Annotated in this window: 83 protein-coding genes, 1 tRNA gene, 1 other RNA gene and 1 pseudogene; 28 read left to right on the top strand and 58 right to left on the bottom strand. The window is 58.7% G+C overall.

What is annotated here, in order from left to right; translation table 11 throughout:
* The 4 genes from L1C91_RS05905 to L1C91_RS05890 form a co-directional block, all read right to left on the bottom strand.
* Window positions 1–441, bottom strand: a 441-nt coding sequence (locus L1C91_RS05905; protein WP_442872265.1) for a VG15 protein, incomplete at its 3' end; no start/stop codon positions are given.
* A gap of 110 nt (window positions 442–551) precedes the next feature.
* Window positions 552–1,016, bottom strand: a complete 465-nt coding sequence (locus L1C91_RS05900) for a hypothetical protein (RefSeq protein WP_234858426.1) — start codon at window positions 1,014–1,016, stop codon at window positions 552–554.
* A gap of 23 nt (window positions 1,017–1,039) precedes the next feature.
* Window positions 1,040–1,471 carry a hypothetical protein gene (locus tag L1C91_RS05895; protein ID WP_234858425.1) on the bottom strand — a complete coding sequence of 144 codons (432 nt, stop codon included), beginning with the start codon at window positions 1,469–1,471 and terminating at the stop codon, window positions 1,040–1,042.
* Window positions 1,472–1,574: 103 nt separating this feature from the next.
* Window positions 1,575–2,795, bottom strand: a complete 1,221-nt coding sequence (locus L1C91_RS05890) for a VG15 protein (RefSeq protein WP_234858424.1) — start codon at window positions 2,793–2,795, stop codon at window positions 1,575–1,577.
* A gap of 261 nt (window positions 2,796–3,056) precedes the next feature.
* Here L1C91_RS05890 and L1C91_RS05885 point away from each other — a divergent pair, with 261 nt between their 5' ends.
* The 4 genes from L1C91_RS05885 (at window position 3,057) to L1C91_RS05870 (ending at window position 5,491) form a co-directional block, all read left to right on the top strand.
* Window positions 3,057–3,260 (top strand): hypothetical protein, encoded by a 204-nt coding sequence (locus tag L1C91_RS05885; RefSeq protein ID WP_234858423.1) that lies wholly within the window; start codon window positions 3,057–3,059, stop codon window positions 3,258–3,260.
* A gap of 130 nt (window positions 3,261–3,390) precedes the next feature.
* A complete protein-coding gene (locus L1C91_RS05880; RefSeq protein ID WP_234858422.1) occupies window positions 3,391–3,621 on the top strand; it encodes a DUF4177 domain-containing protein in 231 nt (76 codons plus the stop codon).
* 373 nt (window positions 3,622–3,994) lie between these two features.
* The gene (locus tag L1C91_RS05875) at window positions 3,995–4,627 is read left to right on the top strand and encodes a hypothetical protein (protein ID WP_234858421.1); all 633 of its coding nucleotides are present in this window, start codon (window positions 3,995–3,997) and stop codon (window positions 4,625–4,627) included.
* 12 nt (window positions 4,628–4,639) lie between these two features.
* Complete coding sequence (locus tag L1C91_RS05870; RefSeq protein WP_234858420.1) at window positions 4,640–5,491, top strand: hypothetical protein; 852 nt, start codon at window positions 4,640–4,642, stop codon at window positions 5,489–5,491.
* Here the strand turns inward: L1C91_RS05870 and L1C91_RS05865 are convergent.
* The 6 genes from L1C91_RS05865 to ftsE all read right to left on the bottom strand — a co-directional run bounded on the left by L1C91_RS05865 (window position 5,488) and on the right by ftsE (window position 9,508).
* A complete protein-coding gene (locus L1C91_RS05865) occupies window positions 5,488–6,438 on the bottom strand; it encodes a tyrosine-type recombinase/integrase (RefSeq protein WP_234858419.1) in 951 nt (316 codons plus the stop codon). The two genes, L1C91_RS05870 and L1C91_RS05865, sit on opposite strands and share 4 nt — an antisense overlap.
* Before the next feature lie 99 nt (window positions 6,439–6,537).
* The gene (locus L1C91_RS05860) at window positions 6,538–6,720 is read right to left on the bottom strand and encodes a hypothetical protein (protein WP_234858418.1); all 183 of its coding nucleotides are present in this window, start codon (window positions 6,718–6,720) and stop codon (window positions 6,538–6,540) included.
* A 153-nt stretch (window positions 6,721–6,873) separates the two neighbouring features.
* Window positions 6,874–7,261, bottom strand: a transfer-messenger RNA (tmRNA) gene (gene ssrA, locus L1C91_RS05855).
* Between the two features lie 112 nt (window positions 7,262–7,373).
* Complete coding sequence (smpB, locus tag L1C91_RS05850; RefSeq protein ID WP_234654662.1) at window positions 7,374–7,862, bottom strand: SsrA-binding protein SmpB; 489 nt, start codon at window positions 7,860–7,862, stop codon at window positions 7,374–7,376.
* 24 nt (window positions 7,863–7,886) lie between these two features.
* The gene (gene ftsX / locus L1C91_RS05845) at window positions 7,887–8,795 is read right to left on the bottom strand and encodes a permease-like cell division protein FtsX (protein ID WP_234858417.1); all 909 of its coding nucleotides are present in this window, start codon (window positions 8,793–8,795) and stop codon (window positions 7,887–7,889) included.
* A 23-nt stretch (window positions 8,796–8,818) separates the two neighbouring features.
* Entirely contained in the window at window positions 8,819–9,508 is a 690-nt protein-coding gene (gene ftsE / locus L1C91_RS05840; protein WP_234858416.1) for a cell division ATP-binding protein FtsE, read from the bottom strand.
* An 87-nt stretch (window positions 9,509–9,595) separates the two neighbouring features.
* On the opposite strand from ftsE, the gene L1C91_RS09415 reads away from it, so the two are divergent.
* The gene (locus L1C91_RS09415) at window positions 9,596–9,727 is read left to right on the top strand and encodes a hypothetical protein (protein ID WP_268836476.1); all 132 of its coding nucleotides are present in this window, start codon (window positions 9,596–9,598) and stop codon (window positions 9,725–9,727) included.
* Between the two features lie 98 nt (window positions 9,728–9,825).
* Here L1C91_RS09415 and prfB read toward each other — a convergent pair whose 3' ends face one another.
* A complete protein-coding gene (gene prfB / locus L1C91_RS05835) occupies window positions 9,826–10,923 on the bottom strand; it encodes a peptide chain release factor 2 (RefSeq protein WP_041747290.1) in 1,098 nt (365 codons plus the stop codon).
* 36 nt (window positions 10,924–10,959) lie between these two features.
* Here prfB and L1C91_RS05830 point away from each other — a divergent pair, with 36 nt between their 5' ends.
* On the top strand, window positions 10,960–11,805 hold the full coding sequence (locus L1C91_RS05830) for an inositol monophosphatase family protein (RefSeq protein WP_234858415.1): 846 nt from the start codon (window positions 10,960–10,962) through the stop codon (window positions 11,803–11,805).
* Window positions 11,789–12,607 (top strand): histidinol-phosphatase, encoded by an 819-nt coding sequence (gene hisN / locus L1C91_RS05825; RefSeq protein WP_234858414.1) that lies wholly within the window; start codon window positions 11,789–11,791, stop codon window positions 12,605–12,607. The genes L1C91_RS05830 and hisN overlap by 17 nt, the downstream gene beginning before the upstream one ends.
* A gap of 89 nt (window positions 12,608–12,696) precedes the next feature.
* Here hisN and L1C91_RS05820 read toward each other — a convergent pair whose 3' ends face one another.
* From L1C91_RS05820 to L1C91_RS05790, 7 genes are all read right to left on the bottom strand, one after another.
* Window positions 12,697–13,836 carry a S1 family peptidase gene (locus L1C91_RS05820; protein WP_234858413.1) on the bottom strand — a complete coding sequence of 380 codons (1,140 nt, stop codon included), beginning with the start codon at window positions 13,834–13,836 and terminating at the stop codon, window positions 12,697–12,699.
* Between the two features lie 209 nt (window positions 13,837–14,045).
* Window positions 14,046–14,411, bottom strand: coding sequence for a biotin/lipoyl-containing protein (locus tag L1C91_RS05815; RefSeq protein ID WP_234858412.1), 366 nt, complete (start codon window positions 14,409–14,411; stop codon window positions 14,046–14,048).
* A gap of 17 nt (window positions 14,412–14,428) precedes the next feature.
* Window positions 14,429–14,689: a hypothetical protein gene (locus L1C91_RS05810; protein ID WP_041747287.1), complete on the bottom strand. Its 261-nt coding sequence runs from the start codon at window positions 14,687–14,689 to the stop codon at window positions 14,429–14,431.
* Window positions 14,690–14,701: 12 nt separating this feature from the next.
* Window positions 14,702–16,258 carry an acyl-CoA carboxylase subunit beta gene (locus L1C91_RS05805; protein ID WP_234858411.1) on the bottom strand — a complete coding sequence of 519 codons (1,557 nt, stop codon included), beginning with the start codon at window positions 16,256–16,258 and terminating at the stop codon, window positions 14,702–14,704.
* A 34-nt stretch (window positions 16,259–16,292) separates the two neighbouring features.
* Window positions 16,293–17,816 (bottom strand): methylmalonyl-CoA carboxytransferase subunit 5S, encoded by a 1,524-nt coding sequence (locus tag L1C91_RS05800; protein WP_046204366.1) that lies wholly within the window; start codon window positions 17,814–17,816, stop codon window positions 16,293–16,295.
* 304 nt (window positions 17,817–18,120) lie between these two features.
* Entirely contained in the window at window positions 18,121–18,285 is a 165-nt protein-coding gene (locus L1C91_RS05795) for a hypothetical protein (RefSeq protein ID WP_234858410.1), read from the bottom strand.
* Between the two features lie 161 nt (window positions 18,286–18,446).
* Window positions 18,447–18,590 carry a hypothetical protein gene (locus L1C91_RS05790; RefSeq protein WP_234654643.1) on the bottom strand — a complete coding sequence of 48 codons (144 nt, stop codon included), beginning with the start codon at window positions 18,588–18,590 and terminating at the stop codon, window positions 18,447–18,449.
* 244 nt (window positions 18,591–18,834) lie between these two features.
* On the opposite strand from L1C91_RS05790, the gene L1C91_RS05785 reads away from it, so the two are divergent.
* The 4 genes from L1C91_RS05785 (at window position 18,835) to L1C91_RS05770 (ending at window position 20,024) form a co-directional block, all read left to right on the top strand.
* Window positions 18,835–18,908 (top strand) — tRNA-Met (locus L1C91_RS05785).
* A 43-nt stretch (window positions 18,909–18,951) separates the two neighbouring features.
* The gene (locus L1C91_RS05780) at window positions 18,952–19,134 is read left to right on the top strand and encodes a hypothetical protein (RefSeq protein WP_234858409.1); all 183 of its coding nucleotides are present in this window, start codon (window positions 18,952–18,954) and stop codon (window positions 19,132–19,134) included.
* Window positions 19,135–19,218: 84 nt separating this feature from the next.
* Window positions 19,219–19,722: a recombinase family protein gene (locus tag L1C91_RS05775; RefSeq protein ID WP_328219590.1), complete on the top strand. Its 504-nt coding sequence runs from the start codon at window positions 19,219–19,221 to the stop codon at window positions 19,720–19,722.
* A complete protein-coding gene (locus L1C91_RS05770; RefSeq protein ID WP_234858408.1) occupies window positions 19,719–20,024 on the top strand; it encodes a hypothetical protein in 306 nt (101 codons plus the stop codon). The genes L1C91_RS05775 and L1C91_RS05770 overlap by 4 nt, the downstream gene beginning before the upstream one ends.
* 54 nt (window positions 20,025–20,078) lie before the next feature.
* Here the strand turns inward: L1C91_RS05770 and L1C91_RS05765 are convergent, their stop codons facing one another.
* From L1C91_RS05765 to L1C91_RS05705, 14 genes and pseudogenes are all read right to left on the bottom strand, one after another.
* Window positions 20,079–20,972 (bottom strand): type IIL restriction-modification enzyme MmeI, encoded by an 894-nt coding sequence (locus L1C91_RS05765; RefSeq protein WP_328219589.1) that lies wholly within the window; start codon window positions 20,970–20,972, stop codon window positions 20,079–20,081.
* Window positions 20,973–21,050: 78 nt separating this feature from the next.
* A pseudogene (locus L1C91_RS09455) lies at window positions 21,051–21,149 on the bottom strand (DNA methyltransferase); the annotation flags it as partial.
* A gap of 68 nt (window positions 21,150–21,217) precedes the next feature.
* On the bottom strand, window positions 21,218–21,523 hold the full coding sequence (locus L1C91_RS05760) for a DUF4192 family protein (protein ID WP_234858406.1): 306 nt from the start codon (window positions 21,521–21,523) through the stop codon (window positions 21,218–21,220).
* Window positions 21,524–21,589: 66 nt separating this feature from the next.
* Window positions 21,590–22,162: a recombinase family protein gene (locus tag L1C91_RS05755; protein WP_234858405.1), complete on the bottom strand. Its 573-nt coding sequence runs from the start codon at window positions 22,160–22,162 to the stop codon at window positions 21,590–21,592.
* 2 nt (window positions 22,163–22,164) lie between these two features.
* A complete protein-coding gene (locus L1C91_RS05750) occupies window positions 22,165–25,356 on the bottom strand; it encodes a type I restriction endonuclease subunit R (protein ID WP_234858404.1) in 3,192 nt (1,063 codons plus the stop codon).
* A 9-nt stretch (window positions 25,357–25,365) separates the two neighbouring features.
* Window positions 25,366–26,556, bottom strand: coding sequence for a restriction endonuclease subunit S (locus L1C91_RS05745; RefSeq protein ID WP_234858403.1), 1,191 nt, complete (start codon window positions 26,554–26,556; stop codon window positions 25,366–25,368).
* Entirely contained in the window at window positions 26,549–29,146 is a 2,598-nt protein-coding gene (locus L1C91_RS05740; protein ID WP_234858402.1) for a type I restriction-modification system subunit M, read from the bottom strand. The genes L1C91_RS05745 and L1C91_RS05740 overlap by 8 nt, the downstream gene beginning before the upstream one ends.
* A gap of 157 nt (window positions 29,147–29,303) precedes the next feature.
* On the bottom strand, window positions 29,304–29,729 hold the full coding sequence (locus L1C91_RS05735) for a hypothetical protein (RefSeq protein ID WP_144198470.1): 426 nt from the start codon (window positions 29,727–29,729) through the stop codon (window positions 29,304–29,306).
* A gap of 11 nt (window positions 29,730–29,740) precedes the next feature.
* Entirely contained in the window at window positions 29,741–30,961 is a 1,221-nt protein-coding gene (locus L1C91_RS05730) for a type IIL restriction-modification enzyme MmeI (protein WP_234858401.1), read from the bottom strand.
* 127 nt (window positions 30,962–31,088) lie between these two features.
* On the bottom strand, window positions 31,089–31,478 hold the full coding sequence (locus L1C91_RS05725) for a hypothetical protein (RefSeq protein ID WP_234858400.1): 390 nt from the start codon (window positions 31,476–31,478) through the stop codon (window positions 31,089–31,091).
* A 177-nt stretch (window positions 31,479–31,655) separates the two neighbouring features.
* Window positions 31,656–32,636 carry a trypsin-like serine protease gene (locus L1C91_RS05720; RefSeq protein WP_234858399.1) on the bottom strand — a complete coding sequence of 327 codons (981 nt, stop codon included), beginning with the start codon at window positions 32,634–32,636 and terminating at the stop codon, window positions 31,656–31,658.
* Window positions 32,637–32,638: 2 nt separating this feature from the next.
* Complete coding sequence (locus L1C91_RS05715; protein WP_234858398.1) at window positions 32,639–33,595, bottom strand: DUF418 domain-containing protein; 957 nt, start codon at window positions 33,593–33,595, stop codon at window positions 32,639–32,641.
* A 347-nt stretch (window positions 33,596–33,942) separates the two neighbouring features.
* The gene (locus L1C91_RS05710; RefSeq protein WP_234858450.1) at window positions 33,943–34,080 is read right to left on the bottom strand and encodes a hypothetical protein; all 138 of its coding nucleotides are present in this window, start codon (window positions 34,078–34,080) and stop codon (window positions 33,943–33,945) included.
* A 138-nt stretch (window positions 34,081–34,218) separates the two neighbouring features.
* Complete coding sequence (locus L1C91_RS05705; RefSeq protein WP_419178713.1) at window positions 34,219–37,329, bottom strand: UPF0182 family protein; 3,111 nt, start codon at window positions 37,327–37,329, stop codon at window positions 34,219–34,221.
* 224 nt (window positions 37,330–37,553) lie between these two features.
* Between L1C91_RS05705 and L1C91_RS05700 the strand changes: the two genes are divergently transcribed.
* A complete protein-coding gene (locus L1C91_RS05700) occupies window positions 37,554–38,072 on the top strand; it encodes a PPA1309 family protein (protein WP_234858448.1) in 519 nt (172 codons plus the stop codon).
* A gap of 9 nt (window positions 38,073–38,081) precedes the next feature.
* Window positions 38,082–38,813, top strand: a complete 732-nt coding sequence (locus L1C91_RS05695) for a beta-N-acetylglucosaminidase (protein WP_234858396.1) — start codon at window positions 38,082–38,084, stop codon at window positions 38,811–38,813.
* Between the two features lie 17 nt (window positions 38,814–38,830).
* Here L1C91_RS05695 and L1C91_RS05690 read toward each other — a convergent pair whose 3' ends face one another.
* The gene (locus tag L1C91_RS05690) at window positions 38,831–39,829 is read right to left on the bottom strand and encodes a YlbL family protein (protein ID WP_234858447.1); all 999 of its coding nucleotides are present in this window, start codon (window positions 39,827–39,829) and stop codon (window positions 38,831–38,833) included.
* Between the two features lie 256 nt (window positions 39,830–40,085).
* Between L1C91_RS05690 and L1C91_RS05685 the strand changes: the two genes are divergently transcribed.
* Entirely contained in the window at window positions 40,086–41,663 is a 1,578-nt protein-coding gene (locus tag L1C91_RS05685) for a zinc-dependent metalloprotease (protein ID WP_234858395.1), read from the top strand.
* A 197-nt stretch (window positions 41,664–41,860) separates the two neighbouring features.
* On the top strand, window positions 41,861–42,748 hold the full coding sequence (locus tag L1C91_RS05680) for a hypothetical protein (protein WP_234858394.1): 888 nt from the start codon (window positions 41,861–41,863) through the stop codon (window positions 42,746–42,748).
* A 4-nt stretch (window positions 42,749–42,752) separates the two neighbouring features.
* Here the strand turns inward: L1C91_RS05680 and L1C91_RS05675 are convergent, their stop codons facing one another.
* From L1C91_RS05675 to L1C91_RS05640, 8 genes are all read right to left on the bottom strand, one after another.
* Window positions 42,753–44,798: an ATP-dependent DNA helicase UvrD2 gene (locus L1C91_RS05675; RefSeq protein WP_234858393.1), complete on the bottom strand. Its 2,046-nt coding sequence runs from the start codon at window positions 44,796–44,798 to the stop codon at window positions 42,753–42,755.
* Window positions 44,776–45,210: an NAD(+) diphosphatase gene (locus tag L1C91_RS05670; protein WP_020975705.1), complete on the bottom strand. Its 435-nt coding sequence runs from the start codon at window positions 45,208–45,210 to the stop codon at window positions 44,776–44,778. The genes L1C91_RS05675 and L1C91_RS05670 overlap by 23 nt, the downstream gene beginning before the upstream one ends.
* 10 nt (window positions 45,211–45,220) lie before the next feature.
* On the bottom strand, window positions 45,221–46,231 hold the full coding sequence (locus L1C91_RS05665) for a potassium channel family protein (RefSeq protein WP_234858446.1): 1,011 nt from the start codon (window positions 46,229–46,231) through the stop codon (window positions 45,221–45,223).
* Between the two features lie 117 nt (window positions 46,232–46,348).
* On the bottom strand, window positions 46,349–49,828 hold the full coding sequence (locus tag L1C91_RS05660) for an ATP-dependent helicase (RefSeq protein ID WP_234858392.1): 3,480 nt from the start codon (window positions 49,826–49,828) through the stop codon (window positions 46,349–46,351).
* On the bottom strand, window positions 49,818–53,117 hold the full coding sequence (locus L1C91_RS05655; RefSeq protein WP_234858391.1) for an ATP-dependent DNA helicase: 3,300 nt from the start codon (window positions 53,115–53,117) through the stop codon (window positions 49,818–49,820). The genes L1C91_RS05660 and L1C91_RS05655 overlap by 11 nt, the downstream gene beginning before the upstream one ends.
* A gap of 17 nt (window positions 53,118–53,134) precedes the next feature.
* Entirely contained in the window at window positions 53,135–54,157 is a 1,023-nt protein-coding gene (locus L1C91_RS05650) for a hypothetical protein (RefSeq protein ID WP_234858390.1), read from the bottom strand.
* Between the two features lie 21 nt (window positions 54,158–54,178).
* Entirely contained in the window at window positions 54,179–55,108 is a 930-nt protein-coding gene (locus L1C91_RS05645; protein ID WP_234858389.1) for a DUF3152 domain-containing protein, read from the bottom strand.
* 26 nt (window positions 55,109–55,134) lie between these two features.
* Complete coding sequence (locus tag L1C91_RS05640) at window positions 55,135–55,359, bottom strand: DUF3107 domain-containing protein (RefSeq protein ID WP_234858388.1); 225 nt, start codon at window positions 55,357–55,359, stop codon at window positions 55,135–55,137.
* Between the two features lie 42 nt (window positions 55,360–55,401).
* On the opposite strand from L1C91_RS05640, the gene L1C91_RS05635 reads away from it, so the two are divergent.
* A complete protein-coding gene (locus L1C91_RS05635; RefSeq protein WP_234858387.1) occupies window positions 55,402–56,748 on the top strand; it encodes a DEAD/DEAH box helicase in 1,347 nt (448 codons plus the stop codon).
* Entirely contained in the window at window positions 56,745–57,983 is a 1,239-nt protein-coding gene (locus tag L1C91_RS05630) for an Rv3212 family protein (protein ID WP_234858386.1), read from the top strand. Before L1C91_RS05635 ends, L1C91_RS05630 begins: the two co-directional genes overlap by 4 nt.
* A gap of 27 nt (window positions 57,984–58,010) precedes the next feature.
* Here the strand turns inward: L1C91_RS05630 and L1C91_RS05625 are convergent, their stop codons facing one another.
* On the bottom strand, window positions 58,011–58,484 hold the full coding sequence (locus L1C91_RS05625) for a hypothetical protein (protein ID WP_234858385.1): 474 nt from the start codon (window positions 58,482–58,484) through the stop codon (window positions 58,011–58,013).
* A gap of 560 nt (window positions 58,485–59,044) precedes the next feature.
* Here L1C91_RS05625 and L1C91_RS05620 point away from each other — a divergent pair.
* A complete protein-coding gene (locus tag L1C91_RS05620) occupies window positions 59,045–59,305 on the top strand; it encodes a WhiB family transcriptional regulator (protein WP_020975695.1) in 261 nt (86 codons plus the stop codon).
* A gap of 116 nt (window positions 59,306–59,421) precedes the next feature.
* Window positions 59,422–59,496 carry a 50S ribosomal protein bL37 gene (locus L1C91_RS09555; RefSeq protein WP_390885311.1) on the top strand — a complete coding sequence of 25 codons (75 nt, stop codon included), beginning with the start codon at window positions 59,422–59,424 and terminating at the stop codon, window positions 59,494–59,496.
* A 109-nt stretch (window positions 59,497–59,605) separates the two neighbouring features.
* On the opposite strand, the gene rsrA is transcribed toward L1C91_RS09555, so the two are convergent.
* Together rsrA and L1C91_RS05610 are read right to left on the bottom strand one after the other, a co-directional pair.
* Entirely contained in the window at window positions 59,606–59,851 is a 246-nt protein-coding gene (gene rsrA / locus L1C91_RS05615; RefSeq protein WP_234858384.1) for a mycothiol system anti-sigma-R factor, read from the bottom strand.
* 2 nt (window positions 59,852–59,853) lie between these two features.
* Window positions 59,854–60,456, bottom strand: coding sequence for a sigma-70 family RNA polymerase sigma factor (locus tag L1C91_RS05610; protein WP_234858383.1), 603 nt, complete (start codon window positions 60,454–60,456; stop codon window positions 59,854–59,856).
* 35 nt (window positions 60,457–60,491) lie between these two features.
* On the opposite strand from L1C91_RS05610, the gene L1C91_RS05605 reads away from it, so the two are divergent.
* Window positions 60,492–61,028 carry an aminoacyl-tRNA deacylase gene (locus L1C91_RS05605; RefSeq protein ID WP_234858382.1) on the top strand — a complete coding sequence of 179 codons (537 nt, stop codon included), beginning with the start codon at window positions 60,492–60,494 and terminating at the stop codon, window positions 61,026–61,028.
* 9 nt (window positions 61,029–61,037) lie between these two features.
* On the opposite strand, the gene L1C91_RS05600 is transcribed toward L1C91_RS05605, so the two are convergent.
* A complete protein-coding gene (locus tag L1C91_RS05600) occupies window positions 61,038–61,391 on the bottom strand; it encodes a DoxX family protein (RefSeq protein ID WP_234858381.1) in 354 nt (117 codons plus the stop codon).
* 70 nt (window positions 61,392–61,461) lie between these two features.
* Here L1C91_RS05600 and aroA point away from each other — a divergent pair, with 70 nt between their 5' ends.
* The 3 genes from aroA to L1C91_RS05585 are packed head-to-tail and all read left to right on the top strand — an operon-like array spanning window position 61,462 to window position 65,222.
* Window positions 61,462–62,829 (top strand): 3-phosphoshikimate 1-carboxyvinyltransferase, encoded by a 1,368-nt coding sequence (gene aroA, locus L1C91_RS05595; RefSeq protein WP_234858380.1) that lies wholly within the window; start codon window positions 61,462–61,464, stop codon window positions 62,827–62,829.
* Between the two features lie 21 nt (window positions 62,830–62,850).
* Window positions 62,851–63,828, top strand: coding sequence for a ribosome small subunit-dependent GTPase A (gene rsgA / locus L1C91_RS05590; RefSeq protein WP_234858445.1), 978 nt, complete (start codon window positions 62,851–62,853; stop codon window positions 63,826–63,828).
* 26 nt (window positions 63,829–63,854) lie between these two features.
* A complete protein-coding gene (locus L1C91_RS05585; protein ID WP_234858379.1) occupies window positions 63,855–65,222 on the top strand; it encodes a chloride channel protein in 1,368 nt (455 codons plus the stop codon).
* Between the two features lie 66 nt (window positions 65,223–65,288).
* On the opposite strand, the gene L1C91_RS05580 is transcribed toward L1C91_RS05585, so the two are convergent.
* The 4 genes from L1C91_RS05580 to L1C91_RS05565 all read right to left on the bottom strand — a co-directional run bounded on the left by L1C91_RS05580 (window position 65,289) and on the right by L1C91_RS05565 (window position 68,912).
* On the bottom strand, window positions 65,289–66,617 hold the full coding sequence (locus tag L1C91_RS05580) for a fatty acid desaturase family protein (protein ID WP_234858378.1): 1,329 nt from the start codon (window positions 66,615–66,617) through the stop codon (window positions 65,289–65,291).
* A gap of 51 nt (window positions 66,618–66,668) precedes the next feature.
* Window positions 66,669–67,778 carry a ferredoxin reductase gene (locus L1C91_RS05575; RefSeq protein ID WP_234858377.1) on the bottom strand — a complete coding sequence of 370 codons (1,110 nt, stop codon included), beginning with the start codon at window positions 67,776–67,778 and terminating at the stop codon, window positions 66,669–66,671.
* 121 nt (window positions 67,779–67,899) lie between these two features.
* The gene (locus L1C91_RS05570; protein ID WP_234858376.1) at window positions 67,900–68,463 is read right to left on the bottom strand and encodes a DUF6912 family protein; all 564 of its coding nucleotides are present in this window, start codon (window positions 68,461–68,463) and stop codon (window positions 67,900–67,902) included.
* A gap of 2 nt (window positions 68,464–68,465) precedes the next feature.
* Entirely contained in the window at window positions 68,466–68,912 is a 447-nt protein-coding gene (locus L1C91_RS05565) for an HAD family hydrolase (RefSeq protein WP_268836530.1), read from the bottom strand.
* A 152-nt stretch (window positions 68,913–69,064) separates the two neighbouring features.
* Here L1C91_RS05565 and L1C91_RS05560 point away from each other — a divergent pair, with 152 nt between their 5' ends.
* Window positions 69,065–69,496, top strand: a complete 432-nt coding sequence (locus L1C91_RS05560; protein WP_234858375.1) for a hypothetical protein — start codon at window positions 69,065–69,067, stop codon at window positions 69,494–69,496.
* Window positions 69,497–69,527: 31 nt separating this feature from the next.
* Here L1C91_RS05560 and secA read toward each other — a convergent pair whose 3' ends face one another.
* The 6 genes from secA to mtrA form a co-directional block, all read right to left on the bottom strand.
* Complete coding sequence (gene secA, locus L1C91_RS05555) at window positions 69,528–72,137, bottom strand: preprotein translocase subunit SecA (RefSeq protein WP_234858374.1); 2,610 nt, start codon at window positions 72,135–72,137, stop codon at window positions 69,528–69,530.
* Between the two features lie 171 nt (window positions 72,138–72,308).
* Window positions 72,309–72,965 carry a ribosome hibernation-promoting factor, HPF/YfiA family gene (hpf, locus tag L1C91_RS05550; protein ID WP_020975681.1) on the bottom strand — a complete coding sequence of 219 codons (657 nt, stop codon included), beginning with the start codon at window positions 72,963–72,965 and terminating at the stop codon, window positions 72,309–72,311.
* 181 nt (window positions 72,966–73,146) lie between these two features.
* On the bottom strand, window positions 73,147–73,899 hold the full coding sequence (locus L1C91_RS05545) for a ComF family protein (protein WP_234858373.1): 753 nt from the start codon (window positions 73,897–73,899) through the stop codon (window positions 73,147–73,149).
* A 50-nt stretch (window positions 73,900–73,949) separates the two neighbouring features.
* A complete protein-coding gene (lpqB, locus tag L1C91_RS05540) occupies window positions 73,950–75,686 on the bottom strand; it encodes an MtrAB system accessory lipoprotein LpqB (RefSeq protein ID WP_234858372.1) in 1,737 nt (578 codons plus the stop codon).
* Window positions 75,683–77,299: an MtrAB system histidine kinase MtrB gene (mtrB, locus tag L1C91_RS05535; RefSeq protein WP_419178712.1), complete on the bottom strand. Its 1,617-nt coding sequence runs from the start codon at window positions 77,297–77,299 to the stop codon at window positions 75,683–75,685. Before mtrB ends, lpqB begins: the two co-directional genes overlap by 4 nt.
* Before the next feature lie 49 nt (window positions 77,300–77,348).
* Window positions 77,349–78,026 (bottom strand): MtrAB system response regulator MtrA, encoded by a 678-nt coding sequence (mtrA, locus tag L1C91_RS05530; RefSeq protein ID WP_234858371.1) that lies wholly within the window; start codon window positions 78,024–78,026, stop codon window positions 77,349–77,351.
* 187 nt (window positions 78,027–78,213) lie between these two features.
* Between mtrA and L1C91_RS05525 the strand changes: the two genes are divergently transcribed.
* Genes L1C91_RS05525 through L1C91_RS05510 form a run of 4 tightly spaced genes read left to right on the top strand, consistent with a single transcriptional unit; the run spans window position 78,214 to window position 83,755 of the window.
* Window positions 78,214–78,672, top strand: coding sequence for a YbjN domain-containing protein (locus L1C91_RS05525; protein ID WP_234858370.1), 459 nt, complete (start codon window positions 78,214–78,216; stop codon window positions 78,670–78,672).
* Window positions 78,673–78,720: 48 nt separating this feature from the next.
* Window positions 78,721–79,203, top strand: a complete 483-nt coding sequence (locus L1C91_RS05520) for a YbjN domain-containing protein (RefSeq protein WP_234858369.1) — start codon at window positions 78,721–78,723, stop codon at window positions 79,201–79,203.
* A complete protein-coding gene (locus tag L1C91_RS05515) occupies window positions 79,203–81,017 on the top strand; it encodes an HSP90 family protein (RefSeq protein WP_234858368.1) in 1,815 nt (604 codons plus the stop codon). The genes L1C91_RS05520 and L1C91_RS05515 overlap by 1 nt, the downstream gene beginning before the upstream one ends.
* A 5-nt stretch (window positions 81,018–81,022) precedes the next feature.
* Window positions 81,023–83,755, top strand: a complete 2,733-nt coding sequence (locus L1C91_RS05510) for a hypothetical protein (RefSeq protein WP_234858367.1) — start codon at window positions 81,023–81,025, stop codon at window positions 83,753–83,755.
* A gap of 25 nt (window positions 83,756–83,780) precedes the next feature.
* On the opposite strand, the gene L1C91_RS05505 is transcribed toward L1C91_RS05510, so the two are convergent.
* From L1C91_RS05505 to L1C91_RS05495, 3 genes are all read right to left on the bottom strand, one after another.
* On the bottom strand, window positions 83,781–84,404 hold the full coding sequence (locus tag L1C91_RS05505) for a dTMP kinase (RefSeq protein ID WP_234858366.1): 624 nt from the start codon (window positions 84,402–84,404) through the stop codon (window positions 83,781–83,783).
* A 2-nt stretch (window positions 84,405–84,406) separates the two neighbouring features.
* Window positions 84,407–85,891 (bottom strand): adenosylhomocysteinase, encoded by a 1,485-nt coding sequence (gene ahcY / locus L1C91_RS05500; protein ID WP_234858365.1) that lies wholly within the window; start codon window positions 85,889–85,891, stop codon window positions 84,407–84,409.
* 211 nt (window positions 85,892–86,102) lie between these two features.
* A complete protein-coding gene (locus tag L1C91_RS05495) occupies window positions 86,103–86,465 on the bottom strand; it encodes a DUF4259 domain-containing protein (RefSeq protein WP_234858364.1) in 363 nt (120 codons plus the stop codon).
* Window positions 86,466–86,607: the final 142 nt, after the last annotated feature.

Here is an 86,607-nt window from a genome sequence, read left to right as displayed (position 1 = left end):
CATGAAGTGCTTAATCTGGTCTTCCGTCTTTTCCTCACCATTACGACCGTCAACATAGGTGCCCGGCTCTTCTTCGTTAGTACGTTGCCAAAGGTCCTTCAGCCGCTTGTATTCCTGCTCGCCTTCCCACGGCTTCCCCTTGACGACAAGCACGGCCTTGCAGTCGCAGTGCCGGTGATAACGGCGACCATCTTTTGATCGCAGTACCGTCTCACGCTTAAACACCGGCCCGCGAGACGCCAACATCGCGCAGAACGCACAGTTGTCTTCACCAACGAGTACCCGCGCCCAACCAAGGACCACTCCCCCACCCTGTCCTGCGGAAGCGTCGAAGTCTTCTTCAGTGACCTTGTACCTGCGTCGGGTCTGTTCATTGGTCAACCCCGGCGCAGAATCGAAATCGGGTTGTGAGACGATCTTGCCTGTCTGCCTGTCTCGCACCATGTTGAGGTTGGCCGTGTTACACCATGAAGCAGTGGCGCCACCAGGGTGGTGGCATGAGAAAACCCACCGACTCAAGGTGAGCGGGTGGGTTTAGTTGTGTGTGCCGGTTAGGCGGCAACTGGCTTGTTGGGCTCGTCGTAGACGAAAGAATGGCTTTCATGCTCAGCCCAACACTTCGGGTCATTGATTGTAGGCGAGAACCTAGAGGGCACATCGGGGTACTGATCGGCAAGAATTCCCCATGCATACGGGGTGTTAAACCGAAGCCAGTCATACAGCTTGTATAAAGCAGTAAGCTTCGAAGGAATCTCCTCTGGATCTTCCGGATTCCAACTGGTGTAAAGCTGAGTTAAGAGCAAAGGCTCATCGGGCCACTCCATCCCCTCCAAGCTAGTAAAGAAGGGATACCCCTCAAACGTGAACGAAAACTCATAGTCAAGCCGAGCAGGATGGTCAATAAACTCCAGGCCAGGACATTCCGCAAACACCGGACGCAGATCCCCACCAGGAATCACCGAAGCACGGCACACAAGATCAATATCCCGCTGATCCCTAATCGGCAACGTCCGCATAATTCTCCCCTTCCATCTACTAATCAGAACTCGACTGTACCAAAGTCTGTCAGAATGACTAGACGGCGGAGGCTCTCCCCCAGGTCACTATCGAGTCCGCGCAGAGTCGAACCGAGTTTATCCAACTTACTGATCTCCAGGCCCCGCGAATCATAAGTGAAGATCGAAGCCTGATTAATCTTCTCTTTGACTGCTTTTCGAATCCGTCCAGGCTCGACTGTAGTCAATTTTTTAATTTCAACTGGAACTCCATCAACGAGGAAATCCGGAGAATGCTCGCCATAAAGCTCTGTGGCTAATTTCTTGTTTTCGTCCGAAAGCGACGAGTGTTCCTTGAGCACTAGGACTTCTTTCGCGCCACGCTCAATTAACCATGCAACCACCAGGCTTTCTTTATCAAACCATTTGTCGTAATTGTCTGAGCTGATTATCTTCTCATCAAGCTTCTTCTGCACAAGTCGCGAATATTCGTCTACTCGCTCTTTCTTGCTGACGTCAGCTTCAACGTACCCAAGTTTGCGCAGAAGATCAGCGCTGGGCTGTTTTCTGTCTTTAGGATCAGGTTTGTCCGCAACCCGACGCTTGTAACGGATAGCCGGATCGTCCCCCCAGTGCTCGTTCTTCTGGTAGGGCCATAGCCCAGGGTTCAACGAAAGCCGCCCTTGCGCCTAGGTTAACGCCCTTTGATTGCTCCGCTTCCACCCAGTTCATGTGGCTTTCCTTTGCAACTTTGTTGAGCTTGTTAATCGATTTTTTAATCTCATCTAGACCAGCATCTCCGTCTTCAGTTCGTTGGTATTCGGTTCTGTCTTCCGAAACCAAGCACATGAAGTGCTTAATCTGGTCTTCCGTCTTTTCCTCACCATTACGACCGTCAACATAGGTGCCCGGCTCTTCTTCGTTAGTACGTTGCCAAAGGTCCTTCAGCCGCTTGTATTCCTGCTCGCCTTCCCACGGCTTCCCCTTGACGACAAGCACGGCCTTGCAGTCGCAGTGCCGGTGATAACGGCGACCATCTTTTGATCGCAGTACCGTCTCACGCTTAAACACCGGCCCGCGAGACGCCAACATCGCGCAGAACGCACAGTTGTCTTCACCAACGAGTACCCGCGCCCAACCAAGGACCACTCCCCCACCCTGTCCTGCGGAAGCGTCGAAGTCTTCTTCAGTGACCTTGTACCTGCGTCGGGTCTGTTCATTGGTCAACCCCGGCGCAGAATCGAAATCGGGTTGTGAGACGATCTTGCCTGTCTGCCTGTCTCGCACCATGTTGAGGTTGGCCGTGTCGTGCACTACCTGCCTACCGGCTGCTTTTGCATGGGTGATGGCCCCAGCGGTGATCTTGTCTACCACGGCTTTGCGTCGCTCTGGATTGCTGATGTCCACTGTGTGGATGCTCAGTTTCTCCAGGTAGGTCTTGGCTGCTTTGTCGTCGAGGTTCTCAATCTCCTCTGGCGTCCAGGCGTTGATGTGCTTGACGCCTAGTGCGTCGAGCAGCATGTCCAAGGTGACTTTCAGTCGGTACTTACGTGGGCGCGCTAACTGGATCGTGTAATTGGCTGCGATATCCGCGCTGATGTTCTTTTCCATCTGTCGGATGTGGACCTCACGGGAGAACTTGCGGTTGTCGCTAATGACCCGGTGTAAGTCGACTGCTATCGGCCATAGAGAAGACACGCCATCTAGTCCGTGCTCATCGAGAATCGATTCCACGTGAGCGCGGATCCAGCGGGGCATGACCTCGTTTTCACGCTGCAGGCTGTACTTGTCCTCAGCCATGAGGTGCGTCCTGTTCTAGCAACGCACCCTGCATGCCCCTATCCCAGGAACGCCGGTTGGTTGCTGATCGCGCGACAGCTCTAGGCCACCCCATCAGCCGCGACAAAATCACCGCTCTTGAAACCGGGAAGAAAAAATCTGTATCGCTAGTCGAGTGCCTGCTGCTAGCAGCAGGCACTCGACACGATCCCTCTTGCTCTGATCTATGGCACCGTTGAAAACGAGATCGAGGTCCTTCCTGGCGACCTGAGGACAACGGCAATGGCCTGGTACTTCTTCAACCGCCATCCTGGTGAAGCCGACCTCGTTGCCCTAATGAACGAGCTTCGGAAGGTCGAACTGGCGATCAACGTCGCAGAGTCTGGCGATAAAAAGGTTGGAAACTTAGCGGCTCAACTGGTCGGAACGGACGACCTCGATGAACTGCTGACTAAGCGCGACGCTATACGCAAGCAGCTGAACTGACATCCCCCAGCCATGTGCTAGGAAGCCGTCCGCGTCGCGGGCGGCTTTGCCCCCTACCCCCACGCGGGTCTAAAGCCCATCACGCCACCAATAAACTCACCCCAAAACAATTCCCGAGAAAGGAACCACCATGGCCGAACAACCCCACTACGTCGTCCTCCAAGTAGTTCTCAAAGAGAAGCTCATCACCACCGGCTCCGCCAACCTCTCAGTCTTGGAGCAGACCATCAATGCGCAGGCAGAAAAGGGCTACCGACTGCACACCATCAGCACGGCATCCTCCGGCAGCAAGGGCCTACTGGGCGGCGACCGTATCCAGGCAACCCTCGTGTTTGAAAGCATCGAGCAGGCCTTGGGCTAGCCCCTCCTCGCCCCGGGTTTGTGGCCGTCCGCGTCGCGGACGGCTTCTTTTATGCCCTAGCCCGGCGCGCTCGCCCCGTCTTACCCCACAGTGCGGACGACTTACCCCACCCCCGGCTGGGCTGCGGTGTTGGAAAACGTAAGAAAACGTAGAAAAATAGGGAAACGTTTACTTTTCAGGGAGGTGCACCATGAGCGACTCAAACGTCACAGACCTAAACCAATGGCGCGAGGATCGAACCTCAAGCACCCGGTTTTTCACGACAGTATACGAAGTCGCCCCCACAGGCTCCCGCCCCCTCCTTGTTCGCGCAGACAACGGCTCGAAGTACTGGTGCAAACAGCTAAATAACAGCCAAGGGCCCGAGGTTGTGGTGAACGAACTCGTCACGAGCATCATCGGCGACGCAATCGGCGCACCGATCCCTAAGTGGACAATACTCCGCCCTTCGCCCACCTTGATCGGAAAGCGGTTCAGGAACTCCCGCAACCCCAACGAGATGACTTGTGTTTTCGAAGAACCAGTGTTCGGCTCGCTAGTCGTTGATTTTCCTGGTATCCCGATGCATAGCAGCGTGTTCCAATTCGTTGATGATAATTCGAACCAGCGCCGCATTGCCCGCCTAATCGCGCTGATCTTGATCTGCAACGGCCAAGATGTGCAGTTCTCCTACGAGAAGGAAAACGACAATACGATATGGTGCTTCGACTTCGGTTTCTGGTTTGATTCTCACGAGAGCCCCTGGGGCTTAACGCCCCATGATGCCGCCTTCGGCAGGCCAGATCTGCCATCGCTCCATACCTGCATCTCAGAGAGATACTGGCACGAAGCCATTGATACACTCAACCAGTTGAACGCCACAACCCTAATTGAGGACATCACGCACCATTTGCCGGAAGAATGGAAAATACCGGAAGCCCGTGTCGTCCAACTCGTGCGGTACGCAATCGAAAGACGTGATTACGCCAAGCAGGAGCTAAGTAGACTACAACAAGCTTATTTCTAGGAAGGAGGAAAGATGCTAATCAAGTACCGCGTTGTCACCGCACGTCCGTCTCCATGGTCGGTCACTTCGGTAGGCATCGGCATCATCGCAGAGGATCCAAGCACCCAGCAGATCCGCTCCCGTTTTCTCAACGGACACGCCTACCGCAGGCTTGAGGTTCTCGGAATCCAACCCTATGTTCATTCCATCGCGCAGGAGCTATCGCAAGCACTGAACAAGGCCCAGCCCTTGGCGACACAGCTCGGATTCTCCGAACCCGAATTAAGCACCCCTGGATACCTTGCTGTTATCGAGAAGCATTGGAACGGCACCGTCCGAATATCCCCTCCCAGCGTGATGGATGCCGATAGTGTTGATGCTTGCTTGGACATCCTCTTCGAAGACCTCATCGGGCTGTCCTCCAAGCCTCGCAAGCAGTCTCCGCGAGAGCAGCTGCGCGGTAAAGTGAGCCGAGCTTATCAGGGGATTCCTGCAGTTCTGACGAAGCGCCCGCGCCTAAATATTGCTGGAATAGACCGGAGCTTCGACTTTGCTGTTCAGTCTGAGTACGGCGTCGAAGAGATCAGCCAGACTCAGATCTTCGGTACCGATGAAGACCTGGTGCAAACAGCGGACGCCTTGACCCAGCGAATACAAGAGCTCCGAACGAATGGTGCAACATACATCCACAACGGCGAGCACCACACGATCGGCAATGACGTGGAAATTGCTGTATTTTTTACGATCCCCCACGCAGACCGCAATGAAGCGAAGGAGCTGGCCGCTAGTTACTCCACGCGATGGGCTGACGAACGCACACGGGTAATCCCTGCACTGGCAATACCTGAGCATGCCCATCGGCTAGCAGAACGCATCGGGGCCTAGCCCGCACGGAAGGAGGCGTTAACCCTGTCCAACACCTCCTCCGTGCGCTGCTCCGTCGCCCGCAGATAGATCTCCGTAATCGTCTTCAAATCCACCTGCCCCAACATCCGACCAATCGCAGGAATCGGCATACCCGCCTCCGCCAGCATCGTAATCAACCACACCCGCCCATAATGCGGCAAAATCTTACCCTCCGCACCCGCACGCTTCTTGGCTGTGGCCAACCGACACCGGTAACTGGTGTCCATCACCACCTTGCCCAACGCGGTCACGCAGATCTGCGCGTCGGCAGGTTGCGGTGCAAACTTCTCCAAGTGCTCTTTAATCATCGGAACGAACTCAGGGAACACCGGAACGTCGCGGACGCCGGCGTCCGTCTTCGGAGTTTCAAGGCGCACCATCCCACCACCGGCGTTGTCGCGGTAGGCACTGCCGCGCACATGCACCACAACCTGGTCGCCAGTGACATCGATGTCCATGCGACGCAAGGCCAGGACCTCCCCGATACGCAGACCGTGGAAGAAGGTCAGAACACCGATAATGCGGTGCCGCGGCTCCAGCTCATCAACGATCGCTCGCATCGTCTCATAGGTCGGCAGTTCCTTACGTTCCGACTTCGGGCGCTTAATGCCCAGCCCTGCAGCAGGATTAATTGGCAGCAACTCGCGTTCCACGGCAGCTTTCAGCGCGGCCGATAGGCGGCACAACGCCGAGTGGTTTTCTTGCTGGCGCCCATAGGTAGCCTCCAGAGCATCCCACCAACGCATAACCTGGCCACGCGTCAGACTCGCCAGCGGGAGGTGTTGAAAGTTCTTCGCAGCCCCAGGTGCTTTGAACACCCTGCGGTCCAGCACCGCGCGATAGTTCTGCATCGTCGAAGGCTTCAACGCGCGTGACTGGATCTCCAGCCACTGCTGTAGCCACTGGCCGACGGTAATGTCCGCCATCTCCTCGAGTTCCTTCTGCGCGGCTCGCTGCTTCGGTGGCGCCCACTCCCCTTTCTCCAGAAGGCGCTCCTCGGTGTTCAGCCACGCGCGGGCCTCACCCTAGTCGTAGAAAGGATGCGGGCCGGAATGCTTGACCCCATCCGGGCCGACGTAGCGCGCGATAGCGCCCAGACGGTAGCTCGCTAATAGTTCCGAATGATCGACGGCGTGGCATGAACACTCCCCAAGGGTGGATGCAGGGCAGGAAGCCAGCCAAGAGAATGCACATTGCACAGTGTCCACGTGGTCTTGCGTGGTCCGAAACGTGGTCTCTACGTGGTCTCCAGGCTTTCCTACGTTTTCTCTATTTTCCCACCTTTACCTTACAGAAACACGCCGCAACCTGCGGAAAATGAAGAAAAATACCCCCCGACCTGCAAGAGGTCAGGGGGCACAAAGTGGAGCTGCCGAGAATCGAACTCGGGTCCTACGCCACCTCGCCAGGGCTTCTCCGTGCGCAGTTCGCACAGTATCTCTACTCGACCCTCCAGATCAGGCAAACATGTCTGGATGATAGGCCCAGTTGTCGGTAAAAATGTCCTTCCCCATCCCGTCAACACAACGAGGAAGTAAGTTCCCGTAATCGATGCCGAAGTCCAAGCCAGGAACAAACCTGGGTCCGACAGACACGCGGTCGCTAGCTCTTAATTAGGCAGCGAGTGCGTAGTCGCGCTGAGTGTTCTCGGCGCTTATAGGTTTGCTACGACGCTTACGGTGGTCTCTAGCCTGCACCGGCACGCTTCCCCTGGCTCACTGTACGCAGTCGAAACCAAAAATCAGCCCCATACAGCCGCGCCCCGAACGGGATAGTGCTCGTCTTCCGAAGCGCAAGCACCGATCCTAGCAGCAACCCGCCCGCGACGCCACACCCCGCGACGTCATCAATGTTGACGAAACTAACCCTTGATGCCCTTGACTCGGCGGCCAAGCTCGCGGGTAATGTCGCGTTCCTCAGCCCTACGCTTCAAATCCTGACGCTTGTCATAATCCTGCTTACCAGCAGCCAAACCCAGCTCCACCTTCAGGCGACCGTCCACAAAGTACAACTTCAACGGAACCAAAGTCTTGTTCCCGTCGCGGACCTTACCCATCAGAGTGTCAATCTCTTTACGATGCAACAACAACTTACGAACACGACGCGGCTTATGGTTAGTCCACGAACCATGCGAATACTCATTGATGTAGAGGTTGCGCAGCCACACTTCCCCATCATCGATCGTGGCAAACGTGTCCACCAGGCTGACCTTGCCTTCGCGAAGCGCCTTGATTTCCGTACCCACCAAAACAATCCCGCACTCATAAGTGTCCAGGATGTTGTAGTCGTGGCGCGCCTTACGGTTAGTCGCCACGACCGGATTCTGGGTGGGTTTCTTCTTCTTTGCCATAACGGTGGACGATTCTACTGTGCTTTACTTGCGCACGTAGAACCGCAGGGTGATCTGCGCAGTAATCGCCGCGAAGAATACGCCAACAATCGCGACAATCGGCGACACAACCCACAGGTCATTCGTAGTAACCGGCGCAATCAACTGACTGTCGTACAAACCCTTGAGGGCCTTATCAAGCAGCAGGGCCTTGCCGGCGAACAAACCGCCCACAGCGCACACCGCACCAACCAACGCCGCGATGACCGCCTCCACCACGAAGGGTGCCTGGGTGAACCAGCGGGAAGCACCCACCAGACGCATGATCGACATTTCTTCCCTGCGTGAGAACGCCGCGATCTGGACCATGTTCGCAATCAGGAAGATCGCCGCAATCGCCTGAATACCGGCGAGGATGAACGTCGCATTACGGACGGCGTCAAGATTGTCGGTAGCGCCACGCAAATCGTCGACCTGATCAATCACATCAGACACCTGCGGCAACTTACGCACAGGATCAAGAGAACTGGTGTCCAACGGATCCTTCATGCGGACATGGAAAGCGGCGGGAAAAGCGTCCTTCGACGTTGCCTCGACCAACTGAGGGTCAGTGTTCTGGAAAACCTCAACAAAGCGCTCGTAGGACTGTTCACGGTTGCGGAACGTCACCGATTCCACCCCCTTACCCTCAGCGTCTTCGAGAAGTTTGCGTACTTCCGTGCACTCCTTGGACTTACAGTTGGGGTCCTCGGCAGAGGTCTTGTCATCGAGCTGGATCATCACCTCGACGCGATCCAAATAGATTTCCTTCGTCCGCTCGGTCATACCGGTGACCAGAAAACCGGTGGCGAGCAGAGCAAGAGAAATGGCAGTCGTGATGACGAGCGCGATCGTCATCGTCAGGTTTCGTCCGAGACCGTGAAGGGCCTCGCGCAGAATATATCCGAGTCGCATGGTGGCTTAATCCTTCTAGGTGTCTATCGGTCGAGTCCATAGACGCCGTGGGCGTCATCGCGGACGAGTGTTCCAAGGTTGAGCTCGATCACGCGGCGTCGCATCGCGTCCACCGCAGCGGCATTGTGAGTCGACATAACCACGGTGGTTCCAGCCTTGTTGATTCGGTTGAGCAGCACCATGATTTCGCTGGACGTATCCGGGTCTAGGTTGCCCGTGGGCTCATCGGCAAGCAGCACAAGAGGCTTGTTCACCGTTGCTCGCGCAATGGCCACACGCTGCTGCTCACCACCGGAGAGTTCGCCGGGCATGCGGTTAGCTTTTGATTCCAGGCCAACCATTTCGAGGGTTTCGGGGACCAGCTTCTTGATGGTCTGATTGTCCTTGCCGATCACTTCTAGTGCGAAGGCCACGTTGTCGTACACGTTCTTCTTCGGCAACAGTCGGAAGTCCTGGAAGACGTATCCAACGCGCTGGCGCAGCTTGTTAATTTGGGAGCCGCGGAGCTTGTTGACGTGGAAGTCCCCGAGGTGAATATCGCCGCTGGTGACGTTTTGTTCACGCAGCATGAGCTCGAGGAACGTGGACTTTCCACTACCTGACGGGCCGATGAGGAAGACGAAGTCTCCCTTGTCGATAGTCAGGCTGATGTTGTCCAGCGCAGGGCGCGTAGATGTTTTGTACAGCTTAGTTACCTGGTCGAAGGTGATCACAAAAACCACAATAGTTTACTTTCGCACCATGCGAAACTTGAATGCGGCGGCGGTATGAGCCAGAACATGGTTTGCTATGGTGTCGCGGTGGCCGAATATTCTGACCTGATCCTCACAGCCACGACCGAGCTGTTTGTCCGCCATAAGGCCCGCGAGCTCGTGGATCACGATCACGTCAACTATGAGGCTGCGTCCTTCCAAGGTGTCACCCCCCAGTGATGATGACGCCGCGTCCGATGCTGCCAACAATGAGGCTTCCGGTAAAGACCCGTCTGACGCTCCGGTGGAGGATGAGCAGCATAAAGACTGGCTGGGGGCTAGTCGGCCTCTGCCATTCGCCAGCGGATACCGGCCTCCAGGAAGCCATCGATATCACCATCGAGCACCTTGGAGGGATCCCCTACCTCGTAGTTCGTCCGAAGGTCTTTAACCATCTGGTAGGGGTGCAACACGTAGGAACGCATCTGGTTGCCCCACGATGCGTTGCCTCCAGCGCCAAGGGCGTCCAGCTCTGCGCGCTCCTCCTGACGCTTACGCTCAAGCAGCTTCGCCTGAAGCACCCGTAGCGCGGAAGCTTTGTTTTGGATCTGGGATTTTTCATTCTGACAGGTCACCACGATGCCCGTGGGGATATGAGTCAAGCGCACCGCAGAGTCCGTGGTGTTGACTGACTGACCGCCGGGCCCAGAAGAACGATAAACGTCAACGCGGATCTCGGAGTCGGGAATATCGATGTGGTCCGTCTGCTCAACGACAGGAAGTACTTCGACTTCTGCAAAAGAGGTCTGACGGCGCCCTTGATTGTCGAAGGGGCTGATGCGCACGAGGCGGTGGGCTCCCTGTTCGACCGACAACTGTCCGTACATGTATTCGCCGTGCACCACAAACGTCGCGGATTTGATGCCCGCTTCTTCGGCGTAGGACACGTCGTAAACCTCGACCTTGTGCCCTTTCTTTTCTGCCCACCGCACGTACATGCGCATGAGCATCTCCGCCCAGTCCGCGGCATCGACGCCACCGGCTCCGGAACGGATATTGATAACAGCTTCGCGAGCATCGTATTCCCCAGAGAGCATGGTGGTGACTTCGAGGGAATCGATAGCAGCGCGTAGCTCTTCGAGTTCGGCGTCAGCCAGCTCTGGCCCCTCGCCTTCCTCCTCTGCCAGCTCATACATAACCGGCAGGTCTTCGATGCGTTGACGCAGGTCAGCGAGCTTGCGGAGAGTGCCTTGTTTTTGGGACAGTGCGGAGGTCACCTGCTGCGCGGTCTCGGGATTGTCCCACAGGCTGGGGTCGGAGGCTTTGGCTTCGAGCTCTCGGACTTCCTCATCCAGGGTGGCGGGATCGAGGACCTTCTCGATGGTGGTGAGGGTCGCATCGAGGTTGGCGATGGCGGAGCTTACTTCGGGTTGCACAATCGCAAAGTCTAGCGCGCCTGGCACAATAGGGGTATGACTAAGGGCACTGCCGCGGCGAATCCTCCGAATATGGAGGAGATGATCGACGCTTTAACCAAGACGTTTGTCATTTCTCACGAGACTGATTCCGATGAGCATTTGGCTCAAGCATTGGTCTTCAACGCTGGGCGTCTGGCGTGGCGTTTACGTAGCTCTGTGGATTTAAAGGCGGAGCAGAAAACAAATGTTACTGACGTCGTGACGGTTGCTGACCGCGCGGCGGAGCGCTTCGTTGCAGGTGTCCTGGCGCAGCTTCGACCCGAAGACGGTCTGCTGGGCGAAGAGGGGGCTTCCAGTGATTCTTCTTCCGGCCGCCGTTGGGTGATCGATCCGATCGATGGCACGTGGAATTTCACCTCGGGCAGTGATTATTTCTGCTCGGCGCTTGCTCTTGTCGAGGACGACAATCCTATTTTCGGGGCGGTGCATCGCCCCGCGATGGGATACACGTGGTTCGGTGGGCCGGATATTCCGACCACTAGGGATGGACAACCCGTGCCTCGTCTGGAGGAGGCGCCGATGAGCCAGTTGTGTTTGGGCACTTACCTGCACCCGACGCGTTTCGGCGAACCCGTGAAAAAGACGTGGGAGCAAGTGATTAGCAATTTCGGCACCGTCCGCATGTTGGGTAGTGCTTCGATCGATCTTGGGTCGGTTGCCGATGGCACTCTGGGGGCGTGGCTTCAGCATAGTGTCGCGGAGTGGGACTGGCAGCCCGGGCGTGCCCTTGTGGAGGGCGCCGGTGGTTCGACTGCTCGCGTGGGTAAATGGTGTATCGCTGGAAATAGCCAGGTTGTGAAAGAAATGGCGGAGGTTTTAAACAATGCCGACAGCATCTAAAAGTTCTGAGGCAGCCGGCGGCGCGTACGCTGCGGATCTTGCGCTCGCGTTGAAGCTTGCTGACGTCGCGGATGCTGTGACGTTTCCAAGGTTTCAGGCCTCCGACCTGTCTGTCGACACAAAGCCAGACATGACTCCTGTGTCAGACGCGGACTTGGCCTGCGAGCGGGCATTGCGCACTGAGCTACAGCGGCTCTGCCCAGATGATGAGGTCCTCGGTGAGGAGTTCGGCGGCACCGCGTCTTTTTCTGGCCGCCAGTGGGTGATTGACCCGATTGATGCGACGAAGAACTACGTTCGTGGTGTGCCGGTCTGGGCCACCCTCATCGCACTCCTCGATGATGGAAAGCCTGTGGTGGGTGTTGTATCGGCGCCTGCGTTGGGCCGCCGATGGTGGGCGTCTGCGGGCGATGGCGCGTTCAGACAAGCGTTGGGTAAGCCCGCGGAGAAGATTTCTGTGTCTAAGGTTGCCCGCATCGAGGACGCTTCTGTGTCCTTTTCCTCCCTCGATGGGTGGCGCGACTGCGGCAAGCTCGATGCCTTCCTCAAGCTCAGTGACGTCACCTGGCGTTTGCGCGGGTTCGGCGACTTTTATTCGTACTGCCTGGTGGCCGAGGGTGCCGTTGATGTCGGCCTAGAGCCGGAGGTCTCCCTGTGGGACCTCGCTCCCCTAGCGGTCCTCGTTGAGGAGGCCGGCGGAACCTTCACCAACGTCGCCGGCACCCCTGGCCCCCATGGTGGTTCAGCTGTCGCGACTAACGGCGCGCTTCATGACGCCGTGTTGCGCACTCTGAACACCTAAAGGTGCGCTCGCAGTTGTGCCGCCGCTGTCCACATTCTGGACGACGGCGGCACATGCGGTACTACGCGTAACGAACGCGCTGCACCTGGCTACGCTGCAGGGGTGAATCCCGCGCCAATGCCTTGGCGGGCATCCAAGTCGGCGACCACTCGGTCGATGCGCGTGGACAAGGTCGGGGAGAACAGCGGACCTTGCCATGGGGTGGTGCAGGGCGCTCCGGGGATCAGCCCACCGGAGACCATGCCGACAACCTTGCTGCCCTGCAACAGCGGCGCACCAGAGTCACCATTCATGGCGCACAGCTGGGAAATGTTCAAGCCTTCTGCGTTGCTCAGACTGACCCCGTAGGTGGTGCCGGTTGCGACACCATGCTTGGCGACAACCTCGCCCGGCGCCAATGGGGCGCCGCCGACCTCAGAGACGTGCACGCCGTTGTAGGTGCCCGTGATCTTGGCGTTGTCGTCGAAGCGGATCAGCGCATAGTCCTTTTCCGGCACTCGGGCGACAATCTGCCCACTGGGCCCCAGGTTGTAGGAGTCAGCCGACAGGACTTTCTCCCCCACCTGGCCGCAGTGCGCAGCGGTCACGCCAACCTTGTTTCCCGCGGCGTCATAACCTGCAAAGGCGAGTGTGCAGAAACCCTTTTCACCCACATAGATCGGGGTTCCGGGACCATAGAGGGAATAGCCTTGCGCTTCCGCGTCAAGGGATTCTTGCGGGATATCCGGGGCGTGGAACATGCTGCCCTCGACACGGTGAAGCACGGCGCCGGGCTTCATCGCCATCAGCTGTGCGTGGGGATCAGTAGTCCAGGTGTAGTCCGGCCCGTTAAGCTTCGCGGGCTCGGCGACCGGCAGCACCGGGGCCTGAATGCTGGGGGCCACAACCTGGGTGCCGAACTGCGCATTGAACTGTTCCGTTGCAGCCTTCAGCTGCGCATTAGCGTCCGCAACCTGCTGACCAACCTGCCGATTGATGTCGTTAAACAATGCGTCGACCGGGGTCGCCGTGAAGAAGTTACTGGGCAGGGCAGTTTCCACGACCGTGCCGGCAGCTACCGCGGCGTCAGCATTTACGGCAGCATTCGCGGTGTTGGCGGTGTTGTTGGGGATAATTGGCGACGCCGCGTCGGCCGGGGCTTCATCGGCAAAGGCTGAGGTGGCGGGCAGGGACACGAGAAGGCAAGCCCCCAACACGGTGATGGCGGGGCGTAGAGAAAAGGACGGCATAGCACCCCATTGTGCCAGCGCATTAGGTGTGACAATCCTCGGCGCGCGGGGCCACGAATGTCACGAAATGACAACAGGTCGGCGCAGCCTCGTGAGAGTGCGCCGACCTGTTGTTTTTGCCCAGACCCGGATGCTGTCGGTGCCGCACCGGGGCTACGTCGGGGCTAGTTGGGGGTTGCTTCGGGGTTAGTTGGGGGGTTGCTTCGGGGTTAGTCATCGATTTCGATGAGGCCCTGTCCGCCTTGAACCGCATCGCCCTCGGACACGTGGATAGCACCGACGGTGCCGGCCTTCGGCGCGGTAATTTCCGTTTCCATTTTCATGGCTTCCAGCACGAGCAGGACCTGACCTGCCTCAATGGCGTCACCCACTGCAACGAGCACCTTGGATACGGAGCCCGCAAGGGGGGCTGCGATAGCGTTTGCAGACACGCCCTGGATGGAGGCGGTCGTGGGGGCGGCAGGAGTGTTGGTCGGGCTAGAGCCGAAGACAATCGAACCGAGCTGGCGGGTCTCTTCCTCCACCTCGACGTCGACGGAGTAGGCAATACCGTTGACGGTCACCTTAAGTTTCATGGTTGTTCCTTAAACGTTTAGAGCTTGCGACTCAGGGTCTGCACAGCCTGACGGCCTTGTGCTGCCCACGTGCGGTGGCGGCTGAAGTGAACGGCTTTAACCTTGCCCTTGTTGCCCAGGTAGGCGGACACGGCAGCCGAAATAGCAAGGAGGACATCCTCCGGGATCTCTTGCTGGGAACGCTGCTTGAGCTCCTGCAGCTCGGACTCGACGACCGCGAGCCTGGCTTGCACAGCTTCAAGCTTTTCCAGTAATTGTGCATTGGTGATCTCTGACATGGCCATCGCTCCTTACACCGGGCCGAGCCCGTGCTTCTTGGCAGGACGCGAGACGCGCTTGTTCGCCAGAAGCTCCAGGGCCATCGCAATCTCGCGACGAGTATCCGCTGGGTCAATGATGTCGTCGACCAGTCCGCGAGAGGCGGCCATGAACGGAGTCGAGAAGGTCTCCTTGTACAGCTGGATTAGCTCGGCACGCTTAGCTTCCTTATCCTCCGCTGCTTCGATCTCCTTGCGGAAAACGACATTGACGGCACCTTCGGCACCCATGACGGCGATCTCTGCGGTCGGCCATGCGAAGACCTTATCCGCGCCCAAGTCCTTCGAGCACATGGCTAGGTATGCGCCACCGTAAGACTTCCGCAGCACGACCGTGATCTTCGGAACGGAAGCAGCCGAGTACGCATAGAGCATCTTGGCGCCGTGTCGGATAATGCCGCCGTGTTCCTGGGTCACGCCCGGCATGAAACCGGGCACGTCGACGAGGGTGACCAGTGGGATGTTGAAGGCATTGCAGAAGCGGATGAACTCGCTGCCCTTGTCGGAAGAGTTGATATCCAATACACCGGACATCACGTTGGGCTGGTTGGCGATGACGCCGACCGTGCGGCCGACCACTCGGGCGAAACCGGTCACAATATTTGGTGCGAAGCCAGCCTTGACTTCGAGGAAGTCCCCGCGGTCGACGATGCGCGCGATGATTTCGCGGACATCGTAGCCCTTCTTGCCGTCGACCGGAACAATGTCACGCAATGCTGGGTCGGGCTCGACGATTTCTTCAGGATCGACGATCGGAGGTTCTTCAGTGTTGTTCTGCGGCAGGAAGCTCAACAGCTTCTGAGCAATCAACACGGCCTGCTCATCGTCATCGGCGACGAAGTGGATGTTGCCAGCCTTCGCCATATGGGCATCAGCGCCACCCAACTGCTCTGCGGTGACGTCCTCACCGGTCACAGACTTGATCACGCCGGGGCCAGTGATAAACATCTGAGCCTTGCGTGTTTGGATGATGAAGTCGGTCAACGCGGGGGAATATGCCGCGCCACCTGCGCAGGGGCCAGCGATGATGGACACCTGGGGCACCAGGCCGGACAGCAACACATTGTTGTAGAACACCTTGCCGTAACCAGAGAGGGAATCAATGCCCTCCTGCACGCGGGCTCCACCAGAATCGTTGATGAACACAAACGGCGTACCCGTGGTGGCAGAAGCCTGCATCATGGCGGCTACCTTGTTGGACTGGGTCTCACCCGCGGAGCCACCCATGACGGTAAAGTCCTGGGAAGCAATGTGCACGGGGCGACCAAACACAGCGCCGGAACCGGTGACCACACCATCGGCGGGAGCAACAGCCTTATCCATTCCGAAGTGGGTGGTGCGGTGCTTGGCGAACATTCCGGTTTCCTGGAAAGTACCGGCATCAATAAGCGCTTCGATGCGCTCTCGGGCTGTCATCTTCCCTTTTGAGCGTTGCTTATCGAGCTTCGCCTCACCACCGCCTAGCTCAACGTCGTGCTTCGCCTTGGCCAGAGCGTCGAGGCGCTCCTCCATTGTGGGTTCTGTAGTCATTTTTCGAACTCCTAGGGGGTTATACGGTGCCGGACTAGGCCGGCTCCACCTTGACGGTCTGGGAACGGCCACCAACGGTGACCTTGTACTGGATCGGCTCGCGCACAGCATTCGCTGCACCCGACGCGGCGTCCTGCTCACGCTTCAACTGTTCGGCAGTCTTGCCGACGTTCTTCGGGCCCTCACTACGGGTCTTGAAGAAGCCCGGCGCGACACCCGGGAACAATGCGTTGGTGAGCACGTCTTCGTCGCTACCGTCGAAGCCTTCCAACCCCTCGGCCTCGGTGCGCAACTGATCCCACTCCGGGTCGAGCAAGTCCGCAGGGCGGCACGTGATCGGCTGCTTCTTGGTCTGCTCTTCAGCTTGCTTGATCAGCTCAGGGTCGCGCTCGCCGATGCACTCGCCGTAGTAACCGAGCATGAGGTCGGCGAACTCGGCGGTCATCACCTTGTATCGGCCCATCAGCACGTTGAACACGGCCTGGGTGCCAACGATCTGGGAGGAGGGCGTCACCAGCGGCGGGTAACCGGCGTCCTTGCGAACACGCGGCACCTCCTGCATGACCTCGTCGATACGGTCGCCCGCACCCTGGGCCTTCAGCTGGGATTCCATGTTGGACAACATGCCGCCGGGGATCTGGGAGAGGAAGATGTTGGTGTCCACCAAGGTGGCGGACTCGAACTCCGCGTACTTCGGGCGAACCTGCTTGAAGTGATCGCGGATGTTGATCAGCCGCTCCATATCCAGATCGGTGGTGTAGCCGGTGCCCTCCAGCATTTCCACCAAGGATTCAGTCGGGTTGTGCCCCGGCCCCAAAGACATCGAGGAAATCGCGGAGTCAACTACGTCCGCGCCTGCCTCAATAGCCTTCATCAAGGTCACCAAGGTCACGCCAGTGGTCGAGTGGCAGTGTACATTGATCTGCGTGTCCTCGCCATAGGTTTCCTTGATTCCGCGGATGATGTCGTATGCAGGCTGCGGCTTAAGCAGGGCAGCCATGTCCTTCAGGGCAATAGAATCCGCACCCATGTCCAACAGGCGTCCTGCCTGCTTGATGTATCCCTCGACGTCATGAAGCGGTGAGGTGGTGTAGCAGATGGTACCTTGAGCGTGCTTGCCGACGTTCTTGACCGCAGCCATAGCGTGCTCGAGGTTACGGGGGTCATTCAGTGCGTCGAACACGCGGAAAACGTCCATGCCGTTCTCCGCGGACTTCTCGACGAACTTATCAACCACCATGTCCTCGTAGTGGCGGTAACCCAAAAGGTTCTGGCCACGCAGCAGCATCTGCAGGCGGGAATTCGGCATCAGCTTGCGGAAGGTACGCAGGCGCTCCCACGGGTCCTCGTTGAGGAAGCGGATGCAGGCGTCAAAAGTGGCGCCACCCCAGCACTCGACACTCCAGAAACCAGCCTTGTCGAGGTCCTCACAGGCCCCAACCATGTCCTCCATGGCCATGCGAGTAGCCATGAGCGACTGGTGAGCGTCGCGCAGGGCGACTTCCGTGACACCAATCTTTCGTGATGTGTTCGGTTTATCCGATGTTTGCGGGCTCATACTCTCAAAAGTAGACCTTCCTCCCACACGATGGAGTGTGACGATTTAGATCACTTTTTAGGTACACAGTCCGAACGGACAGAATTTCCCACACCCCAATGAGGGGCAGCGCAACCCCCGCCGCCCGTTCGGGCAAAAGTCCACATCATCGGGGTGTTTAGGCAACACTGTTCAACCGGCGGGGTTAACAATGGGGGTAGATCCCCTAATCACGCAGCGCCCGGCATCAGTGGCAAACCACACACCAGTGCCAGGCGCCCCACGGACGCATCCCCACCATAAGTAACAAGCAGCCTCGAGATGCTTACAAGGCCCTCACTTCAGAATCAATCAAGGCATCGGGATCGTCGTCAAAAGCACTCTTGAGCCCCCGCACCAACCCCTGCCGAATATCAACAGACATCACGGGGTCATTGAGCAGCGACCACACCGTAGCCAGGAACGCTCTGCGGTGCTCATCATTGGGCAAAGTCGCAGCCCCTTCCAATCATCAGGCTACTCACCCCGCGGTGCCGGCAGCGCTTCGGCACAGTGCATAGGTAGTCACCGCGGCGTCAGCAAGAAGGAGCTTGCCTTCCCCGGAACTAACATAAGCGTTCAAACTCTCGGCCAAAGCTGCCAGGAGGACCTCTACATCTGACGATCCATTGTGGAGCAGGCAGCCTTCGCAAAGCCTTGGGGCGTATCCAGGTTGGCCTGCGCAAGATCGGGGTGAACAAGCTGGGTCAGAGCTTTGTGGCGCTGGCGCCAGCCGAGAGTATCGCTACTGTGCATGTCACTAGGGTAAAGGGTGCTAGCCAAACACACCCTAAACAGTCCATCAAACACCCCACGACGGGGTAGGACACCCTCTACTTCTGTGTGGAGTGTTCGCGAACCCTACCCCACTCCGACCGATGCACGACCGGGTTTCAACTGCCAATTTGCCACAGAAGGATGCGGTGTTGTAGAGTTCTTCTCTGTTGCCAATCGGTACATCCGGTTAGCACAACAACGTGGTGAATAACGTGGCACCCGACGCGGGGTGGAGCAGCTCGGTAGCTCGCTGGGCTCATAACCCAGAGGTCGTAGGTTCGAATCCTGCCCCCGCTACTAATCCGGAACCCTCGGTTCGCGAAAGCGAATCGGGGGTTTCTTGCATCGCATCGACCTTCTTGGGGAGAAGGTCGACTACGTCTACTCCAAAGAAATCGGCGACCGCATAGAGATCCTCGACCGACCAAGCAGTTTGGCCATAGATCTTGCGACTAACGCCTGGACCTGTGATGCCAAGTTCTTCGCCGAGAGCTTTCTTGGTTACGCGGTTCAAGAAAAGTAGTTCATTCACCTTTGCGCCGATCGCCTCATTGAGTGACATCGGCTTGAGGGGTGTCAGCAGAATCTCGCCCGCCAGCGTTAGACCATCGGGCTGGTAGACCGAGAGTTCGTCGACGAGCTTTCGGCGCGTAGCCGAGCCACGCGCCCTGGACTTGAAGCTTGCGTTGCTTATCTGCGTGATGGGGACGTGCTCAAGGTGGCATCGATTGGCCGCCTCGCGCGCTCGCTGGTGGATCTTCGTGGGTTGATCGACGAGATCACCGGCAAGGGCGCGGAAGTCGAATTCTTGAGCGAGGGACTGATTTTTGCCCCAGGCGTGTCGGACCCACGGTCTACTCTGCTGTTAGGAGTGCTTGGATCCTTTGCAGAGTTCGAGCGCGCCATCATCCACGAGCGCCAGGCCGAGGGCATCGCCCTGGCAAAGAAAGCCGGGAGATACAAAGGCCGACAACGAGCTCTCACCCCAGAACAGTCCAATGAGATCCGGAAGCAAGCAAAGGCCGGCGCTCGACCAACCGAATTAGCCAAAGCATTCGGCGTAAGCCGCAGCACCATTTACCGCGAACTACAGAAAGAGGCGAACACATGACCTTCCTGGATATCTTGGGATACATCTTCTGGCTGGGTGCAGCGGCCATCCTTATTACCAAGGTACGCAAGAGCGGCATCATCGCTGGCCCGATCCTAAGCATTTTGCCGATTGGTGGCCTCGCAATTTCGCTGACTGTCGTTGCGGCACTCGGTGGCGTGCTCGCTGGCACTGCCAACCAATTCGAGAAAGAGATGCAGTCACCACCGGCTACGCCGCAGCTCGTGGACTCGCCCAGCGACGTAATTGACCACATGCTTTCCATCGCGAACACCCCCGCACCCGAGCCCGAGGGATACTAGATCACTTGGTGACGTGGCATGGGGCAGGAACAACAGCGTTCCTGCCCCACTCTCTTATGCGTTTTGAGTCATTCGAGCATAGTTCTCGAACAGCAGTTCTTGCCGTTGCCGCTCAGTCGTCAATTTACGCCGCGCGCCCATTGCCTTGTCGACCTCCTTGTCTAGGGCATCGTGTGCATTAATTAGCGCAGGGTCCATTGCGAATGGATTATAGTGCTCTGCAAGCGAGCGTTCGGGATGCAGGTCTCGCGCCGCCAAGACTTTCTTGCCAGCGTCAATAATTCGCTGGCGAACTGGTTGGTCCAATTCGGGCAAGGCAAAATTATTCCACGTAATAGTGCTTGAGAAACTTACATCCGACTTCAACCGCCCACCGACGGTCTTCATCCAGGTGATAAACATTGACGAAGACGCAACCGCAAACAAAAAGCCATCCGGGTCAACAGCACCATACACCTTGTTCGAAATAACGACTCCTGGATCTAGCTCGGCAACCGGCAGGTATCGACGGTTTGACGAGCTTACCTCCGGCAAACCAACGATGGGCTGATCTGATATAAGTCCAATCTGACGGAATAGGTGATGGTGCGGATATTCGCGTGTCGTTTTTGCCTTCGACTTTGCCCTCTCGGCCCGAACTCCGGCGATTCTCTCCCTCAATAACGCAGACTTGGAAAGATCTCTCGGTTCAACGTCTACCAGCCAAAGACACCATCGATCCTTTCCGTTTATCAATTCGTCGGAGCCGATGTAAGGACGGACATATTTTGCTGCAATTGGATCCTTGAGAACTCCCGCATACTCAGATTCTCGCACCATCAAGTACCCGCCATCAGATGCTTTCGATCCGTAGTTGACTTCTGGCAGAGAAGCCGAGAGAGGAACCGACCGTTTGGAGACAAGAACATTCGGGCCGTCAACAAGGTATGCATTTATTGCCCGTTCCACCGAAATTTCAGTGGGGTCGCCCTTGATGTCGGTGTAGTCCCAAAGTCGTGGACGTGGACTATAGAGTCGGTCAAATCCCACAATGACGCAATGTACTGCAGCTTTACCCGGCGCTTCTGAATCCCATGAGAATGTTCTGTGAGCGAACCGAATTCTCCAGCAAGCAGCAAAGATAGGGCCAAAAAGTCGTGCTGGTCAGTCCATAGAGCCGTATAGGGTTCATCTTCGGAGACACCGCGCACGTGCTAAACGATGGCGAGGTTGTCGATGCCAGACTGAACGATGTCAGAAACGAACGCGTGATGGGATTTCTCGGAAGAGACAACCGCGAACACGATGTCTGCGGCAAAGGAGTTGATGCACTTGGTGATCTGAGGCAGAGATTCGGCATCACCAGCATCCATTCGCAGCACAGGACCTAGGGACATAGTGTTGGTTTCTACCTGACGCAGGAGTAGGAAGATTGCAGAATTGGCGGGGTGAAACCCCAGGATGGCGGGGATTTCGGCGATCAGACGGGCAGGGGACGCGAGCGAAGTAGAGCTGGGCATGACAGGGCCTTTCGACACAGTGACGGATGGTTCAGTCATCTGTCCGAAGCGGCTATGCTGCGAAGATTAGGACGCCCCCCTATGCCGCCTTAGCACCCTGGAGATGGTCGCACGTGAGACCCCAAAAGCCTTAGCCACTGAGCTGATCGTGTCGCCTGATTCGACGAGCTTCACGGCCTTGGACTCCTGGTCAGGGGTCAACTTCGGCTTCCGGCCGCCAACGCGCCCGTTGGCCCGTGCGTGCGCCACACCCTCCTTGGTGCGTTGGATCAGGAGATCACGCTCCCACTCAGCCAGGGCCGCCATCACGTTGATGATGACCTTGTCTGCAGGTCGGCCAGTGTCTAGCGCTGGCTCCAGGACGCGCACATTGATGTCGCGCTCCGCCAGATCAGCGATAGTGGTGACGACTTCGACGAGACTACGGCCAAGACGATCAAGCCTGGTCACGACGAGGGTGTCATTGGGACGCATGTAGTTCAAGGCATCATCAAGGCCTGGCCGCGACCACTTAGTGCCAGAGATCACGTCCTGGTAAATGCGGTTCGGGTCGCAGCCTGCATCGACGAGGGCGTCACGCTGAGTGTCGAAAGACTCAGTTTGGCGGGCCGTGGACACACGACAATAGCCGATCAACATGCTTACTCACCTGCCAGCTCTTCCTCGGCTACCGTGAGGTCAGCAGGCAGCACGCCATCGATGATGTAGGTGCGCAGGAGCTTGTCCAGCATCGCACGAACCTTGAACTTCGACACTGGTGCGCCGGTGACCTCGGTGAAGTAGGCGGTAGCCAAGTCGAGGTCAATGGATGCCTTGAGGTCATCGAAACGCCCGTACTCGTTGATGGTTGCTGCCGTAACACGGCTGTCGAGTATTCGGCGCAATAGTCCCGTATCCAGCCCCAGTCGCTCATGAAGGCGTGCCAGCTGCCGGTCACGCTCGGTGATGCGGTACTCGTTGATGTAGTCCTGCACTGTCTTGCCCGGTTGCAGGGCCACGTCGCCTGCCTGGAGATCATGCAGCCAACGGTTAGCGTAGCGCTGGTCGTCTTGGCTCAGGCGGGCGAAACTATCATGTAGCTGCTCCAGCAGATCATCGAGCATGCGCTCTGCCACGCCGTCCTGGAGTGCCTTGAGGTACTTCTCAAACTTGCTGTTGAGGTACTCGGCATCGATGCGGTCGGTGTCGATGTGTGTAATGTGCACGTCAATATCGAAGGGCGCGTCATCTGTCCCACCGGGCGGGTCAGTTGGATCGCCTCCCTCTTTGCCAAGTTCCTTGTAACGGGTGAGCAATGTGGTGAAGACGTCCTCGGTGAGCGTTACCACGATAGGCTCAGGGAGTGCATCGAAGTAGTAGGTGTCCTTCTCCCAGGTAAAGCCCTGCACCTGTGCTGCCTGGAGTTCGCGGTACATCCGATTGAAGGTCTTGGCGAACTCACCCTGGTCAGCCTCAGAATCGGGTAGCTTCGAGAAGTCAGTCTGGCCGGTCGCCGGGTCAGTGAACAGGGCTGTAATGATGTCAAAACATTCGTTGATGGCCTTAAGGTGCTCGTCGAGGTGGTCCACGAACAGGCCGAAGGGCTTGTCACCTGAATACAACTTCACCGCACGGTCGATGTTGTTCTTCATCGTGTGTGGCTTGCGGTAGTAGCGGATGGAACCGAACGGCTTTTCCGGGCCGAAGATGCGGTTGGTACGTGAAAAGGCCTGGATAATGGACTCATATTCGATAACCTTGTCCATGTAGAGGGTGTTCAGCCACTTGGAGTCGAAGCCGGTGAGCATCTGATCCACCACGATGAGTAGGTCGATGTGCTGGCTACGATCATCGAGGAAGGCCTTGGTGTTGTAGGGCGCCTTGTGGGCCAGGCGCTTGGAAACATCCTTCTTAAACTCATCGTGAGTCGGCATGGTGAAGTGCTGGCCATAGGCGGCGTTGTAGTCGCGCAGAATCTCCAGCAGACCGTCTTCCTTGAACAGCTGGCTGTCACCAGTGTTGTCGATATTAGGGTCAAACAGCGCCGTGACCTTAATGTGCGGGTACTGCGCCTTGAAGATGCGGTAGTACTCCACTGCTTCAGGGATGCTGGAGGTCGCCAGGATGGCATGGAACATACTGCCCCGACTCAACTGTGCCCAGTGCTTGTTGATGTCGCTGGCAACCGCCTGGCGGTGGTTGTCGTGACGGTACTGAGTGATAGGCAGGTAGTCTTCGATACCCTTGGCGACACGCTTGGTACCACTGTCGGTGTCTGTCTCGTACACCGAGGCCATCGGGACCTGGTCCTTGTCCATAAACTTGTAGTAGACAGCCGCCTTCTTGGGGTCCGCCAGAGCCTCGTTCACGGACTTAGCCTTGGCCTCCTGGAGAGCAACCACAGTGCGCACGTCATGCGCCCGGAAGGTTTCCACCATCTCCGGGTCGAAGCCGAGGACGTTACCGTCGCGAATACCGTCGGCAATTGAGTAGCGGTGCAGCTCATTGCCAAACAACGTGGTCGTGGTGGAGTGCTTCTTCTGGTTCTCGTCGTGGATGGGCGTGCCGGTGAACCCAAAGAACAGCGCGTTCGGCAAAGTGCGCTTAATGGTGGCGAGCATGTCACCAAAGGTGGTGCGGTGTGCCTCATCGACGATGAACACCACACGCTTGGAGCGGATGATGTCCAGGTCGGCTTTCTTGACGGAATCAGCATTAACCCTGCTCATCTTGTGCAGGGAGGTCACGATGAGGGTGGAGTGCTTGTTCTTGAGCAGCGTTATCAACGTGGCAGCACTGGAAGTATCTTCCACGGCGATGCTGTCGCCACCGTAGCTTTCGTAGTTCTCCAACGACTGCGTGCCCAGCTCCACACGGTCAAGGAGGAACACTACCTTGTCGGCGTTGTGGGAGTCTGCGATAAGCTGCGCGGTCTTGAAGCTGGTAATCGTCTTGCCAGAGCCGGTGGTGTGCCAGACATAACCGCCGAGTTGGTCGCCGCTGTCCCAGTCGTGACGGTCCACACGGTCAGCGATACGTGAGGCTGCGTAGTACTGGTAGGAGCGCATCGCCAGCAGGTTGCCGGAGGCCCGGTCAGCGACCGTGTAGAAGCCAATGAGCTGGTGCGCCATCGGAATAGACAGCAGTGCTCGTGCCACATCGCCCCACTGGTTGACTGGCTCGTTGTTGAAGTCCGCCCAGTGGAAGAAGTAGTCCGGGTTGAACTTAGCTGACCCTGGGTTGGCGAAGTAGAGTGTTTCCTCCGGGGTCATCGCCACAAAGATTTGCACCAGAGAGAAGATGCCCTGGTAGACGCCCTCGTGGGCGTACTTGGCTACCTGGTTGGCGCCTTGCGAGACAGGCACGCCTGAGCGCTTCAACTCGATGTGGAAGACCGGCATACCGTTGATGAGCAGCATGAGATCGCCGCGTCGTTTCGGCAGCAGCTCATCAGCGGTCTTGAAACGAGGCTGGACGGCAATCTGGTAGCGCGACTGGCCACCGGCAATCTCCAGGCGGTCGTAGATTTTCAGGCTGACCTCCACGCCGAAGTTGTGGGCCTGAGGCGCATCACGGGTGATGGTGACTGTGCGACCGTTGATGAACTCGTTGAGAGCCAGCGGCGTGCGCAGCACGTTGATTTGCTCAATGATTTGCGCCATCTCCCCCTCGGTGAGTGGCACGTCGCCCAGCAGGTCACGGCCCCGGTTGTTGGCGTAGAGAATGTTGGCCCAGTTGTCGATGAGCTGTTGCTCGGTTGGATGGCGCAGCAGCTCATCGCTCCAGCCGTGGCGGGTGAGCAGGTCAATGACTGCCGTCTCGAACTCAGCCTCGCAGCGAAATGGTGTGGTCATGACAGCTCCTTAGATGAACATCCGTTGCAGCAGCGCCGTCTTGGCTTGCTTGAGGGACGCAATGTACTGAGCCTCGGCGGCAATGAGCTGGTCGAGGTTAGTGAACACTGCGCCGATGGCCTGTTGCTCTTCGAGGGTGGGTGGGACCGGGACTTCGATGGCCGCCAGCTGACTACGGCTTACTCGCTGACGTGTGCCACCGGCCAACAGTGTGTCGATGTGCTCGAAATATGACGGGTTACCAAGGTAAGCGACAAGGTAGTCGGCATCGTTTTCCTCAGACAACCGCACAATTGTGCAGTCGACAGCAGTAATCAGGCGGTACGGCATCATTGGGACAATACATGCTCGTCCTGCCGGGTCTGGGAGTCGAGAAATTAGAATATCTCCGGGTAGTACTTCCTGGCACCGCAAGCGTTTGAAGGTTTCTTCGGAGATCCATTTTTGGGTCGCAGATTTCTGGACAAAAGTGCCGATACCGACATTGCCGGTTTGCAGGAGTCGGATACCTTCGGTGCTTTGGTCCTTCGATTCGATCCAATCTCCGTCAGTGAATAGTGACGCCAGTTGCTGAAGGGGTGCACTGCCCCACTCACCGCTGAAGCCCTCCAGCCGCAGCTCGGGCACTGTCTGTCCCTCCTGCGGGAACATCCGCTGCATGAGCGCCGTCTTGGACTGCTGCAGCGCCTTGTGCTTGAGCATGTGCTGGTTGATGGCCGCGTCGAGATTGGTGAAGATTGCGCCGATGGCCTGCTGTTCTTCGAGGGTGGGTGGTTTCTGGAAAATGAAACCAGTGATAGTGGGCTGACGAAGCGAATCGACCGTAGCTTTCACGGTGTTTTGCATTGCGTGGTCCTTGAACGAATGCTGCATTGCCCAATAGACGTACTTACCATCAATGTCCTCGAAATCGGAGATTCGATATACGCGCTGATGGAAGTCAAACTTCCCAATGTAGTAGTGGAAAATCTCCCCGAGGCGTCCCTCACCAGGGATGAGGATCGCTTCACCGTCAAACAGATACTTGTTACTCCTCTCGACGTGCTGAGAGCGCACGAAGAAGGGGTAAAGACCATCGGGGTCGGCGTCTTGAACGTCGCTACTGCCAGTGGTGACATGGGAATGTTCACCCAAGGTGCAGTCTTCCCACTCACCGCTGAAGCCCTCCAGCCGCAGTGCAGGTACATTCTGCTTAGACATCACGACCACCGCCCAGCACGGCCTGCAGTGCAGCGACAGCCTGCATATCGGCGGTGTTACCGGTGAGGCCACTGAGCAGGCTAGCGAGTTCCTGTTCCGTCTCGCGAATCTGCACGTCGAGGTCCGTGAGCGCTACCGCGTACTTGTCGTGCAGCGCCTGGACGCGGGCTGCAAGACCTGCAAGCACGTGACCAGGGATGTCCCGCAGGTCATCCATGAGTGCAGTGATCCACTTGGCGGTGAGCACCTCGTCTACCTGCGCGTCGGTGAGCGCTTCGATGGTGGCGTAGGTGTCTGCCTCAAGCTGCTGCTCTGCAGCCTTAAGGTCCTTCTTGAGTGTGTCACGCTGTTCGATGAGCGCCTTGGCACTAAGCATGACGGCCTCAACACTGCCCTCTGGCCAGGCCTGACCCTTAGGTAGTTTCGGTAGCTCCTTAATGGCCTTCTTCAGTGCAGCAGTAGCGAAAGCATCCTGCTTCTCGTTGAGTACCTCGGCCAGGTCGGTCTTGTCGTCTTCACTTAAGCCTTCGATGAGCTGCGTCAGCTCTGATACTGCTGTGTCTAGTTCACGGCTCAGCTGGGTTACTTGGTCTTTGAGCTGCGGTAGGTAGAGTTCCTGCACCAACTCATTGGGGGCGATACGGCCCTCCCAGCCGACCTGGACTTCTTCCTTCTTGCCCTTGCGGGTCTTCATCTCCATGACAGGGTCGTTGACGCGCACGGCATCTAGGCCTTCGGTCTGGATGACCTCTAGGTCAGCAGCAGTGTTGATCCAGCTGTCGTGGAGAACCTGGTAGCCCTCGTAGGCATCAACCAGCGGTACAGGGTCGAGTCGGTCGAATAGGTCAGTCTTGAGCTGGTCTTCTGTGGTGTTGAGTGGCACGGTGGCGGAGCTGTCCACAAGCAGCGCGTGCAGCTTCTCTGGCAGGTCAGATAGTGCTGCATTGACCTGGTCGCGCAGTGCCTGAGCTGCAGGGTGCTGATCGACAGCCTCACGGAGGTTAGTGGTGTTCAGCTCCGCGTAGCCGTTGGCGTGCTCGGTGAATAGTGCCTCACGCAGTCCCGGCAGCGCAGTCCAGTAGTGCTCCAGGGTGTCAATCTCCGACACTGGAATACCGCCATGCATGGTGGCGTACAGGTCGACAGCCTCCGGCGGCAGAGTGGCAGACACGTAGCGTGGGATGTTGAGGTTGTGGTCATTGGCGCGAATCTCGTCGCGGGTCACGACCTTGGCGAAGTGTGGCACGTCCTCGCGGTTGTGCACGGTGTCAACGATTCGTTGGATGTCACGGGCACGCAGGTGGTTGTACTTGCCCTGCTTAACGAAGCCTTGGGAGGCATCGATGAACAGCACGTCGTCACGGTCACGATCCTGCTTGAGCACCAGGATGATGGTGGCAATTCCTGTGCCGTAGAAGATGTTGGAGGGCAGGCCGATGACGGCATCGATGTGGTTGGCCTCGATGAGGTTGCGTCGAATCTCCGCCTCAGAGCCACCACGGAACAATACGCCGTGCGGCAAGACGATGGTGAGAATACCGTCGGGCTTGACGTGGAACAGCTCATGCAGCAGGAAGGCGTAGTCAGCCTTGGTCTTGGGCGCCAGACCAAACCGTGAGAAGCGCGGGTCAGCCTCGTTACCTTCCGGCTCCCACTTCTGGGAATACGGCGGGTTTGAGACAACCGCGTCCACGTACAACGGCTGGTAGGTCTGCACCGGGTCGGACTCGTCGAACATTGGCCAGTCATGAGCCAGGCTGTCACCGTTGCGAGCGACAATATTGTCAGCCTTCACGCCACGCATGACCAGATTCATTCGCGTGAGGTTGTACGTGTTCTCGCGCAGCTCCTGGGCAAAATACTTGATGCGGCTTGGGTCGCCCATGCGCTTGGCAACGGCCTGGCCGATATTGAGTAGCAGGGAGCCAGAGCCAGAGGTCGGGTCATAGATTTGAATCTCCTCGCGGCCCTTGAGGTGGTCGGCGACGATGTTGCTCATGATGAGCGACACTTCATGAGGCGTGTAGAACTCGCCTGCCTTCTTACCTGCGTTGGCCGCGAACTTCTCGATGAGGTACTCGTAAATGTAGCCGAGCACGTCATAGCCCTGCTTGCCGTCGGTGGGGATGTCATCGATAAGCTCCAGTAGCTTTTTGATGGCAGCGGTTCGTGCAGTATCGGTGGTGCCCAGCTTCGACAGGCCGGTCTCAAGGGTGTTGAAGATGTCTTCGAAGACATGCTTGCGCTCTGGAGCAATGTTGCGCTTGAACGTGGCTAGCCCTTCACGCACGTGCGCGATGGAGAAATCGTTGCCCATGTCCCGCCACGTGGAGTATAGGTTCTCGTAGGTGAGGAAGTAGCCCAAGTTGTTGCGCACCAGGGATACAGTGTCGGTGTCCGTCTCAACCAGAGCGTCAGGCAGGTCCTCCGGCTCCGCATCGTTGCGCAGCAGGAACTGCTCGACCTGGTCGGAGAGGAACTTATAGAAGATGAAGCCAAGGATGTAATCCTTGTACTCATTGGCCTCAATCTTGGAGCGCATATTGTTGGCCGACTCCCAGATACGGGAGGCGAGTTCCTGTTTGTTCACGGGCTAGTTCCTTTGTTCAATATCGGTCGGTTGTGACACATTCGCGGGACACAGGGATGGGAAGCCCAAAAGTGCAGGTGCGAGTGTGTCACAAACGTTAATCAAAATGTTGTCTGTATCATAACTCAACAATTAACGTTTGTGACACACTATGGGGTTAGGTTTTCCATGTGATTTTGACGCGGTTCGGGTCGAATTTTCTAGCACCTTGCTTGCCGGGGAGAATATGAATCTCCATGAGTAAGCGAGTGAGGCGTCTCCTGTCTTCAACACTGGCACTCTCCCACCATTCAGCAAAGATGACATCCTCCGTCAATTCAGTGGCCAACGGATCAGCGCCGAGTGTTTCAGTGATTTTCTGAAGTTCCTCGTCGATCTTGGCAAGCTGCGAGGCGATCTTTTTCTCAACACGAGCGAATGTTGACGTGTCAAGCTCACCATCGATGACGGACTCTTCTAGCGCCTCGCGGCGAGCCAGCAAGGCAGTGCGATCCTGGAAGAGAGACTGCATACGCTCACTGAGCGTGTCGTCTTCGGGGGTCAGAGCACTACGCAGCACTTCAAGAGCGTCGGGCTTCGACATGCGGGCGATGATCACCTGCGAGACAAGATCATCAACTTCTTCAGAACCAATAGCAGTGTGCCACTTCCCGATCTTCTCAGTTTCTTCCTACTGCCGGTTGTTCTAGCAATCAACTGGTCTGCTTCGGCGCGGATCTCGTCCAGGAACAGCGGGCCTAGAGTCTTCATGATGTTTGCCTCGGAGGTGTAATGTTCGCCATCGCTTCTACGTGCTTCTTTCGACTTAACGAGTTGGAAAAGGCTGCCGAAGATAGCTGGAGAAATGTCCGTCCACCGGAAGCGGCACGCATCTATTAGGGCGTGGCGCATCTCGGGGCTAAAGAATGTTGTCGTGCGTGTTTCACCTGCCCTGTCGAACAGCGAACCATTGACGTATGGGAACGCGGCCATCGAGTCGGGAACATGCCTGCGTTTGTTCTCGGGGGTGTTGAGAACATCGAACAGTGCGTCGATCTGGCTGCCTAGGTTTTCGCTTGTAGTGTGGTCGAGTACGAAGCGGTAAAAGAGATCCTGTTCCCACAGTCCTGCATCGTCACCGAATAGGAGGAACAGTAGGCGCGTCAGGAACACAGAGGTGCGCTGTACTTCTTCGTCCTCATCTTCGGGATTGATTGGGGCCTCATCGGCTACGCCCCCGTCCACCTCGTCGCCTGCCATAGCTGTAAAAAGGTTGGCCATAACTTTGGAGGCTTTTAGCGAGGCTGCTTCTTCTTCGCGACTCATGGAGTCGTCGTAACCGGCTAAGAAGCGGAGTAGATCGACGTTGTCCGCGACTTCACCTAAGCCGAAAGTGACGTCGAATCGTTGGTCTGGGGAGCCTAGTCGCAGAAGACGAAAGTTTTCGAAGTCGCTGGCGAGGATGTACCGGGGTTGCTCGGTGGCGGATACGGAGCCGCCTTGGAGGTAGTCGCGCGCCTGGCCGACAGCTTCGTCTAGGTTCACCCCGGGAGACTTGGCTTCACCAATTACGACGGATGGCCAGAAGAGGTCAATGTAGCCGGTGTTGCCCGTGGAACCACGGCGGGCATCTTGTTCGAACAGATCCATGCGTGTTGCTGAGATGCCGAAGCAGGCGAGAAAGTCTGCCCAGAATGATTGAGCGTATTTCTTCTCGATCGCCCCTTCATTGTGTTCTTTCCAGGTATCCAGACGTTGCCGCCAATGCACTCTGAATTCGTCGAGATTGTGCTTGATTTCGTTGCGGTCAAGTCTGATGGGGGTCGAGGAAATCATGTTCTCACCATACCGGTACGCGGGTGTCTGATCGGCTTGTTAGCGGCGGTTGAATAAAAGGTGGCCGCCTCGCACAGCTGCGAGGCGGCCACGGGTGGGCGGTGGTTCAGGGGGAAGTTGTGCCTGCCTAGTTCTTGTCGTGCTTATCGCGTCGCTCGTCGTTGTCGAGGGCGGGAGAATTTTCGCCGTCGAGCTCCTGGTCGTCTCGGTTGCCCTCCCCTTCCGCGTTCTCGTTGGTGTCGGAGGTGGTGGTGTCCTCGTCGCCGTCGAGCTGGTCTTCGGCGTCGTCCTCGTCGTGGATGCTGTCAGTGTCGAGGGCGAGCAGCTGGCGAAGTTCGGAGGCCGTGAGACCGAAGGACTCACGCAGCCAGGTGTGTGCTTCGCCGAGCTGGTCGAGCTCCTGAAGAGCGGCTGCGAATCGGGCGCGCACGGCTTCGAGCTCGGTTTGTGCGAGGAACGCGCGCTGGGTGGCGGCTTTAACTTTTTCCTGATTTGCCAGTCGTTCTGCAAGCGCCATCATTGCTAGCTCTCGTGCTTGCTGTCGTTTCGTTGTTCTCTTTGCCGTGCTCACTAACTTATGGTTTGTCGACCCAGCTTTGCTGGCCCTTCCGGTTTTAGAGTGCGTTGATTTTGTCCTGTAGTTGTCCGGAGTGGATTAGGCACCGCAAGATGTAGTGGTTGAGGTTAGACGGTTCTACTGTCGGCCATTCCTAATGCGCGACCAGGCTGCTGCGACAACCAGGCCAACACACGCGATGGCGAGGTAACCCCACATGTGATCGGCGCTGGTCTGAATGGTCTTTGGTGGAGCAGGAGTGTTCTCTGCGGTTAGGACGCTTTCTGTGTCGCGACCAGAGGTGACACCGTCAATCCAGTCGGCGGTGCCTGCGAGGGTAGTGATTGCCGCGCTGGGGGAGGGCAGGTCAGGATCGCCATTGGAAGTTCCGGCGGTAGCAAGCCCGGCAAGCTTTCCATCGACGAAGAATGGTCCGCCAGAGTCGCCGCCCTGCATACCTGCACCGGAGACCGAATGTGCATCCAGGATGGCGCTTTCGATCATCGGCATCATGGCAGCGTCGGCTGGGATGCTTTCCATTCCCCCGGGGATGAACACGGATTGGGATTCACCCGGAACAGCCTCACCTGGAGTAGCTTCACCAGGCGCAACCTCACCTGGATTTCCTTCATCGAGACCTCCGCCCAGCAGCTCATTGACGACCATCTTGGCCATCGGAAGCTGCCCGGATCGAGCCATCGACGAGCTGCTGCTCCAACCGTAAAGAGTTCCCGTCTGCCCAGGTGCCGGGATATCGCGGGAAACCTTCGCCGGGGTTGCGTCAGTGACCTTCTCGGTCAAGTGAAGTAATCCTGCATCGGACACTGGAGACAGTGCCCAAGAATCGGCATCGTAAACCTTCCCGCCGATGCGGGCCTGGGTTCCTTCGTTGTTCACAGACTCCAGGCAGTGGCGTGCTGTGAGCACCCACTGATCTGCAACAAGCGTTCCAGTGCAGTCACCAAAAGTGCCGACTTTGCCAATCTTTAGCGCGGTCACAGAACCGCTTTCAACATTTGCAGGTGCGGGTTCGCCATTTTCCAATGCAAGAGCCGGGGCGGCAGATAGAAGCAGGATGCTGCTAACAAGTGCTGTGATGGAAAAAGATGCTTTCTTCACGGTTATTTCCCTTTCCCAGAAGGAACAATGGCCTTGATCGCGGTGGCAACGAGCTTTTCAGCCGGACCCTGTCCCACAAACTTCTTCCAAAGACTTGCGATGACGAGGAAGAATACGATGAATCCTGCTGCGGACAACGTGGAATGCAAAGCCACATTCTGCTGCCAATAAAACGCGGTGAGAACGTGCAGGACGTAAATGGTCAGCGACATTGTTCCCATGGCCGCGAATGGGTAAACCGCGGTCGGGAAGCGGTCGCCTACGAACAGACACAAATGCAGCACAATAGCGGCAACGGCGACGGAGAGAATGATTTCGCCGAAGACACCGGTATGTCCGGTAAATCGGAGCCAGCCAGCAATCTCGGGATCAAATCGGAAGTACATGCCGACGGCTGTGATGACAACGCTGACAGCGGTAACAATCCAACTCAACCGAGTATTAGCGCTGGTCTCGGAGCCGGAAGTGTCTTGCAGACGACCGCGAAGGTAGACGTCGTAAAGCAGCATGCCGCCGATGAAATATGCGATCCACGCCAGTAGCGGATAAATCTGTGGCAGCGTCATGGGCGCGTACTTAATTGTTGCGGTGATAGTTGCGGCGATGAAGAAGCCGACTCGCCACCATGTTCCGAGTGCTGGCATCCAGGAAACCAACATCATTACCAGACCCATGACAGCGAGGACTACTTGAATTTCTCCACCGACCGGCAACAAGGCCAGGCCGATGAGAATAATCAGAGCGCCGCGAGTGATGAGGCGCAAGAAAGTGGTGCTGCTGTAATTTCGGCCGATAATCATCATGGTGGCACCGGCAATAATGGCGAACAATGACGAAGGCAGGCCGGAGAGCACAACCTTTGTACTCCAAAGTAGTGAGGCCATATGGATAATGATCATGCCGATGATGGCGAGTGAGCGCGCTATGTCAAGCCCCACAATTCGTGAAGGTTTATTCACCCCAGATTTCTCCTTTACTACAACTTATCGGGAGGTGCTATTTGGAAAGTAGGTACTCCCTATAAACGTTTTAATCAAAACGACTTCCTAATTTTAGGAACCGAATCTGGCAATACATTAAGTGATTATGTGTAAAACACAGTGTTTCGTCTGTGTTTTCTCTGGGAAGCTATGAAGCGTCCTGGGTTTAGTTCCGCTTCTTTTACAGCCCTGTGTTGATGGGCTGGGTGAGATAATACTCGGTTTCTACTTCTTGTGGGGTGGCGTAGTCCAATGCTTCGTGAAGTCGCTTGGTGCTTGTGCACGGAAGTCTCGTTGCACAAGGTCCGGGCGATGATCCGGTACCTTCAGACTGATCGTGGTGACCGGAGTTCGTCAGCACCATCCACGTCCGCAGCGTCCACTGCGTCAGCCGTGCCAGTTGCATCGGCAGTGTCAACTGCATCGGCCACGTCCGACACCACAGGATCATCTAGCGCAGCCACGGGATCACCGTAGGCAACCCCAGTGGACGAAAACAGTGCGCAGCTCACGCGGGGTACGCCGATAAAAAAAGAACATGTGCTACCCCCATGCGGTGGTAGCACATGTACTGCAAAACTTACGTTCGTGTAGCAGGAGCGCTACTGATAACGCTGATATTCCTTCACTGCGCGATCCAGTGCATCCAAGGCCTTGCCATATTCTTCAAACGACTTACCCTTCGCCGCATCCAAATCAGCCAAAGCCTTGTTGACTGCATCCAAAGCCTTCGCGGCATCGCCCGTAGCAACCGGCAAGCCACCTACGTTCTTCACACCCGCGGCGTCATCACCCTTAGAGGCGTCTGCAGGCTCCCCGTCTGCCTTAATCGCATCCGAAACCTTGGCGACTTCTTCAGCTCCACCCGTAGCGACGGCCTCATCAAGATCCGATGTTTCACGCGGGTCGATACCGACCTGTGCCAAGGCCTCAGCGATGGTGGGGGCGTAACCCACCTTGCCGTTGTAAGACACCAATACACGGAGCAACTTCGGGAAAGCCGAATTCTGGTCCTTACGCTCCGAGTACAAAGGCTCCACGTACAGGATCTCACCGCCACCCACAGGCAAGGTCAGCAAATTGCCGTTCTTCAACGTCACCGAGTTCTCCCACAAGGAGCGGTCACGCGCAATCTGGTCCGAAGACATCATGGTGTCCTGCGCCTGGGCGGGTCCGGGTGTGGTGCTCTTGGTGCTCAACACCCGCATGGTGATGTGACCATAGTTATCCGGGTCGCTCGACACCGACATGTGCGCGGCCAAGAACTCACGGCTCAACCCACGCAGAGGGGAAATCACCTGGTAACTGGGCTTACCCGTCTTGGGATCCGCAGCAACAACGTAGTACGGCGGCTGGTTGGGTTTCGCGTCCGACTCATGCTCAGCATCGATCTTGGTCGTAGAGTTCGGGTCCTTGACAACCGACCAGAACGCATCCGATGTGAAGAACACCCGAGGATCATCCACGTGATACTTCGTAATCAGATCGCGCTGAACCTTGAACATGTCCTCCGGGTAGCGCAGGTGATCCCGCAGCTGATCCGGAATATCAGACTTGGGTTTCACGGTATTGGGGAACACGCCCTCCCAAGCTTTAAGAACCGGGTCCTTGTCATCGAATTCATACAGCTCAACCGTGCCGTCATAGGCGTCCACAGTCGCCTTCACAGAGTTACGGATGTAGCCCAAATCAGAATTCACGTTGGTCTGAAGATTACCCGTGGGATTGAGGCTGTCCCGCGTGCTTTCCTTCAGGCTTGTGCGCTGCGAATAAGGCAAGTTAGACAAGGTGGTGTAGCCGTCCACGATCCACTTGATCCGGCCATCAACCACAGCCGGGTACGTTGCCGAATCCGTCGTCAGCCAAGGGGCCACAGCCTCAACACGGCTGCGGGGATCGCGGTCGAAAATGATCTTCGAGGAACCATCAATACGGTCGGAAAGGATCAGCTTCAACTCGCCATACTTCGCGGCAAACAGGGCGCGCTTGAAGATGTTGCCGATCGGCACACCACCCTTCCCCTCATAGGTGTAGTTGGAAAACTCTGTGTCGTATTCCACAGGCCCATTGGACACACCAACGATGGCGTAATCCTGCTGCGAGGGAACATCGGCGATTACCGGACCGTAGTAAATACGGGGCTGCTCGAGCTCCAGGCCCATCTCTTTAGCCCCCTCGCCAACACCATTGAGGTCACTTACCTGGTAAATCGGGTATCCACCACGGGTGGAACCAGCATCCAGCACTGCTTCATCAACACGGTTAGCAGGGGCAGCAATAAAGCCATTGCCATGGGTGTAGACAGTGTGGCGGTTGATCCAGTCCTTCTGGTTGTCACGCAGATCATTTGCGTTAATCTCGCGCGCTGCCACCACATAATCCCGCAGCTGGCCGTCCACCGTGTAGCGGTCAACATTGAGAGTCTTGGGGAAGCCGTAGAAGTTCTTCAGCTGTTGCTGCTGAGTGAAAGTCGCCGACAGGATTTCAGGATCCAACAGACGAATGTTTCCCAAGGTGGCGGCGTCACTAGCCACAGCCTCAGCGCTGGCCCCCTTGTCACCCCAATCCCGCTCGTAGGTGACGTTGTCATCAGTCAGGCCGTAAGCCCACCGAGTGGCCTCAATGTTTCTACCAATGTATTCGGACTCTTTTTCTTGACGGTTCGGAGACACCTCGAATTTCTCAACCAAACCCGGCCACGCACCACCGATAACAAAAGCAGACAGCAGCATCAGTACGGTCGCGACGGCAGGAATACGGAGATCGTTCAAAACAATCGCACTAAAAAAGGCCGCCGCGACAACACACGCGATAATCGTGAGCAGCATATTCGCCGGCAAAACCGCATTGATGTCGGTGTAGCTACCGCCGTCAAACATGCCGTTGTGAGCAGACAGCAGATTGTAGCGATCAAACCAGTAGCTGGCTGCACGCACAATCATCCACAAACCTGCGAACGTTGCTAGCTGCACACGCGCGGCACGGGTAACGCTCATCTTGCCGCCAGCCAGCTGCTCCCCGGGGCGAATGCCACCGAGTATGTAGTGGAAGATCACGCTGATCACAACCATCACGAACAGGATCAGCGACGCCATGCTCAGCAACATTTGAATGAACGGCAGCTGGAAGGCGTAGAAGCCCATGTCCTTCGAAAATTGCGGATCAACGCGGCCGAAATCATCGCCGTGGAAATACATCAACACTGTGCGCCACTGGGTTTCCCCCATGAAGCCTACGAACACAGCGAAAACAACAACCACCGCGCGCATCACCTTGCGAAGGCCCTGCGCGATGGCTTCCTGGTAGATAACTAGAGGGCTTTCAGCACCACCGGTGGTGGCGCCGAAATCATCTGGGACAGTGAGTCCTTCGAGGCTGCCCAAGCCGCCCTTGCCGAACAGGTCTTCAATTCCGACGGAATCGCCGCTATCGGCAAAGCCTCGAGATGGGCGGAAGCGAAAAGCCAACGCCGCCGCCAGGTAAGCACCAAGACCGCCGGTGAGGCCAGCGACCAAAAACAGCACGATGCGGCTGACCCACATGGTGCTAAACACCGAGGTGTAGTCGACTTCGCGGAACCATTCCCATCGGGCATAAAGGTCTACGATGGTGGGGGCAATGACTGTGAGTAGCGCGACCACTGCTGCCAGGGTCGAAACTATTTTCACCCGCCTGCTCGTTTGAGCATTGGGGCGAGACAGACTGAAGGACAACTTCAGCTCCTTTTTCTTTATGTTGCTGCGCGTTGCTTAAACGGTAGGATCCACTCTAGCGATATCTGTCTCACCGCGAGCGCTCGTCGCTGTAAAGAAAATGTTGGGCGTAATTGTCGATTGTGCAGGAGTCATACATGTCGGACGAAGTCAACGAGTTTCTAGGCTCATCGCCCGAGCTTTTCCAACCCGTCGAGCTGTCTGCGCAGGCACTCAACCGCGCAATGCTCGAGGCTGTTGAATTTGTGCATGCCGAGGGGTGGGACAACCGTCCTGTGTTGTTCGCACTGGTCCCCGCTCGCATTTTGATGCAGGCAACGGGTGAAATGTTCGGCGATGACGCGGATGTCTCCCCCCTATCGCTGATCATCCAGGAGGCAATCCCTGAGCACATTCGCCCCGGTTCCGATGAACTTGGCGATTACCTTGCGCGTATTGCCTGGCCGGAGGAAGTGGCCGGCGTGATTTTGGCGCAGGAAATCGAATTCCTTGATTCCTCTGCCGACGACAGTGATGACGCCGCGGGGATTGCTGATGAGCGCCGGCCTGCGCGCATCTTCTCCGGGGTGCTGCGCTCCCAGGAGCAGCTGACGTTGCTACAGCTTCGCCCGACGGAGGAAGAGCTCGCAGCAGCCGGCCCCTTCGCAGAGGACAACATCGAGCTTAAAGGCGGCCCCGGGGTAGCCCCGGGTGTAATCAAGGTTTTGTCGCACACGTTGCTTGCTAGCCCGGAGGATATGTAGGTGCCCACGATGACGCACTCTTGGTCGTTCAACAAAGCCCCGGCCGGCACGAAGGCCGGGCGCTTTCGCCGCGGCACAGTGACTGTTGGTGTATGCGTCTGCCTCGCGACGTCATTGGTGTCTTGTGGTTCAGACAACCAAGCCCCTAAAGACACGACAACGCAGTCGCCTTCGGGAAGCTCCACCACCAAGCAGAGCACACCAGCGGAGTCCTCAGAGCCGACGAGCTCCTCGGAGAAAACCTCCACCAGCGCATCCAGCAAGTCCTCCTCGTCTGGACCCTCGGACGACAAAGAAAAACCCGCGAACAGCAAGGACAAGGAGTCTTCGAAGGAGCCCTCCAACGAAACCACCTTTGCGACGAAGGACGTCGCGGAAGCAGCCCGCACCTATGGCTCCCTGGCCCCCGACTCACTCTTCGAGCAGTTCACCGAGTGCTCGCACATCAAATTTGATGAGTCCACGCAGTGCTCCGGGCCGGAGGTCGGCCAATTCATGTTCTACGCCAACGAGGCCAAAGCCGCCCGGACCACTCAATACCTGACGGAGCTCAGAAGCTCGAGAGTGGTGGAGGATTCGGGTGATTTTGTGGTTGGGTGGTCCACCGTCGGCACCACCGCGCTGATTACCGCGATTGATAACCGCAAGGGTTTGGTGCTGCAGCACATGATGAGCTCGGATGACGCCGACCCGAAGGAAACAATTTTCGAACTCGGGTTGGCCAAAGCCCAGCAGCCCTAAAGCAACTGTCCCCTGCGTTAGGAGGCCTCACAGGTGGCGTAGGGTTTGCCCTGGTTGTAGGCCTTCAGCCCGTCGACGGCGTCTTTGAGGGTGTTGACCTTGATGATCGCCATGTCGCCCTTGTCTTTCTTACCTGCGCGGGCAACTTCCTCGCAGTTGTCGGCTGGCGCTAGGAACACTTCCGCCCCGTCCTCACTGACGGTTTTCATTTTGTGGGTGATTCCGCCAATAGGTCCCACCGACCCGTCCGCTTCAATCGTTCCGGTTCCCGCAACGTATTTTCCGCCGGTGATTTCTTCGGCGGTGAGTTTGTCCACGACCGCGAGCGCGAACATCATGCCGGCGCTGGGGCCGCCGATGTTTTCCAGGTTGTAGTCGACGCTGATGTTGTCCACTGTTTTCGGGCTGAGCAGTACGCCGAGCCACACGACGTCAGGATCCTGGGGGTTGGATTCCAGCTTGATAGTGACGTCGCGTTGCTGTCCGTCGCGGGTAAAGCCGACGTTGAGTGTGTCACCGGGCTTGTGGTCGCGGACAGCGTGGACTACTTCCACCGGGGTGCGCACAGGATTGTTGTTGATGGAATCAATAATGTCGCCGGCCTGCATCTCGCCTGCGGCGGGAGCATCTTTGACGACCTCTGCGACCTCTACCTGAAGGGGGTAGTTGAGGTAGTTGAGGGCCGCGAAGGTCGCCGAGTTTTCCGACTGGGCGAAGGCATGCTGGTTGAGCTCGTTAACCTCCTCTTCGCTCATGCCTTCTGGGTAGAGGTCTTTGAGCGAGATGAGGGTGTCGCCTTCCACCAGCCAACGATTGAGGGTTTGGGCTAGCGTCATGTTGCTGCGCACTGCAACAGTAGTCATGTTGAGCTGGCCTGTGGTCGGGTGGGTGGCTGCCCCGTCGACGCTGACGATTTCTTTACCTTCGAATTCACCCAGGGTGTTGAAGGTCGGGCCGGGACCTTCTGCGCCAACACCCGTGGTCAGGTCAATGCTGGTTCCGGGGATGTGCGTCATGTTTGCAAGCGCGACCAAGGCAAGTGCGGTGGTCAATGACGTCGCGATGACGACGCGGCGGGTCCTACTGCTGCGCTGGGTCCGTGGTTGTGGTTGGGCGACTGTATTCGACACGTGGGATAGCGTACCGCCTTGATGCGCATCGGCTACACACATCCCCAACGGTGGGGCTTGGCAGCTGGTTAGTTTTGTACGCTGTTGGCGAAAGTGAGCGTGATTCATGGCGTGCCCAGCACGCTACCGGTACCGTGGAGCTATGAGTAGCTGGTTCGGTTTCGGAAATCGTGGCGGGGACGACCCCAACGATGACAACAAGGGCGACAACACCAACGGCGCCAACAAGGGTAACCAGGGCGGCCAGGGCGGTCAGGGTGGTGGCGAGGATCCCAACACCCCACCCAATTTCGGTTTCGGAAACTTCGATTTCTCGGGCACCCCAGAGGAGCTCATGAAGCAACTCGGAGAAATGTTTAAACAGTCCGAGGGGGGCTTCCAGGTATTCAGCTTCGGCGCTGATGGCGATGGGCCCTTCCCCTTCGGCGCTGGTGATGGCGGCCCCACCCCGTCCTCTGAGCAGCGCGCGCAGGCTGCTGAAAGCGCTGCGGTAGAGGCGGCGTCATCAATGGGCAAGCAGCTGCTGGATAGCGGAAATGTTCGCCCCCAGGATGCTGCAGCGGTGACCGAAGCTATCCGCCTAGCTGAATTATGGCTCGACGAGGCCACTGTTTTTCCTGCGAGTTCCGGCCCGGCTACTGCCTGGACTCCCCGCACATGGTTCGAAAACACCCTGCCGACGTGGAAGCGTTTCATCGGGCCGATCGCCGTGGGCATGGACGGCGCCAGCCAGGCCACTGTGCCGCCGGAACTGTCGGGTTTGTTCGGCGGTGTTGGGGTATTCCTCGCCAAGGCCGCGGGTCAGGGAGTTGGCCGCAACATGGGCCAGCAGATCACGGACCTTGCAAAGCAGACAATCGCTGGCTGTGATTTCGGGTTGCCGCTGGTGACGTCCGCCGTTGGTATTTTGCCCGCGAACCTCAACCGTTTGACCTCGCAGTTGGATGTGCCGGCTCAGGAAGCACTGGTGTTTGTCAGTGCTCGGGAGGCCGCCCGCCAGCGCCTGTTCCAGCACGTGCCGTGGCTGGTGGAACTAGTCGTTTCGGCGGTGGAGGAATACGCTGCCGGGTTGGAATACGACAACAGTGCTTTTGAGGAAGCCCTGCGGGATATCGACCCTGCCTCCATGGAGGACATGGCGTCGATGCAGGACTTTGCCCGCAAGATGTCCGAGCAGGATCTTGCGCCGAAGATCATCAGCAAAAATCCGAAGGCGCTTGAGCGTCTGGAAACCATCCTCGCCCTCATTGAAGGGTGGGTCGACCATGTGGTGTACACGGCGTTGAAGGATCGCCTGCCGTCCGCGAACACAATGTTGACTGCCTGGCAGGTTCGCCGAGCTACCGGTGGCTCTGCAGAAACCGTGTTTAAGAATGTGTTCAATGTGGAGATGCAGGCGCCGAACATCAAGGGTGCCCACAATTTGTGGGAGCGTGTTGACGCCGCAGTGGGCCTGGATGCGCGCGATGCTGTGTGGAACCACCCGGACTTCCTCCCTGTTGCCAGCGACCTGGAGTCCTCCGCTAGCTTCATCGATGGGCTGCTGAGCTCGAAGGATGAGCAAGACTTTGACCCTATTGCGGAGATTTCCGCACTGGAGGACATGCTCAAGCAGCAGGCAGAGGACAGCGAAAGCGGCTCCCGCACTCAAGATGATGAGGATGACGCCGCGGGCAACGACAATGATGACGCCGATGGGGACGCAGATTCGACGCGCTAAAAATCTGCTGCCACGGTAGAATGCTGGACAACGCATCCGCTTCCTAGTCCGCCCCCGCATCCTCGGGTGCGGGGGCGGACTAGTGGCAGCGTGCGCAGGGGGTGTAAAAGGTCACGAAATTTTTATCGAGGGGGACAGTCGTTGTGACTATTCCACTACCGCACACAGCAGCGGGATTACACGGGGCGGGAACTCATGTGAAGCTCTCTCCTTCCGCCGCCGCGCATGTTCGCTCGCACGCTAACGGACAGTCGGGTCGGCAGGAGTTTTTCATTCAATTTGGTTCTGACGCAACCAAAACAGCCATGGTGCGCATCGGAGACAACGGCACAGTGGCGCGCAAAGTAGCTGCGGCGTTAAACGGCTTTGACAGCCCCGTTGCCATAGAGACCGCAGCCCGGCGCCTGCACCGATGCGGTTTATCAACCGCGGCAACCCACCTGCTTTTGTCCGAACTGCTGGCCTACGACATTGTCCTATCCCACCACCCGGCTCCTTCCGTGGCGTTGATGGGTAATAATCGTCTAGCCTTGCAGATCCGCCAGCTGTTATCTGCGCATGGCATCTCTGTTCGCATCCCTTTGCAGAATGAATCCGCGCCGGCTTTCCTAGCGGGCACACCTGCAAGCCGCCCAATAGTGTCAACCGCGTCGATGCCGGTGCACAGGCAGGCTGAACTAGCGCGGGCGGTGAGAAACTTTGGTGGCGTCTTTATCCCCGTTCGTGTTGCTGACGGCCGAGGTGTTGTCGGGCCGATCAGCATCAATCATTTCGGCCCCTGCCCTGTGTGCGTTGATATGCACCATGCTGCAGCCGATCCGCATTGTTCACTAGCCAGCAGGCAGGCTTTCACTCCCCCAGATCCTGATGTCCTCACCATGGAGGAAGGTTTTGTTGCATCCTTTGTGGCGGCGTTACTAGCTCGCCACTATGGTGCGGCGGGGCCGCCGCCAGGCATACGGCACCACCAGTCGCAGCGGCTTCCGCAGCTGCAGGCCGGCGCAATGTTCGAGCTCAGTCCTTTTCTGGTGGACATCAACACCACGGTGGTGCAGGCCCACCCTGGATGCCCGGTGTGTTGGTAGTGGGCTAGGTGAACTGGGCTAGTGTTTCCAGCACACCATCCCCATAGGCATCCACTTTAACCGGCCCGACCCCGGAAACCTCCAGCATGGCTTCCTTTGTTGTCGGCAGTGCCTCTGCCAAAGCCAGCAAAGTGGCGTCAGAGAACACGACGAATGCGGGAACACCCTGGTCTTGGGCTATGTCTTTTCGCCAGGCTCGCAGCGCTTGGAACACCTCTTCGTCCGCACCCCCAGGGTGAGTAGCGCACCTCCGCAGAACTTTTTCTGCTGGGGTTGTCAGTTCCTCGCCGCATTCGGTGCAATAGCGAATCCGCGAAGCACTGACTTTGCTTGTTCGTTGTTCCGGCGCGTCCGCGACAATGCCATCGAGGAACCTGGTGCGTTTTCGAGTGGCACGTCCGCCTTCCTGACGGGCAGCGGACCATGACAGGTAGAGGTGTGCGCGGGCGCGGGTAATACCGACGTAGAACAGGCGACGTTCCTCCTCGATGGCATAGTCAGTTCCGCTTTTAATGGCGTGGCTGATGGGTACAGAGCCTTCGACGAGGCCAACGAGGAACACCGCATCCCATTCGAGGCCTTTGGCCGCGTGCATGGATGCCAAGGTGACGCTGTTCATCGTGGGGGGATGCTTTGCTTCAGCGCGCTGCCTGAGCTGGCTAATCAAGGTGGGCATGTCTGGTGGCGCTAGTTCCCCAATAAGCTCCTTCAGTGCTTTGAGGGACTGCCAGCGCTCCCTAGCCCTCTCACCTTGAGGCTCTTCCGGGGTAAGCCCCAGGGGGATGAATGTGCGCGAAACAACCTCGTCAACGGGGATGTCACTCACATCGACTGCCCGCGCCAGTGCACTGAGGGCTTCGCGTATTTCTGCACGCTGGTAGAAGCCTTCTCCTCCCCGCATCTGGTAGGCGATGGATTCTTCCTGGAAGATTTCTTCATATCGAGCGGATTGGGCGTTGATGCGGTACAGCACGGCAATCTCGCTGGGTTGTACGCCCTGGCTGATCAGTTTTTTAATCTTGGCTGCAACATCACGGGCCTCAGCGACTTCATCAGGGTGCGAACTGAAGGTGGGTTTGGGGCCTTGTGGACGCATGCCTTGCAGCTTCAGCATGGGGATGCGGTTGTTTACCCCGGGGTGGTGTGCACGGCTAATGACCGTATTAGCCAGGTCTGTGATGTGCGGGGTGGAACGGTAGTCGCGCTGCAGCAGCTTCACGGCAGCATGCGGGTAGCGGCGCGAAAAGTTCAGCAGGTAGTCAGGTGTGGCGCCGGTGAAGGAATAAATGGTTTGGTGTGCGTCTCCGACGACGGTGATGTCATCGCGCTCCCCCAGCCAGCCGTCAAGCACGCGCTGCTGCAGTGGGGTGACATCCTGGTATTCGTCGACGACGAAACTGCGGTATTGTTCGCGGAATTCTTCTGCGACTCCGGGTGCATTTTCCAAGGCTGCGGCCGTGTGCAGCAGCAGATCGTCGAAGTCCAGCAACATGCCTTCGTCGGTGGTTTTCATTTCTTCATAACGGCGGTACGCTGCGGCGATCTTCTCCGGGTCTGCCGGTGGCCGCCGGTCACTGTGTTTCTGCGCCGCTTGGACATATGTTTCAGGAGTCAACAGCGTCGCTTTGGCCCATTCGATTTCACTGAGGACGTCGCGAACCATGTCGGTGGAGTTGTCGAGCCCGACGCTGCGCACCGCGCGGCCGACTAGGGGGAATTTATTGTCGATGAGCTTCCACTGGAGGTTTCCCGCAATGCTGGGCCAGAAATAAGACAGTTGCCTGCGTGCGGCGGCGTGGAAGGTACGCGCTTGGACGCCGCCGATGCCCATGTGATTGAGCCTCTCCCGCATTTCACCAGCTGCACGTGCTGTGAAGGTGACGGCGAGGACGCGCTGGGGCGCTACGAATCCTTGATCGATGAGGTTGGCGATGCGGTAGGTGATCGTCCGGGTTTTTCCGGTTCCTGCGCCCGCGATAATGCAGACAGGGCCGCGGGGTGCTGTGGCGGCTGCGCGTTGGTCGTCGTCAAGGTCGTCTAGGTTGATCATGTATCCACTCGTTGATCATGCGGCGTGCAATTGATGCTGGGTTAGGCAATTGTTCTTTGCCCAGCGCTTCGATATCGTGTCGGGTCATCCAACGGATTTCTTCCAATTCCCCGTCGGGTTCCCCCACCACTACCCCATCACTGTCGGCAAAAAAGCCGAGCATGAGGGTGTTGTTGCGCCAAGGCTGGCTACCCCAGTACTGCACATTATGGCAGCGCAGTCCGGTTTCTTCCATAAGCTCACGTGCAACGGTGTCTTCAATGGTTTCCTCCACGGAGACATAGCCCGCGATGAGGGAGAAGAAACCTGGCCTTTGGGCGTTGCGTGCCATAAGGAGCGTGTCTTTGTTGCGGACTGCGACGATGATGGCGGGGTCAATCCTGGGGTAGGTTTCCTGCGGGTCGGCGTCCATGGGTGCTCCTTTAGGAATCGAGCGGGCGGCGTACGTACAGCAGTCGGTCGCCGCTTTCCACGGTGGCCGCCTCGGGGGTGCCGATGCGGTACAGTATCCCACCTCGGACGAGCCCCAAAATGATGTCGGGCAACTCGCGCGGATTAATTCCGACTTCCATATCGCTGGCTCGGCGTTCGACGATGCTCAGCCCATCTTCGGGGCTCAGCAAATCCTCCATCATCTCGACCACAGAGGGGGTCACGGTTGCCAAGCCGAGCATCCGGCCTGCGGTTTCTGAACTGATGACTACCTGGTCGGCGCCGGATTGTTCCAGCAGGTGTACGTTTTCGCTTTCTCGAACGCTGGCGACCACCGTGGCGTGGGGGGCGATTTCGCGCACCGTCAGGGTGACCAACACTGCGGTGTCATCAAGGTTGGGTGCGACCACAACGGCGCGTGCGCGTGGAACGCCCGCAAGTTTCAGCACATCTGTCTTCGTGGCAGAACCTTTGACCGTGACAAGACCATGATTGTTCGCTGCTTCGAGTGCTTGTTCGCTGGTATCGACGACAACGATGTGCCGGGGATCGGCGCCGTCAGCCAGCATCGCTGACACGGCGCTGCTGCCTTTAGTTCCGTAGCCAATGACCACTGTGTGATCGCGCATGCTTCTCCTCCAGCGTTGGATTTGTAGGGTCCGTCGGGTTTCTTCTGTGAGTACCGCCAGCGTGGTGCCGACGAGCAAAACAAGGAAGGCCATACGAATCGGCGTAATCACCAAAGTGTTGATGAGGCGGGCGCTTTGGGTGACGGGAACGATATCGCCGTAGCCTGTGGTTGATAGCGTGACTGCCGAGTAGTACAGAGCATCGATGGCGGTGAGTTTTTCACTGTATCCGTCCTGGTCGGCGTAGACAAGGATTGCGACGAACACCAGCAGGATCAGCGCATAGACCACGCGTCGTGTGATCAGCGCCCTGGGGCTTGCAGAGTCATCTCTAGGAATATTGATGACGTTGAGAAGCGCGTGGTCGGGCATCGTTTCAAGCTGCTGGTCCTCCCGCAGCCACCCTGCGCTGCGTTGGGAGGAGCGCCGCCGTGGGCGGTGGTAGTAACGGCGACGTCGTTCGTGGTGGGGATTCATCAGGTTGCCCTCTTATGCCTCAAGCATCGCTGCCAGTGCCTCGGCGTCTGGAAGCTCGTTCGGGGTGAAAGTTTCATCCCAAGCAATGTAGTGGAATGCGGCCCGAATCCCCAAAGGGGACACCGGCTGTCCGCTGCGTTCGCTTAAGAGTTGCGCCCAGGCTTGGCGGTAGACCGCGAGCTGGATGATGGCCGCTTCCATTTCTTTTGTGCTGCGGGCGCGGGGCGGTTTTCCGGTTTTCCAGTCGAGAACGAGCCAGCCGTCTTCGTCTTTGAAGATGGCGTCGATGCGCCCGCGCACCAGGTGCGTGCCGATTTTCACTTCGAAGGGGTGCTCGACGTACATGGGTGTGCGCCCAGCCCACTTGCTTGCAAGGAATTTGTCTTTGAGTTCCTGCAAGTTGTCTGCGTGGGGGTCCTCGTAAAGTTCGCCCATGCCGGGAAGGTCGTCTTCGTCGATCAGTCCGGAGCCACCGAAGCGGTCTTCGAGCCATTGGTGCAGTGCTGTGCCGCGTTTTGCGTAGCTGTTGGGTTTAAATGGCACGGGTCGGCGTAGGCGGCGGGCGAAGCGCTCGGGGTCGTCTTTGAGGCTCACCATGTCGGATGCGGTCAGCCTGGTTCCGATGTCTACGTGGGTTACTGGTTGGTTCAGGCGGGTGTGTTCGTCGATGAGCGCGGTGGCTTCTTGTTCCCACAGCTGATCAAGCTCGGCTTCGGCTGTGGCCTCTGGGAGGTTCTCCAGTGCTTCGGCGACTAGTCCTGCGCCGTGCTCGACGTGTTCGCGTCGCTGCCCTAGGTAGTCCCGGGGGTAGCTGCCGATGGATTCGTCGAGGTCTTCAAGAGGGCGACTGGGGATAATGACGTCGCGTTGGGCTAGGCGCCGCTGGACGGCGATGGGGATGAGCTTGGGGTTGAGCGCTGCTTCTTCCGGTGTGTCGTCCTCTCCGAGGATGGACAGTGCTTCGCGCAGCCCCATGGGGAGCTTGGGTTTGTCGGGTACTGTCCATTGCTCGTCTTCGGCGGGTTTGAGCTTGGCTAGTCGCGCGACCAGGTCAATGGGGGCGCCCATCTGCCAGTTTCCGCTGATGGTTAGGCTGTCGGCGGCACGGGTGAGGGCCACGTAAAACAGCCGGCGGTCGGCTTCGCGCAACTCGGCGTGGTAGTCCTTTTTGTGTTGTTCGATGGCTGCAGACAGTTCGTTGAGGGTGGTGACGTCGCTGAGGTCGAGCTCGGGAATACCGGTGCCTGGTGCGTCGCCGGGTTCTTCGCAGTCGCCACGAAGTGATACGGGAAGTTGGTCCACGGAGGTGGTCCAGTTGGAATGTTTAGCGCCGGGGCGGGATCCGTCAGCGAAGTAGGTGGAGTTGTCGGCGTGCAGCACAGCGACGTGGTCCCATTCCAAGCCTTTTGACTTGTGCACGGTCAGTATCTGCACGCGGTCTGCACGCACTTGGACCTCGCCTGGGGCCAGGCCGTCTTCGTGCTCGGTGGCCAGTTGAACATAGTCCAGGAAGGACTCAAGGCTGGCCCCGGGTATGCGCGCGAAGTCGGCAACCACGGTCGCAAAGGCATCCAGGTGCGCGGTGCCGGCGGCGCCATCTTCATGTGGGTTTGCCCGCGACAGCACTTCCGTGCGGATTCCCATCACTAGCTCGATATCGTTGAAAATGTCGGGTAGTGACTGGCTGAGGGTGTGGGTGCGCATGTAGCGTAGTGCGGCCGCAAGGTCTTGGAGCCTCGCGTAGCCTTCCACCGAGAATCGTTCCGGCTCGCCAAGGTCTGCCACGGCATCGGCTAGCCCAACCCGGGCCTCGGGTTCTTGGGACACTGCCCCATCGATCTGCTCGCGTAAGTGGCTGACGATACGTCCTGCTGCGTCGAGATCGGGAGCCTGCGCCTTGCCCGCGGCGTCATCATCTGCGGAGACTCGAGCGCTCAAGTTTTTCGCCCGGGCCGCCAATGCCTGCAAATCAGCAAGCGACAGGCCTACGGACGGTCCGCATACGACCCTCAGTGCAGCCGCGGTGTCTTCTGGTCGGATGAGCATAGTGGCCACCGCCAGCATGTCTGCAACTTCGGGGATCTTAAGCAAACCGGCGTCACCGACGATTTCGACCGGTACTCCACGAGCGCGCAACGCATCAGCCACGCTGCGCATGTGGGCGCGCTTGCGGACCAACACGGCCCCCGTAAAACCACCGGCGCCAACACCATCCGCGTAGCGCTGCGCCATGTGGTCGGCCACCCACTGCACTTCTTCTTCTGGGGTGGCGAACCAGCGTAGATCCGTGTGGCCCGGCGCGCTGCCGGGGCGGGCTTGGAGGGGTTGTACGGGGCGGGGTGCGCCGGTGCCGAAGACTGCGTCGGCGACGATGTTGGCCCAGTCGAGTACTGCTGGTGGGTTTCGCCAGGAAGTGGTGAGTTCTTTTTTGGGCGCTGGTGTGCCGGCGGTGAGGTCTGGGAAGTCCCTGGTAAATCGGGGGAGGTTGGCGGCGGTGGCGCCGCGCCAACCGTAGATGGCCTGCATGGGGTCGCCCACGGCTGTGACGCTCAGTTCGGGGTCGACGCCGCCGAAGAGGCTGCGCAACAGCAGCCTTTGGGAGTGGCTGGTGTCTTGGTATTCGTCCAGCATGACCACGCGGTAGCGTTCGCGTTGGCTGGCTCCGACGCGCGGGTGAGACATGACTAGGCGGGCCGCCATGGACATTTGTTCGCCGAAGGTCACCACTGCACGGCGTTTCAGTTCTGCGCGGAATTCCTCGACGATGGGTAGCAGCGCGTTGCGGTCGAGCTGCCGGTCCCGTACTTTCAGCAGGGCTTGGTTTGGTTTTCCGGGTGTGGGCCCGTCGGGGTCTTTGTTGGGGAGGGTGTCGACCATCTCCACCAGGAGGCGGGATTCGTCGATGACCTCTTGCGAGCTGACGACGTGGTTGTCCATTTCGCTGGCTAGACGCAGCACTCGGTTGACCAGCGATCCGGGCAGGACGGTGGTGTCGAGTGTGCCTTGGTGTTGGCGCACTACTTCCAGGGCGATGTGGTAGGTCTCGGCTTGGGTGATGGTTCGAGCGCCGGGTTCTACGGGCAACAGCAGGCCGTATTCCTGGATGAGTGTTGCTGCGTAGGAATCGTAGGTGGCGACGGTTGGGGTGATGGCTTTGAGGCTTTCGCGGATGGAGCCGTCGGGATCAATCTCGGCCAATTGTGGTACCCGTGCCAGGGCTTGGAGGCGCAGCCTGATTCGTTGGGATAACTGCTGGGCTGCCTTTTTGGTGAAGGTCAGGCCCAACACTTGTTCTGGCGCGCAATATCCGTTGGCGACTAGCCAGACGACGCGGGCGGCCATCGTTTCGGTTTTGCCAGCGCCAGCACCAGCGACAACAAGCATGGGGCCGGGTGGCGCGCCAATAATCGCCGCTTGTTGGGGTGTGGGGGGATGCTCTTGACCCAACCACTGGGACAGAGTGACCGGATCGACCTGTGGCTTAGTGGACATCGGTGACCGTCTTTCCTTCCGGGTTGACTGGGCACATCACTTTCGCCGCACAGGTGTCGCACAGGCTTTGGTCGATTGCGAACGCTTCCACGTCTGGCCCCAGTAAGCTTTCCGCGACGTCATCGAATACGAGCCTGAGCCCGCGCCGCATGGACTCGTCTAGTGGGGGTTGTTCGCGCACCGCAGCTTGTTTGTTCTCGACCACGGGGTATACCAGCTGGGCTTCGGCAATGTCTTCACCGAATTGCTCGCGCACCGCCATTTGGTAGGCCATCAGCTGCGGGTTTTGCGCGGCGTCGACTTTGTTAGCTGCGGTGTTGGATGTTTTCAAGTCCGCGATCACTAGGCGTCGTGGCTGCTCACGGGTGGCATCGATTCGGTCTGCACGGCCTTTAATAATGACGTCGCGTTCGGCTACGCGCCCCACAACGTGACGCACCGGCAGCTCTGTAGCGACCAGGTCCAGGTTGGCTGACCTGGACACGGTCCACTGTTGCGTGCGCTCGACAGCTGCCCGCCATTGTGCGCGCACCCTGTTGGCCTGTGCGGACACAGTGGGGGTGATCGCGTCGATTGCTTCCACCACCATCTCACGCGCCTCAGCAAGCCCGGCGGCAACATCCACCGGCTGGGCTGAAGCGTCTGGGGCTGCTTCTTGTTCGGCGCGCACTGCCTCAAAGGCGGCAACGGCCTCTGAAAAAGCGTGCAAAATGATGCCTCGCTGCTGGTAGAACCCTGGCTCATCATCCGGGTCCCAGCGGGACACAACACTGCGTAAAGGACAACCCAAAGCCTGTTCGAAACGCGAAGGATTCACCATCACCGGCCTGCCCGGCGCCTCCAACTGCGCCTGCGACGAAGGGCCATGCACACCCCACCATTGGCCCGGATGAGCACCATACACACCCGCCGTAGCCAACCGCGCCAACTGGCGGGCAGCCTGGCGACGCAAACCCATCGGCGTGGACTGATCACACACCGCGCGCCGCAACTCTGCCACAAAACCAGGCACCGACAGCACCCTCAAACCACCCACAGCCTGCGCTTGCGCATCCCCATCCCGCATGCTCACCCGCACAGGCGTGACGCCCCACGCCGACGCGACGTCATCAACAAAACGGGAAGGCTCGGCAGCCTCCGCAGCATCCGGAGCGTCCACGCACGTCAACCAGACACGATCCACCGCCCGAGACAATGCCACCCCCAGCAACCGACGCTCGGAGACTAAACGCTCGGCAGCACGAGAAATAAACGTGTCCGGCTCGATGCCCTCGTCCAGCAAATCGACCAAACGCTCCTGCAAAAACAACGTTCCGGCCTCTGCCGCCGCAGGCCACGACCCCTCCTGCACACCAGCGACGACCACCGCGCCCCACTCGCGCCCCGCGCACGCATGCGCCGTCAACACGTTCACCGCCTGAGGAACCTGGCCGCGGCGATCACGCATACCCGTCGGCAACTGCTGCTCCATAATATGAGACACGAAACTGTCTATGGATGCGGACGGGCGACGCTCCACCCAGTCACCAGCAGCATCAAACAACGCCAACATCGCATCCAAATCACGATCCGCCTGGGAACCGGCAGCACCACCACGCAACGACACCGCCGACAAATGATCAGACAAACCCGTCGTGCGCCACACCTCCCACAACACCATCTCCACAGACTCCCCCCGCTGCACAGCCTCACGCCCAGCGGAGACCACATCAACAATGCGCTGCAGCACAGCAAGCTCACGCTCGCTCAAAACATCACGCAACGCATCTAACCCCAACACTGCATCCTGACCACAATTGAGCAAGTCAGCCAAACAATCCACAGCACGACGGCCAATGCCCTGACCCGCCGCACGAGCCCGCATCAACTCCGCCTTACGCACACCACGCAACACACGACGCAACACCACCGGATCCGCACCCCCCACCGGCCCACTAGCCAACTGTACAACCTCCGAACGACTCAAAGGCTCCAACACGGCAGCACCCTGCCCTCCCAACGGGACCACCGCACCAGCCCGCGCAGCACGCACAGCCAACAACACAGCCTGCACAATATGCTCCTCCGACAACACCACCGCCGTCGGATCCAAAGACACCGGCACCCCCGCCCCCAACAACACGCGACGCATCGGCTCAACCTCCCCCGCACCACGCACAATCACCGCGATGTCCTCCCACGGCCGCCCCCCCAACAAATGCTCGCGTCGCACCACATCAGCGACCGCCGAAGACTGAGCCGCAACAGAATCCGCCACAACAATCTCCCGCGACGTCATCACCCTCAACGACGCATCAAGACGGCACTCATGAGCAACAGGATGATGCAACAAAAAATCCTCCGAAGCACCACGGAAACCAAACACCGCCTGCTCCGGATCCCCCGCAACAACAGCACAATCAGCCGAATCCACAAACAATGCACACAATCGGGCGGTCTGCGGATCCACATTCTGCGCATCATCCAACACAAACAGCCTCGACTGAGCACGCAACTGATCCAACAAACCCGGATCCGCATTCAACGCCTGCAACGCAGCCGTCACCAACTCCGAAGCATTCAAACGCCGAGCACCCGACAACTCCATCGTGCGCTCATACTCCTCCAGAAACAGCCCCGCAGCAGACCACAACTCGATCCCCCACCGCTGGCCCAACGCCTTCAACTCCTCCGGACCAACCCCGCGCTCCACCGCACGCAACAAAAAATCACGCAACGCACGCGCAAAGCCCACAAGCTCCAACGCTGGGCGCTGCTCCTCCGGCCAATACGCACCCCCCTGCTCATGATGCCCCAACAGCAACTCGCGAATAACCGCATCCTGCTCCGCACCCGTAATCAAACGCGGCAACATGCCCCCATCACTACCATCCGCCTGCGCAGCACGCACCGCCGCAGCACGCACGATAGAAAAAGCAAAAGAGTGCACCGACTGCACTCCCACAGCTACCTGTACATCCGCCCCAACCCCAGAAGCTATACGCGCACCCACAGCTGCCTGAGCACGCGCCGCGGCTTCCTTCGACGGCGTCAAAAAACATACCTCGTCAGCGCGAACACCCCGCCGCAAGGACTCCGCCACGCACTCAACCAACACAGTGCTAACACCCGACCCCGCAGGGCCCGTCAGCCGCCACGAACCACCAGCATCCAGGATCTCCCCCGCACGCTGCGCACTGCGCTCAAAACCCCCAGCAGCAGCATCACAGCGTTTGCCATCAGCACTAAAACGAAGACGAACCTCCGGAGAAACCGGAGGATTAAAACTACGCTGCGGGCGAGAAAGCATAGCCCCCATTGTTCCACCTAGGACGCGTCAAGGCCATCAACCATTAACGACAAATCCTCCACAGCACGAACAAAAGCATCCTCCACCGCAGCCGAAGGCTCAGCACCACCCGCCACCGACAACGCATACACGCCTATGCGCTGCAGCAACGCGCGCGACAACAATGAGTAAAACGCGGCGTCATCAACCAAAGAAAAACGCTCCAACACACCCACCACGTCCCCCTCCGGGGTATCGGGATCCGCCGAAGCAACCAACAAATCAGCAACCACCACCGCGGCCGAATACCCCGCCGGACGCAGCGCACACACCGCATCCGTTACCAACGCGCCAGCGACACCCGCAACAGCACCACCCCTACGCTCAGAGGGCGAAAACAGCACGCAACGACTCACATCCACATGGGCCACCACCTGCGGCGCATCCCCCTGCCCCTCACCATCATCACAACGCTCGACCAGCGCGCACGCACCATCGCAGGCCCGCAACAACGCCTCCGACGCCCACGAAGCATCCACATCCGACCCACCCCCCGGCAAAAACTCCTCCACAGCCTGCACAACACCCCCATCACGCAGCACAGACACATCGCCCCACGCCAACTGCTCAGCACACCCCACCCTGCCCGGAACACCCGGCGGAACCTCCACCACCGAACGCTCCAGACAATCCGCCATCAACCGCTCCCACTGGAAAGCAACAAACAACAGCTGATCCGGACGGGCCTCCCAACACGCATCGACCCACGGACCAGCAAACGTCGCTTTGCACCCAGACACGACAAAACGACCATCAGCCGAACGAACCGGACGCGCAACCTCAAAACCACACGACGACGGCAACTCGGCGATAGCCTCACGCGTCCGCGCAGACCACGCAGCACAAGAAGCATCCGCCACCGGAGCAATCACCACATCCCCCATCAACCAACCTCCGTCCCACGGAGCACCCAACTGGGTCGACGCACCATGAAACTGACCATGAGGCTGAAAAGCTCCACCAATGACCTGGAAAGGCTGCTGATCACTCGACCGACTCATGCCTTACACTTTAGGGCCACTTTAAGGGAATGGCCACGCATTCGGCCGGCACACAAAGTCATTATTCGGATAGGACTCAGAAGGACTGATCTTCCGCAGCTCAGCATTATTCAAACTCAGCGTCTGCTGCATCATGATCGGCGCCAAAGCCCCCTGAGCACCACACGGCTCATGATTGGCATAGCCAATACCGTGCCCAACCTCGTGATTAATCAAATACTGGCGGTACGCGCCCAAATCACCCTGGAACGTCGTCGCACCACGAATCCACCGCGCCTCGTTAATGATCACCCGGTTACCGATTGGAGTGAAACAGCTGGTCTCCATCTCCAAATCATTACCGCAATGCTCATGGGTAGTTTCCGTCGACGCCAACTGAATACGCAGATCAGGCTGCTCACCCTGACCATTAAAATTCGCCCCGTTAGGGTCCAGGCCATCGCCAGAGACATGCTGGAAAGCGAAACGCTTATCCGCCGTCCACCCCTTCGGATTAGACAACGTCGCGTCAATCATCGCAGCTAGGGCGTCCTCGCCCCCATACGAAGAGGCATCCAAACCATCCTCAACCTCGATGACATAACGGAAGGTTTGCTCCTGCCCCTGCCCAACAACATCGCCAGGAGCACCCAGAACATGGAAACTCCCCTCGCCCTTCTGCGTATAAGGAGCACCCGCCGGCAGCTCACCGGCCGGAAGAACCACATCACGGGCACCCCCACGCGAAGGATCAGGGCTCTGACCCCAATCACGCCCCGAACCAGACACAGCGCCGGGGTGCGCCACAGAATCCGACGCGGCGTCATCACCCGAAACCACATCCACCACGACCCACACCGTCAGGACAATCAACACAGGGATCGCGTACGCACGCCACCCAAACTCCCGCGCAAAACGCACAAAAAAAGAGTCTTGGCGCGAATCTCGGCGGCGGCGAACTGGATCAGTCATAAGGGCAAAATTATAACGTCAGGCGACTACACCGAAAAACCAACAGAACGGCTGGAATCCGTGCCGATCTCCACAAAGCTAATATCCGCGACGCGAACCACGTACACGCGTCCCAGGGAATCCTCCAGATTCAGCAGCTGCTCGCTGCCTTCCAAAGCACCCCGAATCTGGCTGACCACAGCATCACGATCCCCCGACAAACTCACAGTGAGCTCACGAGGGCTGTCTTTAAAACCAATCTTGATATCCACGCTTTGAAACATACACGGATTCGACGCACTACTATGTAAAGAGTGCCTAGGTCTCAACGCCCACCCCAGCCAAAACACACCCCTGCGCCCACATTCGCCGAACTCGGCGTGGCAGTGGAAATCGTCGAGGCCCTCGCGCAACGCGGCATCCACCACACCTTCGCCATCCAAGAACTCACCCTGCCCATCGCCCTCGACGGACACGACCTCATCGGCCAAGCGCGCACCGGCATGGGCAAAACCCTCGGCTTTGGTGTCCCCCTGCTAGACCGCGTCTTCGACGACGCGTCAATTGAAGAACTCGACGGCACCCCCCGAGCACTCGTCGTCGTCCCCACGCGCGAACTAGCCGTACAGGTCAGCGACGACCTCACCCAAGCAGCAAGCAACCTACCCGTCCGAGTCCTCACCATCTACGGCGGACGCCCCTACGAAGAACAAATCGACGCCCTGAAACAAGGTGCGGACGTCGTCGTTGGCACCCCGGGGCGACTCATCGACCTGTACCAACGCGGCAACCTCGCGCTGGATAACGTGGCCATACTCGTTCTCGACGAAGCCGACGAAATGCTCGACCTGGGATTCCTTCCCGACATCGAAAAACTCATGCGGGCACTCACCCACAAGCATCAAACCATGCTGTTTTCCGCCACCATGCCGGGGCCCATCCTCAGCCTCGCCCGCAGCTTCCTCAACAAACCCATCCACATCCGCGCCGAACAAGCCGAAGCATCAGCAACCCACACCACAACCACACAGATCGTGTTCCAGGCCCACCGGATGGACAAGCCAGCGATCATCGCCCAAGCTCTCCAAGCCCCAGGTCGCGGCCGCACAATCGTATTCACCCGTACCAAGCGAGGGGCATCCACATTGGCAAGCGACCTTGCCGAATTGGGTTTCACCGTTGGCGCCGTGCACGGCGATCTGCCCCAGCACGCACGAGAAAAGGCACTCGCAGCGTTCCGCCGCTCGCCGGAAGAGCCAGGCAGCATCGACGTGTTGGTAGCCACCGATGTCGCAGCGCGCGGGATTGACGTCGACGACGTCACGCATGTAATCAACTACCAAACCCCCGACGATCCCATGACCTACATCCACCGCATCGGACGCACCGGACGCGCAGGGCACTCAGGCGTAGCCATCACTCTCGTAGCCCTGGAGGAGCTCGACAAATGGTCAGCCATTAACACCGAACTCAACCTCGACAAAGAACAATTACCCGAATGGTTTAGCACCTCGCCCGAACTGCACCAAGCACTCGGCCTATCCAGCAAAGTCAACCCCCGAGTTGGGGCGCCGCGCCCCGTCTACGGCATGGGCCCCTCCTCACGTGAGCGCGCCCCACGCAGCAGCCGCCCACGCAGTCGGAAGAATCAGCGCGCATGAAACCACTCCGATCCACCCGCAACGACTTGATCGCTGTCGCGGCCCTGAGCACCATCACCGCACTAGCCATCACCACAGTCTGGGCAACCTCCGAGCACCGCTCAAGCCACCTCGACACAAGCCTCAGCGCCGAACAACCGGCAGAGATCAAGGCCCCCACCACCCATCTGCCGGACACGCTCAGCGAACGCTACGAACTCTCCGACAACGCCATCACAGCAGCCTACAAACCAACCATCATTGATGGGGTGCTGCTGACCTCAACCAACGATGATTCTTCCTCCGAAGTCACCGCCTTCAATCCAGACAACGCCGAACAACTGTGGACGTACACACGCACCCTACCCCTATGCTCCCTGTCCACCGCGTTTCAAAACGCCTACCCCACCTACCTCAGCAACAGTGGGTGCGGGGACACAGTGGGAATCCGCGCACGCAGTGGAACCTACGCCGCCACCCGCAGCACTCTAGCGTCCCGCGACGTCATACCTATTTCCTCCAACAGTGCGGTGGGCACCGTATCAACCCAACGGGTGGAACTATGGCGAAGCGACCTCGTGCGAACCGTCGAATACGGCCAGGTAGAAGCCCCAGCCGAACCGAACTTACAGCCGCACCCTGGGTGCACCATCGATTCCGCACTCACGCGCACAGACCTGCTGACTGTTGTGGAACGCTGCGACGGCCAAACGCAGCTGACGTTCCAAAAGTCAGTGCCCGAAGAATCCCGAACCCCCGAGCTCGACGAGGACGCTACGGTTGAGCTGCCGGTAGGCTCGCACCTCGTGGCGGTGGCGCAGCACGGCGCCGCGATCTGGTCCCCCAAGGACAACAGCGTGCACGCTTACGACGACAGCGGAGCACTGCTGAGCAGTTTCCCCGTGGCCGGAAAGTCCCCCGCCAGCGCAGCAGGCAAAGACCTGCCCTTCGCGCCGATGGTCGCCGACTTGCCCTACCACATCGCCTGGTTTGATGGCAGCGCGCTGCACTTGTTAAAACCCGAGGACTTGTCCCTGGGGCACACGTTTGACGACGCCATCGGCACCCCAATAGCCATAGGTGAGGACGTCGCGTATCCCACTGCCTCAGGTATCCGCATTGTTGACTGGCACAGCGGCGAAACAAAACAAAACATTGAGGTTGATAGGAAGGGCTATGCGGGCCCTGTGGGACTAGGCCTGGCCGCCAACACCTTGATCGAAAAACGCGGCGATGTTGTAGTCGGATTATCCTGATAATCCCGCGGGTGTAGGAGCACTAACCTAGCCGTACATCCGGGCTGCCCAGGCCACTGATTCCTTCGCAAATAGCCTGCTCAGGCAGTACAGTGCGACGGCTCCGACGATGATGGCCAACCAAGGCATGCCGCCTTTCCACATGTAGATGGTGATCATCACGAGCAGCAGCTGCATCATGAGCACGGGACCTCGCCCCCAACGATTGCCTCGACGCAGGTACACACCTGCCACGCCAACGGCGCCAAACACGCAGAGCAAGAACACTGCGGTGCCATAGCCGATCATGCTTCCGCGGCTGGGGTCGGACACCAAGAGGCTGTCGTCCGTGCCTGACAAGGCTTGATGCACGACCGCCGCTATGGCGAGGACGCCGCCAACGATTCCCTCGATGATCGCAACGATGCCCGCATGCATGAGCGCGCGGGGTACTTCGTTGGGCGAAGGATTGGTGATGTCGTTAGTCTTCTGTGCCGGGGTGGGGTGTTGGGGTGAGCTCACAAGTAAAGAAGTCTATCTTCTATCGCCCCGATGTGCCGTGCGAGACCACCGGCTGGAGTCTCACATTCTGAACTACCCCCGGCCTGTTCAGTTTGACTCAATCGTGGCATAAGCTCTCGCTATCACTCGTGTCAAAATACTGGACGCCACGGTACATTTCCGCCGTTTAGGGCACACTTATAGCGTTCGGGCAGGGGGGCAAAAACCACATAGAAAAACCTGAGAATTTGTGAAGAAACGTGAAAAAATCCATTTTGACTACCCCCGCCGAGCACGTCAGGACAATCACCTAAGGGTGATTTAGCTCTCTTTTTTAACGAGACCCTAGCGGAAGCGTTAAAAAAATGTAATGCTAAATCCCGTAATCACGAACAGGACGCACCCTGCGTGCCACATGCGAACAACACTCTTCGCATCTAGGTAGTGGGCCCAGCCAGAGATCATGCCGCAGCAGTAATGGTGCGCTGATAGCGCAACACTACAGTGCCGCTTTCCCGCAGCGCTATTAGTCAGGCCCGTCCCCGTGCCCCGTGTATAGAAACCTTTAGAAGGAGAATGTTATGGATTGGCGCCACCAGGCAGTATGTCGCGATGAAGACCCGGAGCTCTTCTTCCCAGTCGGTAATTCCGGGCCAGCACTGTCCCAGATCGCTAGCGCGAAACTAGTGTGCAATCGTTGCCCAGTGACCACCCAGTGCCTCAACTGGGCACTGGAAACCGGCCAGGATTCCGGAGTCTGGGGTGGTATGAGCGAAGACGAACGCCGCGCACTCAAGCGCCGCAAGAACCGCGGCCGCGGCCGCGCACGCGTCACGATCTAACACCCCTCATAGCACCCCATTAACTTTCCGGGGTTGGATAATTTCCGATACTAGGGTTCCGCCTACTAGAGTGGTGCCAAGTAAAAGCCTCTACCTATTTTTATAAGGAGTCAGCCATGAGCAAGCGTGGCCGCAAGCGCAAGGACCGCCGCAAGGGCAAAGCAAACCACGGCAAGCGTCCCAATTCCTAACACGCACAGCCTGTAAAAAGCGGGGCGGAAACCACTTGTGATGGTTTCCGCCCCGCTTCTTTTATGCCCACCTGAACGCCCGGTGAGCAGCGCGGTGCTCTAGCGATCCCTAGCTGTCGGACTCGATGGCGATCGTTTGAATAGTGATGCTGATGCGCTCCCTTAACACCGTCGGCGCCTGAGCACAGCAGCAGCTGCGCACCAACTGACGAACGTCGGTTTCGATTCCCAAACGCTCCACGCATCCCGGGCAGCGCTGAATATCGGCAAGTAACTGTTCCTTGCGCTCAGGGGCGCATTCCCCGTCCAAAAGCTCCCTGAGCCGCTCATAGAGCGTGTCGCAATTGCAGCTCATGATCAGTTCTCCTCGCCTACTGTGCCTGCTGTGTGAGTACGTTTCTCGGATGCGGCAACACCGATGCCTCTTTCTTGTGCTACGTCTTTCAACGCGTCACGCAGCTTTTTTCTTCCACGGTGCAATCGCGACATCACCGTGCCGAGCGGCACGCCCAGGATTTCGGCGATTTCTTTATAGGCCAGGCCTTCAACATCCGCGTAGTAGACGACCATGCGGTAGTCTTCGCTCAACGCATTGAGCGCCTCGGAGATTTCGCTGGTTGGCAGCTTTTTCAGCGCCTCAACCTCAGCGGATTCCAGCCCTTGAGATTCATGGGATGCCGAGGACAGCAATTGGTAGTCGGTGATTTCCTCGGCACTGGTTTGAGTGGGTCGGCGCTGCGCTTTGCGGTAGTTGGTGATGTACAGGTTGGTCATGATCCGGTACATCCACGCCTTGAGGTTGGTGCCTTGGATAAAGCTGTCGAAGGCTTGGAAGGCTTTGATGTAGGTTTCCTGCACAAGGTCCTCGGCGTCTGCGGGGTTGCGAGTAAGCCGCAGTGCACCGCCGTAGAGCTGGTCGAGCAGAGGGAGTGCTTGTTGTTCGAAGGGGGTTTGTCCCATGCGGCTATTGTAGCCCGGGGGTTTAGGGTGGTTTTATGGCTAAGAAACGTTCCAAGAAGTCATCTGGGTCGCGTGCTGGTGGTACTGCGGCTTTGCGTGTGCTTCATGACGCCGCGGTCGACTTTGAGGTCCACGAATTCGACGCAGGCAAAGATCACTTCGGGGCTCATGCTGCGGAGGCTTTGGGCGAGTTACAGGTGGACCCAGGGCAAGTGTTCAAAACGCTGGTGGTGGATTTGACTGCTGGGCGGGGTCCGAAACGTTCGCTGGGGGTGGCGTGCGTGCCGGTGGAGTGCACGTTGAGCTTGAAGAAGGCTGCTGCGGCTTTTCAGGTGCCCAAGGTGTCGATGGCTGACCCGAAGGATGCCTCCCGTTCCTCTGGCTATGTGCCTGGCGGAATTTCCCCCCTGGGACAGAAGACACCACTGCCCACCGTTATTGACCACAGCGCCCAGCAATGGGACAGGGTATACGTGTCGGGTGGGCGCCGCGGGCTGGACGTAGGGCTTGATCCTGCAGTGCTTGCCCAGCTGACGGAAGGCGGCTTCGCGGATGTGTCCGCGACGTCATAAATTAATGCCTTAATCCTGCTGGTGCGCGATGTTCCAGCCTGCGCGCAGCAACGGCAGCTGCAGGGGGATCCGGCCGTAGGCGATAGCCCTCTGACTCAGGGGACGATCGCGCCAGTCGTAGGCCATATAGATGTTTCCAGGCCACACCCCAGCCATCAGAGCGAGGGTAGCCCAGCCGCCGACCCGCCGCGTAGAGGGGTTGGCCAACAGTGCGGCCGTGCCGACCTCAGCCACACCAGAGGCCAAGGTGTAGAAACGCTGATTGGGTGGCAGCCCTGGCGGGACAAGTGCGTCGAATCCTTCGGGGCGGATAAAGTGCATCACTCCAGCGAATGTGAAAAGGCCAACGAGAAAGTTCTTCATGTCGGCCAGCGTAGCCCCTGCCGCTGTGGCACTGCCCCGCTTGCGCCTGTCACCCACTACAGTTATTGCCATGAGCTGGAACGCCCCCGCCGCCCCCGACCGTCCGATTGATGCTTTTGTTACCGTTCCCGGGTCGAAGTCTATGACGAACCGAGCGTTAGTGTTGGCGGCGTTAGCGAATGCCCCCTCAACCATTGTGGGTGCGTTGCGTAGTCGGGATTCCGACCTGATGATCGCCGGCTTGCAGGCGATGGGTGCGCGCATTGAAGAGGATTGCTCAGGGGCGCAGCCGGTGCTGAAGGTTATTCCCGGTCCGATTGGCGGTGCGGAGGTAGATTGCGGGCTCGCGGGCACGGTGATGCGTTTCCTTCCGCCTGTTGCAGCCCTGGCGGCCTCCGATGACGGTGGGCCTGCGTGCGTGCGTTTTGATGGCGACGAGCAAGCCCGCAAGCGCCCCATGGGTTCGGTGCTGGGGGCTTTGCGTTCCGTGGGGGTTGACGTGGCGGGTGACGCTTTGCCTTTTGAGGTGTGTTCGTCGGGTTATAGGCCCCGGGGCGGCACGGTGACTATCGACGCGTCTGCTAGTTCGCAGTTTGTGTCTGGGTTGTTGCTGTCGGGCGCGCGCTACGCTTCGGGTTTGGAGGTGCGCCATTCGGGCGGCCGGGTGCCCAGCATGCCGCATATTGAGATGACTGTTGAGATGCTGCGCAGCGCGGGTGTTGACGTCGCGGTGGATGGGTCGCAGTCGCCGTCGTGGTGGCGGGTGGCTCCGGGCCCTATCGCTGGCCGGCAGTGGGTGATCGAGCCTGATTTGTCTAATGCGACGCCGTTTTTGGCGGCTGCTGCGGTGACTGGCGGTTGTGTGAGGACGCCGTGGCCTGAGTCGACGACGCAGCCGGGTGAGGAAATCCGGCCGATTCTGGAAGCCATGGGTGCCCGGGTGGTCTTTGAACCGTGTGCTAGCGGTGATGCCGGCGATAACGGCAATGCCAGCGGCGGGGCCTTGGGGCGCCTGCGGGTGTGCGGCCCCTCTGATGGTGTTCTGCAGGGCGTTGAGTGGGACATGTCAGCTATCGGCGAGCTCACCCCCACGGTGGCTGCGTTGGCTGCTGTGGCCTCGACACCTAGCCACCTGTATGGCATCGCGCACCTTCGCGGGCACGAAACCGACCGTTTGCAGGCTTTGGCTGCGGAGATTAACCGCTTGGGCGGCGCCTGCGAGGAGCTCGATGATGGTATCCGAATTACCCCTGCTCCGCTGCATGGTGGCGTGTGGCATTCTTATGCCGATCACCGCATGGCGACTGCGGGCGCGATCATTGGCCTGAAGGTTGACGGCGTGATGGTCGACGATATTGAGACCACGTCGAAAACTCTGCCGGGATTCGCCGGAATGTGGTCGGACATGCTCGGATTGGCTTCGGGTAGGGCGGTGTAGGCCGTGGCTCGTTCGCGTGGGATGCGCCGCTGGGATGAGTCTGATGTGCGGGTGCGCCCAGGGAAGGGGTCCCGCCCCCGTACGAAGGATCGACCTTCGCATGATGACGCCGTGTTCGGCATGGTTGTCTCGAAGGATCGTGGTAGGTGGGGCGTCCAGCTGGATGAGAGTGCTGGGGGCGCGCGGGTGGTGGCTATGCGCGCGAGGGAAATGGGCCGCACTGCTGTAGTGGTTGGGGATCGCGTGGGGCTAGTTGGGGATACGTCGGGCCGGAAGGGTTCTTTAGCTCGGATCGTCAAGCTCGAGGAGAGAAGCAGTGTGCTTCGACGCACTGCCGATGACACTGACCCCTACGAGCGGGTGGTGGTCGCTAACGCAGATCAGCTACTCATTGTGTCTGCTGTTGCGGATCCTCCCCCGCGCACTGGCTTCGTCGAGCGCGCATTAGTCGCTGCTTTTGTTGGCGGGCTCTCCCCCGTGCTGTGCCTGACCAAGTCTGATTTGGCGGATCCGACGGCGTTCGCGGAAGAGTTTGAGGCGCTCGACGTTCCTGTGGTTGTGTGCGGCATTAATGATGACCTCGCGCCTGTCCGCGACGTCGTCAATAATCATGTGACCGCACTGATCGGCCACAGCGGCGTTGGGAAATCCACGTTGGTGAATCGTCTCGTGCCCACTGCCGAGCGCGCGACTGGTGAAGTATCTGGCGTGGGCAAAGGACGGCATACGTCCACCCAGTCGGTGGCCTTGGAGCTGCCCGATGGGGGTTGGATTGTCGACACCCCGGGCATCCGCAGTTTCGGCCTGGCACACGTTGATGCCGACGCGGTCATCGATGTGTTTGATGACCTTCGGCAGCAGGCGGAAGATTGTCCCCGGGGTTGTTCTCACGCAGAGCCCGGCTGTGCGCTCGACGAGCTTGAGGGCTCTAGTGGACGCCGCGTCACGGCTGTTCGCGCGCTGATCACTGCCCTACGCACGAACGTCGACTGGGAGTGACCATGGCCCATTTACCGCGACTGTCCATGCGACGTGTCCCCGGCCCGGAGCAAGGCCCTGCCGCCCCAGGGGATCGCGCCTGGCTCACCGAAACCCCAATGAACAGGCTCGCAGCGTATTCGATTATCGCGGGCGTCGTCACCGGGGTGTTGGTTGCCGGGGTCAACTGGGCAGTTATTTTGACCGAGCGGGCCGTATTTGGTGTCGACCATTTGGAGGTGTTGTCGCCAGCGGAATCTGTCACCCCGACTCGCCTTGCGATCACGCTCATCGGCGTGGGTATTGTCACTGCAGTGCTGTGGTTCCTGCTTGACCGCTTCGGCAGACCCCAGGTGGCCGTACCTGGTGCGATGCAGGGTAAGAACATGCCGGTTGTGACCACTTTGCTCAGTGCTTTTTTGCAGGTGTGCAGTTCGGCTGCTGGTGCGCCAATCGGTCGCGAAAACGCGCCACGCCTGGTGGGTGGTTTGGCTGCTGCCGGCATGGCTACGACGTTCCGTTTGGACGGGGAGGCCCGCAAAATCCTGGTCGCCTCTGCCGCTGGTGCTGGCTTGGCGGCTAGCTTCCACCTTCCTTTGGCAGGCGCGTTGTTTGCCTTGGAGCTGCTTCTGGTGGAGATGTCAACCCGCACTGTCATTGCGACGATGGTGTGTAGTGCGACGGCGGTAGCCACGACGTCATTACTGTTTGATAATCCGCCGTTTTATGTGGCTCTTCCGTTGACTGAAGGCCCGCGTTTTTTGCTGGCTGCGGTGATTGTGGGAGCGGTTGCTGGGTCTGCTGGGCACTTTTTCGGTCGCGTTGCGCGGCGGATGGCGGCGCATCATGCCCGTGGGGTGTCGTTGTTGTGGCAGATGCCGCTGGCGTTCATTGTGGTGGCTGCGGTGGCTCGGGTGATTCCGGGGGCTAGTTCCAATGGTCGTTGGGCGGTTCAGACCACCTTGGATATGGGTGTGCTGCTCAGCGGGCCGTGGGATGCCACTGGCCGGGTCATGTTGGCGTCTCTTGCATTGTTGTTCCTGGCGCGCACTGTGCTGACGTTGTTGTGTTTCCGCGTGGGCACCATTGGCGGTACTCTCACCCCCGCGTTTGCGATGGGCGGCACGATTGGTGCGGCGGTGGGCATTGTGATGCAACCATTGTTTCCTGACGTCGCGGTGGGTGCGTTTGCGCTGATGGGTGCGGCCGCATTTTTGTGCACGACGATGGCTGCCCCCATGTTTTCGATGCTTGCCGCAGTGGAGCTGACGGATATGCCTTCGCAGGGGTATTTGGCGATGTTTGTTGCCGTTATTGCTGCGTCGTTGGCTACGCGTGCGTGGGCGGTTATTACTGATAAAGAGCATCGCGTCTTGCCGTTTACCAGCCAGGCGTGGACTGGGGAGTCCCTTTAGCTTCGCGCAACGCAGAAGGCTGGTGCCCCAGTGGGGTCACCAGCCTTGTGTCTTCATGCGGGGTGTTTAGAGCTGCCCGCGTGAACCGGAGGCCTTGACGGTTGGGCGTGCGCGGTTGGTGTCTTTGCCTAGGGCTGCCCGGATGAGGTGGGCGGTGCCTTCGGCAACGCTGGGGCGCAATTGCTTGAGCATCTTCAGTGCGGGCCGCAACCCGCGGCGCAAGCCGTGGGCGTCAACACCGGTGTGAAGCTTGGCTTCCATCTCTTCGGTAATTGCTTTTTCGCTGCGCACTTCGGGCGCGTTGTGCGGGTGTGCTGCTAGGAAGCGGTTGGGCAAGGTGAGCTTGAGTAGGGTGCGTTGAACCTTGAGGAACTGCACGGGGAAGGAGTCAACGTTGTAGGGCAGGTCGTATTCTTCCGCCAACGCGCGTACTTTCTTGCCGACCTCAGCAAGCCTGTTGGAGGGCATGTCGGGGAAAAGGTGGTGCTCGATCTGGTAGTTCAAGTTGCCTGACAGGATGGTCAGGATTTTGCCACCGTGGAAGTTTGCGGATCCGAGCATCTGTCGCAGGTACCATTCGCCTTGTGTTTCGTTGGCGAACTGCTCCTTGGTGAAGGTTTCGGTCTCGTCCGGGAAGTGGCCACAGAAGATCACTGCATAGGACCACAGGTTTCGCGCCAGGTTGGCGTACATGTTGGCTTTGGCCGTGGTGGCAAAGTGGGTGCCGGACAGCGCTGGGAAAAGGATGTAGTCTTTGATGACTTGACGCTTGGACTTGTGCACAACATCCCAGAAGCGAGGGGCGGTCTCTTCCCAGGATTGCTTGCCTGCGAAGTAGCGCCCAAGTTCTACGTCATAGAAGGCCACCGCCCATTGGAACAGGCTGGCCAAAACGGCGTTGGTCAGGGGCTGCGCGAGGAAGAAGGGGCTCCACTTGCGGTCGCGGGTGACACGGAGGATGCCGTATCCGACGTCATTGTCCATGCCCAAGATGTTGGTGTATTTGTGGTGGACGAAGTTGTGGGAGTGCATCCACTGCGATGAGGGGCAGGTCATGTCCCATTCCCAGGTGGTGGAGTGGATCTCAGGGTCGTTCATCCAGTCCCATTGGCCGTGGATGACGTTGTGGCCGATCTCCATATTTTCCAAAATTTTGCTCAACCCCAGCATGCCGGTGCCCAACCAAAACAAGGGCTTTTTGTGGCTGAACAGCAGTGCTGCGCGGCCGCCGACCTCGAGCCCGCGCTGGAAGCGGATGAGGCCTTTGATATACGCGACGTCATTATCCCCCAGGGAGTCTTCGACCTCTTTTTGGATGGCGTCGAGCCTGCGGCCGATCTCTTCGATGTCTTCGTCAGTGAGGTGGCTGTATGCCTTGATGTTACTGATTGCCATGGTGTGCTCCTTGCAGTGTGTTTAGTGTCTTTGTCCTGTTGCGGGTTGCGTTTAGCAATTCACGCGGCAGTCCCCTGCTGCCACAGACACGCACGTTCGGATGCGTTCCCCGGGGCCTTTGGTTTCCCCCGTGCGAAGGTCGGTGACGTACCCGTCGTCGAGCTCGCGCACGCAGGTTTGGCAGATGCCCATGCGGCAACCAAAGGGCAGTTGAATGCCTGCGTCCTCCCCTGCTTCCAGCAGAGTGGTCGCACCGTCGATGGTCACGGTAGCGCGATCGCCGAAGGAGACGGTGCCGCCTTGCGCATCCGAGGTGCGGTCGAGGGTAAAACGCTCCGTTTTGAGTTCTTTGAGGTTGTCGGACCAGCTTTCCAACTGGTCGAGCATCTCCGAGGGGCCGCAAGCATAAGCCACGCGTTGATCGTGGTCGTCGACGAGCTGTTCAAGTTGCTCTGTCGTGATGCGGCCATCGGTGGAGGTGCGTCGGAGGATCAGCGTGTAATTGGGGTATTGGTCGAGTTCGCGAAGGTCATCGCCAAACAGTAAGTCGTCGTCTGTGCGGTAGGAGTGCACGTGGATGACATCTGGGAGCCCGGCAGACTTGTCGGTGTTGAAGTGCCCGCGGATTTCCATAGTGCGCAGCATGCTGATTACTGGGGTGATGCCGGTGCCTGCCGTGACAAAGAGGAGTTTTTCGGGCAGCGGGTTGGTCAGGTGGAATTCGCCTGCGGGTGCGGCCAGTCGCACGTGCATACCGGGGCGCGCGCTGCCTACCAGGTGATTGGATAGCTTTCCGCGTTCTACGGCCCGGACGGTGATTTCTAGTCGGCCGCCTGCGGGGTTGGGCGGGCAGGTCAGCGAATAGGATCGCCAGGTGTATCGCCCATCGATTTGGACGCCGATGCCGATGTATTGGCCGGCTTCGAAGTCTGTGGGCACACCCCAACCGGGTTCGATCACTAGGCTCACGGTGTCGGCTGCGCCCACTTCCCCTTCTGCGGTGTGTGGGGTGTGTTTGGTGACGCTGATGATCTTGCCGCGTAATTCGCGTGCGGACCACAGTGGGTTGACCAGTTGTGTGTAGTCGTCCGGCAGCAGGGGTGTGCTGAATCGTTTGAGGACGCCGCGTAATCGCTTCAGGCCGTCTGTTGTTGGGGCCATGCCGCTCCTTTTGCCAGTCAAATAGTACGAGACCGTAGCTTACGGCACCGTAGCTAACTTGGCAACCCCAAGTGATAAGGCCGACCAACAAGATCATCCTGTCGATCGGCCCTAGCCCCACTTAGATCATATAAATCTGATCTGCCACCTCGGCTAATTCGCTGGGGTCATACCACGCCATAAAGACGTCCATGGCGTTCCACACGGCAATCTCCGCACCCTCATCCCCCAGATCGGCCTGGTCGATCGCAAGCGCCGCAGCCTTGATGGACGCCGCACCCTCCGGCTCACCCGCGGCACCCAAGGCGGCCGGATCGTCAACGTGAATGGCCGCAACGTCCGCGGCGTCAATATCCACATCGGCCAATTCGACGATTGCAGGCCCCAAATCCGGGCGGGGGCTAACGTTCCGATCAGCTACATCACAACTAATGACGACGCGTCGGTAGACGCCTGCGGGATGTTCCGCGTCCACGTACTCCGGATCGATCGTGGCGAGCATGCGCAAGGATGCTAGCGCTGCCTCGTCGAAGGCGTACTGGCTGACCCCGTCTTCGTCGAGGTCGCTTAAATCGCGCTCGAGGTCGGCGGTCACCGCGTAGCCCCAGCCGCCGGGGGCTTTGATGGACTTATCGGCGGCGAGGGAGCGCAGCGTTTCTGGCGTCGCGGGAAGGAAAATCCTCACGGCTAGAACTCGCCTTTCAGGCCGAACAAACCGCACACCTCGACGACGGTGCGGTCGAACTGCTGGTAGTAGCAACCGATGAGGCCTGCATCCACAGCGCCGCGCACGTTGATGATGGAGTCGTCAACCATGACGCAGTCATTGATCGGCACACCGAGGGTGTCGGCGGCGATACGGAAGGCTTCCTCATCGGGCTTTTCGTAGCCGATTTCGCCGGATAATAGGACTGCGTCAACCAGACCGCGGTATTCCAATTCGCGGATGTGTTCCGCGCCGTCTCCACCAGGATCGTTGGATAGCACTGCCAGTGCGGTGCCGTGGGCACGAAGCGCTTCCAGCAGGTCCCTCCAGCGGCGGCGTGCTTCGTCGCTGCCGTCGAGGACTCCGGCGTAGTCGATAATCAGGCCGCTCATAGTGCGGGCCTGCTTGGGTGCGCGGGTCTTGTCCATGTGTGGCTCCTTGTAAAACTGTCGGTCGTTTTCGTAGTCGCTTGTGTCCGTCAGCGGTATCGGGGGGGCGCGGTCGACGGGCATCGGCTTTCCAGAGTAGTCTTAACGGCGTCCTCAAGTGTATTTCTTTGGTGCCGTCTGAGCATTCGCCCATGAATGATGTACGCCCTGTGGCCGGTTTGTCTTTGCTGTGTGTTCCGCAGCCGCCGCCTAAGCACCACTGTCATGATGATGACGCCGCGGTGCGTCCCTCTGCGCAGGGGCTTGCGCCGATTGTAAAGGCGCTTAATTTTATTTTTGGGATGGACAGCCTGAGCCGTTCAACGGCGGCGGTTTTTTCCTCCAATGTTCGGGCTTATGTGCGGCGGCGCTCAAAGACTGTTCCGCACGGCCCGGTGGCTATCCGCAGTATCCGTATGCAGAAGATGACGCCTACGGCGATCGAGTTTAATGGCACCGCCGTGGCAGTAGATCACGATATGAGCTACGCGATTTGCGGCCGTTTGGATAGGCCTGCGCTTGCGCATCCTGGGGCTAGGCCTGGTGCAACACAATGGAAGCTCACCAGCTTCACTGTGTTGTGATGCTGGTGAGCTTCCTTGGTCGGGCTGTGCGTTAGACCTCGACGGTTACTTCGTTTTCGCCACGCAGTTGCTTGTCGAGGGCGAATATCTTGCGGACGGTTTCTTCCTTGATGGCGTCCTTCATGGCGTTGAACATGTCTCCGCCTTCCTTCTGGTACTCAACGAGCGGGTCGCGCTGAGCCATTGCGCGGAGGCCGATACCTTCCTTGAGGTAGTCCATCTCGTAGAGGTGCTCGCGCCACTTCTGGTCGACGGTCGACAGGATGGCTTGGCGTTCCACCGCGCGCAAGGGATTGGGTGCTTCAGCAGGCTCGGAGACCTTGACACCCAGGGCGGACAGCTGCTCGGCCTGGTTGGCTCGAACTTCAGCTTCGCGCTTGCTTAGGTTTTCTTCCAGCGCAGTGTACTTGCGGTGAGCGTCGTCGAGCAGGGCTTGGGTGAGGTCCTCGGCGGAGAGTTCACCGGCGGCACCATACTCGCTGCCTTCGAGCAAGGACTTCCAGCTCATCGTGGGGCCGTACAGGGCTTCCAGCGCGTGCCACAGCTTGTCGAGATCCCAGTCTTCGACGTAGCCTTCGGCAGTCGCTGCAGCAACGTAGCCAGCGATGGTGTCGTCGAGCATGGCCTGAACCTGCTCTTGTACGTCGCGTCCTTCGAGGATTTGGTTGCGCTCGGAGTAGATGACCTTGCGCTGCTCGTTCATCACCTCGTCGTACTTGAGGACGTTTTTACGCATCTCGAAGTTCTGGTTTTCCACCTGCGACTGGGCGCCGCGAATGGAATTGGTGACCGCTTTCGACTCGATCGGGACGTCATCGGGCACGTTGAGGCGATTCATCATCGCTTCCATGCGGGGGCCAACGAAGCGGACCATCAGGTCGTCACGCATCGACAGGTAGAAGCGGGTTTCACCCGGGTCGCCCTGGCGGCCGGAACGACCACGCAGCTGGTTGTCGATACGACGAGACTCGTGGCGTTCGGTACCGATGACATACAGTCCGCCGGCTTCGCGGGCTTTCACCGCGCCCTCTTCGGACTTCTTGCGCTCGCGCTCAAGCACCTCTTGGTACTTGGCGTTCCATTCCTCTTCGTCTTCAATCGGATCCAACTTGACGTTTTTCATCTCGGCAAGCGCGATGACGTCAGGGTTACCGCCGAGAACAATGTCGGTACCACGACCAGCCATGTTGGTGGACACAGTCACGGCGCCGGCACGACCAGCGTAGGCGACGATCTCTGCTTCTTCCTCGTGGTGCTTAGCGTTGAGCACCTTGTGGGGAACGTGCATGGCGTTGAGGATTTCGTGGAGGTACTCAGAGCGCTCCACGGAGGTCGTACCGACCAGGACCGGCTGGCCTTTTTCCGAACGCTCCTTAATGTCCTCAGCAACCGCCATGAACTTTGCTTCCTGAGTCTTGTAGACCAGGTCGGTCAGGTCTTGACGTTGGTTGGGCCGGTTGGTGGGGATCGGCACCACATTGAGTTTGTAGATTTGGTGGAGCTCGGCGGCCTCGGTCTCCGCCGTACCCGTCATGCCCGCGAGCTTGTCGTAGAGGCGGAAGTAGTTCTGCAGGGTGATGGTGGCCAAGGTCTGGTTTTCGGCCTTGATCTCCACGCCTTCTTTAGCCTCGATGGCCTGGTGCATGCCCTCGTTGTAGCGACGACCGGACAGCACACGGCCGGTGAACTCGTCGACAATCATGACTTCACCGTTGCGGACGATGTAGTCCTTGTCTTTGGTGAATAGCTCCTTAGCCTTCAGAGCATTGTTCAGGTAGCTGACCATGTCCGAGTGGTCGGGGGCGTACAGGTTGTTCATGCCGAACTGATCTTCGACGAAGGCCACGCCCTCTTCAGTGACAGCCACGGTCTTCTTGCGGATGTCCACTTCGTAATGGATGCCGTTTTTCATGCGAGGAACCAGGCGCGCAAAGTCGTTGTAGCGCCCGGATGCCCCATCTGCAGGGCCAGAAATGATCAGCGGGGTGCGGGCCTCATCGATGAGGATAGAGTCAACCTCATCGACGATGGCGTAGTGGTGCCCACGCTGGACGCGATCCTCCAGGCTGGCCGCCATGTTGTCGCGCAGGTAGTCGAAACCAAACTCGTTGTTGGTGCCGTAGGTGATATCGGCGTTGTAGGCGGCGCGGCGCTCTGCGGGGGTCTTCTCAGACAGGATGACATCGGTGGTCAAACCCAAGTACTGGTGGACGCGGCCCATCCACTCACAGTCACGCTCTGCAAGGTAGTCGTTCACAGTAACGACGTGCACGCCCTTGCCTTCGAGGGCATTAACGTAGGCGGCCGGCACACAGGTCAGGGTCTTACCCTCACCGGTGCGCATTTCGGCGACGTTGCCGTAGTGGAGGGCGAATGCGCCCATGAGCTGCACCTTGTAGTGCTCCTGCTTGAGGACACGGCGGGACGCTTCACGGACAGTCGCGAATGCTTCAATGAGCAGATCATCCAGGGTCTCACCGTCTGCGAGGCGCTTTTTAAACTCGTCGGTTTTGCCCTTGAGCTCTGCTTCCGACAGATTGTGGTACTCATCCTCGAGGGCGATGACTTTGTCGGCGTAGGCGGCGTAGCGCTTAACAACGCGCCCTTCGCCGATGCGGAGGAGATTGGACAACCCAAACACTAGATAAGGTCCTTAAATTATTTTTACGGAACAAGCGTCCTTTTGTACTGAGGCAAGACTTGGCTAGACGACTAGACAGTCAGACACTGCAATCATAGTCGCACGAAACCGCCGCCCACCAAACAGGTGTAGCGGCGGTTAACCTCGTGCACAACTATAGGCCGGATGAGCTTAGGCCAGTGCGATCAGACCGTAGTCGTATGCATGACGACGGTAAACAACGCTGGGACGGCCGGTCTCTTCGTCAAGGAAGAGGTAGAAGTCGTGGCCAACCAGCTCCATCTCGCTTAGAGCATCGTCGACACTCATCGGAGTGGCGGGGTGCTCCTTGCGGCGCACAACCTGGCCGAGCTTGACCTCTTCGACGAGGTCTGCGTAGGGATCCTCATCGAATTCACCCTTGGGGGCTTCCATCTTGGCAGCCTGCGCTGCGAGCTCGACAGCGACCTGATCGGTCGGCATCGGGGTACGGTGACCACTGCGACTGATCTTGCGGCGAGCCTTGACCTTGCGCAGCGAACGCTCCATGCGGCTCAGCGCAGTTTCGAGGGCTGCGTAGAAGGAATCTTCCTTAGCTTCTGCACGAGCGATGTGGCCCTTGCCGGTTGCGGTGATCTGAATCTTGTCGGATTCGTCTGCGCGGCGCGGGTTGGGCTCGTGCTGGAGCTCAACATGGAAGAAGGTGAGAGTGGGGTCTAGGCGAGCAATCTTTGCAAGCTTGCTGTGTACTCGTTCAGCAAAATGGTCTGGAACTTCGACATTTCGACCGGTGATATTGACCTTTACATCGGGGCTTAGAACATTGTTCTTGTCAGCAGGCGTTGTCACGTGCTTGTACCTCCCGGTATGGCCACCCTCGACTGTGAATGGGATTACTCACAACCTCAGCAGGTGACGTGAATTGCTACACACTTAACGATACATTCACCCCTAGGCTTTCGCTACCTTCTGAAGCAATTTTCATCCCCTCCCCCACAGATACCTTCCAAACCCCCTGCTCGCCCACAATCTAGGCGATACAGATCACAATAGCCGCGTCCACCGTGAAACCCGCGGACTGCAGAACCCTCACCGACTCCGCGAGCGTCGCCCCAGTGGTTATAACGTCATCAAACAACACCACATGACGCCCCCGCTGCCCTATGATCTCGCGATACCGATCCAATGCAGCAGCGTCTAGCTGCACTTTTCCCCTCAGGTTTTCCTGCCTAGCCTGCACACCAAGTCCAACAGAATCACGAACATTATCAGCATGACTCAACAGTGGTACTACCTGCCATAAAGGTTCTATATCTGCAGCATGAGCGCACATAGCGCGCACATGGTCACCCCCACGTGTCCGAGCGGACGCCCGGCGCGACGGAGCCGGCACAGCCAACCACTGCCCCACCCAAGGCAACTCGCCGCGCGCCTGAAGATGCGCCACACCCGCAGCAAACATTGAGCCCGCCACCATCGCGGCGTCATGACGCAAGTGTTCTTTAACCCCCAGCACAACACGGCGGTGCGCCCCAGCATAAGGGGCAAAAACAAACGTGGGGCACCCAACGGGGATACGAGCACTCATGCGCTCCGGAGGACGGCGAAGCTCCAGCAAGCACGAGTCGCACACCTGTGTGAACGCAGCACCCCGCCCCTCAATCGGAGCCGCACAACCAACACAATCCCTAGGAAACACCAGATCAGCAGCATCAGCCGCCCAACCCCGCACCAGCCGCTTTAACCGCGTGGAATGCCAACGCCACCCCCCTGCCATATCCACAACTACCCCCTCAATCTCTACTAAGCCGTCTGCTTAGCTGTCTGCATAGCCTAGCTGCCCACAACGGGGACCGCACGGACCCCCTGCAGCGCTGGAACCTCCCGCCAGAACGCAGTCGTGGGGCTGTTAATCGGAAGCTGCAGCACAGCCCGAGCATCCGTGACGTACAGCGTGTTAGCGCTAGCAGCAACCGCAACAACAGGTGCCGTGATATTTCCTGAAGGCAACTGCGTCACAGCAGAGCCGTCCGTCTCCACACGCCAAATAGGTGCGTCCTGGTTAGCGGTACCCACCACCAAGGACCCATCCAGCTGCCACGCAACGGACACCACCGTATTGTCCAACGAGGGAGCAATATCGATGATGTTCGCAATCACCCTCTCGCCAGCACCGGGGTGAGAAATCACCGCTAAGTAGACCTTCCCGCCAATAACCATCGCAGCCCAAACACCGGTAGGGCTTAGCTTCAACATGCTGATAGACGACCCCTCGCCGCCCTCACTGTCGGGCTCGAGCAACCCCTCAATCTTCGTGGCGTCAACCTCTGATTGCGATAGTTCATTCGTCGACGTCGACCGTGCCACCCTAGCGATGGTGCGCCCATCGAGAACCGTCCACAGAGCAGTCGCGTGGCTTTCAAAACTGGGTTGGGTTAGTGTCCTGGCCTGCAGCACGCTTTCCACCGAACCATTGACCGCGCCAGCTACCAGGGTCGACTGCCTACCGGCACCCTCACCATCAACGATCACGCCCGCGACGTAATCACCAGAAATATCGGCGGTTTCCACCCTGCCCGAGCTTCCCAATGTGCCCGCAACGGGCGTCAGAGTGGAGGAATCCACCAGGGTCAGCGAACCATTGCCCACCGCATACAAGGGGCTGACGGACCCGGACGTCGCATTGGGGTTGTATTCCGCGACGTCATCGATCGTCAACACGGGAGCCTGCGGGTCCAAAGGCGTGCCGTCGAGTTCAATGTTGTAGGGGCCTTGCGTCCCAGACTTCGCCAACGTCCACAGCACCTGTGCCGCGAAACGGTGACGTGCTTCGGCGCTCAGGTCCGCGAAACCATTGAAGCGATACACACCGTTGTCGTTGCCTACGAAGGTCGCACCGACGGGCACCTCAGTGGTGACGCCCGCAGCAATCGGCCCCTTGGGCCCCTCCACCAGCAGGGACAGCAGAGAAGTGTCCATGGATTTTTGCCCCTTGTAGACCCACCGGCGGTCCCGCACGAGCATCTTCTGGTTCGGATCGAAGAAGAACAGTTCTTCGGGGCTGTAGTTGTTGCGCAACTCGACGCGCTCAAACACGGTGCCGGCGGGCAGAGAGTCGATGCGCCACTCCCCATCCACCTTGCTGAGCTGGATTTCCGCCTCGAAATCACCGTGGTCGGGGCTGAACACACCACCGGGTCCGAGTGCCCCGACGACGGTTCCACGCACCACATAGCTGATCGCATTCGGGGTGGCCCCGGGTTTAGCGTTGAGGTCAATGCGATCCAAAATCAGTGTTGACGCCGCGTCGTCCCAGCGCCGCGCAGCGTCCGGTGTCAGGAAGGCGCGGGCCGCTTGGTGATTTTGGGTCGGCTTGCCGGAGGCCGCGAAGAAGGCTCGCAGCAGCAGGTCGGGTTCCTGTCCGGCTACCGGCGCGATGGCTTCCTCTGTTGGGGTGGAGCGCACAAAGCTGCGCAAGGCTTGAGGCTCGGTGTAGCTGGGCAAGCTGGTGCAGCTGCTGAGGGCCAGTGTGCTCGCTGCGACTAAGGCTAGGGTGCTGCGGCCGGTCATGATTGTCCTCCCGTAGGGGCGCTAGTGTCCTCGGTGTTGGGCGGCAAAGCTGGTGGAACCACGAGTTCCAGGGGCACCGTTCCGATGGCTGCTCCCGGAGTAATGGGAAGCACCAGTCGGAACATCGAGCCCACACCTGGTTCGCCGATTGCATCAACGAACCCGCCGTGCAGGGCTGCGTCTTCGTGGGAAATAGCCAGCCCCAACCCTGTTCCGCCAGAGTGCCGCTTGCGGGAAGGGTCGGCGCGCCAGAAGCGGTTAAACACCAAATCTTCTTGTCCCGGTTTGAGGCCCACGCCATGGTCTGCGACGGTGACCGCCACGGCGTCATCACTGCTGGCTAGCGTCACCTCGACGGGCTTGGCTTCGCTGTGGTCGATGGCGTTGGCCAAAAGGTTACGCAGGATGCGCTCGATTCGCCGGGCATCGCCGACGAGCGTGACGGGGTGCTCCGGCACTGTGAATTCGACGGCCACTCCAAGTTCTTCGGCCAGGTGCTCGGTCTGTTGCCAGGCAGAACTAAGCACATTGCGGGCGTCGATGCTTTCTTCGGACAGGTCGGCCATTCCGGCGTCATGCCTGGAAATTTCGAGCAGGTCTGCCAACAGGGATTCGAAACGGTCGAGTTCGCGAACCATCAGTTCGGACGCACGCGCCGTGTAAGGGTCGAGTTCGTCTTTGTTATCGGCGATCATGTCAGCTGCCATGCGCACCGTAGTCAAAGGTGTGCGCAGCTCGTGGGAGACGTCCGATGTGAATTGGCGCTGGAGGTTGCCGTAGTCTTCCAGCTGCCGGATCTGCTTGGATAGGCTTTCGGCCATCGCGTTGAAACTCATGGCGAGCCGAGCCATTTCGTCTTCGCCCTCAACCAGCATGCGTTCCCGGAGGTGGCCGGCGGCGAAGCGTTGCGCGATGCGGCTAGCGCTGCGCACAGGGACCGTCACCTGTTGTGTAAGCAACCAGGCGATGCCCACGAGCAAAACCACCAGCACCACTCCACCAGCAGACAGTAGGCCACGCATCAGTCGCATGGTGGCTTCTTCATTTTCCAAAGGCAACACCAAATACAACTGCAGACCAGCAATTTCTGATTCTGTCGGCGTACCAATGATCAACGCTTTAACCGTGTTGCCTTCAGTACGGTTGATCGTGGTGTACATGTAGGAGATCTGCCCCTGGGAGACAAACTGCCGCAATTGCTCCGGGATGCGGTAGCCGTCAGGGGATGTAGTGATTCGCCCATTTTGGTCAACTAACAACACAGGCTCGAAAACTGCACCAGCTTCGGGCCCAGTGGCCGCTTTGTTGGTCAATGCGGCCCGGGCAGAGTTAAGCCGCACAGGAACAGAGTTAGAGGAGTCCGTGGCGTTGATCTGTTCCTGCACAGTCTGACGTGCGCGGTCGATTTCGGAATTAGCGATGTCCAGTTTGGAGTCCGCTAGGCGCTGGGCGACGATACTGATCATCGCGAACCCGAGGATGAGCACCACCGTCAGCGATGCGGACACGATGGTGCCGATCACCCGGACTTGCAGCGAGGTGCGCCATGCATGGGATGCCCGGTGGCCAAGCCGCTCGATCAGATGGCGGATGCGTCGGAAGAAACTCAACACTGTGTTTAGCTCACACGTTAAGAATGTGGGGCACTAGACGTCGCGTCGCTTAGGCGCGCACCGTTTTGTAGCCCAGTCCACGGACGGTCAGCACGATCTGCGGGTTTTCCGGGTCGCGTTCCAATTTCGCGCGCAGGCGCTGGACGTGAACGTTGACCAGGCGCGTGTCCGATGCGTGGCGGTATCCCCAGACCTTTTCCAGTAGCTCTTCGCGGCTGAATACTTGGTTGGGTTTGCGGGCCAGGTGCAGCAGCAGATCAAATTCGAGAGGCGTGAGGGGGATTTCTTTACCGTCACGCTTAACGATGTGCCCAGGAACGTCGATGGTTAGTTCGCCAAGTTCGATCAGTTCGCTGGGGGTTTCCTCGATGCGGCGCAGACGTGCGCGGATCCGGGCGATGAGTTCCTTGGGCTTGAACGGCTTGTTGACGTAATCGTCTGCTCCGGATTCCAACCCCAAAACCACGTCAACGGTGTCCGTTTTTGCTGTCAACATGACGATCGGGACGGAGGAGGTTTTGCGGATTTCGCGGCAAATGTCAATGCCGTTCATTCCGGGAAGCATGAGGTCTAGCAGGATGAGGTCGGGTTGTTCCCGTTCTGCTGCGGCGACTGCTTCGGCACCATCGGTGATCGCGACGGTCTCGAAGCCCTCTGATTGCAGGACAAGCGTCAGCATTTCGGAGATCGCGGGATCGTCATCAACTACCAATAGTTTCGGACTCATGGCCTCTATCTTTGCACATTTATCGACTGTGGGGCTGCCGTCGTGCATGCGGCAGCGCCGTGCTGCGTCACACACACCAGCAAACCGAGGAGTTAGGCACCTTAGCCTGTACTATCGTTAGCACACTCACGGTCCGTGATCCTAGTTGTCTCGTCACGGTTCGCGATCGCACCGAAAGGACAGTGCAATGGACCAACCAGCGGCCACAGCTCAACGAATCATCAAGCTACTGGAAGAAGCAGAACTGCTCTACAGCGTCGACGATGATGGTGAAATCCGAGTCGCGTTCGATGCTTTCTCCTCCTGGTTTAGCGTCCGCGACACCATTATTCGTTCCTATGCCTACCTTTCCGGGGAGATTCCCCGAGAGCTGCTCGACGATGCCCTAATGTTCGCCATGGAATGCAATTCGGACCACGTATGGGTCAAGTCGATTGTTCTTAATTTCGAGGACGCTGGCCTAACGGAGGCTGATGCGCCGACCCCCGAGGGGTTGCCGATTGCTCTAGAGTTCACCTCCCCTGTGGCCGAAGGGATGTCTACTGACCAACTGAGGTCGTTGATTCAGGCCACGCTTGCTGGCTTCACCCAATGTGCTGAACGCTGGGCGGAACGGTTCCCAGAGCATATAAGCGCAGCTGAATAGCTCCCACCTTGGTTTGGGCCCCTTTTTTCTATCACGAAGGATTTTTCGATGGCTTGGTTTAAAAACGCGGCAGCTGGCGCCCCGACCCCTGTCACGCTCACTCGTCTTGCAGGGGCACTGGACCGCATTGACTTCACGTATGACTTGTCTAAGGACCAGATCGACACTGGCTTCAACGGTTTTCCGATGAAAATGTCGCTCGTTGGCGACGGCGCATTCATTTTGGCTGAGGCCTTCGCCCTGGACAAGTATTTGCCGAAGGATCGCTTCTCTGAGGCTGTACGCTGGGCGAACTCCTGGAACGCCGAGGCTGTGTTTGGCACTGCCCTGCCGATCCTCACCGATGATGACATTGTTGCGTTGCATGTGGACGTGTCGGTTCTTACTGCCGAGGGCGCTACGGATGAACAGCTGGATACCAATCTTGCAGCTATTCTTTCTGGGCTCGATCAGACGATTGATTCCTTTTCTGAGGCTTTTGGCTTCCCACGGGATGTGTTTGGCGAAGATCAGTCCGAGTCGGAGGGTTAATGTCCTCTAATTTTCGTGTGGACTTGTCGGGGGTTGTGGAGCTTCTGTCCCGCAACCTGTATTCGGGTCCGCGTGTGTTTGTTCGCGAATTGCTGCAAAACGGCGTGGATGCGATCACTGCGCGTCGTGAGCTACAGCCGGATTGCCCGGCGCGGATTCGCTTTATTCTGTCTGGTCGCACCTTAACGGTGATCGATTCTGGGGTGGGTTTGACCGCCGACGAGGCCGCGTCACTGTTGTCAACGATTGGCGCTTCGTCGAAGAAGGACGAGTTTGGTCTGAGCCGTTCGGATTTTTTGGGCCAGTTCGGTATTGGTTTGTTGTCCTGTTTTATGGTTTCGCCTTCGATCGAGGTGTTTAGCTCTAGCGTCCGCGCTGCTGAGCCGGGCCTTATGGGCATTGTCCGTTGGGTTGGTTCTTCGGACGGCACGTGGACGATTGATGACGCCGCGTCGGTCGCTGTGCCTGCGCACATTGAGTCTGCGTTGGCGGACGGGGGCACGGCGATTGTGCTGGAGGGTTTCCCGGGCGAGCAGTTGTTTAGCCTTGCGGCTTTGCGCGACGTCATTATTTCTTATGGGCGTTTCCTTGAGGTTGACGTGACTCTTGAGGGGGGATCGGAGGTTGAGCACCTGGCGTTGCAGCGTGCGCCGTGGGAGATGGCTCCTGCGAGTCGTGCGCAGGCGACGTGGTGTGCGGAAAATTTTGGTTTCATGCCTTTCGCTGCGATCCCTTTGGATGTTCCGGAGGCAGGTTTTAGGGGCGTGGCTTATGTGTTGGAGTCGGGGGCTAATCCTGGGCATGTGATGCGCCATCAGGTGTATCTGCGGCGGATGTTGCTGGGATCTTCGGTTACGAGCTTGTTGCCGGATTGGGCGTATTTTGTACGCGTTGTGGGCAATGCGGAGTTTTTGAAGCCCACGGCCAGCCGCGAGGATCTTTTTGATGATGACCTGCTGGAGTTCACCCGCCAGGCGATCGGTGAGCATGTTCGCGTGTGGTTGACCCAGTTGGCGGCGCAGGAGCCTGCGATGTTCAAGGCTTTTACTGCGCTGCATATTAATGGTTTGAAGTCTTTGGCGTTGACTGATCGGCCGACGCGTGAGTTGTTGTGCCGCACGGTTCCGTTTATGACGACGCTGGGTGCGATGACTGTGGGGGAAATCATCGATGCTTATGGTGGTGTTCGTTATGCGAGTACGGATGATCAGTTCCGCACGATCGCGCCGATTGCTGCCGCCAATGAGGTGTGCGTGCTCAATGCTGGGTTCGCGTTTGATCAGGAGCTCATTGGCCAGTTGGCTTTGGATTATCCGCAGGTGCGTTTTATTGCGTTGCGTCCGAGTGAATTGTTGGGGGTGTTGTCCTCGTTGCCTCCGGATGAGGAGGCCGAGTTGATGCCTTTTGTTGATGCAGCCTCGAAAGCTTTGGCTGGTCAGAATGTTGAGGTGTCGGTGCGCCGTTTTGAGCCGGGGACGTTGCCTGTGCTGTTTTTTCCGGATGGTGACGTCGCGGGGGCGCGGGTGGAGGGGGACGCCGCGGCGTCATCATCGCCTTTGTCTGCGTTGGTGGAGTCTGCGGCTTCGCATCGTTCCCCGCAGGCTCGGGTGAGCTCGCCGCAATTGGTGTTTAATGCCCATTCGCCGGTGGTGTTTGAGATGGCTGGGGCGGTGGATCGTCCTGAGGTGTTGGACAGTGCTGTGCGTGGCTTGTACGTGCAGGCGTTGTTGGCTGGGCGTCATCCGATGGATAGTCAGGTGCGTTCGTGGTCGACGAGTGTGTTTAGCACGTTGATTAGTCGTGCGTTGAAGTAAGCGGGTTGGGCCCGGCGACAGTGTGGCCGGCCGCCAATGGTGTTGAGGAAGGTGTTGTGATGGTCACTGGTCCGGGGCGTAGCCCGCAGCTACAGGAGTTGTTTGATAAGGCGCACATGTTGCCTTTTGGTCCGGCGTGCTCGGCCGCGTGGGCGCAGGCGGTGACTGCCGCGCAGGATGAGGGCGATGATCCTTCGACGGTGGAGGCGTTGCTGCAGCTGGTGTTGGCGTACACGATGGGTGGGCGTACGGACCGCAGCTTGGCTCCGTTTGTGCAGTTGGATGCGTTGTACCGTTCGAAGCCGGAGGTGTTTAGTGATGAACAGCTGAATAGTTTCGGCTGGGATTTTAAGTATGCGTTGTCGGCGGTTCGCGGTCTGCCGTCTGTTTCTTGCGAGCAGTGGGAGATGCTGCTGGAGTCGATGAGGGAGTTTTATGTGGCGCAGGGGGAAAGTCTGCGCCCTTACTATTACCGGCGGGCTTCCTATGCGTGGGATATGGGCGACGAGGAGGGCTATAAGGAGTTCCATGCGCGCTGGAGGGCGGCTGCTCGTGGCGAGTTGTCGGATTGTGCTGGCTGCGAGCCTGCATTCGACATGATGTATGCGTTGCGCATGGATGATGTTGACGCCGCAGTGGTTGCGGGTGAGTTGTCTTTGGCGAATGCGGATAACGCCTGCGATCGCAACCCGGAGGAAACTCTGTCGTTGATGATGGAGCCGTGGTTTATGCAGGGCCACGATGGGCGCGCGTGGGCTGCGCATTGCCGTTCGTATCGTCGTTTTCAGCAGAATTCTGCTGATTTTGATCAGTTGGCTTTGCATTATCGTTATTTGGGTTTGTCGGGCCTGTTGCGACCGGAGAGGCTCGAGCGCGGGGTGGGTATTTTGCTGCGTCATCTTCCGTGGTGGTCGGAGGTTGATAGTGCTGATTCTCTGATGGATGCTGCGGCGGATGCCGCGGTTTTGCTTGCGTGTATTCCGCCAGGTGAGCAGGATCAGGTGCTCAATGTGACCCTTCCCGGTAGCTCGTTGCCGTGGTGCGCGCGTCCTGATGTGCCGCAGCCGACCGTGCGTGTGGCTAGGCAGTGGTTTAAGGACCTGGCTTTAGATCTAGCTGATTTGTTCGATGCGCGTCCGGGTCATCCGAATCCGGGTGTGCATCGGCGTCGGGTGTTGGAGGCTTTGACGCTTCCCGCCCGTGATGAACTTCCCGAGATCCGAGATGTGGCTTCGCCTGATGGTGTGGTCGACGTGTCGGGTGTGTTTGATCCTCAGGCTCGTGGATTGGGCATGTCGGGCGCCTTAATTCTTGATGATTCGCCCAAAGCAATTGAGGATGACGCCGCGGGGGATGATGAGCCTGCGAAGGTGCCGTTGCGTTTCCGTGGGCCGTGGAATGAGTTGTCGCTGGCGGAGTTGAAGGTCCGGGATGCCGCTATTAATGCGGTCCATCATTGCGATGAATACACGGTGTTCGGTGTCCTTGCGGAGCAGCGTGAAGCGTCGGATTTGATCGAGGCGCGTCGGATCGATCTGGATGCGGCTGCTGCTGCGCTTCCTCCGGAGTTCGCCCAGGTTGATCCTGCGTTTGAACTGCTTGCACGCTCCGATAAGCATTTGGAGGCGGGCGAGTTGGTTGAGGCTGCCACGTTGGCGGATCAGGCCACCCGGATGGATTCCATCGATCCGATCGGGGTGCGTTTGTCCGCGTGTGGGACGTTGGCGATCGCGGCGTCATCTGCTGGTTATCCGGAGGAGGCTGTTGAGGCTCATCGCGAGGCGATCAATGTGGCTGCGGCGTTGGGGGCGCCGTTGATCCAGGCTCAGATTGCTGCCCGCTTGGCTGATGACTTGTTGGGTCTGCGGCGTTTTTGGGAGGCTGAGGAGGTCGCGAACAACGGCCTCGACGCGTTGGAGCGTTTGTTCGGTGCTAGTTATCCTGCGATCGCCATGCCCGTTGCTGCGGCGTTGAATGTGTGCGTTGCGGCTGCTAGCGCTTCCGTGGACCAGCATGGGACGGCGGCTCGTAGTTTGGAAAAGGCCGCGGTGTTGGCTTTTGAGCATGTGGCTTTGGCGGATGCGAGTGAGGAGGTTCGTCAGGAAGCGCGCGGTTCTGCTGCCCGTCATTTTGATGACGCCGCGTCGGGTTACAACCAGGCAATGATGTATGAGGATGCGGTTCGGTGCCGTCATCGTTGCGTGCAGATGTCTGTGGAGCGGTTGCGTGAGGTGTTGAAGCAGCACAGCACTGCTGGGGGCGCTGATGCTTCGGAGCAGTCGCGCTCCCCAGAAGTTGCGGATGCTGTTCGCAACCTCGCTTCTGTGCGCAGCCGCTATGGCAATGATCTCGCCGAGGCGGTGAGGGCTGGCCACGTTGAGCATGCCGCGACGTTGGACGAGGTGATGGAGCAGCAGCGGGTGCATCTACTCACCTATGCGGATGTGTTTGAGCGGAGTCCACGGTGGCTGGAGGCCGATTGGTTGCGGGATCGTGCGGTGCAGTTTTTTGTGATGAATCAGCACATTTCATCCGCGGATGCGCAGCGGGCGGCGATCGAGGCGTTTACTGAGCTAGGCGATCGCTCTGAGGTGATCGATAGTTGGTTGGGCCTTGCACACATGTACCGGGCTCGTGGGGAGTTGCGCCAGGCGCACGCCGCTGCCGAGGAGGCCGCAGCCCTGGGCAGTCAGGAAGCATCCCGGTTGGCTGCCCAGATTGCCCAGGAGATGGAGTGATCCCCTGGTCGGTTCGGGCGGCCGACTAAAGCTGGGCGATGTATTCGGCGACCTCGCGGGGGTCGGCGTCTGGGTGCGCGCTCATCCAGGATCCGTACCAGTTGTCTGCAGCTAGCCTGCAGTAGGCATCCAGGGTGCGTTGCTGCAGGCTACTGTCGCTTTCGTAGGCGTCGAGAGCTCTGCTGACGTCGGCTTCTGCCCGGTGTTGGGCGCGCTGGGCAGCCAGATCGGCATCGGTGTCGAGGAGGATCGTCAGGTCCGGGGCGGGCAGGCCGAAGCGACCGAACTCGAGGTCTGCGACGAAGTGTTGCCCTTCGACGCTGTCGAGCCGTGCTGCTGTGTAGGCGGCGTTGCTTGCGACGTAGCGGTCGAGCAGCAGCACATCGTGTTCGTGCGGGCCTCCGGCTGCGTAGGACAGCAGGGTGTCTTTGTAGCCGTAGCGGTCGAGCGCGAACAGTAGTGCCATCGCGTGGATGGAGTCGACGGTGTCACCGAGCTTGTGCTTGAGTGCGTCGGCGGCGAGGTCAGCGTGCAGTGTGCCGTACCTGGGGAAGGCTTGAACGCTTACTGGTCGATCGATGAGTTCCGTCAGTGCACGCACGAGGGTGTTTTTACCCGCGCCGTCGATTCCTTCAATTGCGATGATCATGTTTAGTAGCGGTAGTGCTCTGGTTTGTAAGGTCCGGCAACGTCGACGCCGATGTATTCGGCTTGTTCCTTCGTCAGTTCGGTGAGGGTTCCGCCGAGTGCTTCGACGTGGATGCGCGCGACCTTTTCGTCGAGGATCTTGGGCAGGCGGTAGACCTGCTTGTCGTACTTGTCGTGGTTGTTGAACAATTCGATTTGGGCGATCGTCTGGTCGGCGAAGGAGGTCGACATGACGAAGCTGGGGTGGCCGGTGGCGTTGCCCAAGTTCAGCAGGCGACCTTCGGAGAGGACGATGATGGCGGTGCCGTTGGGCAGGATGAACTCGTCGACCTGTGGTTTGATCTGCACGCGCTGGACGTCGTCGCGGTGCAGCAGGGAGTGCATGTCGATTTCGTTGTCGAAGTGGCCGATGTTGCCGAGCACGGCGTGGTCTTTCATCTTCAGCATCTGTTCGAAGGTGATGATGCCCAGGTTGCCGGTGGCGGTGATGACGATGTCGGCATCGGCGATGGCGTCGTCGACGTGGACGACGGGGAAGCCGTCCATGAGTGCTTGGAGGGCGTTGATCGGGTCGGCTTCGGTGACCTTGACGCGGGCGCCTTGGCCTGCCATGGCTTCGGCGCAGCCCTTTCCGACGTCGCCGTAGCCGCAGATCAGCACGCTCTTGCCGCCCATGAGCATGTCGGTGGCGCGGTTGATGCCGTCGATCAGGGAGTGGCGGGTGCCGTATTTGTTGTCGAACTTGGACTTGGTGACGGCGTCGTTAACGTTCATTGCGGGGAAGGGCAGGGTGCCTTCCTCTGCGAAGTGGTAGAGGCGGTGCACACCGGTGGTGGTCTCTTCGGTGACGCCGCGAACGGTTTCTGCGATGCGGCCCCAGCGGCCGGGTTCACGTTCGAGGACCTCGCGCAGCATGCCAAGGAAGGCGATGTGTTCGTCGGAGTCATCGGCGGTGGCCTCGGGTACGCGGCGGTCGTTTTCGTATTGGCGTCCGCGGATGACGGCCATGGTGGCATCGCCGCCGTCGTCGAGGATCATGTTGGGCAGGATCTCGTTGCCGTCGGCGTCCGAACCCCAGCTGAAAATTTGGTCGAGGCACCACCAGTATTCATCGAGGGTTTCACCCTTCCACGCAAAGACCGGCACACCAGTGGGTTGCTCGACGGTGCCGTCACCGACGACGACTGCTGCGGCAGCCTCGTCTTGGGTGGAGAAGATGTTGCAGGAGGCCCAGCGGACTTCAGCGCCCAGTGCGGTGAGGGTTTCAATCAGCACGGCCGTCTGGACGGTCATGTGGATGGAGCCTGCAATCCGGGCACCTTTGAGGGGCTGTTCCTCGGCGTATTCGCGGCGCAGCTCCATGAGGCCTGGCATTTCGTATTCGGCGAGGCGGATCTGGTGGCGTCCGGCGTCGGCGAGGCTCAGGTCGGCAACCCGGAAGTCTGTGAATGCGTTCGGGTTGGTGCTGGACTGCGTACCGTGGGGCACAGGGGTCTCCTTCGAGGTTGAGTGTCAAGATGTGTCTTCTTGGGTTCGTGCCAAGCGTCGTGATCGATTGTAGTGGCCTGCTGGCCGCACCGAAGCACCCACCAATAAATCTTAAAAAGCAATAAGTTTTCTTATTTTTCTTTAAGTTTTTTCGGCATGGTTTTAAGTTTGGTGGGCGCGGTGGCCCCTGCATTTCACCCTCGGCCGGGGCCTAACTCAGGGCCTCGATGTAAGTCTCGATGTCGACATCCATGTCAACGTTTTCCAGTAGCTCAAGTGCAGCCTCATTGAGCGCTTCATCGCCGTGGCCGATGAGCTGACGAATGAAGGGGTACTCCTCGACAACATCACCCGCGCTGTAGGGTGCACCTGCCCAAATGGCTGCGATTGTCGCGGCACAGAGCCCCCGAACATAGTCCTCATCCTCATTGAAGTCTGCGCCCGCTTGACCTTTGGCCAAGGTGCATGCGTCGAGGATTGCTTCTACCTGATCGTCAGGGTCGAGTGTGTCGAGTTCGTCGAGAAAATATACCGTTGCTTCCTGACGGAAAATGGTGTCGTCCCACGCTCCCATTGAGCTGCTCTCTTTCGCTTTCTTTTAGCCTGTTCGAGCGTTACGCTTCTATGCAGGTATGCACTTCATGGAAGACCGCACCGAATCTGAGGTTTTTTTAATAATTCTCTTAGGGTCGTGCGCGGTGTTCCACGGCCGCTTT

This window comes from Corynebacterium argentoratense (assembly GCF_021491455.1).
In the GTDB taxonomy this organism is placed as follows: Bacteria; Actinomycetota; Actinomycetes; order Mycobacteriales; family Mycobacteriaceae; genus Corynebacterium; species Corynebacterium argentoratense_A.
The sequence above is the reverse complement of the archived record's forward strand: the minus strand, read 5'-3'. Positions and strand labels throughout refer to the sequence as shown.

Excerpts from the sequence above, each read along its gene's own strand:
- L1C91_RS05900 (WP_234858426.1), bottom strand. The coding sequence starts at position 1,016 with ATGCGGACGTTGCCGATTAGGGATCAGCGGGATATTGATCTTGTGTGC.
- L1C91_RS05890 (WP_234858424.1), bottom strand. The coding sequence starts at position 2,795 with ATGGCTGAGGACAAGTACAGCCTGCAGCGTGAAAACGAGGTCATGCCC.
- L1C91_RS05885 (WP_234858423.1), top strand. The coding sequence starts at position 3,057 with ATGGCCTGGTACTTCTTCAACCGCCATCCTGGTGAAGCCGACCTCGTT.
- L1C91_RS05880 (WP_234858422.1), top strand. The coding sequence starts at position 3,391 with ATGGCCGAACAACCCCACTACGTCGTCCTCCAAGTAGTTCTCAAAGAG.
- L1C91_RS05870 (WP_234858420.1), top strand. The coding sequence starts at position 4,640 with ATGCTAATCAAGTACCGCGTTGTCACCGCACGTCCGTCTCCATGGTCG.
- L1C91_RS05865 (WP_234858419.1), bottom strand. The coding sequence starts at position 6,438 with ATGGCGGACATTACCGTCGGCCAGTGGCTACAGCAGTGGCTGGAGATC.
- smpB (WP_234654662.1), bottom strand. The coding sequence starts at position 7,862 with ATGGCAAAGAAGAAGAAACCCACCCAGAATCCGGTCGTGGCGACTAAC.
- ftsX (WP_234858417.1), bottom strand. The coding sequence starts at position 8,795 with ATGCGACTCGGATATATTCTGCGCGAGGCCCTTCACGGTCTCGGACGA.
- L1C91_RS05830 (WP_234858415.1), top strand. The coding sequence starts at position 10,960 with ATGACTAAGGGCACTGCCGCGGCGAATCCTCCGAATATGGAGGAGATG.
- hisN (WP_234858414.1), top strand. The coding sequence starts at position 11,789 with ATGCCGACAGCATCTAAAAGTTCTGAGGCAGCCGGCGGCGCGTACGCT.
- L1C91_RS05820 (WP_234858413.1), bottom strand. The coding sequence starts at position 13,836 with ATGCCGTCCTTTTCTCTACGCCCCGCCATCACCGTGTTGGGGGCTTGC.
- L1C91_RS05815 (WP_234858412.1), bottom strand. The coding sequence starts at position 14,411 with ATGAAACTTAAGGTGACCGTCAACGGTATTGCCTACTCCGTCGACGTC.
- L1C91_RS05810 (WP_041747287.1), bottom strand. The coding sequence starts at position 14,689 with ATGTCAGAGATCACCAATGCACAATTACTGGAAAAGCTTGAAGCTGTG.
- L1C91_RS05805 (WP_234858411.1), bottom strand. The coding sequence starts at position 16,258 with ATGACTACAGAACCCACAATGGAGGAGCGCCTCGACGCTCTGGCCAAG.
- L1C91_RS05800 (WP_046204366.1), bottom strand. The coding sequence starts at position 17,816 with ATGAGCCCGCAAACATCGGATAAACCGAACACATCACGAAAGATTGGT.
- L1C91_RS05790 (WP_234654643.1), bottom strand. The coding sequence starts at position 18,590 with ATGCACAGTAGCGATACTCTCGGCTGGCGCCAGCGCCACAAAGCTCTG.
- L1C91_RS05770 (WP_234858408.1), top strand. The coding sequence starts at position 19,719 with ATGACCTTCCTGGATATCTTGGGATACATCTTCTGGCTGGGTGCAGCG.
- L1C91_RS05760 (WP_234858406.1), bottom strand. The coding sequence starts at position 21,523 with ATGCCCAGCTCTACTTCGCTCGCGTCCCCTGCCCGTCTGATCGCCGAA.
- L1C91_RS05755 (WP_234858405.1), bottom strand. The coding sequence starts at position 22,162 with ATGTTGATCGGCTATTGTCGTGTGTCCACGGCCCGCCAAACTGAGTCT.
- L1C91_RS05750 (WP_234858404.1), bottom strand. The coding sequence starts at position 25,356 with ATGACCACACCATTTCGCTGCGAGGCTGAGTTCGAGACGGCAGTCATT.
- L1C91_RS05745 (WP_234858403.1), bottom strand. The coding sequence starts at position 26,556 with ATGTCTAAGCAGAATGTACCTGCACTGCGGCTGGAGGGCTTCAGCGGT.
- L1C91_RS05735 (WP_144198470.1), bottom strand. The coding sequence starts at position 29,729 with ATGTCGAAGCCCGACGCTCTTGAAGTGCTGCGTAGTGCTCTGACCCCC.
- L1C91_RS05730 (WP_234858401.1), bottom strand. The coding sequence starts at position 30,961 with ATGATTTCCTCGACCCCCATCAGACTTGACCGCAACGAAATCAAGCAC.
- L1C91_RS05725 (WP_234858400.1), bottom strand. The coding sequence starts at position 31,478 with ATGGCGCTTGCAGAACGACTGGCAAATCAGGAAAAAGTTAAAGCCGCC.
- L1C91_RS05700 (WP_234858448.1), top strand. The coding sequence starts at position 37,554 with ATGCTCGAGGCTGTTGAATTTGTGCATGCCGAGGGGTGGGACAACCGT.
- L1C91_RS05695 (WP_234858396.1), top strand. The coding sequence starts at position 38,082 with ATGACGCACTCTTGGTCGTTCAACAAAGCCCCGGCCGGCACGAAGGCC.
- L1C91_RS05690 (WP_234858447.1), bottom strand. The coding sequence starts at position 39,829 with ATGACGCACATCCCCGGAACCAGCATTGACCTGACCACGGGTGTTGGC.
- L1C91_RS05685 (WP_234858395.1), top strand. The coding sequence starts at position 40,086 with ATGAGTAGCTGGTTCGGTTTCGGAAATCGTGGCGGGGACGACCCCAAC.
- L1C91_RS05675 (WP_234858393.1), bottom strand. The coding sequence starts at position 44,798 with ATGATCAACCTAGACGACCTTGACGACGACCAACGCGCAGCCGCCACA.
- L1C91_RS05670 (WP_020975705.1), bottom strand. The coding sequence starts at position 45,210 with ATGGACGCCGACCCGCAGGAAACCTACCCCAGGATTGACCCCGCCATC.
- L1C91_RS05665 (WP_234858446.1), bottom strand. The coding sequence starts at position 46,231 with ATGCCCGACCACGCGCTTCTCAACGTCATCAATATTCCTAGAGATGAC.
- L1C91_RS05660 (WP_234858392.1), bottom strand. The coding sequence starts at position 49,828 with ATGTCCACTAAGCCACAGGTCGATCCGGTCACTCTGTCCCAGTGGTTG.
- L1C91_RS05655 (WP_234858391.1), bottom strand. The coding sequence starts at position 53,117 with ATGCTTTCTCGCCCGCAGCGTAGTTTTAATCCTCCGGTTTCTCCGGAG.
- L1C91_RS05650 (WP_234858390.1), bottom strand. The coding sequence starts at position 54,157 with ATGAGTCGGTCGAGTGATCAGCAGCCTTTCCAGGTCATTGGTGGAGCT.
- L1C91_RS05645 (WP_234858389.1), bottom strand. The coding sequence starts at position 55,108 with ATGACTGATCCAGTTCGCCGCCGCCGAGATTCGCGCCAAGACTCTTTT.
- L1C91_RS05630 (WP_234858386.1), top strand. The coding sequence starts at position 56,745 with ATGAAACCACTCCGATCCACCCGCAACGACTTGATCGCTGTCGCGGCC.
- L1C91_RS05620 (WP_020975695.1), top strand. The coding sequence starts at position 59,045 with ATGGATTGGCGCCACCAGGCAGTATGTCGCGATGAAGACCCGGAGCTC.
- rsrA (WP_234858384.1), bottom strand. The coding sequence starts at position 59,851 with ATGAGCTGCAATTGCGACACGCTCTATGAGCGGCTCAGGGAGCTTTTG.
- L1C91_RS05610 (WP_234858383.1), bottom strand. The coding sequence starts at position 60,456 with ATGGGACAAACCCCCTTCGAACAACAAGCACTCCCTCTGCTCGACCAG.
- L1C91_RS05605 (WP_234858382.1), top strand. The coding sequence starts at position 60,492 with ATGGCTAAGAAACGTTCCAAGAAGTCATCTGGGTCGCGTGCTGGTGGT.
- L1C91_RS05600 (WP_234858381.1), bottom strand. The coding sequence starts at position 61,391 with ATGAAGAACTTTCTCGTTGGCCTTTTCACATTCGCTGGAGTGATGCAC.
- aroA (WP_234858380.1), top strand. The coding sequence starts at position 61,462 with ATGAGCTGGAACGCCCCCGCCGCCCCCGACCGTCCGATTGATGCTTTT.
- rsgA (WP_234858445.1), top strand. The coding sequence starts at position 62,851 with ATGCGCCGCTGGGATGAGTCTGATGTGCGGGTGCGCCCAGGGAAGGGG.
- L1C91_RS05585 (WP_234858379.1), top strand. The coding sequence starts at position 63,855 with ATGCGACGTGTCCCCGGCCCGGAGCAAGGCCCTGCCGCCCCAGGGGAT.
- L1C91_RS05580 (WP_234858378.1), bottom strand. The coding sequence starts at position 66,617 with ATGGCAATCAGTAACATCAAGGCATACAGCCACCTCACTGACGAAGAC.
- L1C91_RS05575 (WP_234858377.1), bottom strand. The coding sequence starts at position 67,778 with ATGGCCCCAACAACAGACGGCCTGAAGCGATTACGCGGCGTCCTCAAA.
- L1C91_RS05565 (WP_268836530.1), bottom strand. The coding sequence starts at position 68,912 with ATGGACAAGACCCGCGCACCCAAGCAGGCCCGCACTATGAGCGGCCTG.
- L1C91_RS05560 (WP_234858375.1), top strand. The coding sequence starts at position 69,065 with ATGAATGATGTACGCCCTGTGGCCGGTTTGTCTTTGCTGTGTGTTCCG.
- lpqB (WP_234858372.1), bottom strand. The coding sequence starts at position 75,686 with ATGACCGGCCGCAGCACCCTAGCCTTAGTCGCAGCGAGCACACTGGCC.
- mtrA (WP_234858371.1), bottom strand. The coding sequence starts at position 78,026 with ATGAGTCCGAAACTATTGGTAGTTGATGACGATCCCGCGATCTCCGAA.
- L1C91_RS05525 (WP_234858370.1), top strand. The coding sequence starts at position 78,214 with ATGGACCAACCAGCGGCCACAGCTCAACGAATCATCAAGCTACTGGAA.
- L1C91_RS05520 (WP_234858369.1), top strand. The coding sequence starts at position 78,721 with ATGGCTTGGTTTAAAAACGCGGCAGCTGGCGCCCCGACCCCTGTCACG.
- L1C91_RS05515 (WP_234858368.1), top strand. The coding sequence starts at position 79,203 with ATGTCCTCTAATTTTCGTGTGGACTTGTCGGGGGTTGTGGAGCTTCTG.
- L1C91_RS05505 (WP_234858366.1), bottom strand. The coding sequence starts at position 84,404 with ATGATCATCGCAATTGAAGGAATCGACGGCGCGGGTAAAAACACCCTC.
- L1C91_RS05495 (WP_234858364.1), bottom strand. The coding sequence starts at position 86,465 with ATGGGAGCGTGGGACGACACCATTTTCCGTCAGGAAGCAACGGTATAT.